98 protein-coding genes, 1 tRNA gene, 1 pseudogene and 1 riboswitch (2 of these 101 cut by a window edge) are annotated in these 115,343 nt (G+C 65.8%); of the genes and pseudogenes, 46 read left to right on the top strand and 54 right to left on the bottom strand.

The genetic code is table 11. The features are described 5' to 3' along the window. On the bottom strand, positions 1-30 hold the beginning of the coding sequence (locus DVB37_RS02340; RefSeq protein ID WP_120153687.1) for an ABC transporter substrate-binding protein. Its footprint begins 1,134 nt before the window's first position; the window shows 30 of its 1,164 coding nt (coding positions 1-30); it begins with the start codon at positions 28-30; its stop codon lies off the left edge, out of view. A gap of 268 nt (positions 31-298) precedes the next feature. Between DVB37_RS02340 and DVB37_RS02335 the strand changes: the two genes are divergently transcribed. From DVB37_RS02335 to DVB37_RS02310, 6 genes are all read left to right on the top strand, one after another. Continuing rightward, a complete protein-coding gene (locus tag DVB37_RS02335) occupies positions 299-793 on the top strand; it encodes a MarR family winged helix-turn-helix transcriptional regulator (protein ID WP_046807390.1) in 495 nt (164 codons plus the stop codon). 61 nt (positions 794-854) lie between these two features. Continuing rightward, positions 855-1,895 carry a hypothetical protein gene (locus DVB37_RS02330; protein WP_120153685.1) on the top strand — a complete coding sequence of 347 codons (1,041 nt, stop codon included), beginning with the start codon at positions 855-857 and terminating at the stop codon, positions 1,893-1,895. A 146-nt stretch (positions 1,896-2,041) separates the two neighbouring features. Next, entirely contained in the window at positions 2,042-3,268 is a 1,227-nt protein-coding gene (argJ, locus tag DVB37_RS02325) for a bifunctional glutamate N-acetyltransferase/amino-acid acetyltransferase ArgJ (protein WP_120153683.1), read from the top strand. A 6-nt stretch (positions 3,269-3,274) separates the two neighbouring features. Continuing rightward, the gene (locus DVB37_RS02320) at positions 3,275-4,141 is read left to right on the top strand and encodes an ATP-binding protein (protein WP_006217204.1); all 867 of its coding nucleotides are present in this window, start codon (positions 3,275-3,277) and stop codon (positions 4,139-4,141) included. Continuing rightward, positions 4,134-5,096 (top strand): Nudix family hydrolase, encoded by a 963-nt coding sequence (locus DVB37_RS02315; RefSeq protein WP_046807387.1) that lies wholly within the window; start codon positions 4,134-4,136, stop codon positions 5,094-5,096. The genes DVB37_RS02320 and DVB37_RS02315 overlap by 8 nt, the downstream gene beginning before the upstream one ends. 141 nt (positions 5,097-5,237) lie before the next feature. Beyond that, positions 5,238-5,903, top strand: coding sequence for a TetR/AcrR family transcriptional regulator (locus DVB37_RS02310; RefSeq protein WP_120153681.1), 666 nt, complete (start codon positions 5,238-5,240; stop codon positions 5,901-5,903). Positions 5,904-5,915: 12 nt separating this feature from the next. Here DVB37_RS02310 and DVB37_RS02305 read toward each other — a convergent pair whose 3' ends face one another. From DVB37_RS02305 to DVB37_RS02275, 7 genes are all read right to left on the bottom strand, one after another. Further along, positions 5,916-7,430, bottom strand: a complete 1,515-nt coding sequence (locus DVB37_RS02305) for an efflux transporter outer membrane subunit (protein ID WP_120153679.1) — start codon at positions 7,428-7,430, stop codon at positions 5,916-5,918. Then, complete coding sequence (locus DVB37_RS02300) at positions 7,427-10,540, bottom strand: multidrug efflux RND transporter permease subunit (RefSeq protein ID WP_046807384.1); 3,114 nt, start codon at positions 10,538-10,540, stop codon at positions 7,427-7,429. The genes DVB37_RS02305 and DVB37_RS02300 overlap by 4 nt, the downstream gene beginning before the upstream one ends. Further along, the gene (locus DVB37_RS02295; protein ID WP_046807383.1) at positions 10,537-13,635 is read right to left on the bottom strand and encodes an MdtB/MuxB family multidrug efflux RND transporter permease subunit; all 3,099 of its coding nucleotides are present in this window, start codon (positions 13,633-13,635) and stop codon (positions 10,537-10,539) included. Before DVB37_RS02295 ends, DVB37_RS02300 begins: the two co-directional genes overlap by 4 nt. A gap of 12 nt (positions 13,636-13,647) precedes the next feature. After that, the gene (locus tag DVB37_RS02290) at positions 13,648-14,922 is read right to left on the bottom strand and encodes an MdtA/MuxA family multidrug efflux RND transporter periplasmic adaptor subunit (RefSeq protein WP_120153677.1); all 1,275 of its coding nucleotides are present in this window, start codon (positions 14,920-14,922) and stop codon (positions 13,648-13,650) included. Positions 14,923-15,059: 137 nt separating this feature from the next. Then, on the bottom strand, positions 15,060-15,812 hold the full coding sequence (zapD, locus tag DVB37_RS02285) for a cell division protein ZapD (protein WP_046807381.1): 753 nt from the start codon (positions 15,810-15,812) through the stop codon (positions 15,060-15,062). A gap of 69 nt (positions 15,813-15,881) precedes the next feature. Next, positions 15,882-16,499 carry a dephospho-CoA kinase gene (gene coaE / locus DVB37_RS02280; protein ID WP_120153674.1) on the bottom strand — a complete coding sequence of 206 codons (618 nt, stop codon included), beginning with the start codon at positions 16,497-16,499 and terminating at the stop codon, positions 15,882-15,884. Between the two features lie 23 nt (positions 16,500-16,522). Then, a complete protein-coding gene (locus DVB37_RS02275; RefSeq protein ID WP_120153672.1) occupies positions 16,523-17,386 on the bottom strand; it encodes an A24 family peptidase in 864 nt (287 codons plus the stop codon). A 205-nt stretch (positions 17,387-17,591) separates the two neighbouring features. On the opposite strand from DVB37_RS02275, the gene DVB37_RS02270 reads away from it, so the two are divergent. Then, positions 17,592-18,359, top strand: coding sequence for a copper resistance protein NlpE N-terminal domain-containing protein (locus DVB37_RS02270; RefSeq protein ID WP_046807378.1), 768 nt, complete (start codon positions 17,592-17,594; stop codon positions 18,357-18,359). A gap of 86 nt (positions 18,360-18,445) precedes the next feature. Here DVB37_RS02270 and DVB37_RS28870 read toward each other — a convergent pair whose 3' ends face one another. The 4 genes from DVB37_RS28870 to DVB37_RS02250 form a co-directional block, all read right to left on the bottom strand. Beyond that, positions 18,446-19,048 carry a response regulator transcription factor gene (locus DVB37_RS28870; RefSeq protein ID WP_305782015.1) on the bottom strand — a complete coding sequence of 201 codons (603 nt, stop codon included), beginning with the start codon at positions 19,046-19,048 and terminating at the stop codon, positions 18,446-18,448. Between the two features lie 127 nt (positions 19,049-19,175). Beyond that, a complete protein-coding gene (gene panC / locus DVB37_RS02260; protein ID WP_046807377.1) occupies positions 19,176-20,030 on the bottom strand; it encodes a pantoate--beta-alanine ligase in 855 nt (284 codons plus the stop codon). Between the two features lie 36 nt (positions 20,031-20,066). Continuing rightward, the gene (locus DVB37_RS02255; protein WP_046807376.1) at positions 20,067-20,957 is read right to left on the bottom strand and encodes a ScpA family protein; all 891 of its coding nucleotides are present in this window, start codon (positions 20,955-20,957) and stop codon (positions 20,067-20,069) included. Between the two features lie 17 nt (positions 20,958-20,974). Then, on the bottom strand, positions 20,975-21,163 hold the full coding sequence (locus tag DVB37_RS02250) for a DUF3460 family protein (RefSeq protein WP_046807375.1): 189 nt from the start codon (positions 21,161-21,163) through the stop codon (positions 20,975-20,977). Between the two features lie 171 nt (positions 21,164-21,334). Here DVB37_RS02250 and DVB37_RS02245 point away from each other — a divergent pair, with 171 nt between their 5' ends. Both DVB37_RS02245 and glpK read left to right on the top strand, forming a co-directional pair. Continuing rightward, positions 21,335-22,717, top strand: a complete 1,383-nt coding sequence (locus tag DVB37_RS02245; protein ID WP_370512782.1) for a DHA2 family efflux MFS transporter permease subunit — start codon at positions 21,335-21,337, stop codon at positions 22,715-22,717. Further along, a complete protein-coding gene (gene glpK / locus DVB37_RS02240) occupies positions 22,704-24,224 on the top strand; it encodes a glycerol kinase GlpK (protein ID WP_120153670.1) in 1,521 nt (506 codons plus the stop codon). The genes DVB37_RS02245 and glpK overlap by 14 nt, the downstream gene beginning before the upstream one ends. Positions 24,225-24,769: 545 nt before the next feature. Here the strand turns inward: glpK and DVB37_RS02235 are convergent. Beyond that, the gene (locus DVB37_RS02235) at positions 24,770-28,381 is read right to left on the bottom strand and encodes an indolepyruvate ferredoxin oxidoreductase family protein (protein WP_120153668.1); all 3,612 of its coding nucleotides are present in this window, start codon (positions 28,379-28,381) and stop codon (positions 24,770-24,772) included. Between the two features lie 173 nt (positions 28,382-28,554). On the opposite strand from DVB37_RS02235, the gene mutY reads away from it, so the two are divergent. Next, positions 28,555-29,634, top strand: a complete 1,080-nt coding sequence (mutY, locus tag DVB37_RS02230; RefSeq protein ID WP_162941147.1) for an A/G-specific adenine glycosylase — start codon at positions 28,555-28,557, stop codon at positions 29,632-29,634. 30 nt (positions 29,635-29,664) lie between these two features. Here the strand turns inward: mutY and DVB37_RS02225 are convergent, their stop codons facing one another. After that, entirely contained in the window at positions 29,665-30,495 is an 831-nt protein-coding gene (locus DVB37_RS02225; protein WP_120153664.1) for a helix-turn-helix transcriptional regulator, read from the bottom strand. A 93-nt stretch (positions 30,496-30,588) separates the two neighbouring features. On the opposite strand from DVB37_RS02225, the gene DVB37_RS02220 reads away from it, so the two are divergent. After that, positions 30,589-31,359, top strand: a complete 771-nt coding sequence (locus tag DVB37_RS02220; protein WP_104144779.1) for a class I SAM-dependent methyltransferase — start codon at positions 30,589-30,591, stop codon at positions 31,357-31,359. 93 nt (positions 31,360-31,452) lie between these two features. Here DVB37_RS02220 and DVB37_RS02215 read toward each other — a convergent pair whose 3' ends face one another. Genes DVB37_RS02215 through DVB37_RS02200 form a run of 4 tightly spaced genes read right to left on the bottom strand, consistent with a single transcriptional unit; the run spans position 31,453 to position 36,113 of the window. Next, a complete protein-coding gene (locus DVB37_RS02215) occupies positions 31,453-33,060 on the bottom strand; it encodes a mannitol dehydrogenase family protein (protein ID WP_120153662.1) in 1,608 nt (535 codons plus the stop codon). Beyond that, a complete protein-coding gene (gene manD / locus DVB37_RS02210) occupies positions 33,048-34,259 on the bottom strand; it encodes a D-mannonate dehydratase ManD (protein WP_046807817.1) in 1,212 nt (403 codons plus the stop codon). The genes DVB37_RS02215 and manD overlap by 13 nt, the downstream gene beginning before the upstream one ends. 58 nt (positions 34,260-34,317) lie before the next feature. Then, positions 34,318-35,355: an L-idonate 5-dehydrogenase gene (locus tag DVB37_RS02205; protein WP_120153659.1), complete on the bottom strand. Its 1,038-nt coding sequence runs from the start codon at positions 35,353-35,355 to the stop codon at positions 34,318-34,320. Between the two features lie 29 nt (positions 35,356-35,384). Continuing rightward, positions 35,385-36,113 carry a FadR/GntR family transcriptional regulator gene (locus DVB37_RS02200; protein ID WP_046807815.1) on the bottom strand — a complete coding sequence of 243 codons (729 nt, stop codon included), beginning with the start codon at positions 36,111-36,113 and terminating at the stop codon, positions 35,385-35,387. 214 nt (positions 36,114-36,327) lie between these two features. Between DVB37_RS02200 and iaaH the strand changes: the two genes are divergently transcribed. Next, entirely contained in the window at positions 36,328-37,806 is a 1,479-nt protein-coding gene (gene iaaH, locus DVB37_RS02195) for an indoleacetamide hydrolase (protein ID WP_120153657.1), read from the top strand. A gap of 121 nt (positions 37,807-37,927) precedes the next feature. On the opposite strand, the gene DVB37_RS02190 is transcribed toward iaaH, so the two are convergent. From DVB37_RS02190 to metH, 3 genes are all read right to left on the bottom strand, one after another. Then, positions 37,928-40,237, bottom strand: coding sequence for a tryptophan 2-monooxygenase oxidoreductase (locus DVB37_RS02190; protein WP_120153655.1), 2,310 nt, complete (start codon positions 40,235-40,237; stop codon positions 37,928-37,930). Between the two features lie 125 nt (positions 40,238-40,362). Further along, on the bottom strand, positions 40,363-40,815 hold the full coding sequence (gene cynS / locus DVB37_RS02185) for a cyanase (RefSeq protein WP_104144785.1): 453 nt from the start codon (positions 40,813-40,815) through the stop codon (positions 40,363-40,365). Positions 40,816-41,261: 446 nt separating this feature from the next. Then, entirely contained in the window at positions 41,262-45,035 is a 3,774-nt protein-coding gene (gene metH / locus DVB37_RS02180) for a methionine synthase (RefSeq protein WP_120157377.1), read from the bottom strand. A gap of 458 nt (positions 45,036-45,493) precedes the next feature. Between metH and DVB37_RS02175 the strand changes: the two genes are divergently transcribed. The 6 genes from DVB37_RS02175 to DVB37_RS02150 all read left to right on the top strand — a co-directional run bounded on the left by DVB37_RS02175 (position 45,494) and on the right by DVB37_RS02150 (position 52,822). Further along, positions 45,494-47,533, top strand: a complete 2,040-nt coding sequence (locus DVB37_RS02175) for a TonB-dependent receptor (protein ID WP_120153653.1) — start codon at positions 45,494-45,496, stop codon at positions 47,531-47,533. Between the two features lie 157 nt (positions 47,534-47,690). Continuing rightward, complete coding sequence (locus DVB37_RS02170; protein ID WP_162941146.1) at positions 47,691-48,644, top strand: cobalamin-binding protein; 954 nt, start codon at positions 47,691-47,693, stop codon at positions 48,642-48,644. 257 nt (positions 48,645-48,901) lie between these two features. Next, positions 48,902-49,711 carry a thiazole synthase gene (locus tag DVB37_RS02165; protein WP_046807651.1) on the top strand — a complete coding sequence of 270 codons (810 nt, stop codon included), beginning with the start codon at positions 48,902-48,904 and terminating at the stop codon, positions 49,709-49,711. Then, positions 49,708-50,550, top strand: coding sequence for a bifunctional hydroxymethylpyrimidine kinase/phosphomethylpyrimidine kinase (gene thiD, locus DVB37_RS02160; protein ID WP_120153651.1), 843 nt, complete (start codon positions 49,708-49,710; stop codon positions 50,548-50,550). The genes DVB37_RS02165 and thiD overlap by 4 nt, the downstream gene beginning before the upstream one ends. Before the next feature lie 180 nt (positions 50,551-50,730). Then, complete coding sequence (locus DVB37_RS02155) at positions 50,731-51,411, top strand: protein-L-isoaspartate O-methyltransferase (protein ID WP_046807653.1); 681 nt, start codon at positions 50,731-50,733, stop codon at positions 51,409-51,411. A 79-nt stretch (positions 51,412-51,490) separates the two neighbouring features. Further along, the gene (locus tag DVB37_RS02150) at positions 51,491-52,822 is read left to right on the top strand and encodes a TolC family outer membrane protein (protein ID WP_046807654.1); all 1,332 of its coding nucleotides are present in this window, start codon (positions 51,491-51,493) and stop codon (positions 52,820-52,822) included. A 132-nt stretch (positions 52,823-52,954) separates the two neighbouring features. On the opposite strand, the gene rfaE2 is transcribed toward DVB37_RS02150, so the two are convergent. The 6 genes from rfaE2 to ubiE form a co-directional block, all read right to left on the bottom strand. After that, positions 52,955-53,443, bottom strand: coding sequence for a D-glycero-beta-D-manno-heptose 1-phosphate adenylyltransferase (gene rfaE2 / locus DVB37_RS02145; protein ID WP_120153649.1), 489 nt, complete (start codon positions 53,441-53,443; stop codon positions 52,955-52,957). Positions 53,444-53,484: 41 nt separating this feature from the next. Beyond that, positions 53,485-54,363, bottom strand: a complete 879-nt coding sequence (locus DVB37_RS02140) for a ferritin-like domain-containing protein (protein ID WP_046807656.1) — start codon at positions 54,361-54,363, stop codon at positions 53,485-53,487. Positions 54,364-54,545: 182 nt separating this feature from the next. Next, complete coding sequence (gene ubiB / locus DVB37_RS02135; protein WP_046807657.1) at positions 54,546-56,099, bottom strand: ubiquinone biosynthesis regulatory protein kinase UbiB; 1,554 nt, start codon at positions 56,097-56,099, stop codon at positions 54,546-54,548. 3 nt (positions 56,100-56,102) lie between these two features. Beyond that, entirely contained in the window at positions 56,103-56,741 is a 639-nt protein-coding gene (locus DVB37_RS02130) for an SCP2 domain-containing protein (protein ID WP_120153647.1), read from the bottom strand. Positions 56,742-56,928: 187 nt separating this feature from the next. Further along, positions 56,929-57,930, bottom strand: a complete 1,002-nt coding sequence (locus tag DVB37_RS02125) for a Tim44 domain-containing protein (RefSeq protein ID WP_046807659.1) — start codon at positions 57,928-57,930, stop codon at positions 56,929-56,931. Positions 57,931-58,107: 177 nt separating this feature from the next. Continuing rightward, positions 58,108-58,884, bottom strand: a complete 777-nt coding sequence (gene ubiE, locus DVB37_RS02120; RefSeq protein WP_046807660.1) for a bifunctional demethylmenaquinone methyltransferase/2-methoxy-6-polyprenyl-1,4-benzoquinol methylase UbiE — start codon at positions 58,882-58,884, stop codon at positions 58,108-58,110. Positions 58,885-59,047: 163 nt separating this feature from the next. Here ubiE and phoB point away from each other — a divergent pair, with 163 nt between their 5' ends. The 8 genes from phoB to serA all read left to right on the top strand — a co-directional run bounded on the left by phoB (position 59,048) and on the right by serA (position 68,221). Then, positions 59,048-59,746 carry a phosphate regulon transcriptional regulator PhoB gene (phoB, locus tag DVB37_RS02115; protein ID WP_006227196.1) on the top strand — a complete coding sequence of 233 codons (699 nt, stop codon included), beginning with the start codon at positions 59,048-59,050 and terminating at the stop codon, positions 59,744-59,746. A 12-nt stretch (positions 59,747-59,758) separates the two neighbouring features. Then, positions 59,759-61,066 carry a phosphate regulon sensor histidine kinase PhoR gene (gene phoR / locus DVB37_RS02110; RefSeq protein ID WP_104144788.1) on the top strand — a complete coding sequence of 436 codons (1,308 nt, stop codon included), beginning with the start codon at positions 59,759-59,761 and terminating at the stop codon, positions 61,064-61,066. A 166-nt stretch (positions 61,067-61,232) separates the two neighbouring features. Beyond that, positions 61,233-61,919 (top strand): heavy metal response regulator transcription factor, encoded by a 687-nt coding sequence (locus DVB37_RS02105; RefSeq protein WP_104144789.1) that lies wholly within the window; start codon positions 61,233-61,235, stop codon positions 61,917-61,919. Between the two features lie 94 nt (positions 61,920-62,013). Next, positions 62,014-63,429 (top strand): heavy metal sensor histidine kinase, encoded by a 1,416-nt coding sequence (locus DVB37_RS02100; protein WP_162941145.1) that lies wholly within the window; start codon positions 62,014-62,016, stop codon positions 63,427-63,429. 124 nt (positions 63,430-63,553) lie between these two features. Beyond that, complete coding sequence (locus DVB37_RS02095) at positions 63,554-65,368, top strand: copper resistance system multicopper oxidase (protein ID WP_120153642.1); 1,815 nt, start codon at positions 63,554-63,556, stop codon at positions 65,366-65,368. Then, positions 65,369-66,364 carry a copper resistance protein B gene (locus DVB37_RS02090; protein WP_120153640.1) on the top strand — a complete coding sequence of 332 codons (996 nt, stop codon included), beginning with the start codon at positions 65,369-65,371 and terminating at the stop codon, positions 66,362-66,364. It begins immediately after the preceding gene. Positions 66,365-66,471: 107 nt separating this feature from the next. Then, positions 66,472-66,927 carry a DUF411 domain-containing protein gene (locus tag DVB37_RS02085; RefSeq protein WP_082134595.1) on the top strand — a complete coding sequence of 152 codons (456 nt, stop codon included), beginning with the start codon at positions 66,472-66,474 and terminating at the stop codon, positions 66,925-66,927. A 97-nt stretch (positions 66,928-67,024) separates the two neighbouring features. Further along, positions 67,025-68,221, top strand: a complete 1,197-nt coding sequence (serA, locus tag DVB37_RS02080; RefSeq protein ID WP_046806577.1) for a phosphoglycerate dehydrogenase — start codon at positions 67,025-67,027, stop codon at positions 68,219-68,221. Positions 68,222-68,297: 76 nt separating this feature from the next. On the opposite strand, the gene DVB37_RS02075 is transcribed toward serA, so the two are convergent. Beyond that, entirely contained in the window at positions 68,298-69,185 is an 888-nt protein-coding gene (locus DVB37_RS02075; RefSeq protein WP_162941144.1) for a LysR substrate-binding domain-containing protein, read from the bottom strand. Between the two features lie 149 nt (positions 69,186-69,334). Between DVB37_RS02075 and DVB37_RS02070 the strand changes: the two genes are divergently transcribed. Beyond that, a complete protein-coding gene (locus DVB37_RS02070) occupies positions 69,335-69,766 on the top strand; it encodes a VOC family protein (protein WP_046806579.1) in 432 nt (143 codons plus the stop codon). Positions 69,767-69,803: 37 nt separating this feature from the next. Here DVB37_RS02070 and DVB37_RS02065 read toward each other — a convergent pair whose 3' ends face one another. After that, entirely contained in the window at positions 69,804-70,505 is a 702-nt protein-coding gene (locus DVB37_RS02065; protein WP_240434028.1) for a GntR family transcriptional regulator, read from the bottom strand. A 150-nt stretch (positions 70,506-70,655) separates the two neighbouring features. Beyond that, positions 70,656-71,294 (bottom strand): trimeric intracellular cation channel family protein, encoded by a 639-nt coding sequence (locus DVB37_RS02060; protein WP_046806581.1) that lies wholly within the window; start codon positions 71,292-71,294, stop codon positions 70,656-70,658. Positions 71,295-71,528: 234 nt separating this feature from the next. Here DVB37_RS02060 and DVB37_RS02055 point away from each other — a divergent pair, with 234 nt between their 5' ends. After that, positions 71,529-72,398, top strand: coding sequence for a universal stress protein (locus DVB37_RS02055; protein WP_046806582.1), 870 nt, complete (start codon positions 71,529-71,531; stop codon positions 72,396-72,398). A gap of 71 nt (positions 72,399-72,469) precedes the next feature. Here DVB37_RS02055 and DVB37_RS02050 read toward each other — a convergent pair whose 3' ends face one another. The 3 genes from DVB37_RS02050 to DVB37_RS02040 form a co-directional block, all read right to left on the bottom strand. Next, positions 72,470-73,684: a muropeptide transporter gene (locus DVB37_RS02050; protein WP_240434122.1), complete on the bottom strand. Its 1,215-nt coding sequence runs from the start codon at positions 73,682-73,684 to the stop codon at positions 72,470-72,472. 143 nt (positions 73,685-73,827) lie between these two features. After that, positions 73,828-74,442 (bottom strand): methionine biosynthesis protein MetW, encoded by a 615-nt coding sequence (metW, locus tag DVB37_RS02045; protein WP_046806583.1) that lies wholly within the window; start codon positions 74,440-74,442, stop codon positions 73,828-73,830. After that, positions 74,439-75,737: a homoserine O-acetyltransferase gene (locus DVB37_RS02040; RefSeq protein ID WP_185975416.1), complete on the bottom strand. Its 1,299-nt coding sequence runs from the start codon at positions 75,735-75,737 to the stop codon at positions 74,439-74,441. Before DVB37_RS02040 ends, metW begins: the two co-directional genes overlap by 4 nt. Beyond that, positions 75,727-75,808: riboswitch (SAM riboswitch) on the bottom strand. Its footprint overlaps the gene before it by 11 nt. Positions 75,809-75,958: 150 nt before the next feature. Here DVB37_RS02040 and DVB37_RS02035 point away from each other — a divergent pair. Continuing rightward, entirely contained in the window at positions 75,959-76,966 is a 1,008-nt protein-coding gene (locus DVB37_RS02035) for an Ldh family oxidoreductase (RefSeq protein ID WP_046806584.1), read from the top strand. 22 nt (positions 76,967-76,988) lie between these two features. On the opposite strand, the gene DVB37_RS02030 is transcribed toward DVB37_RS02035, so the two are convergent. Continuing rightward, the gene (locus tag DVB37_RS02030; protein ID WP_046806585.1) at positions 76,989-77,885 is read right to left on the bottom strand and encodes an AEC family transporter; all 897 of its coding nucleotides are present in this window, start codon (positions 77,883-77,885) and stop codon (positions 76,989-76,991) included. Between the two features lie 119 nt (positions 77,886-78,004). Between DVB37_RS02030 and DVB37_RS02025 the strand changes: the two genes are divergently transcribed. After that, positions 78,005-78,367 carry a helix-turn-helix transcriptional regulator gene (locus tag DVB37_RS02025; RefSeq protein ID WP_082134597.1) on the top strand — a complete coding sequence of 121 codons (363 nt, stop codon included), beginning with the start codon at positions 78,005-78,007 and terminating at the stop codon, positions 78,365-78,367. Here the strand turns inward: DVB37_RS02025 and DVB37_RS02020 are convergent. Further along, on the bottom strand, positions 78,357-78,929 hold the full coding sequence (locus tag DVB37_RS02020; protein WP_120153634.1) for a hypothetical protein: 573 nt from the start codon (positions 78,927-78,929) through the stop codon (positions 78,357-78,359). The two genes, DVB37_RS02025 and DVB37_RS02020, sit on opposite strands and share 11 nt — an antisense overlap. 43 nt (positions 78,930-78,972) lie before the next feature. On the opposite strand from DVB37_RS02020, the gene DVB37_RS02015 reads away from it, so the two are divergent. The 3 genes from DVB37_RS02015 (at position 78,973) to DVB37_RS02005 (ending at position 82,089) form a co-directional block, all read left to right on the top strand. Next, the gene (locus DVB37_RS02015) at positions 78,973-79,881 is read left to right on the top strand and encodes an alpha/beta hydrolase (RefSeq protein WP_120157375.1); all 909 of its coding nucleotides are present in this window, start codon (positions 78,973-78,975) and stop codon (positions 79,879-79,881) included. A 32-nt stretch (positions 79,882-79,913) separates the two neighbouring features. After that, positions 79,914-81,485 carry a glutamate--cysteine ligase gene (gene gshA / locus DVB37_RS02010; RefSeq protein WP_104144796.1) on the top strand — a complete coding sequence of 524 codons (1,572 nt, stop codon included), beginning with the start codon at positions 79,914-79,916 and terminating at the stop codon, positions 81,483-81,485. Between the two features lie 85 nt (positions 81,486-81,570). Then, the gene (locus tag DVB37_RS02005; protein WP_120153632.1) at positions 81,571-82,089 is read left to right on the top strand and encodes a lipocalin family protein; all 519 of its coding nucleotides are present in this window, start codon (positions 81,571-81,573) and stop codon (positions 82,087-82,089) included. 64 nt (positions 82,090-82,153) lie between these two features. Here the strand turns inward: DVB37_RS02005 and DVB37_RS02000 are convergent. The 12 genes and pseudogenes from DVB37_RS02000 to DVB37_RS01945 all read right to left on the bottom strand — a co-directional run. Further along, positions 82,154-83,095, bottom strand: a pseudogene (locus DVB37_RS02000) (succinylglutamate desuccinylase/aspartoacylase family protein); the annotation flags it as partial. Positions 83,096-83,147: 52 nt separating this feature from the next. Further along, the gene (locus DVB37_RS01995) at positions 83,148-84,140 is read right to left on the bottom strand and encodes a tripartite tricarboxylate transporter substrate binding protein (RefSeq protein ID WP_120153628.1); all 993 of its coding nucleotides are present in this window, start codon (positions 84,138-84,140) and stop codon (positions 83,148-83,150) included. 160 nt (positions 84,141-84,300) lie between these two features. Continuing rightward, positions 84,301-85,215, bottom strand: coding sequence for a LysR family transcriptional regulator (locus DVB37_RS01990; RefSeq protein WP_046806592.1), 915 nt, complete (start codon positions 85,213-85,215; stop codon positions 84,301-84,303). 11 nt (positions 85,216-85,226) lie between these two features. Continuing rightward, positions 85,227-86,111 carry an alpha/beta hydrolase gene (locus tag DVB37_RS01985; RefSeq protein ID WP_120153626.1) on the bottom strand — a complete coding sequence of 295 codons (885 nt, stop codon included), beginning with the start codon at positions 86,109-86,111 and terminating at the stop codon, positions 85,227-85,229. Next, a complete protein-coding gene (locus tag DVB37_RS01980) occupies positions 86,104-86,865 on the bottom strand; it encodes a GntR family transcriptional regulator (RefSeq protein WP_120157374.1) in 762 nt (253 codons plus the stop codon). Before DVB37_RS01980 ends, DVB37_RS01985 begins: the two co-directional genes overlap by 8 nt. A gap of 74 nt (positions 86,866-86,939) precedes the next feature. Beyond that, positions 86,940-87,632 carry an ABC transporter ATP-binding protein gene (locus DVB37_RS01975; RefSeq protein ID WP_046806594.1) on the bottom strand — a complete coding sequence of 231 codons (693 nt, stop codon included), beginning with the start codon at positions 87,630-87,632 and terminating at the stop codon, positions 86,940-86,942. Beyond that, positions 87,619-88,389, bottom strand: a complete 771-nt coding sequence (locus DVB37_RS01970; protein WP_120153624.1) for an ABC transporter ATP-binding protein — start codon at positions 88,387-88,389, stop codon at positions 87,619-87,621. Before DVB37_RS01970 ends, DVB37_RS01975 begins: the two co-directional genes overlap by 14 nt. Then, positions 88,379-89,365: a branched-chain amino acid ABC transporter permease gene (locus DVB37_RS01965; RefSeq protein ID WP_046806596.1), complete on the bottom strand. Its 987-nt coding sequence runs from the start codon at positions 89,363-89,365 to the stop codon at positions 88,379-88,381. Before DVB37_RS01965 ends, DVB37_RS01970 begins: the two co-directional genes overlap by 11 nt. Next, the gene (locus DVB37_RS01960; protein WP_046806597.1) at positions 89,362-90,276 is read right to left on the bottom strand and encodes a branched-chain amino acid ABC transporter permease; all 915 of its coding nucleotides are present in this window, start codon (positions 90,274-90,276) and stop codon (positions 89,362-89,364) included. Before DVB37_RS01960 ends, DVB37_RS01965 begins: the two co-directional genes overlap by 4 nt. Further along, entirely contained in the window at positions 90,273-91,466 is a 1,194-nt protein-coding gene (locus DVB37_RS01955) for an ABC transporter substrate-binding protein (RefSeq protein WP_205571600.1), read from the bottom strand. Before DVB37_RS01955 ends, DVB37_RS01960 begins: the two co-directional genes overlap by 4 nt. A gap of 48 nt (positions 91,467-91,514) precedes the next feature. Then, on the bottom strand, positions 91,515-92,426 hold the full coding sequence (locus DVB37_RS01950) for a fumarylacetoacetate hydrolase family protein (protein ID WP_120153622.1): 912 nt from the start codon (positions 92,424-92,426) through the stop codon (positions 91,515-91,517). A 90-nt stretch (positions 92,427-92,516) separates the two neighbouring features. Beyond that, positions 92,517-93,641: a cupin domain-containing protein gene (locus DVB37_RS01945; protein WP_120153620.1), complete on the bottom strand. Its 1,125-nt coding sequence runs from the start codon at positions 93,639-93,641 to the stop codon at positions 92,517-92,519. A 196-nt stretch (positions 93,642-93,837) separates the two neighbouring features. Between DVB37_RS01945 and DVB37_RS01940 the strand changes: the two genes are divergently transcribed. Beyond that, entirely contained in the window at positions 93,838-94,083 is a 246-nt protein-coding gene (locus tag DVB37_RS01940; RefSeq protein ID WP_006217094.1) for a hypothetical protein, read from the top strand. A gap of 273 nt (positions 94,084-94,356) precedes the next feature. Here the strand turns inward: DVB37_RS01940 and DVB37_RS01935 are convergent, their stop codons facing one another. Then, the gene (locus DVB37_RS01935) at positions 94,357-96,444 is read right to left on the bottom strand and encodes a TonB-dependent siderophore receptor (protein WP_205571599.1); all 2,088 of its coding nucleotides are present in this window, start codon (positions 96,442-96,444) and stop codon (positions 94,357-94,359) included. A 287-nt stretch (positions 96,445-96,731) separates the two neighbouring features. After that, positions 96,732-96,806: transfer RNA gene (locus DVB37_RS01930), tRNA-Arg, on the bottom strand. A gap of 231 nt (positions 96,807-97,037) precedes the next feature. Between DVB37_RS01930 and DVB37_RS01925 the strand changes: the two genes are divergently transcribed. Continuing rightward, positions 97,038-97,985, top strand: coding sequence for a cytochrome c5 family protein (locus DVB37_RS01925; RefSeq protein WP_120153616.1), 948 nt, complete (start codon positions 97,038-97,040; stop codon positions 97,983-97,985). A 188-nt stretch (positions 97,986-98,173) separates the two neighbouring features. Here the strand turns inward: DVB37_RS01925 and DVB37_RS01920 are convergent, their stop codons facing one another. The 4 genes from DVB37_RS01920 to DVB37_RS01905 form a co-directional block, all read right to left on the bottom strand. Then, positions 98,174-99,697: a 3-hydroxyacyl-CoA dehydrogenase gene (locus DVB37_RS01920; protein ID WP_120153614.1), complete on the bottom strand. Its 1,524-nt coding sequence runs from the start codon at positions 99,695-99,697 to the stop codon at positions 98,174-98,176. Positions 99,698-99,790: 93 nt separating this feature from the next. Next, a complete protein-coding gene (locus DVB37_RS01915; RefSeq protein WP_046806604.1) occupies positions 99,791-101,020 on the bottom strand; it encodes a CaiB/BaiF CoA-transferase family protein in 1,230 nt (409 codons plus the stop codon). Positions 101,021-101,226: 206 nt separating this feature from the next. Next, on the bottom strand, positions 101,227-102,375 hold the full coding sequence (locus DVB37_RS01910) for an acyl-CoA dehydrogenase family protein (RefSeq protein WP_120153612.1): 1,149 nt from the start codon (positions 102,373-102,375) through the stop codon (positions 101,227-101,229). 51 nt (positions 102,376-102,426) lie between these two features. Beyond that, positions 102,427-103,050, bottom strand: coding sequence for a TetR/AcrR family transcriptional regulator (locus DVB37_RS01905; RefSeq protein WP_046806606.1), 624 nt, complete (start codon positions 103,048-103,050; stop codon positions 102,427-102,429). 222 nt (positions 103,051-103,272) lie between these two features. On the opposite strand from DVB37_RS01905, the gene DVB37_RS01900 reads away from it, so the two are divergent. Then, positions 103,273-104,244 (top strand): nitronate monooxygenase family protein, encoded by a 972-nt coding sequence (locus DVB37_RS01900; RefSeq protein WP_104144806.1) that lies wholly within the window; start codon positions 103,273-103,275, stop codon positions 104,242-104,244. After that, positions 104,241-104,978: an enoyl-CoA hydratase-related protein gene (locus tag DVB37_RS01895; RefSeq protein ID WP_104144807.1), complete on the top strand. Its 738-nt coding sequence runs from the start codon at positions 104,241-104,243 to the stop codon at positions 104,976-104,978. Before DVB37_RS01900 ends, DVB37_RS01895 begins: the two co-directional genes overlap by 4 nt. A gap of 54 nt (positions 104,979-105,032) precedes the next feature. On the opposite strand, the gene DVB37_RS01890 is transcribed toward DVB37_RS01895, so the two are convergent. Further along, the gene (locus DVB37_RS01890) at positions 105,033-105,866 is read right to left on the bottom strand and encodes an enoyl-CoA hydratase/isomerase family protein (RefSeq protein ID WP_046806609.1); all 834 of its coding nucleotides are present in this window, start codon (positions 105,864-105,866) and stop codon (positions 105,033-105,035) included. A 112-nt stretch (positions 105,867-105,978) separates the two neighbouring features. Between DVB37_RS01890 and DVB37_RS01885 the strand changes: the two genes are divergently transcribed. The 9 genes from DVB37_RS01885 to DVB37_RS01845 form a co-directional block, all read left to right on the top strand. Then, positions 105,979-106,836 carry an NAD(P)H-hydrate dehydratase gene (locus DVB37_RS01885; RefSeq protein ID WP_120153610.1) on the top strand — a complete coding sequence of 286 codons (858 nt, stop codon included), beginning with the start codon at positions 105,979-105,981 and terminating at the stop codon, positions 106,834-106,836. Between the two features lie 121 nt (positions 106,837-106,957). Further along, the gene (locus DVB37_RS01880) at positions 106,958-107,191 is read left to right on the top strand and encodes a hypothetical protein (protein ID WP_046806611.1); all 234 of its coding nucleotides are present in this window, start codon (positions 106,958-106,960) and stop codon (positions 107,189-107,191) included. A gap of 407 nt (positions 107,192-107,598) precedes the next feature. After that, the gene (locus DVB37_RS01875; protein WP_046806612.1) at positions 107,599-109,212 is read left to right on the top strand and encodes an ABC transporter substrate-binding protein; all 1,614 of its coding nucleotides are present in this window, start codon (positions 107,599-107,601) and stop codon (positions 109,210-109,212) included. A gap of 93 nt (positions 109,213-109,305) precedes the next feature. Next, complete coding sequence (locus tag DVB37_RS01870) at positions 109,306-110,277, top strand: succinylglutamate desuccinylase/aspartoacylase family protein (RefSeq protein WP_162941143.1); 972 nt, start codon at positions 109,306-109,308, stop codon at positions 110,275-110,277. Between the two features lie 72 nt (positions 110,278-110,349). Next, positions 110,350-111,984 carry an ABC transporter substrate-binding protein gene (locus tag DVB37_RS01865; RefSeq protein WP_120153606.1) on the top strand — a complete coding sequence of 545 codons (1,635 nt, stop codon included), beginning with the start codon at positions 110,350-110,352 and terminating at the stop codon, positions 111,982-111,984. 121 nt (positions 111,985-112,105) lie between these two features. Then, the gene (locus DVB37_RS01860; protein WP_046806614.1) at positions 112,106-113,083 is read left to right on the top strand and encodes an ABC transporter permease; all 978 of its coding nucleotides are present in this window, start codon (positions 112,106-112,108) and stop codon (positions 113,081-113,083) included. A 6-nt stretch (positions 113,084-113,089) separates the two neighbouring features. Next, the gene (locus DVB37_RS01855; protein ID WP_046806615.1) at positions 113,090-114,010 is read left to right on the top strand and encodes an ABC transporter permease; all 921 of its coding nucleotides are present in this window, start codon (positions 113,090-113,092) and stop codon (positions 114,008-114,010) included. Then, positions 114,007-114,990 carry an ABC transporter ATP-binding protein gene (locus DVB37_RS01850; protein ID WP_104144812.1) on the top strand — a complete coding sequence of 328 codons (984 nt, stop codon included), beginning with the start codon at positions 114,007-114,009 and terminating at the stop codon, positions 114,988-114,990. The genes DVB37_RS01855 and DVB37_RS01850 overlap by 4 nt, the downstream gene beginning before the upstream one ends. Then, a protein-coding gene (locus tag DVB37_RS01845; RefSeq protein WP_120153604.1) for an ABC transporter ATP-binding protein crosses the window boundary here: on the top strand, positions 114,987-115,343 show its start. The gene runs 654 nt beyond the window's last position; only the first 357 of its 1,011 coding nucleotides appear in the window; the start codon lies at positions 114,987-114,989; the stop codon falls past the right edge of the window. The genes DVB37_RS01850 and DVB37_RS01845 overlap by 4 nt, the downstream gene beginning before the upstream one ends.

The following is a 115,343-nucleotide window of genomic DNA, read 5'->3' as shown; positions in this document are numbered from 1 at the left end:
GGCGGCGATAAGGGAAGTGATCAAACGCATGGTGGTGTGCTCCGTGCGCGAGCCCGCGCAGAGGGTGTTCTTATTGAGGGTGCGATTCGAATGACTTCTGCGCGCGGCATAGGGAAAGCTGGCGCGGTTCATAGTTTAGGTTTAAAGTATTCTTCAAAACAAGACTAGGGTTTTTACCAGCGGGGTTTCTACCGCGGGTTTACCAGCCCCCCATCAACGATGACCACTTCGACGACACGCTGGGTACGGCGCACGCGCGACAGTACCCGACATCTTGCCGAACCTCAAGAAAACGCCGATGACTGACGCTCCTGATCTCGAATCCCGCGCCGCGCCCGACGACCACCATGCGTTGCGCCTCTGGCTGCGCATGCTCACCTGCGCCAACCTCGTCGAAAGCGAGATCCGCAGCCGCCTGCGTAACGAGTTCGACACCACCCTGCCCCGCTTTGACCTGATGGCGCAATTGCAACGCGCGCCCAAGGGCATGAAGATGGGCGAGCTCTCGCGGCACATGATGGTCACCAACGGCAATATCACCGGCATTACCGACCAGCTTGAAAAGGAAGGGCTGGTGGTGCGCACCAAGGTCGAGTCCGACCGCCGCAGTTCGCTCATCAAGCTCACGCCCCAGGGCAAGAAAAGCTTTGCCCGCATGGCGCGCGCCCATGAAACCTGGGTCAAGTCCATGTTTGGCGACCTGCCCGAGTCCACCCGCAACGCGCTGTTCCAGGCGCTGGGCGAACTGAAGCTGCAAGTGGTGGCCACCCGCTCGGAATCCGCCAAGCCATAAGCCACGCTTTGCCCCCCGCCAGCGCTGAAAACCGACCCCGGTTTGGCGCATAATTGCCGCCATGATTCCGGTTTCCCTTCCTGGCGGTAATTTCTATGTGCTGATGGCGGCGTCGCTGGCCTGCCTGGCGACCTTGCTGACCTGGCTGGCCGTGCTGGCGACCACGCCCAGCGCGCGGCTGTGGCTGGGCGACCACCGACGCATCGGCACGACGCTGATGACCATTCTTGCGCTGGTCGGCGCCATCTTTCCTTATCAGCAGTTCAGCCTGTGGTTTGCCGCCCACCGCGACGCCGAGGCCGACGCAGGCCGCAAGACAACGCTGGCCCACGCCACGCGCCTGTCCGGCGTGGACATGCCCGCCGGCACCGTGCTCAGCCTGACTCGGCCGGGGGAAATGGCCTCGTTCGACCGCGCCGTTTTCCCCGACGCGCAACCCGCCGCCATCCTGGGCGTGTCCGCCACCCGCCTGTTCCGCTACGCCGCCACGCCCAAGCAACCCGAAACCCTGTCCGTGGAAATTGCCCGCGACCAGGCGCAGGAAGGCTGGCTGTGCGCGCACGGACATCGGCTGGAATTCGTGTTGCAAGGCGGCCAGCCGCGCTTTGCCAGCTGCCATCTGGCGGTGGGCAATACCCTGGACCAGCAGCCGGTGCCGCCGGGCGCCTGGTTGAAAGTGGACGAGGCCGCGCGCGGCACGCCGCCCGACGCGGGCGCCAACTCGCCGCGCTGGTTGCTGCGTACCGAGGGCAGCGACGCGGTGACGTTGCGCCAACTGCCCTTGCTGAAGGTGGACATGCGGCTGGACAGCCAGCGCCGCCTGCTGGATTTTGAAGGCCTGCTGGCGCGCGAGACCACGCTGGGCGCCATGACCTACCCGCCCGGCACCCGCGTGCTGGCCGCCAACCCGCGCCTGCCCGGCGCGCAAGCAGGCGACCTGTTGTTTTCGCCGTCGCGCGGGCGCTCGGCGCGCCGCAATGGGGGTGAAGACGTCGACGCCGGCAACTCGGTGCTGCAAGCGCCCGACGGCACGGTGCGCAGCGTGCTGACCAACCGCCAGGCCGGCGTGCTGGACGTGGCGGCCATGCGGATGGCCCCCTGACCGCCTTGCCCGCCAGGGGCCACCCTGCCCCACCGGCCGCCGCCTGACAAACCCCTGCCGCAAACCGGTGGGATAATACGAAGCTTTCCCCCCGCGCGCCGCCTTACCGGCGGCGATTTTGTCCTGCCTACTCAAGAGACGAAGTCATGGCCGTTAATTTGCAGATCCCCTCCGAGTCCGAAATTTTTCCTGTAGCCGGTGTTGAAATCGGCGTCACCGAGGCCGGCATCCGCAAAGCCAACCGACGTGACCTGACCGTGTTCCGCCTGGCCGAAGGCACCAGCGTGGCGGGCGTGTTCACGCGCAACCGCTTCTGCGCCGCCCCGGTGCAGGTCTGCCAGGCCCACCTGGCCGCCGGCGGCCCCATCAGCGCGCTGGTCATCAACACCGGCAACGCCAACGCCGGCACGGGCGAAGAAGGCTTGAAGAAAGCGCAGGACACCTGCGAAGCGCTGGGCAAGCTGCTGGGCGTGCCCGCCGCCGAAGTCCTGCCGTTCTCCACCGGCGTCATCCTTGAGCCCCTGCCGCTGGACCGCCTGGTCGCCGGCCTGCCGGGCGCCATCGCCAACCTGGGCGCCGACCACTGGTCCAGCGCCGCGCACGGCATCATGACGACCGACACGCTGCCCAAGATCTCGTCGACCAAGGTGCGGATCGACGGCAAAACCGTCACCTTCACCGGCATCAGCAAGGGCGCCGGCATGATCCGCCCCAATATGGCGACCATGCTCAGCTTCCTGGCCACCGATGCCGGCATTGCCCAGCCGCTGCTGCGCAAGCTGGCCGGTGAAATCGCCGACGCGTCGTTCAACCGCATCACGGTTGACGGCGACACGTCCACCAACGATTCCTTCATCATCGCCGCCACCGGCAAATCGGGCGTGAACGTCAACAGCGAATCAGACGCCGCCTACGCCGCCGTGCGCGACGCGCTGACCGCCGCCGCGCTGGAGCTGGCCACCAAGATCGTGCGTGACGCCGAAGGCGCCACCAAGTTCATGACCATCCGCGTCGAAGAGGCCGGCACCACCGAAGAAGCGCTGAAGGTGGCTTACGCCGTGGCGCATTCGCCGCTGGTCAAGACCGCGTTCTTCGCGTCGGACCCCAACCTGGGCCGCATCCTGGCGGCCGTGGGCTACGCCGGTATCGACGACCTGGACGTGTCAAACATCCGCCTGTGGCTGGACGATGTGCTGGTGGCCAAGAACGGCGGCCGCAACCCCGACTACCAGGAAGCCGATGGCCAGCGCGTGATGAAGCAGGCCGAAATCCTGGTGCGCATCGCGCTGGGTCGGGGCCAGGTGTCTGACACCGTCTACACCTGCGACTTCTCGCACGAATACGTGTCCATCAACGCCGACTACCGTTCGTGATCGGCCATGAGCGCTAGCGAGTTCACCACCCTTATCCAGCGCGCCGAGCGCGTGTTGGCGCAGCTTGAGGCCTTTCTGCCGCCGGCCACGCCCGAGATCGACTGGAGCGCGCACGCGTTCCGTTGGCGCAAGCGCGGCTCGCGCGGTTGGCTCGATGCGGTGCGCCACGTGGCGCGCATCGACATGCAGGACCTTCAGCACATCGAGCGCCAGAAGGCCACCATCGACCGCAACACGCAGCAGTTCCTGGCGAACAAGCCGGCCAACAACGTGCTGATGACCGGCGCGCGCGGCACCGGCAAGAGTTCGCTGGTCAAGGCGATGCTGGCGGCGTACGGCGACCAGGGCCTGCGCCTGATCGAAGTGGACAAGTCCGACCTGGGCGACCTGGCCGACATCGTCGAACTGGTCGCGCCGCGCCCCGAACGCTTCATCGTCTTCTGCGACGACCTGTCGTTTGAAGAAGGCGAGCCCGGCTACAAGGCGTTGAAGTCGGTGCTGGACGGCTCGGTGTCGGCCTCGGGCGACAACGTGCTGATCTACGCCACGTCGAACCGGCGTCATCTGATGCCCGAATACATGAGCGAAAACCTTCAGGCCAAGCATCAGCCCGATGGCGAAATCCACCCCGGCGAAACCGTCGAGGAAAAGATCTCGCTGTCGGAACGCTTCGGGCTGTGGCTGTCGTTCTATCCGTTCAAGCAGGATGACTACCTGGACATCGTCTACCACTGGCTGCGCGAGCTGGGCTGCCCGGAGGCGCACATCGAGCCCTCGCGCACCGAGGCGCTGCAATGGACGATTGAACGCGGATCGCGTTCGGGCCGCGTGGCCTATCAGTTCGCGCGCGATTGGGCGGCCCGCCATGTCTGAAAAGATCGTTGACGTTGCAGCGGGCCTGATCCTGCGTCCCGACGGCATGCTGCTCTTGGGCCAGCGGCCCGAGGGCAAGCCCTGGTCGGGCTGGTGGGAGCTGCCGGGCGGCAAGCTGGAACCCGGCGAAACGGTGCTGCAAGCGCTGGCCCGCGAATTGCAGGAAGAGCTGGGCATCCGCGTGACGCAGTCGCGCCCGTGGGTGACCTATGTGCATGTCTACCCCCACACCACGGTGCGCCTGGCGTTCTGCCACGTCACCGCCTGGGAAGGCGAACCGCAAGGACTGGAAAACCAGCGCCTGGAATGGGTGGACCCGGCCAACGCGGCATCGGTCGGCGACTTGCTGCCCGCCACGCTGCCGCCGCTGCGCTGGCTGCAACTGCCCACTACTTATGGCATCAGCTCGATCGGCTCGCGTGCGGGCGTGGCCGCGTTCCTGGGCCGGCTGGACGCAGCGCTTGCGCGTGGCGTGAAGCTCGTGCAACTGCGTGAACCGCAATGGCCCGATGGCGCCGGTGCAGCATCGCTGCATGAAGTTTTTCAGCAAGTGATCAAGCGCTGCCGCGCCGCCGGCGCGCGTGTGCTGGTCAACAGCGCGCACCCCGCCGCATGGTGGAAAGAAGCCGACGGCGTACACCTGCGCACTGCGGATGCCGCCCGCTTGCACGCACGGCCCGAATTGCCGGCCGGCGCGCTGGTTGGCGTGTCCGCGCACGACAACGCGCAAGTCGTCCACGCCCGTGAAATCGGCGCCGACTTTGCCGTGCTGGGTCCCGTGCTGGACACGCCCAGCCACCCTGGCGCCGCGACGCTCGGCTGGGAAGGCTTTGTGGCGGGCAATCGCGACGCGGGCATACCCGTATTCGCGCTGGGCGGCCAGTCCACCGCCACCGTGTCGCACGCACTACGTCATGGTGCGCACGGCATCGCGGGTATACGTGGCGTGATCTAACTACCCTGCGGGGCCGGAAGTCTGGCAAGATGTAAGTCTTATCGGCCCCGCCGCCGGCTCGTCCGGCGCCGCTCCGGTCCTGATAGCCGGGTGCCCCGCGTGGCGGGCCACGACAGCTCTCTCGTCATGAAGGAACCTGTCATGTCCCGCCGTGCGAATACCGAGCGCCAAATACTCCAAGCCCTTGAAGCCCAGATCCTGGAAACAGGCATGGGCGGAGTCGGCATCAACGCCATCGCCAAGCGCGCAGGCGTCAGCAAAGAACTCATCTACCGCTACTTTGACGGCATGTCGGGCCTGCTGCTGGCGTGGATGAAAGAACAAGATTTCTGGACACGCAACCCCGGCTTGTTGACCACGGAGGAATCCAGCCAGCGCACGCCGGCCGATCTGATTCTGACGATGCTGCGCGCGCAGATTGAAACGCTATCAGGCAATGAAACCTTGCGCGAGGTGCGGCGCTGGGAGCTGATCGAACAGAACGACGTCACCGCAACGCTTGCCGAACGCCGCGAAAATGCCGCGCGCGGATTCATCGAGCGCGTTGACGAACTTGCGCCTGACGTAGACGTGCCCGCCGTAGCGGGCGTGATACTGGCCGGGGCGGTCTACCTGACATTGCGCGCCAAAACCGCCACGCACTTTTTAGGCTTGCCGCTGCATGAGCCTGAAGGCTGGGCGCGCATCGACAAAGCGCTGGAATACCTGGTCGCGCACAGCTTTCCGGATGAGCTCAATGCCGAAGCGTTATCGACATTGGAAGCGCGCCGCCAAAGCAGCGCGGCGTCCGGCGAACCCGTCGTGTGAACGGCTGCGCGCTCAGTTCACGGGGGCCGTCGTCGAAGCGGGCGCTGGCGCCGCGTCGGCCTGCTGCACCGCCGGCAGGCCATCCCACCCCCCACCCAACGCCACAATCAAATTCACGCTGGCCACCAGGCGCGTGCCCAACAGGCTTAGCGCATTGCGCTCGCTGTTAAGCGCGGTGGCGTCCACCACCGCCACGCTCAGATAGTCCACCAGGCCGGCCTTGTACTGGTTCTGGATCAGGCGCAACGACTCGCGCGCGGACTCCAGCGCGCGGCGTTGCACGGTCTGTTCGTTTTCCATGACGCGCAGCTGGATCAGATAGTCCTCAACTTCGCGCAGGCCCACCAACGCCGCTTGGCGATAGGCCGCCGCTTGCGAGTCGTAGGCGGCGCGCGCCTGTTCGACTTGTGCGGCGCGCGCGCCGCCATCGAACAGGGTCAGCGCCAACGCCGGGCCCAACGACCAGAAGCGCGCGGGCGCCGTCAGCAGGTCGGCGAACTGGCCGTTGCGAAAGCCGCCGTCGGCCGACAGGATCAGCGAGGGGAACCACGCGGCCTCGGCCACGCCGATCTGCGCATTGGCCGCGGCCGCGCGACGTTCGGCGGCGGCGATGTCCGGCCGCCGCTCAAGCAGTTCGGACGGCAGCCCCACCGGAATCTGCGGCAGTTGCAAGGCAAATACCGCCGGCGGCAGGCTGAACTGCGACGGGGCCTGCCCCATCAACACGGCGATGGCGTGCTCGTACTGGCCGCGCTGCCAGTCCAGGTCAATCGACTGGGCGCGCGTGCTTTCCACCTGCGTGCGCGCCACGGCGATGTCGGCCTGCCCCGCCACGCCCACTTCATAGCGGTTTTGCGTCAGTTGCAGCGACTTTTCATACGCCGCCACGGTAGCGTCCAGCAAACGTTTCTGTTCGTCCAGCACGCGCAGTTGCAGATAGGTCTGCACCAGCGCCGCCTGCGCGCTCAGGCGCGTGGCGGCCAAGTCCGCCAGGCTGGCCGCCGCGCTGGCCTCGGACGATTCCGTGCTGCGGCGCACGCGTCCCCACACGTCCAGTTCCCAGCTGACGCTACCCGTCACGGAATACTGGTTCGACACATTGCTGCCATTGCCTGACGACGATGACGAGCCCGTGCCGACGCCCGCGCGCGACATGCCGGCGCTGGCGCCCACGGTGGGATAGAAGCCCGCGCGCGCGGCGCGCACCAGGCCCAGCGCCTGACGGTAGTTGGCCTCGGCCTGGGCAATGGTCTGGTTCGACGTGTTCAAGCGCTCGACCAGCGAATTCAACGTGTCGTCGCCATACACCTGCCACCACTTGCCACGGTCGGCCACGTCACGCGGTTCCGCCCGCTTCCAGCCGTCTACCTGCTCTTGCCCCTGCCCTTCCTTGTAGGACGCGCCCACATCCAGCGCGGGGCGTTGGTAATCAGGGCCGACCGCGCACGCGCCAAGCAGCGCGCACAGCGCCAGCGTGACGGCGCTGCGGGGTAGGAAGGATGCGGCAAACGGCTTGGGTCGGATCATGTAGGTTCTATGGAAGCAGGGGCGTCATTTCGCCGGGCGCGCCAGCGCGATGCCCACAGGCGAAAACGGTCCAGGTAAAGATAGACCACGGGGGTGGTGTACAGCGTCAGGATCTGGCTGAGGACCAGGCCGCCCACGATGGTGATGCCCAGCGGCTGGCGCATCTCGACGCCCGCGCCGGTTGCCAGCACCAGCGGCAGCGCGCCGAAGATGGCGGCCATGGTCGTCATCATGATGGGGCGAAAGCGCGTCACGCACGCCTGGAAGATCGCTTCACGCGGCGCCATGCCCTGCACGCGCTGCGCTTCCAGCGCAAAGTCCACCATCATGATGGCGTTCTTTTTCACGATGCCGATCAACAGGAACACGCCGATCAGCGCAATCAGCGTGAAGTCCTGCCGCACCAGCAACAGCGCCAGCAACGCGCCCAGCCCGGCGGACGGCAAGGTGGACAGGATCGTCAGCGGATGCACGAAGCTCTCGTACAAAATGCCCAGCACGATATACATCGTGACCAGCGCCGCCAGGATCAGCCACGGCTGCTGCGCCAGCGTTTGCTGCAAAGCGGCGGCGGTGCCCTGGAAGCCCGCCTGGATCTGGTCCGACGGCAAGCCGATGCGCGCCACGGCCGCATCGATGGCTGCGGTGGCCTGACCCAGCGACACGCCGGGCGCCAGGCTGAACGACACCGTGTCCGCCACGAACAAACCCTGGTGCTGCACGCTGAGTGGCGCGTTGCCGTTTTCCAGGCTTGCAAACGCCAGCAGCGGCACGCGCGCGCCGGTCGACGTGATGACTTCCACCTGCTTGAGGGATTCAATGTCTTCGGCAAACCTGGGCTCCAGCCCCAGCACCACGTGGTACTGGTTCAGCGGCCCGTACATCACCGACACCTGCCGCTGGCTGAACGAATTGTTCAGCACCGTGGATATCGTGGACATGCTGACGCCCAGCCGCGTTGCGGCCTCGCGGTCGATCACCAGGTTGATCTGGCGGCCCTTGTCCTCGACATCGGTATCCACGTCCGTGATTTCAGGAATCTTCGCCATCGCCTGCTGCACCTTGGGCATCCAGGTGCGCAGCAATTGCAGGTCGCCCGACATCAGCGTGTAGTCGTACGAGCCCTGGCTCTGACGCCCACCGATGCGGATGTCCTGCTGCGACACCAGGAACATGCGCGCGCCCGGCATGTTTTGCAGTTTGCCGCGCAGCCGGTTGATGACCACATCGGCCGACACCTTGCGCTCTTCCAGCGGCTTGAGCTGGATCTGCATGAAGCTGCTGTTGCTGCCGCCGCGCCCGCCGGCGTACCCCGTCATGCTTTGCACCGCCGGGTCCGCCAGCACCACCTTGCGCAGCGCGTCCAGCTTGGGAACGGTGGCCTGGAACGAGGTGCCCTGGTCGACCCGGAAAAAGCCCAGCAGCTGGCCCGTATCCTGTTGTGGGAAAAAGCCCTTGGGCACCGCCATGTACAGGTACACGTTCAGGCCCACGGCCACGGCCAGCGTCAGCATCATCAGGCGCCCATGCGCCAGCGCCCAACGCAGGCTGCGGCGATAGCCGTCCAGCATGGCTTCAAAGCCGCGTTCGGACCAGCGCGCGAGCCGTCCGGGCGGCTTGGCGTCCTTGGGCTCGGGACGCAACAGCCGCGCGCACATCATGGGCGTCAACGTCAACGACACCACCAGCGACACCATGATGGCGGCCGACAGCGTGACGGCGAATTCGCGGAACAGCCGCCCCACCACGCCGCCCATCAGCAGGATGGGGATGAACACCGCCACCAGCGACAGGCTCATGGACAGCACCGTGAAGCCCACTTCGCGCGACCCGCGCAGCGCCGCGCGCATGGGCGACATGCCGTTCTCGACATGCCGCATGATGTTTTCCAGCACCACGATGGCGTCGTCCACCACAAAGCCGGTAGCCACGATCAGCGCCATCAGCGAAATGGTGTTCAGCGTGAAGCCGCACATATACATGATGCAGAACGTGCCGATCAGCGATACCGGCACGGCCACGCTGGGGATGATGGCCGCGCGCCAGCGGCGCAGGAACAGCAGCACCACCAGCACCACCAAGCCCACGGCGATGATCAGCGTGAGTTCGGCTTCGTGCAGCGACGCGCGGATGCTGGGCGTGCGGTCTTGCGCGACCGTCATGTTCACGTCGGCCGGCATCAGCGCCTGCAACACGGGCAGCTGCGCGCGCACGGCGTTCACGGCTTCGATGATGTTGGCGTCGGCCTGCCGACGCACGATCATCAGGATGGCCTTGCGGTCGTTGTAGAAGCCGGTCTGATACAGGTCTTCGACGGAATCCTCGACCTTGGCCACATCCGACACGCGCACCGGCGCGCCGTCTTTCCAGGCCACGATCAGCGGCCGATATTGCTCGGCGCGGCTGAGCTGGTCGCTGACCATGATCTGCCAGTGGTAGCGGTCGTTTTCCAGCACGCCCTTGGGGCGGTTCGAGTTGGCGTTGGCCAGCGTGCTGCGCAGCTGGTCCAGCGACACGCCGCGATTGGCCAGCGCGCCGGGCAGCACCGTGACGCGCACGGCCGGCAGCGAACTGCCCCCCACGGTGACTTCGCCCACGCCGTCCACCTGCGCCAGCTTCTGCGCCACGATGGTGGAGGCGATGTCGTACAGCTGGCCCTGGCCCAGCGTGTCGGACGTCAGCGCCAAGGTCATGATGGGCGCGTCCGACGGGTTGGACTTGTGATACGTGGGATTGCTGCGCAAGCCGGAAGGCAGCAACGAACGCGCCGCGTTGATGGCGGCCTGCACGTCGCGCGCCGCGCCGTTGATATCGCGCGACAAATCAAATTGCAGCGTCACGCGGGTAGACCCCTGCGAGCTGCTCGACGTCATTTCAGTCACGCCCGCGATGCTGCCCAGCGACCGCTCAAGTGGCGTGGCCACGCTGGATGCCATGGTCTCGGGGCTGGCGCCGGGCAGGCTGGCCGACACCGAAATCGTGGGGATATCCACCTGCGGCAAGGGCGCCACCGGCAACAGGAAAAACGCCAGCAGCCCCGCCATCACAACCGCCACGCTAAGCAACGTGGTCGCTACCGGCCGGACGATGAAGGGCGCCGACATGATCATGACGCGTCCCCGGCGGCGGGCGCGCGCACGCCACGCCAGCGGCGCGACAGGCGGTCGAACATCAAATAGATGACGGGCGTGGTGAACAGCGTCAGCACCTGGCTGAGCAGCAGGCCGCCCACCATCACCAGGCCCAGCGGCTGGCGCAATTCCGCGCCGGTGCCCGAAGACAGCATCAGCGGCAAGGCGCCGAACAGGGCGGCAAGCGTGGTCATCAAGATGGGCCGGAAGCGCAGCAGCGCGGCTTCATGGATGGCGGCGCGCGGGCTCAGGCCGCGCTTACGCTCGGCGTCCAGCGCGAAGTCGATCATCATGATGGCGTTCTTTTTCACGATGCCGATGAGCAGGATGATGCCGATGATGCCGATCATGTCCAGCTCGGTGCCGCTGATCAACAGCGCCAGCAAGGCGCCCACGCCGGCGGACGGCAAGGTCGACAGGATGGTGATGGGATGGATGTAGCTTTCGTACAGCACGCCCAGCACGATGTACATGGTGACCACGGCGGCCAGGATCAGCCACAACGTGCTGGTCAGCGAATTCTGGAACGCCAGCGCGGCGCCCTGGAAGCGGGTCTCGACCCCGGCGGGCATGCCGATCTCGGCTTCGGCGGCGGTGATGGCTTCGACCGCGTTGGACAAGGACGCGCCCGGCGCCAGGTTGAACGACACCGTGACCATCGGGAACTGGTCCAGCCGGTTCACGGCAAGCACCGTACGCCCTTCGGTGATGTGCGCCACGGACGACAGCGGCACCTGCGTGCCCGCGGCCGTGGGCACATGGATCTGCCCCAGCGCGGACGGGTTCATCTGGAACTGTGGCTGCACTTCCAGCACCACGCGGTACTGGTTCGATTGCGTGAAGATCGTGGAGATCAGGCGCTGGCCGAAGGCGTCGTACAGCGCTTCGTCGATGACGGCGGCGGTAATGCCCAGGCGCGAGGCCGCATCGCGGTCGATCTCGACCCAGGTCTGCAAGCCGTCGTCCTGCAAGTCATCCGTTACGTCCTTCAGGCCCGGCACCTGGCGCAGCCGATCCACCAGCTTGGGCGTCCATTCGCTCAGCACCTTCAGGTCGGGGTTGGACAGCGTCATCTGATATTGCGTGCGGCTGACGCGGTCTTCGATGGTCAGGTCCTGCACGGGCTGCATGTAGACGGTCAGGCCGTCCTGCTTGCCCAGCGATTCCTGCAAGCGCGCCATCACCGTGCGCAAATCGCCGCTGCGCTCGGCTTGCGGCTTTAGGGAAATCTGCATGCGGCCGGCGCTAAGCGTGGCGTTGCTGCCGTCGACACCGATGAACGAGGACACGGCCTGCACGTCCGGATCTTGCAGCACCAGCCGCGCGGCGGCCTGCTGGCGTTCGGCCATGGCCGGAAACGAAATGGATTGCGGCGCCTGCGTGATGGCCTGGATCAGCCCGGTGTCCTGCTGCGGGAAAAAGCCCTTGGGCACCACCATGTACAGCACCACGGTCAGCGCGAACGTGCCCAGCGCCACCAGCAAGGTCAGCGGCTGATGGCGCAGCACCACTTGCAGCATCCGGTCATAGCCGGCGATGACGCGGTCAATGAAGTTGCCGGTGGCGGTGTGAAAACGCCCGTGCTTCTGTTCCGATTCCGCGCGCAGCAAGCGTGCGCACATCATCGGCGTCAGAGTCAGCGACACCACCAGTGAAATCAGGATGGACACCGCCAGCGTGATGGCGAATTCGCGGAACAGCCGGCCCACGACTTCGGTCATGAACAACAGCGGAATCAGCACGGCGATCAGCGAGAACGTCAGCGAGATCAGCGTGAACCCGATCTGCGAGGCCCCCTTGAGCGCCGCCTGCATCGGCGTTTCGCCTTCTTCGATGTGGCGCGCGATGTTCTCGATCATGACGATGGCGTCGTCCACCACGAAGCCGGTGGCGATCGTCAGCGCCATCAGCGTCAGGTTGTTGATGGAGAACCCGGCCAGGTACATGATGCCGAACGTGCCCACCAGCGACAGCGGCACCACGACGCTGGGGATCAGCGTGGCGGTCAGGCTGCGCAGGAACACGAAGGTCACCATCACCACCAGCCCCACGGCCAGCAGCATTTCAAACTTCACGTCTTCGACGGAATCGCGGATGGTCTGCGTGCGGTCGGACACCACGGTGACATCCAGCGTGGCCGGCAGCGCGGCGCGCAGCTGCGGCAACAGTGTCTGGATGCGGTTGACCACGTCGATCACATTGGCGCCGGGCTGGCGCTGGATGTTCAACAGGATGGCGGGCTTGTCGCCGGCCCATGCGGCCTGGCGCGTGTCTTCGGCGCCTTCGACCGCGCGCGCCACGTCGGACAGGCGCAGCGGCGCGTTGTTCTTGTAGGCGATGATCAGGTCGTTGTAGTCGGTGGGCGACTTCAGCTGGTCATTGGCGTTGATGGTGGTGGAACGCAGCGGGCCGTCCAGGTTGCCCTTGGGCTGATTGACGTTGGCGCCCACGATGGCGGTGCGCAGGTCGGACATGGCCAAGCCGTTGGCGGCCAGCGCCTGCGGGTTGACCTGCACGCGCACGGCCGGGCGCTGCCCGCCCGCCACGCTGACCAGGCCCACGCCGGGAATCTGCGACAGCTTCTGCGCCACCCGCGTGTCGACCAGGTCGCGCACCTGCGGCAAGGGCATGGTGGGCGATGTGATCGCCAGCGTCAGCACGGCGGCATCGGCGGGGTTGACCTTGTTGTACGTGGGTGGCACCGGCAGGTCGCTGGGCAGCAGGTTGGATGCCGCGTTGATGGCGGCCTGCACCTGCTGCTCGGCCACGTCCAGTGGCAAGGTCAGGTTGAACTGCATGGTGATGACCGACGCGCCGCCCGAACTGGTGGACGACATCTGGTTCAAGCCCGGCATCTGCCCAAACTGCCGTTCCAGCGGGGACGTGACCAGCGAGGTCATCACGTCGGGGCTGGCCCCGGGGTACAGCGTCACCACCTGGATCGTCGGGTAGTCCACCTCGGGCAGCGCCGACACGGGCAACATGCGGTAGGCGATGAAGCCGGCAATCAGGATGGCCACCATCGCCAGCGTGGTGGCGACGGGGCGCAGGATGAACAGACGCGACGGACTCACGATGCGCTCGGCTTATTTGGACGGCGGCGTGGTGCCGGCAGGGGCGCCCGCGCCCAGCGTCTTGTCGCGGGTGGCGGGAATGACTTCGGCGCCGCCCACGATTTCAACCTTGGCCCCGGCGCGCAGGCGGTCGGTGCCTTCGGTGACGACGCGGTCGCCCGGTTGCAGCCCTTCGTTCACGGCGACCATGCCGTTGTTGATGGCGCCCAGCTTGACCTGGCGCACGGCGATGGTGTTGTCCGGCTGCACCAGGAACACAAAGGCGCCGGCCGAGCCTTGCTGGATGGCGGCCGTGGGGACGGCGGTGACGTCCTTGCGCGTCAGCACGTGCAGGCGCACGTTGACGAACTGGTTCGGGAACAGCGCGTCGTCCGCGTTTTCAAACTTGGCCTTCAGTTTCAAGGTGCCGGTGGTGACGTCGATCTGGTTGTCCAGCGTTTCCAGCACGCCGGTGGCGATACGGCGCGTGTCGGCGCGGTCGTACGCGTCAACGGCCAAGGTTCGGCCGGCCGCGATTTCGCCACGCACTTCGGGCAGCTGGGTTTCCGGCAGCGTGAAGACGACGGAGATGGGCTGGGTCTGGGTAATGACAACCAGCCCATTGGTATCGGAGCTGGACACCAGATTGCCCCGGTCCACCTGGCGCAGGCCCAGCCGGCCGCTGATGGGCGCGGTGATGCGGGCGTAATCCAGCTGCAACTTGGCGTTGTCCACGTTGGCCTGGTCGCTTTTGACGGTGCCTTCGTATTGGCGCACCAGCGCGGCCTGGGTGTCGACCTGCTGCTTGGCGATGGAGTCCTGCTTGAACAGGGCTTGATAGCGTTGCAGGTCGCGCCGCGCGTTTTCAAGCTGGGCCAGATTCTGCATCTGCGTGCCGCGCGCCTGGTCCAGCGCCACCTGGAAGGCGCGCGGGTCGACTTGCGCCAGCACATCGCCGGCCTTCACTTGCTGGCCTTCCTGGAATTTCACGTCGACCAGTTCGCCGCTGACGCGGCTGCGCACCGTGACCGTGTTGTACGCGGTGACGGTGCCCAGGGACTTCAGATAGATGTCGATGTCCTGCTTGGTGGCGGTGGCGATGCGCACCGGGACGGGCAGATTGGCCATCGCGGCCGCGGGGGGCCGGCCGCCGCCCGGGCCTCGCGCGCCGGCCGGACCGCCCTGCTTGGCAGAGGGCCGCAGCACCAGCCAGGCAATACCGGCAACCACCAGCAGCAACACGACCAAGCCGCCAATGCGGCGGCGGGTCCAGCGGGACGGTGGGGAAACAGGACGACTTTCGGACATGGAAACGGTTCCGGCACTAATGCAGAAAGCCGTATTGTCTACTAGTCGGGTTCCGTTTCGCGCATCGCGGGCGCCAGTTGAAACTGGCCGCAACAAGAATCAGCCTTGCGGCGGCCGTGGGCGGGCAAGGCAGCAGCCTACGAGCTGCACAACGTCATCTGGAAGGCGACGTCGCGGGCCACCTGCTGGGGCTTGAATTCGCCGTCTTGCGTGGAAAAACGTATCCAGATCATGTACTTATTGGCGCTGATCTCGGGGAATACGCCTTGCTCGGGGTCGACCCACACGCGCAGCAGATGAAACTGCTTGCCGCCCAGCATCTGCTGGTAGGCGCCCTGCTCGGCCACGATGTCGGTCTTGCGGCCGGACTCGCGCAGCAGCCGCAACGCCATCGTCAGCCCGTCGTACAGGGCAAGAAACGGTGAGATCCAGGCCTGAAGGTCCGCAAGGCGGGCGGCTTCGGATTTGTTCTGCCAGGCAAAGTACGACGGCATGTCGACCTGCGTGGCGCTGCCCGGCACGGACAAGCGACCGCGCAGGCTGGTCAACCATTCGTTTTCGCGCAGCGACTGGCCGGTCTTGCCGGGCGCGGCCAATGCCGTGGCCACTTTTTCCAGTTCGCGCAACATGGCTTCCAGCGCATCCTGCGCCACGCCGGGGTGATCGCGCAGACCCACCAGCGCCATGCGCTGGCGTTCAAGGTCTTGCAGCACGGCGCCTTTCACGTCCGTGCGTTCGCAGGCGTCAAGCAAATCGAAAAGAGAAGTAACGGCAACCTGATGTTGGCGTGAATCCCCTGCCTGAGCAAAGAAGAACAACCTGTCGAACAGGTATTCCAATCGCAGGTAGGCGCGGATGCGCTCATTGAAGGGGTATTCGTAAACAATCACGCTTTTTTACAGGCCCATCAGTGGTCAGCCAGCCGGCCGGGATGTGGAAGGGTGCCGGCCCGCTTGCGCTTACCGGCCCTGGGTGGTCGCCAGCGCAAGCCAGCGGTCATGCAAGGTCTTTGCCTGCGCGCGCAATTGCTCGGGTGTTGTGGCGCCGTCGTTGATGATGACGTCGTCAGCGGACTCCAGGCGGACTTGCCGCGCAGCCTGTGCCGCCATAATACGCCTGATGGCGGGCTCCGTCAGCCCGCTGCGAGCCTGCACGCGAGCCACCTGTGTGTCGGGGTCGCAGTCCACCACGCAGATGCGGTCAACGCGCCCGCGCCACCGCTGTAAGGACTCCACCAAAAGCGGCACCACAAAGACCAGATACGATCCGGTCGCGGCCGCCGCCTGGCGCCGTGTTTCTTCGGAGATGATGGGATGCAGCACGGCTTCAAGCCGCTGCCGCACGGCGGGGTCGGCGAAGGCGCGCTCGCGCATCCAGTCGCGGTTCAGCGCACCGTCCGGGGTCAACGCATCGGCGCCGAACTCGGTCGCGATGGCGGGCATGGCCGCGCCATTCGCGGCGGTCAGCGCGCGCGCGATTTCATCGGTGTCGACCAGCGTTGCGCCCCAGTCCGCCAGCATGTCGGCCACGCGGGACTTGCCCGACCCGATGCCGCCCGTCAGCCCAATCTTGAACATGATGCCTATCCTTTCCCGCCGGCTCACGCCTGGCGCATCAACAACCACAAGCCCTCGTCGCCACCCAACAGCAACATCACGATACCGGCCAATGCCAGGTAGGGTCCGAAAGGCAGCGGCTGCCCCCGGCCCGCGCGACCGCTGAGCGTGAGCGCGCCGCCGATCAACACGCCCACCAACGAGGCCGCCAGCAACAGCATCGGCAGCGACTCGGCGCCAAACCAGGCGCCCAGCGCGGCCAGCAATTTGAAGTCGCCATAGCCCATGCCTTCGCGCCCGGTCAGCAGCCGGAACAGATGGAAGATAACCCACAGGAACACATAGCCGGCCACCGCGCCGATCACCGCCAGCGGCAAGGTGGTGAAGGTGCCGAACAGGTTGACGAGCAGGCCGGCCCAGACCAGCGGCTGCGTCAGCACATCAGGCAGCAGCGTGGTTTCAAAATCGATCCAGCCCAAGGCGATCAGCATGGCCGACAAGCCCATGGCGCACAAGGCGACGGGCGTGGCGCCGTAGCGCCAGGCGCAGGCGGCGAACACCAGGCAGGTCAGCAATTCAATGGCGGGGTAGCGCCACGCAATCACGGCATCGCACGCGGCGCAGCGGCCCCGCAGCAAGAGCCAGCCCAACACCGGCAGCCGCCGCCAGCCACGCACCGGCGCGTTGCAGGCAGGGCAATGCGATGCCGGATGGAACAGACCGTCGGGGCTGTCGGGTCGCGCCCGGCCCACCGCGTCCAGGCATTGCGCCTGCCATTCGCGTTCCATCATGCGAGGCAGCCGATAGGTCAGCACGGTCAGCCAATTGCCGACGAACAAGCCCGCCAACGCGGCCAGCGCAATGAAGGCGCCCAAGGGAATATCGAAAGCGTGTCGCAGCACGTTCATGCCCGCCCGCGACGAAGGCGCGCGCCAGACCCAGCGCCAGATCCCGCGACCCGTCCGTCGGCCAAAAGGCCGACAGCAAAACGGCGGCCGTGTCGTTTATTGTGCATAAAGTGCTGACTACACCCAAGAGTGGCTAAGGGAACGTATCGAATCTTCGCATAAGTGCGTAAAATCGGAGACAGACTCAATTCACGGATAAGCTGCCATGACCGCCCGCGTCGACATCGTTACCCGATCCCGCAAACTCAGCGTCATGGGGCTGCTGCTGGCCGGTACCGCACTAGGTGCGGCAGGCTGCGCCCAGCAAAAAACCGAAGGCTATTACGACCCCCCGGCTGAAAGCACGGTGACCGATGCCCAGTACCAGGGTTCGGGCGCCGGCTACCGCAGCGTCATCCGCGCGCCGTCGCAAGTGCAAATCGCCCTGAAGCCCGACGCTCGCAAACCCCAGAACCAAGCCGCGCAAGCCGCTGCCGGTGGCCAGACCACGGAAGACGGCCAGCCCGTTCCGGAAGGCGCCGACAACAGCGCCGCCGTTGCCGCTTCCACGCCCGCCCCGGCTGCCCCGCCCAATGCCGCGGCCCACAGCCTGGTGCCACAGCCGCAGACCTACATGGGCACGTTGCCGTGTTTCTCGCCCGCCATGCAATGCACGGCGCAGCGCGTGACGTTGACCCTGGCGCCCAACGGCCGTTGGCGTGGCCGCACGGCCTACCTGGAAAACGACCCGAACAAGGGCCCCGCCGTAACCGAACAGGGTTGCTGGGACGCCACCGACGAACGCCCGCCGCGCGTCATCATGATGGACGGCAACGGTAACGTCCGCGCCGAGTTCGTGGTGGCCGCCAACAACGTGCTGCGCGTGCGTTCGATCGCCGGCCAAACGCCCAACTTGAACTACAACCTGACCCGCCAGCCGGATCTGGACCCGATCGACGAGTTGGCCAAGGCCGCGGCGCCCAAGTGCCCGTAACGCCGGCATAACGCAACAACCCGATCCCGCCGGGCCCGCCGAACACCTTGTTCGCGGGCCCGGCGTTTTTTTGGGCCCCGCGCCGGCTAATCATGAGTGTCCGCAGGGTCGTCCGTGGGGTCATCCGTGGGGTCATCCGTCGGGTCGTCCGTCGGGTCATCCGCTGCTGCGGGATCGACTCCATATCCCAGCGGCGGTTCGTGCAGCGTCGTGCTGGACGCCATAGGGGGGAACATGGCGGCGGAATAAATCCCGGGGATGATCGGCTGCGAGACGATGGGCAAATTTGCGTCGGCGGGCAGCGTGGGAGAGCCAGTCATCGGCCTGCCTCCAGCCATACCCAGCGCGGGCCGTGAACCCGTGGCCGCGCCCCGCTCAGCACCCCGCTCAGCACCCACCCCGGCACCCCGCTCAGCAGCCACCGCCGCATCCACTGCCGCGGCTTCGAGAATGGGCGACGCCCCGGAACGGCCGTGCGCGCACAGGCGGCAGGCCAGCTCCATGGCGTTGCGGGTATGTAGTTTGGCGAAGATGCGGGCGCGATGGGCTTCCGCCGTGCGCAGCGAAATACCCAGGTCGATGGCGATCACTTTGTTCGGCCTGCCGGCCGCCACATAGTCGACGATCTGCCTTTCGCGGGGCGTCAAGGCGACAAGCGCTGCATCAAGGTCGGGACGGGGAACACGCATGGGGCGACTCGTTTTTGCAATGTAGGATTACAAGAAGTCTGCCCTCCCCCTAATAACGGCGAAAGCTAGCAATTCTGTCAGGGGTCGGGATGCCGCAATCTGCGGCCCCTACCCTGTTCATGCGGGATCAGGCCGTGTAGGCCAATTCCAGGTTGTCGATCAGACGCGTCGCGCCCAGCTTCGCGGCGGCCAGCACCACGACCGGCTCGCCGGCCTGCAAGTCGGCAGCCTCGGGGCGCTTCAGATCGCGCTGGCGGCGCAGGGCCACGTAATCGACCTTCCAGCCGCGCCGGGTCAGCTCGTCAATGGCGTCGCGCTCCAGGGCTTCGGCATTGCGCTCGCCCTGCGTCAGACGCTGGCCGATCTTCTGCAAGCCCGCATACAGCGCGGGCGCTTCGGCGCGTTCTTCCGGAGTCAGGTAGCGGTTGCGCGAGGACAGCGCCAGGCCGTCATCCGCGCGCACCGTTTCATGGGCAAGCACCTCGACCGGCAGCTGAAACTGGCGGCACATATTGCGCACGACCATCAGCTGTTGGTAGTCCTTCTTGCCGAAGACGGCCACGCGCGGCTGCACGCACGAGAACAGCTTGAGCACCACCGTGCTGACGCCCTCGAAGAAGCCCGGACGGAACTCGCCTTCCAGGATGTCGCCCAGATCGTCCGGCGGCTGCACACGGTAGTTCTGCGGCTCGGGATACATCTCGCGCTCATTCGGCGCGAACAGCACGTAGACGTCGCGCGCCTGCTCCAGCTTTTCAATATCAGCCGCCAGCGTGCGCGGGTATTGGTCGAAGTCCTCGTTCGGACCGAATTGCAGCCGGTTCACGAAGATGCTGGCGACGACGGGGTCGCCATGCTGGCGCGCCAGCTTCATCAGCGACAGGTGGCCTTCGTGCAGATTGCCCATCGTGGGCACGAACGACACGCGGTTCTGGCCGCGCAGGTGATCGCGCAATTCCTGGATGGTGTGTACGACTTTCAAGGGAACTCTCCGGGGTTGGGGGCAGCCCGGTCAGGATCAGGCCGCGACCGCCGCCACGCTGGTGTAAGCCAGGCGGACATAGATGGGCGCATAAGGCTCGGCCTGCGTGATTTCCAGCAGGGATTCGCGAGCCAGTTCCAGCATGGCGATGAAATGCACGACGACGACAGCCGCCGGCGCGCCTTCGCGGACGCGCTCCATGAACAGGTCGCCAAATTCCATGAAGCGCACATCGTTCAGGCGCCGCAGGATATGCGTCATGTGGTCGCGCACCGACAGCTGTTCACGCGTGATGTGGTGGTGCTGGTTCAGCTTGGCCCGCTTCATGATGTCGGCCCAGGCCAGGCGCAGATCGTCCACGCTGACCTCGGGCATCATGCGTTCAACGCTAAGGTCGGCCACGGCCTGGCTGCTGACAAAATCGCGGCCCAGTTGCGGCAGCTTGTCCAGCTTTTGCGCGGCCAGCTTCATCTGCTCGTATTCAAGCAGGCGACGCACGAGTTCGGCGCGCGGGTCTTCGGGCTCTTCGCCGGTGTCGGTCTTCTTGACCGGCAGCAGCATGCGCGACTTGATCTCGATCAGCATGGCCGCCATCAGCAGATATTCGGCGGCCAGCTCTAGATTGGTGATGCGGATCTGGTCCACATAAGACAGGTACTGCCGCGTGACATCCGCCATCGGGATGTCCAGAACGTTGAAGTTCTGCTTGCGGATCAGGTACAGCAACAGGTCCAGCGGCCCTTCGAACGCCTCAAGAAACACCTCCAGCGCGTCCGGCGGAATGTACAGATCCGTCGGCATCTGGAACAGCGGCTCGCCGTACAGGCGCGCGAACGCCACGCTGTCGACGGTGTCTGGCGTGCTGTCCACAGGCGGTTCCACTAGCTTGGCCAGTGCCTCGCCAGGGACTGAAGGGTTACGGGACATGTCTGCCGCAACGGGAATCAGTCTGCCGAATACACGTACGGTTTTTGCGGCACGCGGGCCGCGCGGAAGCCTTCGAGCAGTTCCGGATCTTGCGGTTTGTCCCAAAGACGGGCGCGGCCTTCACGCTGGCGTTCTTCCGTGCCAGGGTGCGACTGCTTGAAGTCTTTCAGGAAAAGGGTGATCTCGGATTCGTAGTTGGTCGCCATGACGCCAATTTCAGTAGGTTGCAGATCCGACGAGTTTACTTCACGCGGGGCCAATTCCCCGGCGTTACAATCGTCAGGCACCCAACGCCCCCCTCCGCCATGTCAGCCGAATCCGTCGCCGCAGCCAATCCCGCACCCCCTTCAACCCCGGATGCGGTGCGCGCAGCGCGCATGATTCCCTTCATTGTCGGCTGCGCGCTGTTCATGCAGATGCTGGACGCCACCGTGGTGGCTACCGCCCTGCCCGCCATGGCCCGCGCCTTGGGCTCCACCCCCGTGCGGCTGAACGTGGCCATTACGTCCTACCTGCTCTCGGTGGCCGTGTTCGTGCCCGTCAGCGGCTGGGCGGCCGACCGCTACGGCGCGCGCCGCGTATTTGTGGCCGCCATCGGGCTGTTCACGCTGAGTTCCGTTGCCTGCGCCCTGTCGCAGGACCTGCCCCAGCTGGTCGTGGCCCGCATCGTCCAGGGGATGGCCGGCGCCATGATGGTGCCCGTGGGTCGCATCATCCTGCTGCGTACCGTGCCCAAGCAAGACCTGCTCAAGGCCATGTCATTCCTGTCCATCCCGGCCCTGCTGGGTCCGGTGATCGGCCCGCCGCTGGGCGGCTTCATGGTCACCTATATGTCGTGGCACTGGATTTTCCTGATCAACATCCCCATCGGCGTGCTGGGTATTGCGCTGGTGCTGCGCTATGTATCTGAAATCAAGGAAGCATCCGCCCCGCGGCTGGACTGGCTGGGCTTTCTGCTCAGCGCGGTGTGCCTGGCCGCGCTGGTCAGCGGCTTTGAAGCCATCGGCCGCGACATCATGCCGCTGCCCATGCTGCTGGGCCTGATCGCCGTGGGCGCGGCGTGCGGTTTTCTGTACGCCTGGCACGCCCGGCGCATCGACCACCCCATCATCGACCTGTCCTTGATGCGGATTCCCACCTTTGCCATCTCGACGCTGGGCGGCAACCTGTGCCGCTTTGCGGTGGGCGCCACCCCCTTCCTGCTGGCCATGCTGCTGCAAGTGGGCTTTGGCCTGACCCCGTTTTCTGCCGGCCTCATCACCTTTGCCAGCGCCGCCGGCGCCCTGCTGATGAAATTCGTGGCCACGCCCATCGTCCGCCACTTCGGTTTCCGGCGCGTGCTGACCGTGAACGCCCTGTTGACCGGCGTGTTCATCATGGTCTGCGCCACCTTCACGCCCACCACGCCGGTGTGGCTGATGATCGCCATCTTGCTTGTCGGCGGCTTCTTCCGATCGCTGCAATTTACCGGGGTAAATACGCTAACCTATGCCGACATCCCGCCGTCCCAGATGAGCCGCGCCAGCAGCTTTGCCGCCATGGCGCAGCAACTGGGCATCAGCCTGGGCGTGGGCGTGGCCGCGGTGACGCTGAACGTCAGCATGACGTTGCGCGGCGCCGAAACGCTGGCGATCAGCGACGTCGTCGCCGGCTTTATCGTCATCGGGCTGATGTGCATGGTCTCGACCCTTTCCTTTAGACGCCTCGATCCGCAAGCCGGGGCACACCTGAACGGCGCCAAAAAAAGTGACGACGAATGAATTTGTCCTAGCCCTGGACCAGGGCACGACCAGCTCCCGAGCCATCGTGTTCGACCGCGAATGCGTGGTCCGCGGCGTCGGCCAGCGTGAATTCCGCCAGCACTACCCCCGGCCCGGCTGGGTTGAACACGACGCCAACGAAATCTGGCACAGCCAACTGGACGTGGCCCGCGAAGCCCTGCGCAACGCTGGCGCCACCGCCGCCGACGTGGCCGCCATCGGCATCACCAACCAGCGCGAAACCACGCTGATCTGGGAACGCGCCACCGGCCGCCCGCTGGCCCGCGCCATCGTCTGGCAAGACCGCCGCACTGCCCCGCTGTGCGACCAGTTGCGCCGCGACGGCCACGCCGACTTCCTGCAATCGCGCACCGGCCTCGTCGTGGACGCCTACTTCTCCGGCACCAAGCTTGCCTGGCTGCTGGACCACGTGCCCGGCGCCCGCAAGATGGCCGAACGCGGCGAACTGGCATTCGGCACCGTCGACACCTGGCTGATCTGGCAACTGACGGGCGGCGCCGTCCACAGCACCGATTGCAGCAACGCGTCGCGCACCATGCTGTTCGACCTGCACACGCAAGACTGGAACGACGACATCCTGGCCTTGCTGAACATCCCGCGCAGCGTGCTGCCCAAGATCGCGCCCAGCAGTGCCGTCGTGGGCGACGCCCTGCCCGAATGGCTGGGCGGTTCGATCCCCATTGCGGGCGTGGCCGGCGACCAGCAGGCCGCCACCTTCGGCCAGGCCTGCTTCACGCCCGGCATGGCAAAGAACACCTACGGCACCGGCTGCTTCATGCTGATGAACGTCGGCGACCAACCGGTGCAATCCAAGAACCACCTGCTGTCCACCGTGGGCTGGGGCCTGCCCCAAGCCGACGCGGGCAAGTGGAAGCCCACCTACATGCTGGAAGGCGGCGTGTTCGTCGCCGGCGCCGCCGTCCAATGGCTGCGCGACGGCCTGGGCATCATCCAGCGTTCCGAAGAAATCGAATCCCTGGCCGCCAGCGTCTCCGACACCGACGACGTCTTCATGGTGCCCGCCTTCGCCGGCTTGGGCGCCCCCCACTGGGACCCTTACGCCCGTGGCACCCTGGTGGGCCTGACCCGCGGCACCACCCGCGCCCACATCGCCCGCGCCACACTGGAATCCATCGCCCTGCAAAGCGCTGAATTGCTGACCTGCATGAACGGCGACAGCGGCATCGCGCTGACCGAACTGCGCGTAGACGGCGGCGCCGCCCGCAACGACCTGCTGATGCAAATGCAAGCCGACCTGCTAGGCGTCCCCGTCGTCCGCCCCCGCGTGCCCGAATCCACCGCCCTGGGCGCCGCCGGCCTGGCGGGCCTGGCGGTAGGCTTCTGGAGCCACCTGGAAGAGTTCGCCTCCAAATGGCAGGCCGAACGCACCTTCACCCCCACCTGGCCCCAAGCCGTACGCGACGCCAGAATGAAACGCTGGCGCCAAGCCGTAGACCTCTCCAAAGGTTGGAGCGCGCCCGCCTGAAGGCGGACCGGGGCGCAAAACCAGCGCCCGCCCCCCCGAAGCACCACAATCCCCGCATTCGCGCAGCGCCCCCGCCCCGACGCACCACAACCCCCGCATTCGCGCAGCGCCCCCGCCCCGACGCACCACAACCGCGTAAGCCCCAAAAGGCCGCCCGCGCGGCCGGCCTGGGGCGGGCCCCGCAAGCCCTTCCGCCCCACCCCTCCAGTAGGCAAGAACCAAAAGAACGCCCCCCCTCCCCAGCCCCCCTCAGCGCCAACTGACGCAGCCTGGCGTGGTGGTGGCGCGGGGTGGCGGGGAGTCGATAAGCCCGAGGGAATCTGAAGGGAGCCGAAGGCGGACGAAGATGACGACGGGGCAGTCCGGAGCGAAGGCTCCGGACCGCAATCGTTGACCCGCCGCCCCGCGCCGCCGCCGCGCCAGGCGTCAAAAGAACCTGCTCCGCTCCAAAAGACCCAAACCGCCCCTGACCCTAAATCCCAGCTTCAAATCCCAGCATCAAATCCCAGCATCCCCCCCAACCTCAACTCCCACCCCAGCCCCCCTCAAGCCGCCCGAACCCCAATCGCCACCACCCTCGCACTAAATTCCTTCAACAACTCCTCCCGCACCAAAGCCGCCCGCGCCACCGCCTCCTCCTTCACATGTCCATACCCCCGAATCTCCTCCGGCACCCGCGCTAACGCCACCGCCCTTTCCAGATTCCCCCGATTCAACTTCACCAAAATCGCCGACAACGTCTCCCGATACTCCCGTATCAGCTCGCGCTCTGCCCGCCTCTCCGCCGTATACCCGAACACATCCAACCGCGTCCCCCGCAACCGTCGCATCTTCGCCAGCACCCCGAACACCTTCAACATCCCCGGCCCATAAGCACGCTTGACCAAATGCCCCGCCTTGTCGCGCCGCGAGAACAGCGGCGGCGCCAGATGGAAGTGCAGCTTCCAGTCCCCTTCGAACTGTTCCCCGATCTTCTTCACGAACTCCCCATCCGAATACAGCCGCGCCACCTCGTATTCGTCCTTGTAGGCCATCAGCTTGAAATAGTTGCGCGCCACGGCAACCGCCAACCGATGCGTGCCCGTCGCTTCCTGTTCCGCACGCGCCACCTTGTCGACAAGGTCCGTGTACTGCTTGGCATACGCCGCGTCCTGGTATTGCGTCAGAAACGCCTTGCGCACCGCCACCACCTGCGCCAATTCTCCGGTTGGCTTTTTCAAGTCCGTCACCGGCGCCGCGCTGCGCGGCCGCTTGAGCTCGATGATGTCTTGCGGCCCCGCCAACGGCACCCCGCCGTTCGCCATCAACCGCATCACGTCCGCCGGGTCGTGCGCCGCGCGGCGCCCCCACGCAAACGCCGCCTGATTGTTCGCCACCTGCTGACCGTTCAATTCAATTGCCCGCAGCAACGCCTCGCGTGACAACGGCAGCCAGCCCTTTTGATACGCATATCCCATCATCAACGGGTTGGAGTAGATCGCGTCGCCCAACAACACCACCGCCATCGCCGCCGCATCCACCGCGTACAAATTGTCCTTGCCGCACGCGGCTTGCAGATCCGCCGTCAGGTCCGCGCCCGGCAGCGTCCAGTCCGGGTTCGACACAAACGCCGCCGTGGGCGCGGTGTCGCTGTTCAACAGCACCTTCGTGCGGCCCGGGCACACCCGCGCCATGCTGTCCGCGCTGGTTGCCACGACCAAGTCGCCCGCCAGCACCAGATCGGCCTCGCCCATCGCCACGCGCGTATTCAACAGATGTTCCGGCGATTGCCCCAGCACCACATGCGAATACACCGCGCCGCCCTTCTGCGCCAGGCCCGCCATGTCCAGCACCGAACAGCCCTTGCCCTCAAGATGCGCCGCCATGCCCAACAACTGCCCGATCGTCACCACGCCCGTGCCGCCCACCCCCGCGATAAACACGCCATAAGCGTGATCCGGCACCGGCACGCGCGGCTCCGGCACGCCCTCGTCGACGACGCCTTCCTGCGACAACGCCTGCGGCTTCTTCAGCTTGCCGCCTTCCACCGTCACGAAGCTGGGGCAAAAGCCCTTCAAACAGGAAAAGTCCTTATTGCAGCTGGATTGATTGATCTTGCGCTTGCGCCCAAACTCCGTTTCCAGCGGCTCCACCGACAGGCAATGCGACGCCGTTGAACAGTCTCCGCAGCCTTCGCACACGCGCTCGTTGATGACCACGCGCCGCGCCGGGTCCGCATACGCCCCGCGCTTGCGGCGACGCCGCTTTTCCGTTGCACAGGTCTGGTCGTAGATCAGCACGGATACGCCCGGATGCTCGCGCAAATCGCGCATCACCGCGTCCAGCTCATCACGATGCAGCACCGGAACATCCGGCGCCAAACCCGGCGCGTCCTTGTACTTGTCCGGCTCGTCCGTCACCACCACGATTTTCTCGATTCCCTCGGCCGCCATCTGCCGCGAAATCATCGGCACGCTGATGGGTCCGTCCACCGGCTGCCCGCCCGTCATCGCCACCGCGTCGTTGAACAGAATCTTGTAGGTGATGGGCACCTTCGCCGCCACCGCCGCGCGGATCGCCAACAGCCCCGAATGGAAATACGTGCCGTCGCCCAGGTTCGCGAACACGTGTTTTTCTTCCGTGAACGGCGCCTGCCCTATCCACGGCACCCCCTCGCCGCCCATCTGCGTGTACACCTCGGTATTGCGGTCCATCCACCGCACCATGTAGTGGCAGCCAATGCCCGCCATCCCGCGCGAACCTTCCGGCAAACGCGTCGACGTATTGTGCGGACAGCCCGAACAGAACCATGGTTTGCGCTCCTGCACCACGCGCGGCCGTGCCAGCGCCTGTTCGCGATCCTGGATGAATTGCAGCCGCGCCTCGATACCCGCGCGCACATCGTCCGGCAACGCAAAGCGCAGCAGCCGCGCCGCAATCGCGCGCGCCACCATCGCGGGCGAAAACTCGTAATGCGCCGGCAGCAGCCAGTTGCCCTGCGGCACCGACCATTCACCGCCATCCTTGTCGTCGAATTTACCCACCACCCGGGGAATCTTCTTGCCGCTGCCGATCCAGCTGAACAACTCTTCCTTCAGCTGGTATTCCAGCACCTGGCGCTTTTCCTCGACCACCAGAATCTCGTCCAGCCCGTCGGCAAACTGCTGCATGCCGGCTGACTCCAGCGGCCACACCATACCCACCTTGTACAAGCGCAGGCCAATGCGTTGGCACACGGCCTCGGTCAAGCCCAAGTCCGACAGCGCCTGACGCGTGTCCAGATACGCCTTGCCCGACGTCATGATGCCAAAGCGCGCATCGCGTTGCGGCACCTGCCACAGCTCGCGATTCAGCTTGTTGGCGCGCGCGTACGCCAGCGCCGCGTACAGCTTGTAGTCCAACAGCCGCGCCTCTTGTTGCAGCGGCGTGTCGGGCACCCGGATGTTCAAGCCGTCAGGCGGCAGGATGAAATCTTCCGGCAACTGGATTTGTACGCGATGCGGGTCCACGTCCACCGACGCCGACACTTCGACGATGTCGGTAATGCACTTCATGCCCACCCACACACCCGCATAGCGGCTCATCGCCCACCCGTGCAGCCCGTAATCCAGCACCTCTTGAACGCTGGACGGAAACAGCGCCGGAATCATGCAGGCCTTCAGGATGTGATCGCTTTGGTGCGGCAAGGTCGAGGACTTGGCCGGATGGTCGTCGCCCGCCACCACCAGCACGCCACCGTGGCGCGACGTGCCCGCGGCGTTGGCATGCTTGAAGACGTCGCCGCAGCGGTCCACGCCCGGCCCCTTGCCGTACCACATGCCGAAGACGCCGTCGTACTTGGCGCCCGGAAACAGGTTCACCTGTTGCGAGCCCCAGACCGCCGTGGCGGCCAGGTCTTCATTGACGCCCGGCTGAAATTCAATGTGGTGCGCCTTCAAGTGCCTGGCCGCCTTCCACATGTTCTGGTCCACCCCACCCAGCGGAGAACCCCGGTAGCCGGACACGAAGCCCGCGGTGTTCAACCCCGCCCGCGCATCGCGCACGCGCTGCATCATGGGCAGGCGCACCAGGGCGTGGATGCCGCTCATCCAGGCGCGGCCGGATTCCAGGGTGTACTTGTCGTCAAGTTGGACGGATTCAAGCGCCGTGCGTACGGCGGCTGGCAGGGGGGCATTCATGTGTACTCCAAAATCCTGGAGGCCCCCTCCAGCTTCGCGAGCCGCCTCGCTTGACGGTCACGCGGGCCAACAAGGGCCGTGAAAGTGAAGTCGTGGCGCGTTAGCGCTGTAGTGCCGATAGTTGTAACCGGTCGCCCCCACCCCGGCAATAGGGCGATGCGATAATTGCCGCCATGGACTTCGCCCCGAGAATCGTCGCCTGGCAACGCCAGCACGGCCGCCACGATCTGCCCTGGCAAAACACGCGTGACCCCTATCGGATCTGGCTATCCGAGATCATGTTGCAGCAGACGCAAGTGGCCACCGTCATCCCGTACTACGAACGTTTCCTTCAGCGTTTTCCGGACGTGGCCGCGCTGGCCGCCGCCAGCCAGGAAGACGTGATGCCGTATTGGGCCGGGCTGGGCTACTACGCCCGCGCGCGCAACCTGCATCGCTGCGCGGTGCAGATCGCTGAACTGTGGAACGGACGCTTTCCGCCTTCGGCCGAAGCCATCGCCACGCTGCCCGGTATCGGCCGGTCCACCGCCGCCGCCATCGCCGCGTTCGCCTACGGCGAGCGCTCGCCCATCCTGGACGGCAACGTCAAGCGCGTCTTCACGCGCCACTTCGGCATTGCCGGCGACCCCGCCAAGCGCGAGGTCGAAACCCGCTTGTGGGCATTGGCCGACGCGCAGGTCGAAGCGGCCCCCGGGCTGGACATGGCCGCCTACACGCAAGGCTTGATGGACCTGGGCGCCACGCTGTGCACGCGCGGCAAGCCCGCCTGTGAACGCTGCCCCATGGCGGACACCTGCGTCGCCCGCCGCGAAGGCCGCCAGGCCGAACTGCCCACACCCAAGGTCCGCAAGGCGATTCCTGAACGCGAGACCGGCATGTTGGTGTTGCAGCACCAGGGCGCTTTCCTGTTGCAGCAGCGGCCTGAACCGGGCATCTGGGGCGGCCTGTGGAGCCTGCCTGAATTCGACGTGGCGGGCGACCCCGACGCCGCCTCGCGCGCGCTGGGACTGGAACCGGAACAGCGCTTCGAACTGGCCGCTTTCGCCCACACGTTCACGCACTATCGCCTGCACATCCGTCCGTGGCTGGTGCCCGTGCGCGCCGCCCGCTTGCGCGAATCGCCCGTGCCGGAACGCTGGGTGCCCGCCGACAAGCTGGCATCCATGGCGCTGCCCGCGCCGGTCAAGAAACTATTGCAGGGGCTGGTCGACGCGGGCATGCAGGACAGCCTGTTCTGCACGGCCAAGCGCTGAAAAAATGGCAACTCGCCGCCGCCCCGCGAACTACCTGTCTTCAGGCGCCGAGCCGCTCAACAGCATCACCAGTTTCAGGTCGGGGTGCGTGGCCAGTCGGAACGTGATCTGCTGAAACGCCAGCTTGCCGTCGCGGGGATGCTGGAATTCACGCAGGCCGCCTTCGCGTTCCACCACCGCATGGCGCGTCCACCAATGGGCGAACACCGGGCTTTGGCGATTCAGCGTGTCCAGCAGGCCAAGCACGGCTGGCTCATCCAGATGCGCGCCCGCGTCGGCGCGAAATTCCGCCACCACGCGGCGCGCGCGCTGATCCCAATCCACCACCAGCTCACGCGCGGCCGGGTCCAGGAAGATGTAGCGCAATAGATTCGGTTCGGCATCGCGCTTGGGCCAGTTGTCGAACAGGTCGCGCAGCGGCTCGTTCCACGCCAGCACATTCCACGCGCGGTCCAGCACATAGGCCGGCGCGTTGATGGCGTCCACGCATTCCTGCAAAGGGCCGGGCGCCGCGCCTGCGTCATCGCGCGCGTGCTGGGGGTCGGCGCAGTCGGCAAGGTCGAACAGGTAGGCGCGTTCGGCGCGCGCCAGTTGCAGCACGCCCGCGATGCGCGACCACACGGACGGCGACACCGAGACTTCCCGGCCTTGCTCGATCCACGTGTACCAGGTGACGCTGATCCCGCACAGTTGCGCCACTTCTTCGCGTCGCAGGCCCGGCGTGCGGCGCCGCATGCCTTCGGGTAGACCCGCCATCTGAGGCGTAATGCGCGACCGCGCGCTGCGCACGAATTCGCCTAGCGCCTGGCGGCGCAGGGGCGATCCATCTTGGTTGGCCGCGCTTTGGGGGGAAGTAGTCATACCAGGATAAGCAATGGACTTGTACGTGTATAAAGGCCGGCCTATCTTAGCGCCTGCACCTTACACCCCGCACAACGCTAACCAAGGAATTTCATGACCGCCAGCACCCACGACGCCGCCGTCGACCGCCAGTTCAGCCCCCGCGCCACGGCGTACCTGACTAGCGCAGTCCACGCCCAGGGCGAAGACCTGCTGCAAATGGCCGGCATCGCGCGCGAACACCCGCAGGCACGCGTGCTGGACCTGGGCTGTGGCGGCGGCCACGTGACGTTTCACGTGGCGCCCGAAGTCCAGGCCGTCACCGCCTACGACCTGTCCCAGCAGATGCTGGACGTGGTGGCCGGTGAAGCCGCCAAGCGCGGGCTGGCCAACGTGGCCACGCGCCAGGGCAAGGCCGAATACCTGCCCTTTGCCGATGGCGAATTCGACGTGGTGATGTCGCGCTATTCCACCCACCACTGGCAGGACGCCGGCCGTGGTCTGCGCGAAGCGTTCCGCGTGCTCAAGCCCGGCGGCATCGCCGTGTTTGCCGACGTGGTCTCGCCCGGCGAGCCGCTGCTGGACACCTGGCTGCAAACGATTGAAGTGCTGCGCGACACGTCCCACGTGCGCGACTATTCCGTGGCCGAATGGACGCGGATGCTGACCGAGGCAGGCTTCACCTTGCAGGGCCTGTCGCCGCGCCGCCTGCCGCTGGAATTCCAGACCTGGGTGACGCGCATGCGCACGCCGGACACGCTGGTTGCGGCGTTGCGCCATATGTTCAGCATTGCGCCCGATGTGGTGCGCGCGCATTTCGATGTGCAGGACGACGGCTCGTTCACCAGCGACACGGCGACGATCGTGGTGAAAAAGCCGGGGTGATGAACGCGGCCTACGGAAACAGGCCATACGGAAACAGCCCATACCGAAACAGCCCATACGTAAACGGGCCTACGTGCAGGCCTACGTACAGGCCTACGTAAGCAGGCCCTGCGCGCTCAGCGCCCCCGCCACGCCCCGCGTGCGCAGCGCATGCGCGGCTTGCGACACGGCCCGCACAAAGCGCGGGTCGTCGCCCAGGTCACCAAACACCGCGGTCACGCCGATTAGCGTTTCGGTCCAGGCTTGCATGGCGGCCGGCCCGGCGCTGCGGGCATCAACGGCACGCTCCGCCTCGGCAAGCCGTTGCGCCAACTCTGCCGCCATCGGGTCCTGGATGTCAAAACGCCGCCCCGCCTCGTCAACGCCGCGCAAGAAGTGCAGCCACGCGGCCACCGCCAGCGCCAGCTTGTCGATCGGCATATCCGCCGCCAAGCGGGCACGCACGGTGTCCAGCAAGCGTTGCGGCAGCTTCTGCGAACCGTCCATCGCAATCTGCCGAGTCTGGTGTTTTAACGCCGGGTTCTCGAAGCGCTGCAACAGCCGCTGCTGATAATGCGCCAGGTCCAGGCCCGGCAAGGTGGGCAGCGTCGGCACGATTTCGTCCTGCATCAACGCGGCCAGATAAGCCTTCAGCGCCGGCTGGGCCAGCGCTTCGTCCACCGTCGCCCAGCCCGCCATCACCGACAGATAGGCCAGCGCCGAATGCAGGCCGTTGACGGTGCGCAGCTTCAAGGTTTCAAACGGCGCGGCATCCGACACGAAACGCGCGCCGCCCGCCGCCCAGTCCGGCCGGCCGGCGGCAAACTGGTCTTCGACCACCCATTCCAGATAGGGCTCGCCCACTACCGGCCACGCATCGTGCAGGCCCAGCGCGCGTGCCACGGCGCGGCGATCCTCGTCGGTTGTACGAGGCACGATGCGGTCCACCATGGAGCACGGGAACGCGCACGAGGCATCGATCCATGCCGCCAGGGCCGGGTCAAGCTGCCGCGCAAACGCCAGCACCATGCCTCGCAGCAGATGCCCGTTGCCGGGCAGGTTGTCCAGCGACATCAAGGTGATTGCGCCGCGCCCCGCCGCGCGCCGCTGCTGCAAGCCCCCAACCAGATAACCGATGGTGCTGCGCGGCGCCAGCGGATGGGCAAGGTCGTGCACGATGTCGGGGTGTTGCAGGTTCAACCGGCCAGTGGCCGGGTCGTGGCAATAGCCCTTTTCAGTCACGGTCACGCTGACGATGCGCGTGTCCGCATGGGCGATGCGCGTCAGGACGGCGTTGGGATCTTCGGGCGCAACCAGGGTTTCGATCAGGCAGCCGATCACCGCAATCTGCTGTTGCAGGCCGCCGTTCCCGCGCATGCCCGTACCGCCGCACCCGCCCTCGCCCTCGCCGCCGCCCTGGCGCGCGCTGCGTAGCGCCAACGCGTACAACCCCGCTTGCGGCGCCAGCGCATCGCGCGTGTCCGTCTGCCGCAACGACACACCGCAGATGCCCCAGCCCAGGTCCACGTCCACGCCCGCGCCCGCATGCAGCGCGGCCTCGTTGACCGCCGCCAGATGCGCGCGCGCGAATGCCCCCAAGCCCAGATGCACGATGCCCACGCGCAAGGCGGCCCGGTCATACGTGGGCCGCGTCACCGCATCGGGCAATGAGGCCAATCGCTCAGGCGCAAGCCGCGCGGCGTCGGCCGCTACCAATTCCACAGCGTGCCGTCCTGCTGCAAGCGGTTGACCGGCAGGTAAGCACGTTTATAGGGGTACTTGGCCGCCAGCGCTTCATCGATGTCCACGCCATGGCCCGGCACGTCGCCGGGGTACAGCATGCCCTGGTTGAACGTATAGGCGTGCGGAAAGACGGCGTCGGTTTCCTCGGTGTGGCGCATGTATTCCTGGATGCCGAAGTTTGGCACCCACAGGTCAAAGTGCAACGCCGCGCCCATGCACACCGGCGACAGGTCGGTAGCGCCGTGGCAGCCGGTGCGCACCTGGTACAGCGAGGCCAGGTCAGCGATACGGCGCAGATGCGTGATGCCGCCCGCGTGCACCACGGTGGTCCGGATGTAGTCGATCAGCTGGTTCTGCACCAGGTCCTTGCAATCCCAGATGGAATTGAAGATCTCGCCCACGGCCAGCGGCGTGGTCGTGTGCTGCCGGATCAGGCGAAAGGCGTCCTGGTTTTCGGCCGGGGTCGCGTCTTCCATCCAGAACAGGTTGTAGGGTTCCAGCGACTTGCCCAGCCGCCCGGCTTCGATCGGCGTCAGGCGGTGATGCACATCGTGCAGCAGGTGATGATCAAAGCCCAGCTTGTCGCGGATGCGTTCGAACAGTTGCGGCGTGTGACGCAGGTATTTTTCGGTGGACCAGTCATGTTCGCTGGGCAGGTCGGCGTCGGCGGGCTCGTAGAACAGATTGCCGCGCCCCACGCCATAGACCTTGTCCAGCCCCGGCACCCCGCTTTGCGCGCGGATGGCGTGATAGCCCATGTCGGCATAGCGCAGCACTTCGTCCAGCGTGTGCTCGATGTCCGAGCCGTTGGCGTGCCCGTAGACCATCACGCCGCTGCGGCTCTTGCCGCCCAGCAGCTGGTACAGCGGCATGCCGGCCGCCTTGGCCTTTAAGTCCCATAGCGCGGTGTCCACGGCGGCGATCGCGGTCATGGTGACCGGGCCGCGCCGCCAGTACGCACCTTTGTACAAGTACTGCCAGATGTCCTCGATCTGATGCGCGTCGCGCCCGATCAGGCAGGGGATCACGTGTTCGGTCAGATACGCCGACACCGCCAGTTCGCGCCCGTTCAAGGTGGCGTCGCCGATGCCCGTCAGCCCCTGGTCGGTCTCTATCTTCAGGGTCACGAAGTTGCGGCCCGGCGAACAAACGATCACGCGTGCATTCGTAATTTTCATTGTGGTTTTCCGAGTAGACAGCGGGGGGCAGGAATAGGGTTGGCCGGAGCAGGCCGCGTCAGAACGTCACCATTACCTTCATCGCCAAATGCCGATCGGCCGCCAGCGCGAAGGCGTCATGCACGTTGCGCACCGGCACCGCCGCCGTCAGCAGCGGCGACACGTCCAGTACGCCACGGCTCAGGTAATCCACCGCCCAGGCGTACTCGTCGACGAAGCGAAAGCTGCCGATCACCGACAGGCTTTTCACCATGATCTGATTGAACGGGCATTGGTCGCTGCTGCCGTTCAAGGTTCCTACCGTGACGATGACGCCGCGCGGGCGCGTGACGCGGATGCAGTTGGCCAGCCCCGCGTAATTGCCGGACGCTTCAAAGCACACGTCGACCGTACCCTTGCCCGCGGCAAGCGCGTCGATGGCGCCGGGGTCCGTAGCGGCATTGATGGTGCCCGTGGCGCCCACGCGGGCGCAGGCGGCCAGCGTTTCATCCACGATGTCCACCACCGTCACGCGGCTGGCGCCGGCCAGCCGCGCCGCCATCAGGATCAAGGCGCCGATGGGGCCGGCCCCCACCACCATCACCGACTTGCCCAGCAGACTGCCAGCGCTGCGCACCGCGTGCAGCGCCACGGCCACGGGTTCGCCAAAGGCCGCCAGTTCGAACGACAAGCTATCCGGCACGGGCAGGCATTGCGCGTCCTGCACCACAACCTGTTCGCGCATGGCGCCCTGCATGTGCGGATAGCGGCTGGCGCTACCAAAAAAATGCACCGCTTCGCAGTGGTTGGAATCGCCTTGACGGCAATAGCGGCACACGCCGCAGGTGCGGGCCGGGTCCAGCGCCACGCGGTCGCCTGGCTTCACGGCGGTAACGGCGGCGCCGACTTCAAGCACCTGGCCAGAGGCCTCGTGGCCGGGCGTCAGCGGTTCGCGGATGACAAAGTCGCCCACCCTGCCATGACGGTAGTAATGCAGGTCCGACCCGCAGATGCCCACCGCCTTAATGGCCACGCGCACCTGCGTCGCGCCCAACGCTTCAGGCGCCTGTACGTCCAGACGCAGATCCTGTGCACCATGAATTGCGCAATTCAACATGCTGGTGTGCCCCTATGTGACGGGATGCGCTATCGCCACCCCTGGGCGAATTCGCCGATGACGCGTTCCAGGTGCGCACGCATCGCCAGCCTGGCCGCCTGCGCATCGCGCGCAACCAGCGCGCTGAAAATTCGCTGATGGTCTTGCTGCGATGCCTGACGCAAATCCTGCGAATGGAAATGCTGTTCTATCTTTTCCCAGATCGGGCCTTGGGCCTGGTCCCACATTGACGTTACCGTCGCCAGCAACACGCTATTGCCGGTGGACTGCGCGATGAGAAGGTGAAAGCGCCGGTCGGCCTCTTGGTTGGCCGCCTTGTCCGTCATCTGCTCGCGCATGGTGGTCAGCGCCTCGAAGATGCGGTCCAGGTCGGCATCGCTGCGCGTCGTGGCGGCCAGCGCCGCCACCTCGGACTCGATCAGGCAGCGCGCCCGCAGCAGTTCAAACGGCCCGGCCCCCGCTTCCTGCGCGGGCGGCAGGCGGGCCACGCCGGGCTTGGGTTCGCAGACATAAATACCCGACCCGCCCCGCACTTCCACCACCCCTTGCAGTTCCAGCGCGATGATGGCTTCGCGCAGCGCGGTGCGGCTGACATCAAAGCGTTCAGCCAGCGCGCGTTCGGCCGGCAACCGCTTGCCGACGGCGAATTCGCCTTGGGCGACCAGGGCGTGGATCTGCGCGGCCAGCCGCACGTAGGCGCGGTCCGGCGCGGGCTTGCTGGCCGGCTCTTCGGGTTTGGGGATGAGTTGCAGCGTCATGGCATATTGAAGTGGTCTGACCAAATAATATTTGGTTCACCAATCCTAGGCATCATGGTTTACCAGTAGCCCGTCGGCAAACCGTCGGTAAACAGTCGGCGCACCCCCGGTGAACCAAGTCCTGGGTGGCCAGGCGTAGCGGCCGCGCTCGACACGCCCGCCCGCTAACGGTATAGATGGCGGTTCCATCAACCGTGCCTAAGGGAACCGCGCCATGTCCGATTCATCCAAGCAGCCCACCTCCGCGCCGCCCTTGCCTCATGCTCACGGCGACGACGTGCTGGCCGCCCTGACCGTCGGCCAGGCCGCGGCCCTGATCCGTGAGGGCCGCTTGTCCAGCGAAGCGCTGACCCAGGCCAGCCTGACCCGTATCGACGCCCACGCCGCGCTGAACGCCTTCATTACCGTGGACCGCCATGGCGCACTGGCCCAGGCCCGCGCCTACGACGCGCAACCGCACGGCGGCCCGTTGGGCGGCGTACCCATCGCCATCAAAGACAACATCCACGTTGCCGGCCTGCCCAACACGGCCGGCACGCCCGCGCTGAAGTCGTTCCGCCCGGCCGAGGACGCGCCGGTGGTGCAGCGGCTGCGCGCGGCGGGCGCGGTCATCGTTGGCAAAACCAACATGCATGAACTGGCGTTTGGCGTGTCGGGCTACAACACTGCGTTTCCCGGCCCGTTGGGCGACGGCACGCGCAACGCCTATGACAGCAGCCGCATCGCAGGCGGTTCGTCGTCGGGCAGCGGCGCCGCCGTGGGCGCGCGCCTGACGCCGGCCGCCATGGGCACCGACACCGGCGCATCGGTGCGGCTGCCGGCGTCGGTGAACGGCGCCGTTGGGTTCCGGCCGTCCGTCGGGCGCTATGACGGCGCGGGCATCACGCCCATTTCGCACACCCGCGATACCCCGGGCCCCATTGCCAACAGCATGGACGACATCGTGCTGCTGGATGCCGTGCTGGCCGACGACAACGCACCGCTTGCACCCCTTGCCGCTGAAAACGTGCGCCTGGGCCTGGCCAGCTATTTCTGGAACGACCTGGAACCCCAGGTCCGCGAGGTCACCCACGCCGCGCTGCAAAAGCTGCGCGACGCGGGCGTGCAGTTGGTGGAGATCGACATGCCCGAGCTGCCTGCCGCCAACGCCGCGGTCGGCATGCCGCTATGCCTGTATGAACAAAAGCCGGACCTGACCGACTACCTGCAACGCTACGACACGGGCGTGAGCTTTGACGAGGTGGTGGCGCGGATATCCAGCTCCGACGTCAAAGGCATTTTTGAAGGCTTGATCGTGCCCGGCGTATTGCCCACCCCGGATGGTCAGGTACTGGCGCTGCAACCCTTGTACGAGCGCGTGATCTCGCACCAGCGCGATGAACTCATCGACGTCTATCGCCGCGCGTTCAAGGAACACCGGCTGGACGGCCTGCTGTTTCCCACGCTGCCGATCCTGCCGCTGCCCGCTACGCCGCAGGCCAGCAGCTTCGAAGCGTTCAGCCGACTGGCCCGCAACGTGGACCCGGGCAGCAACGCCGGGCTGCCGGGCTTGAGCATCCCGGCCGGGTTGTCGAAAGAAGGCCTGCCCGTGGGCTTGGAGATAGACGCGCTGCCGAAAGCAGACCGCGCGGTGCTGGCGATTGGGCTGACCCTTGAACGCATCCTGGGCCGCATCGCCCCGCCGTCGGCCTGACGATAGACGACACGCGTGACAAACAAACGGGTCGAGGCATCGTGCTTGCGCCGGATCGCCTCGACCTGGTCTTACCTGCTGCGGCGCCCACCACGGCGCGCATGATTGCGCCCGTTATGTGTCACGCATCGAAAGGCTCGAAGCGACCGCTCAGTTCGATCGCCACGCGATCGCCGTCCGCGTGGGGAATCCGGTCGACGCTTATCCGAAAGTCCGTCGTCGACATCACGCCATCGCCCAACCGTTCGGACAGCAGCGTCTTCATCGTCGGGCCGTACATGGCAAAGATCTCTCTGAAAGCGCGCATCAACGGGTCGTTGGGACTGAGCCGGACAAGGGCCGACCTTCCCGCGGGCGGCGTTGGCGGCGCGGTGTAGACCACCGACTCCAGCGTGGTGAAGACCTTGGCGGCTTCATTGTTCAGGCTGGCGGCATTGCCCCCGTTAGCCGCCAACACCAGACCCGCCACCGCGTTGACCGAACTCATGAACGCGCCTTCCAGCCAGCCGCCCAGGTGGCTGAAACTGTCAGACGCGATGAAGAAGCGGCTGTCCAGCTCGGGATGCTGGGCGTGCGTGTGATAGCGGAAGCAGAAATTGCTTTGGTAGTGGTCACCGCTCAGGTCAAGCTTGAAGCCGCCGGCCGAACCATTGGTCGTCCAGTCGAACACAAAGCGGTTCTGCACCTGGATCTTTTTCAGGATATCGACAAACCACCAGCGCTTGTAGACGTCTTCGCCGGGAAACTTGATGTCCTTGTCGGCGCGATTGATCATCCGCGTAAACATGCCGTTGGCGTCGCTTTCGCCCGCGCTTGCCGGCGGGTTTTGCGGATACGCACCGAAGTCGCGTTGCAGGCGGGTGGAGTCGTCGTCCCAGGTGTAGCTTGCCAGCACGCTGGAATAATCCGCGCTGATCGAGCTTGGCACGATGTAGCTCGTGGCCAGGCCGCTATCGGACACGACGGCCTTGATGGGTTCCGAAACACCGCCCGGTAGTGTCAGCATCGGCAGGTTAGCCAGATCGGCATTGCTGATCGTGCCGAAGATCTTCGAGGACCGCACCATGCGCAACATGCTGATCGCGGTGACGGCCCGGGCGTTCGGGATGTCGCTAGTGGTGCTGAGCAGCAAGGGCGGCAACACGTCGGTAAACGCGCGTCCTTCCAGCCCCATTGTCTGATCGCCGAACGTGACGCTGGCACTGGGCTGCGTGGCATAGCCGGCCCGGGTCACCAGGCCAATCAGTTGTTCATGCGGCAACGCCAGGATCACGTAATCGAATGACTGGTCCAGCAGCTTGTCGCCGCCGGGCGCATAGTGCGCGACCACAGCGGTGTTCGCCCCGGAAACCTTGCGGTGGAACACGTCGGACACGCGACCTTGAATCGGGGTGACGCTGAATTTATTTGCCGGTGCACTGGCCAGCGTGGTGGTGTAAAGCTGGCGGATGAAGTCGACGTTCTCGACCACGGGCAAGGTGTATTCGTTGGAATAATCCCAAAGAACCAGCCGCATCATTTCGACGATGGAGATGCCGAACAGCGATTTGAATCCGCCCGTGCCGAATCCGAATCGGGCAAACAGTTCTACATAGTAGTTTTCAGTATCGTCGGGGCTCAGGCCCGGCAGTGCGGGCAAAGACGCGCCGTACTCCCGGATGATGGTGCGCACGGCGCCTTCCAGTGTGGTGCCATCGTTGTCCGCGATAAATCGTTTCCAGTCCCGGTCGATTTCCTGCAACAACGCATCGGAGCTGGTATCCGTGGTCAGGATCCGAATGACATCGAGCGGCGTGCGCGGGCCAATGGGCAGCAGCGCCGGCACGCCGTCGCCGACCAAGCGCGACGACACCAGGTCGCGGACCGCCCGCGTGGGCGAATCGGGGTCCTGCCACGCATCGCCCTTGTAGCGGTCGGCGCGGTGCCCGAATACGAATTCCGTAGCGATCTTGCCCGGGTTGGGAAACACCTGCACTTTCGCTGCCGCGCCGAACACGCGCTGCGCATACTGCCAGGTCAGGCCGGCGCTTTCCGGAAAGCGCATCGCGCCCACCTCGTACACCGTGCGGTCATCGGACTGCACGGCCAGGACACGGCCTGCCTTCTTACCCTTGACGGTCAAGCCTCGGGCCAGATCGAACAGAAAACTGTCCGGGTCCGATTCATACAGCGAGACGTTCACCGTCCCTGTCGTGTCGTTCACCATGCGCGACAGCTCGTTCAAGGCAGCGATGCCTGCCGCGCCCGCGCCCACGATTGCGACACGCAGATTCTTGCCGGCGGGCAAGGTGCCAAGCGGTTGCTGCACGATGGTGGGATAAACGATCCGCGCGGAATCGGGATGGCGGAAATACCGGCCGACTTTGGCCACGTCGGCGATGGTTTTTGCATCGGGCGCTTTGGCAAGATTGCGGATTACAGTGACGCTCATCTCGTCCTCCTTGGTGAGTGACGGAAGGGGCTTGCAGGGGTCTGATCGAGGGATGGCCTCGCGGGCCTGACCAGCTATGAAAGGCGGGGCCGCGACGCCTGTCACGGCCCCGCGCGGCACGGGATTCAGTTCATCGTGAACGGCATGAACTTGCCCGTCATCTGAAGCCGCACGCGGGGACCGCCCGCGTCTTCGGTTTTGTCCACCACCAGGTCAAAATCCGTAGTGGACATGACGCCATCGCCGAATTTTTCCGAGATCAGCTGCTTCAGGGTGGACCCATAGATCAGCAGAAACTCATAGAAGCGATAGACGGCGGGATCCGTGGGAATCAGGGCTTCCAGCGAGCCCCGGTCGGGCGACGTCTGAAGAATCAGCTTTTCCGTGTTGGTCAGGCCCAAGCTCAGCAGGCCGTCCAATTTGCCGACGTTGAGTTCGGACAACGGCATCTGGCCCAGGCATGCCGCGGTGGCCTTGGCAAGGGGCAGTCCGAGCGCATCTGCAATCGCCTGCCACTTGATATTCGTTTCCAGTTTCTTGATCAGGATCTTTTCGATAAGCGCAGCGCGCATCTTCATCTCGTTCTCCTAGCATTGAAAAGCACAGGAAATGACACGACGACCGATAACGGCACAGCATCCGATTACTACAGAGAAATTGAAAGTAAAGCCTTACGTACTCGGACAAGCCGGCGTTTTTATTATTGATGTTGCAACTGTGATTCGACGCCAGCAGATACCACCATCGACCGCACATGAACGTAAAGCGTTGAATTTAAATAGACATTCAAGCTTGAAGGCGATGTTACTTGCGGCTTCTGCTTATTAACTGGAATACATACGTAGACATATATATTCTGATTATTCCTATACCAGTCCTATACCACTCCGATACCAGTCCGATACCAGTCCGAGAGGGCTCAGATATCTTTTGGGCCTCTTCCCGCGAACCAAAGCACGGCGGGCCGGCCCGCCTATAACAGACTGGAAAGGAACTCAGGCGCGACCTGGCGCGCCTGCGGGGATCACCCCAGGTTTGGCGCCAGGGTACGCTTCAGGTCTTCAATGCCGCGGCCGCTGCGCTTGGCGTAGTCTTCAAGCTGGTCTTCGCCGATCACACCCACGTTGAAGTACTGCGATTGCGGGTGGCTGAAGTAAAAGCCCGACACGCTGGACGCCGGGTACATGGCGTAGCTGTCGGTCAGCATCATGCCAATGTCGGCGCCGTCCAGCACGCGGAACATATCGGTCTTGACCACGTGTTCCGGGCAGGCCGGGTAGCCGGGCGCGGGGCGGATGCCCACGTACTTTTCGGCAATCATGTCTTCGTTGGACAGGGCCTCGTCGGGCGCGTAGCCCCACAGGTCCTGGCGCACGCGGGCATGCAGGCATTCGGCGAAGCCTTCGGCCAGGCGGTCGGCCAGCGACTTCAACATGATGCTGGAATAGTCATCCAGCGCCTTCTCGAATTCCGCTTCCTTTTTCTCGATGCCGATGCCCGCCGTGACGGCGAACATGCCGATGTAGTCCATCTTGCCCGACGACTTGGGCGCAATGAAATCCGCCAACGACTTGTTGCTGACGCCCTCGCGCTTGGCGCCCTGCTGGCGCAGGTTGCGATACGTGAACAGCACCTCGCTGCGCGTTTCGTCCTTGTAGATTTCGATGTCTTCGTCGTTGACGCTGTTGGCCGGGTAGAAGCCCACGACGCCGTTGGCCGTCAGCCAGCGGCCTTCGACAATGCGCTTCATCATGGCCAGGCCATCGGCATAGACCTTGCGGGCCTGCTCGCCCACGACCTTGTCATCAAGAATGGCGGGGAACGGGCCGAACAGGCTCCATGTCTGGAAGAACGGACCCCAGTCCACGTACTTCACGATCTCGGCCAAGTCATAGCTCTTGAACGTGCGACGGCCGATGAACTTGGGGCGCGGCGGCGTGTAGTTGTCCCAGTCGATGACGGGGCGCGACGCGCGCGCATCCGCCAGCGGCAGAATCGGCGTGGCCTTGCGGTTGGCGTGGCGGCGGCGCACTTCCTCGTATTCCTTGGCCAGCTCGGCCAGGTACGTTTCGGATTGGTCCGACATCAGGTTGGTGGCCACACCCACCGAACGGCTGGCGTCGGGCACATAGATGACCGGGCCTTCGTAGTTGGGCGCGATCTTCACGGCCGTATGCACGCGGCTGGTGGTAGCGCCGCCGATCATCAGCGGCAGCTTGCGGCTGCGGAAGTAATCGTCGCGCTGCATTTCGCTGGCCACGTAGGCCATCTCTTCCAGGCTGGGCGTGATCAGGCCTGACAAGCCGACGATGTCGGCGTTTTCTTCCTTGGCCTTTTCCAGGATCTGCGCGCAGGGCACCATCACGCCCATGTTCACGACTTCGAAGTTATTGCATTGCAAGACGACAGACACGATGTTCTTGCCGATGTCGTGCACGTCGCCCTTGACGGTGGCGATGACGATCTTGCCCTTGGCGCGCACGTCGCCGCCGGCCGCCGCGATCTGGCGCTTTTCTTCTTCGATGAAGGGAATCAAATGGGCCACGGCCTGCTTCATGACGCGCGCCGACTTCACCACTTGCGGCAAGAACATCTTGCCTTCGCCGAACAGGTCGCCCACGACGTTCATGCCGTCCATGAGCGGGCCTTCGATGACCTCGATAGGGCGACCGCCCCGGTCAAAGATCTTCTGGCGCACCTCTTCGGTGTCTTCCACGATGAAGGTGGTGATGCCGTGCACCAGCGCGTGCGACAGGCGCTGCTCGACGTCCGCCTTGCGCCAGGTCAGGTCTTCTTCGCGCTTGGCGCCCGAGCCCTTCACGCTGTCGGCAAACTGCACCAGGCGTTCGGTGGGCGTGCGTTCGTCGGACGGGTCCGTCTTGCCGACAGGGTCGGGGCGGTCCAGCACCACGTCTTCGACCAGGTCGCGCAGCTTGGGGTCCAAGTCGGCGTACACGCCCAGCTGGCCGGCGTTGACGATGCCCATCGTCATGCCTTCCTTGACCGCGTAATACAGGAACACGGTGTGGATGGCCTCGCGCATCGGCTCGTTGCCGCGGAACGAGAAACTGACGTTGGACACGCCGCCCGAGATGCGGGCGTGGGGCAGGTTTTGGCGGATCCAGCGGGTGCCTTCGATGAAGTCCACCGCGTAGTGGTTGTGTTCGTCGATGCCGGTGGCGACCGCGAAAACGTTCGGGTCGAAAATGATGTCTTCCGGCGGAAAGCCTTCTTCCTCGACCAGGATCTTGTACGCGCGGCCGCAGATTTCCTTGCGGCGCTCCAGCGTGTCGGCCTGGCCCAATTCGTCAAAGGCCATGACGACCACGGCCGCGCCGTAGCGGCGGCACAGGCGGGCGTGATGGCGGAAGGGCTCGATCCCCTCCTTCATGGAAATGGAGTTCACCACCGCCTTGCCCTGCACGCATTTCAGGCCGGTTTCGATGACTTCCCACTTGGAACTGTCGATCATTACCGGCACGCGCGCGATGTCGGGCTCGGACGCGATCAGGTTCAGGAAGCGGTGCATGCAGGCCACCGAATCCAGCATGGCCTCGTCCATGTTGATGTCGATGATCTGCGCGCCGTTTTCGACCTGCTGGCGCGCCACGGCCAGCGCCTCGTCGTACTTTTCCTCGCGGATCAGACGGGCAAACATCTTGCTGCCCGTCACGTTGGTGCGTTCGCCCACGTTGACGTACAGCGTGTCCTCGTCGATGTTCAGCGCTTCCAGGCCGGACAGGCGCGTCTTGACGGGAATGTCCGGCACGACGCGCGGCGTCAGCGCCGTGACCTTGTCGGCGATGGCGCGAATGTGGTCCGGCGTGGTGCCGCAACAGCCGCCCGACATGTTCACCAAGCCGGCGCGGGCGAATTCTTCCAGCAGCGCGGACGTGTCGGCCGGCGTTTCGTCAAAGCCGGTTTCGGCCATGGGGTTGGGCAGGCCGGCGTTGGGATACACGCAGACGTAGGTGTCGCAGATCTTGGACAGCTCGGCCACATACGGGCGCATCAGCGCCGCGCCCAGCGCGCAGTTCAGGCCGATGGTGATGGGGCGTGCGTGGCGCACCGAGTTCCAGAAGGCTTCAACGGTCTGCCCCGACAGGATGCGGCCGGACGCGTCGGTGACGGTGCCCGAGATCATGACGGGCAGACGGATGCCGCGCGCCTCGAACACTTCTTCGGTGGCGAAGATGGCGGCCTTGGCGTTCAGCGTGTCGAAAATGGTTTCGATCAGGACGATGTCGATGCCACCGTCCAGCAAGCCGTTCAACTGTTCTATATAGGCCACGCGCAATTCGTCGAACGTGACGTTGCGCGCGCCGGGGTCGTTCACGTCGGGCGAGATCGACGCAGTCTTGGGCTGCGGGCCCAGGGCGCCGGCCACGAAGCGCGGCTTGTCCGGCGTGCTGTAGGCGTCACAGGCCTGGCGCGCCAATTGCGCGGAAACCAGGTTCAGTTCGTAGGCCAGTTCCGGCAGGTCGTAGTCGCCCTGCGCGATGGTGGTGGCGCCGAAGGTGTTGGTTTCGATGACGTCGGCGCCCGCTTCCAGGTATTGCCGATGGATCTCGGAAATGACATCGGGGCGCACCAGCGACAGCAGCTCGTTGTTGCCCTTGACGTCTTTGCCGTGGGCCGCGAAACGCTCGCCCCGGAAGTCGGCTTCGCCCAGCTTGTAGCGCTGGATCATGGTGCCCATGGCGCCGTCCAGGATCAGGATGCGCTTGCCCAGCAGGCGGGCGAATTCGCCACCCTGGGTATAGGCTTCGGGCGGGTACGGCAGGCGGGGATACGACACGGGCAGGTCCAGATAAAGTTGGCCAACAGCGGCGCGGATGTGGCTAAAAAGCGAAAAACGCCGAAAAAACAAGCCCTGATCGTAACAAAACGGGGTCTCTCGCGCCCTCGGGTGATACAGTTTCGGCCCCGAACCGGTGCTTTCGGCGCATCAGGCTGGCAAGAACACAACACTTGCCTGTCCGCGTGCGAAAGGTAAACGGGAAACAGGAAGATGCCCGCCCGGGCCGCCGCGCCGCCTTGCCCCCCAGCAGGCAGCCGGCAAGCCCCGCGTCCAGCCTGTGCTGCCCCCGCAACGGTCCCCATGCGCTTTTCAAGCCCATGGCAGCCCGATACCGGCCAGTTCGCTCGTCAGGAAGTCCGTCGCCGCCGCCAGGCCAGCCTGGTGCGCCGTGGCGCGCGGACGTCCTTCCATCGTGATTGGCCTGCGGGGTCGCGGGTCGCATCGAGGTTATGTAGATGAAAGCCCGCTCTATCCGGCGTTACGCCGGCGCCCTGCTCTGTTCCGCTCCGGCCATCGCCGCCGCCCAGCAAGCTGCCCCCTCCGAACTCGACCCGGTCATCGTGACCGCCCAGCGCGTGCCGACCGACGGCCGCACGCTGCCAATATCGATTTCGGTGATCACCGCCCAGGACATCGCCGCCAGCAGCGCGCGCACCATGCAGGACCTGCTGTCGACGCAGGCCGGCGTCAACCTGATCAACACCAGCAGCTCCAGCGACAACGCGATTGTCGACCTGCGCGGCTTCGGCATCACAGGCGCCAGCAACACGCTGATCATGATCGACGGCGTCAAGCAGAACACCAACGACCTGTCGGCCCCCAGCCTGGGCGTGGTGCCGCTGGACCAGGTGGACCGCATTGAAATCGTGCGCGGCAGCGGTTCGGTGCAATACGGCGGCGGCACGACCGGCGGCGTGATCAACATCATTACCCGGTCCGATTTCTCGAAAGAACCGGTCACCGCCCGCGCCACCGCCACGTTCGGCAGCTATGGCCTGCGCCAGTACGACGCGGCCGTCGCCATGAACAACCAGAAGGTGGGCGTTGACGCCTACCTGCAATCGCTGCACACCGACGGCTACCGCGACCACAGCGGCGAGCGCCGCGAAGGTGGCGGCGGCGGCATCACGCTGCGCCACGACAACGGCTCGATCCGGCTGTACGGCCGCACCACCACGCAAAAGCTGGAGTTGCCCGGCCCGCGCCTGATCAGCCCGTCGACCGGCGTGAACGAATTCCAGGACGACCCGCGCGGCGCGAAGAACGATGTGGACTTCGTCAAGACCACGTCCACCACCTTCGGCCTGCAAGTCGAGCAGGCCATTGGCGTGGGCACCTTGTACGCCGACCTGTCCACCCGCGAAAAGAAGCTGAACGGCCTGACGTATGACGGCTTTGGCGACACGCTGCGCGACCAGAAGCTGGAAGAGAACATCGCCAGCGTGCGCTATCGCCTGCCGATCAACGGCGGCCACAGCCTGGTGTTCGGCGCCGACGCGCAAGAATCCAAGACCACCGCCAACCAGAACGCCTACTACGACTTCGAACCGTCCAAGTGGCAGTCGCGCCAGCACCAGTACGGCCTGTTCGCCGAAGGCCTGTTCCGCGCCACCGACAGCACCACGGTCACGGCCGGCGTGCGCCGTCAGTACGCGTCGGACGACCTGGAAGTGCTCAGCGGTTCGGGCACCCCGTCGGATCGCAGCAACCACCTGACCGCCTGGCAGCTGGGCGTGCGCCAGGACCTGTCCGCCGGCTTCGGCCTGTACGGCAAGGTCGGCCGCAGCTTCCGCCTGCCCAACGCCGACGAACTGCAGTCGGTGCAAAGCCCGCTGGCCGCGCAAACGTCCACCGACAAGGAAATCGGCGTGACGTGGCAAGGCGCCGCCAGCAGCGCCCGCCTGTCGTACTTCCGCTATGACCTGACCAACGAAATCCAGTACAACCCGCTGGCCGACGGCATGTGGGGCCCGGGCACCGGCGCCAACACCAACCTGGACCCGACCCGCCGCCAAGGCATCGAACTGGAAGGCCGTACCGCCGTGTCCAGTAGCGTCACGCTGGATGCCAACCTGACCTGGATGGAAGCGCAGTTCCGCTCGGGCAACTACGCGGGCGTGGACCTGGCCGGCAAGACCGTGCCGCTGGCGCCCAAGTGGCTGGCCAATGCGGGCGTGACGTGGCGCCCCACCGATGCGTTCCTGTGGAACGTGTCGGCGCAGTATGTGGGCAAATCGCGCATGGACAACGACCAGGCCAACCAATTCGACAAGGAACTGGATGCCTACGTGCTGTTCAACACGAAGGTCGCGTACAAGTTCACGCGCAACGTCGAAGGCGCCATCGGCGTGAACAACATCTTTGATCGCCAGTACGCCACCTACGGCATACGCGGCGGCAATGCGTCGTTCGAAATGCTGGGGCCGGTTGCCAACTACAACCTGTACCCGGCGCCGGGCCGCAATTTCTACGCCTCGCTCACGCTGCGCTATTGATGGCGGACATCCGATATAGTCGGCGTTCTTCGCTGACCTTATCGGCTCTTGCATGACGTTCGCACGCGCATTGACCCGCCCCTGCCCGGGGCGGTCCCTGAAGCGGTCCCTGGGCCTTATGCTGGCCCAGGGCGCCCTGCTGGCTTCGGCGACGACCATGGCCGCAACGTCGGTCGCATCCTCCGCCGCATCCTCCGCCGCATCCTCGGCCGCAACGTCGGCCGTACTCTCGGCCGCAACGTCGTCCGCACCCTTGGCCAGTACCCCGGCCGCTACCCCGGCCGCAACGCCCGCCGGCACCGCCATCCACACGCAGGACGACAAGGGCCGCGCCGTGGCGCTGGCCGCGCCCGCGCGCCGCGCCATCACGCTGGCGCCGCATGCGACCGAACTGGTATTCGCGGCCGGCGCGGGCGACTATCTGGCCGCCACCATCCGCGGCAGCGACTACCCCCCGGCCGCGCGCCAGGTGCCCGTGATCGGCGACGGCACGCAGCCCGACGCCGAGCGCGTGGCCGCCGTCCGCCCCGACCTGCTGATCGCCTGGCAACCCAGCGCCGCGCAACCTGTCGTGCGCGTCCTGGACAAGCTGGGCGTGCCGGTGTTCTACAGCGACCCCTTGACGCTGGCCGCCATTCCCGACGCCGTGGAACGCATGGGCGTGTTGTTCGGCACCCAGGCGCAAGCCGGACCGGCCGCCGCGCAACTGCGCGCGCGCCTGGCCGCCCTGACCGCGCGCTACGCTGGACGCCGCCCGGTGCGCGTCTTCGTCCAGGCCGGGCTGGACCCGATCTACACCTTGAACGACAGCAGCATCGTCAGCGACGCGCTGCGCATCTGCGGCGGCGTCAACGTCTTTGGCCAGGCGCCCGTCGTGGCCCCGCAGGTCAGCCTGGAAGGCGTGCTGGCCGCGCGGCCCGAGGCCGTGCTGGCAGGCGTGAGCCGGCCTGAAGACACCGCCCGCAACCTGGCCGCGTGGCAGGCGCTGGGGCTACCCGCCGCCCGCCTGGGGCATGTGTACGGCGTGGATGCCGACGCGCTGTATCGGCCGGGCCCGCGCCTGATCGACGCGGCCGAGGCCATCTGCGCCGATCTGGACCGGCTGCGCTGATCCGTTCTTTGCTGATCCGTTCCTTGCTGATCCGTTCTTTGCTGATCCTTTCTTGCTGATCCCTTCTTGGCGATCCCTTCTTGGCAATCCCTTCTTGCTGATCCGTTCTTGGCAATTGCCGCAATCCTTGAAAAACGGAACGCGGCTTCCCAGGGACTTCCGCATGCGGCGCGACATCGTGCTTTATCATTCGCGAAAGCCTTTCAGTCAGCCTCCCGCGGGTATCGCTGCGCGCACCCGCCCTTTGAAACACCGCCATGACCACACAAGACACTCTCACCATCGCCGGGCGCGCCTATTCGTCGCGCCTGCTTGTCGGCACCGGCAAGTACAAAGACTTCGAACAGACCCGCGCGGCGCTGGATGCCAGCGGCACGGAAATCGTCACCGTTGCCATCCGCCGCACCAACATCGGCCAGAACGCCGGTGAACCGAACCTGCTGGACTACGTCCCGCCGTCGAAATTCACGCTGCTGCCCAACACGGCCGGCTGCTACAGCGCCGACGACGCCGTGCGCACGCTGCGCCTGGCGCGCGAGCTGCTGGACGGCCATGACCTGGTCAAGCTGGAAGTGCTGGGCGACCCGCACACGCTGTTCCCCAACATGCCGGAAACCCTGAAGGCCACCAAGACCCTGGTCGACGACGGCTTCAAGGTCATGGTCTATTGCACCGACGACCCCATCCAGTGCCGCATGCTGGAAGACATGGGCGCCGTGGCGGTGATGCCGTTGGCGTCCCTGATCGGCTCGGGCATGGGCATCCTGAACCCCTGGAACCTGCGCCTGATCATCGACCAGGCCCGCGTGCCGGTCGTGGTGGACGCCGGCGTGGGCACTGCGTCCGATGCCGCCATCGCCATGGAACTGGGCTGCGACGCCGTGCTGATGAACACCGCCATCGCCGCCGCGCAAGACCCGATCCTGATGGCCAGCGCCATGAAGAAGGGCGTGGAAGCCGGCCGCGAGGCCTTCCTGGCCGGCCGCATGCCCAAGAAGCTGTACAGCGGCGCGCCCAGCTCGCCCACCGAAGGGCTGATCACCGGCGGCCCGGGCGCGCAGAAATGAGCTCGCGCCAACAGGACGGCAACGCCCGTCCCATTCCCAACGCGTTGACCATCGCGGGCGTCGACCCCTCCGGCGGCGCCGGCATCCTGGCCGACGTCAAGGCCATGAGCGCGCTGGGCGCGTACGGTTGCGCCGTCATCGCGGCGCTGACCGCGCAGAACACCCAGGGCGTCACCGGCATCTCGGCCGTGCCGCCCGCCTTCGTGGGCTTGCAGATCGACACGCTGTTCACCGACGTGCGCATCGACGCCGTCAAGATCGGCATGCTGGGCCAGTACCCGGTGATTGAAATGGTGGCCGAAAAGCTGGCCAAGTGGACCCCGGCGCACGTGGTGCTGGACCCGGTCATGGTGGCAAAAAGCGGCGACCTGCTGCTGGAGAACGATGCCGTGGGCGCCATGCGCGAGGCGCTGCTGCCGCAGTGCACGATGCTGACGCCCAACCTGCCCGAAGCCGGCGTGCTGCTGGAAGAGCGGCCAGTGGAAACCGTCAAGGAAATGCGGCGCGTGGCCGAACGCCTGCGCAACAAGCTGGCGCACTCGGGCGAACGCTGGGTGCTGGTCAAGGGCGGCCATCTGCCCGGCAACGAAACCATCGACCTCCTGCACGACGGCGACCGCATGATCGAACTGCCCGGCCACCGCATCGAAACGGCCAACACCCACGGCACCGGCTGCACCTTGTCGGCCGCGCTGGCGGCCTTGCTGCCCCAAATCGGGGACGCACCAGAGGCCGCGCGCCGCGCCAAGGCCTACCTGACCGAAGCGATCCGCCACGCCGAACGGCTGTCGGTAGGATCGGGCCACGGGCCGGTCCACCACTTTCACGCCTGGTGGTAGCAGGCCCGGCGCCCCGCCATGCAAGCAGGGGTTGCGGATTATCGCGGCGCTTTTCGAAGCGCCGCGGTCGTTTCAGGCATCGTCACCCGGGCTGAAACGCCTGCTTGGCCCGAGCGCCGTCACAGGACGCTACGAATCGGTACAATGGCCGCCTGATTCCTCTGTTTTTTCCTGACCGTCATGAACGCTTCGACCCTGCCCGACGTAGAACAAGCCCGCTTCAATATGGTGGAACAGCAGATCCGCCCGTGGGACGTCCTGGACGCCAACGTGCTGCAAGCGCTGTTCGATGTGCGCCGCGAACAATTCGTTCCGCCGGCCCTGCGCGCCTTGGCGTTTTCCGACCTGGAACTCCCGCTTGAAATCAATGCGGTCAACACCCGCCAGACCATGCTCGCCCCCAAGGTCGAAGCGCGTCTGGCGCAAGACCTGCAATTGACCAAATCCGACTGCGTGCTGGAAATCGGCACCGGTTCGGGCTACCAGGCCGCGCTGCTGGGCTATCTGGCCCAACAGGTGACCTCGGTTGAAATCGACAGCCGCCTGGTGACGTTCGCGCAGCAGAACCTGCAAATGAACAACGTCACCAACGTCAAGGTCGAAACCGGCGACGCCCGCAACGGCTGGGGCTCGACCGAATACGACGCCATCCTGGTCACGGGTTCGGTGCCCGTCGTGCCGGACGCGCTCAAGTACCAGTTGCGCGTGGGCGGCCGTCTGGTCGTGATCGTGGGCCAAGCCCCCGTCATGACGGCCTGTCGCATCACCCGCACCACCGCCGCCAGCTTTGAAACGGTGAACCTGTTTGAAACCGTGATCAAGCCGCTGCGCGGCGTCGCGGTATCCCAGTTCAAGTTCTAAACCCTATCCCCGCCGCCCCGTGCCAGCCCCGCATCGGGGCCTGGGCACCCTGGGGCGGCCCGGCGTATCGTTGAAAATCATGCGCGTCCGATTGCTTACGGCTTTACTGGTTTTTACCGCCGCCGCAAGCGTCGGCCCGTTGCCCGCATTTGCGCAGAACCTGATCCAGGTCTGGCAAGCCGCCCTGGGCAATGACCCCACCTATGCCGCCGCCCGCGCCAACTATCGCGCCGGGCTGGAAAAAGAACCGCAAGCCCGCTCGCTGCTGCTGCCGCTCATTTCGGCCGAAGCCGGCGGCGCGTACCAGGAAACCCGCAGCACGCGCGGCCTGGGCGTGGCCTACAGCGGCGGCCGCGGCGTCTGGGATCTGGCGCTGACGCAGCCGCTGTTCGATTGGGGTCGGTGGCAAAACTACGAGCAGTCCAAGCTGATTGTGGCCGATGTCGAAGTGCAGTTGCAGCAGGCCTATCAAGACCTGCTGCTGCGCGTGGCGGACGCCTATTTCAACGTGCTGTACGCGCAAGACGCGCTGACCGCGACCGAGGCCGAGAAGGCAGCCGTGGCGGGTCAGCTTGAGTCGGCCAAGCGCAATTTCGAGTTGGGCAACTCCACCGTCACCGACACCTATGAAGCGCAGGCGCGCTACGACCTGGTGGTCGCACAGGAATTGCGTCTGCAAAACGATCTGGACGTGCGCCGCGACGAACTGGCCAAGATCATCGGCACGGCGCCCGGCGCGCTGGCCGAACTGCCCTACGGCGTGCAACTGCCGTCGCCACAGCCGGCCCGCGTGAACGACTGGAGCACGCAAGCCGAGTCGTCCAGCCTGGACGTGCTGCGCGCGCAGTTGCTGACCCGCATCGCCGGCCGCGAAATCCAGATCGCCAAGAGCGGCCACTATCCCACCCTGAACCTGCGCGCCACCAGCGGCAGCGCCAGCGACGCCATCATGCGTAACGCGGCGCCGGGCAAGCCCATCGACAACACGGTGGGCGTGGTGCTGTCCATTCCGCTGTATTCCGGTGGCGGTGTGTCGTCCCAGGTGACCGAGAAGGTGCAGCTGGAACAAAAGGCCCGTCACGACTTCGAAACCGCGCGCCGCCAGGCCATCCAGGCCGCGCGCCAGTACTACACGGGCGTCACCAGCGGACTGGCCCGCATCCAGGCGCTGGAAGCCGGCGAAAAATCCAGCCGCGCCGCCGTCGAGGCCAACCGCACCGGCTACGAAGTCGGCGTGCGGATCAATCTGGACGTGCTCAATGCGCAGCAGCAGTTGTACGCGACGCAGCGCGATCTGGCGCTGGCCCGCTACAGCACGGTGCTGTCGGGGCTGCGGCTAAAGGCCACCAGCGGCATCCTGGCGGAAACGGATCTGGAAGCCATCAACAGGCTGCTGCGGGAACCGCGCTGAGGCGGGGGATCGGGCTGGGGATCGGGCTTGGATGCGGTGGGATGGGCTACGGGCTACGGGCTACGGACAAAAAAGGCGGCTTGCACAAGCCGCCTTTTTTCATGCCCTGCATAGGCTCAACGCCCCTTGGCTTCAGCCGCCCTGGATCTTTTTCACCAGCGCCGTCGTGGACCGCTGGAATTCGAAAGGAATGGCCACGGCGCGACCGCCCCAGCTTTTGACCAGGGCCGTTTCCGGCAACGTTTCCATGTCGTAATCGCCGCCCTTGACGATCAAGTCGGGCTTGATCTGGCCGATCAGCGCTTCGGGCGTGTCTTCGTGAAACGACGTGACCACGGTCACACAGCCCAGCGCGGCCAGCAGCGCGGCGCGGTCTTCCATGCGGTTCAGCGGGCGCTCGGCGCCCTTGCCCAGGCGGCGCACCGATTCATCGGTGTTCACCGCCACCACCAAGGTCGCGCCCAACTGCGCGGCTTGGTCCAGATACGTGGCATGGCCACGATGCAGGATGTCGAAGACCCCGTTGGTGAACACCAGCGGCCTGGGCAGGCGGCCGGCGGCAACGGCGGCGATGCATTCGTCGCGGGACAGGACTTTGGATTCAAAACGGGCGGCGGACATGCGGCGATTATATCCGCGCGCCCACCGCCCGAAAGTAGCGCTCAGGCGCCGCCCAGGATGATCTGCTTTTCCTTCGGTACGACCAGCGCCGTCATTTCCTTGCGGTAGCGGTTCAGGTCCTTCACCGTTTCAAAGCTGCGATCCATCAGCTTGGACAGGATGTGCAGAATGCGGCTGGCCACCTTCTGTTCCCAGATGCCGTCAAAGCGGATCTGCGTGTCCAGCCAGTGCTCAAGCCAGCCCGGCTCAGGCAGGCGCGACTGCACCGTGTCGTTGGGGAACAGGTCTTTGTTGACGTGCAGGTTGGTCGGGTGCAGCGCCTGCTGCGTGCGCCCGGCCGACGCCATCAGCACGCCGATCTTCGAGAACGCCAGGCGGGCTTGCTCGCTGGTGTCCTGGCCACGGTCGTGCAGCGCGCGGCGCATGTATTGCAGGTACGCGCCGGCATGGCGGGCTTCGTCCTGCGCCACGGTCTTGTAGATGGCCTTGATGACCGGCTCGGTGTGCCATTCGGCAGCGCGACGATACCAGTGGTTCAAGCGGATTTCGCCGCAGAAATGCAGCATCAGCGTTTCCAGCTCGGGCGCCGCGTCGAATTCAAAGCGCACGTTGTGCAGCTCTTCTTCGGTGGGCACCAGGTCGGGCCGGAAGCGGCGCAGGTATTCGATCAACACCAACGAGTGCTTTTGCTCTTCAAAGAACCACACCGACATGAATGCGCAGAAGTCGCTGTCCCCGCGGTTGTCGCGCAGGAACATCTCCGTGGCGGGCAGCGCCGCCCATTCGGTGATGGCGTTCATTTTGATCGTTTGCGCTTGCTCGTCAGAGAGCTTGCTGCGATCGAAATCTCCCCAGGGGATGTCGTGCGCCATGTTCCAGCGCACGGCTTCCATGGTCTTGAAGAGTTCAGGATAAAGCATGGTCTGCCCTTGTATTCGTCCCGCTTGTGGGGCGATAGAAATTAATGAATGGCGCGCGCGTCTTTCCGGCGAGTGACGCTGCTTTCATCCACCGCAGCGCTATTTTTCGCCGTTTCCCGCGAAGCTATGATGACCGTTTCATGAATGAAACATGACAGAGTTCGTCTAGACCATCGCGCCGCCTATCGGGTCAAGGCCCAGATTGCGACCCCGATCGCAAGAGCCAACACCCCAACCAGCGCTGCAACCAGCCGGTTGTTCTGTTCCTGGGCACGCCGCAGGTGAATCATCTCCGCCAGCAGCGCGGGCGAGACGTTCGGGCGGCTCAGGTGGTCATGGACCAGCCTGGGTAAAGCGGGCAGCATTTGCGACCACTGCACGGCTTCTTTTTCCAGGCTTTGACGCAGCCCCTTGAATCCGACACGCTGGCGCATCCAACGTTCCAGATAGGGCTTGGCGGTCTTCCAGAGATCCAGGTCGGGATCGAGCTGGCGGCCCAATCCCTCGACGTTCAGCAACGTCTTTTGCAGCAGCACCAGCTGCGGCTGGATCTCGACATTGAACCGGCGCGACGTCTGGAACAGGCGGAGCAGAACCTGCCCCAGCGATATTTCGGACAACGGCCGGTCAAAGTACGGTTCGCAGACGGCGCGCACCGCGCCTTCCAGTTCTTCTTCGCGCGTGTCGGCCGGCACCCAGCCGGACTCGATGTGCAACTGCGCCACGCGGCGGTAATCGCGGTGGAAGAAGGCCAGGAAATTCTGCGCCAGATAGTTCTTGTCGAATTCGGACAACGACCCGACGATGCCGAAGTCCAGCGCGATATAGCTACCCAGCGTGTCGGGGCGATCCGACACGTAGATGTTGCCCGGGTGCATGTCGGCGTGGAAAAAGCCGTCGGTGAAGACCTGCGTGAAGAAGATTTCCACGCCGGTGCGCGCCAGGGTCGGGATGTCGATCCCGGCCTCGCGCATGCGTTCCACCTGGCCCACCGGCATGCCGTACATGCGCTGCATGGTGAACACGGTGGACGCCGTGTATTCCCAGATCACTTCGGGCACGATCAGCATGTCGCCGCGGCCCGATTCCGGGCCGAAATTGCGGCGCAGCTGGCTGCAATTGGACGCTTCGCGCACCAGGTCCAGCTCGTCGTGCAGGTACTTGTCGAATTCGGCCACGACTTCGCGCGGCTTCAGGCGGCGGCCATCGGCGCCCAGGCGCTCGATGATGCGCGCCACGATCTTGAGCAGCGACAGGTCTTTTTCGATGATGCCCAGCATGCCCGGGCGCAGCACTTTCACGGCGACCTCGCGGCCGTCGTGCAGCACGGCAAAGTGCACCTGGGCGATGGAGGCGGACGCGACCGGGTCCACGTCGAACTGCGCGAACAGCTTTTCAGGCGGCGCGCCCAGCGCGGCCTCGATGCAGGCCGCGGCCTGCGCGGACGGGAACGGCGGCACGCGGTCTTGCAGCAAGGCCAGTTCGTTGGCGATATCCGCCGGGATCAGGTCGCGGCGCGTGGACAGCACCTGGCCAAACTTCACGAAGATGGGGCCCAGGGATTCCAGCGCCAGGCGCAGGCGTTGCCCACGCGGCTGGCGCGGGCGGGTGCCCAGGCGGATGACGCGCAGCAGGCAGGTGGCCAGCGGATGATTCAGGCTGGACAGGACCAGTTCGTCCAGGCCATAACGCAGCGATACGACGATGATGCGAATAAGGCGCAGCAGGGGAAACATATATCAGGCGCCCCGCTTTGCACTGGCGGACGCCAGACGGGTTTGCAGGGCGGTGGCCGAACGCGCCAACGCGTCGGCGCTGGCGGTGAGCTCGGCCAGATCCAGGCGCCATTGCTCCAGCGCCGGGCGGCCCACCAGTACGCCGCTTTCTTCAGCCAGGTATTCAGACACGTTTTCCGCCAGGCGCTTGCCGGCGTGACGCGCGCCATCGGCCGCCGAGCGGGCGCCGCCCACGATGCGCAGTGCGGCGATATCGCCCACCACGCGGGCCAGGGCGTCTTCGGGATCGAAGCGCAGCTGCTTGGCAAGGTCGGCTACGACCTGGGCCAGCGCGGCGTCGCCCGAAATATGCGTGGCCTGCGCGAAATCGGGCGTTTCACGGTCAGCGCCCAAACGCGGCAGGGGCAGCTTTTCAGGCGCCACCGTCAGCGTCACATCCGGCACCACGGCGGGGTCGGCCTGGGACGCCAGCCCTTCGCTATCGATCGTCAGGCCCAGCGTGAAGCCACCCAGCGCAAAACGCACCGTCTTGCCGGCGTGCCGCGCCAGGCGCTCGCGCGCCCATTCTTCGCGCCTCAACAGGGCGTTGAGCGCACTGACAGCCATTCGAGAGGGCGTGGGCAAGAAGGAAAAAGGCAACATGACGGTGTGCAACACCCCGGGGCAGGGCTTGCCGCAATTAGTGGCTAAATCGGGAGTGTAACGGGTTAGATGGGACCGCGTTTAGTACAACGGGACAAGGAAAAACCGGCCCTTCTAGGGCCGGTTCGAGTGGATGCCCTGGGGCATCCGGCAACGGAGGACAGAGTCAGCCCCGATCAAACAGCGTTTAGCTGGCCAGATCCACGGGGATCTGTTGAATGCCGGCCAAGAGCCAGCCGCCATTGGCGGGCTTGAACAGGTTCCAGACTTCTTCGAAGCGGAAGGCTTCGGCGCCCGGTGCCTCGCGCAGCATGCCGGAGAAGCGCACGCTGGCCAGGTGGCCGTCGGACACGGTTTCGATACCCAGCATTTCGGCGTTCAGCAAGACCACTTCGGTCTTGTTGGGCGCTGCACCGCGCTCGGCCAGTTGCGGCTTGAGCTCGGTGATCAGGTCATCGGTCAGGAAGTCGCGCAGGCCATCGGTGCTGCCGCTGTCCCACACGGCCTGGATGCGCACGAACTGCTCCTTGGCCTGCTTCAGGAAAGCGGGCGTGTCGAAATCACCCGGCACGAACCAGTTGTTGTCCTCGCCGGCCTTGGGCAGCACGGCCGGAGGCGCCACCGGGGCGGCAGCGGCAGCGGCCGGAGCGGCGGCGGCGGTGGGCTTGAGCGCTTCACGCCACATCGGCTGCTGTTGCTGGCCGGGTGCGTTGTTGGCGCCATTGAACGCGCCTTGCGTTGCCGTACGCGGACCCGCGCCACGGAGGCGGCGGATGATGAACATGACGGCGAACACGACAGCGGCGATCAGCAGCGCGGAACCGAGGAATTCGGCGAACGCGCCCGACAGGCCCATGCTGGACAACAAGGCGGCGATACCCAGGCCGGCGGCGATGCCGGCGATGGGGCCAAGCCAGCGCGACGCGCCGCTCTTGGCGGCGGCGCCCGCGGCACCGGCCGTGGCTGCACCGGCGGCTGCCGGGGCGGCGGTGGCGCCGGCCGTGTTGTTGGCGGCGGCCGGCGGCGTGGTGGCCTGGCGCTGCTGGGTCACATTGGAGGATTGGCGGCCGACGCTGCTGCCGCCACCCGCACGACGGGCTTCGGCATCAAACGATGCCGTCACCAACGCCGCGCCGGAAACGGCGATGAGCGCTGCGGCGACAAACCGCGAAAGACAGAATTTGGTCATAGAGTTAGCTCCCTCGTACTCGCGCCCCCGCTGCCCCGAGCAGCAAGGAGTCCCACGGACAGCGGGACCTATTCGCGACTTTTCTTACAGTAATCTGAATGTCGTAAGAATAACGGACAAGATGCCGCCCCACAAGTTCCCCGTGGGGGGACAAATCATCCGATCGACACGCCGGGCTTAGCCCAGGCGCACGCCCTCGTGCAGGGCGGCGATGCCGGCGGTCAGGTTGAAGTACTGCACCCGTTCCAGCCCGGCGCTGCGCAGCATGTCGGCCAGCGTTTCCTGGTCGGGATGCATGCGGATGGATTCGGCCAGGTAGCGGTAGCTGGCCTCGTCCTTGGCGACCTTCTTGCCCAGCCAGGGCAGCACATTGAAGGAGTACCAGTCATAGGCGGGGGCCAAGGGCTTGGCTACGCGCGAGAATTCCAGCACCAGCAGCTTGCCGCCCGGCTTGAGCACGCGGGCCATTTCAGCCAGCGCGCGGTCTTTATGCGTCATGTTGCGCAGGCCGAAGGCCACGCTGACGCGGTCGAAATAACCGGTGGGAAACGGCAGGCGCTCGGCGTCGCAGACGGCGGTGGGCAGCAACAGGCCCGCGTCGGTCATGCGGTCGCGACCCACGCGCAGCATGGAATCGTTGATGTCGGTCAGCCAGACTTCGCCGGTGGGGCCGGCGCGCTTGGCGAAGGCCTTGGCCAGGTCGCCCGTGCCGCCCGCGATATCCAGCACCTTCATGCCGGGGCGGATGGCGGCGCGGCCAATGGTGAAGGCTTTCCAGACCCGGTGCAGGCCGGCCGACATGAAATCGTTCATGACGTCGTAGCGCTGGGCAACCGAATGGAAGACTTCGGCAACCTTGCGGGCCTTTTCGCCTTCAGGCACCGTTTGAAAGCCAAAATGCGTGGACTGGGCGTTGTCCTGCGCGGAATGTTGCGATTCGGAGGGGTTTTGCATGGTGAATTCCCGATATATCGTGGCAATGGTAGCCTATCGGCCCCCAGCGGCGGCGCGAAGAACCTGCCTGCGGGACGCCCTGCGGTCACATACCTGAAATATTGCGGCCATACTATCGCAATGTTCGCGCCGCGCCGGCGCTCAGAAGCGTGCCAAATTCGCCATGTCCAGCACCATCCTCGTCGTCGAAGACGAACCCGCAATCCAGGAACTGATCGCCGTCAACCTGTCCTTCGCGGGGCACAAAGTGCTGCGCGCCTTCGACGCCGACCAGGCCCAGACCCTTATCCGCGCCGAACTCCCTGACTTGATACTGCTGGACTGGATGCTGCCCGGCACTTCCGGCCTGGCGATGGCGCGCAAGCTGCGCAACGACGAGCGTACCCGCGCCGTCCCGGTCATCATGCTGACCGCCAAGGGCTCCGAGCAAGACAAGGTCGACGGCCTGGAAGCCGGCGCCGACGACTACATCACCAAGCCGTTCTCGCCCAAAGAGCTGATGGCCCGCATCAAGGCCGTGCTGCGCCGCCGCGCGCCGCAGCTGACCGACGACGTCATCGACGTGGGCGGCCTGAAGCTGGACCCGGTCACGCACCGCCTGTCGGGCAACAGCCAGTCGCTACAGATCGGCCCCACCGAATTCCGCCTGCTGCACTTTTTCATGACGCACCCGGAACGCGTGTTCTCGCGCTCGCAACTGCTGGACCAGGTCTGGGGCGACCACGTGTTCGTTGAAGAACGCACCGTTGACGTCCACATTCGCCGCCTGCGCAAGGCGCTGGAACCCAGCGGCCACGACGCGCACGTCGAAACGGTGCGCGGCAGCGGTTACCGGTTTACGGCACAGCTGCCCACGCGGTAAAACTGCCGCACGATGATCTGGCTGCGCACACTTTTCCTGGTCGCCCTGTGGGCGGTGATTGCATTACTGGCGCAATGGCTCATAGGAGATCCTTGGGGCTGGCTGGTGTTTTGCGCCGCGCTGACCTCCATGTTGCTCTGGCGCAGCTGGCGCCTGACGCTGGTATCCCACTGGGCCAATCACCCGGACACCTCTCCCCCCGCTTCCGTCGGGCCATGGGACGACATCCTTGCTCCCCTTTACCGCTATACCCGCGCTCGCGCCAGGGAACTGGCCGAAACCCGCGACACCATGCAAGGCATGCTGGCCGCCGCCCAGGCCTTGCCGGACGGCGCGGTCACGCTGAATGAAGACTTCCAGATTGACTGGTGCAACCGCATGGCGCGCCAGCATCTGGGGTTGCGGCTGCCGGCCGATCGTGGCCACAACCTGCTGAACCTGCTGCGCGCGCCCGAGTTCGTGGAATACGCGCATCGCCCGGCCTGGCCAGAGCCCATCCTGGTGCGCCTGGGCCAGCAAGGCCAGGAACGGCTGATGATGATGCAGCTGACCGCCTACGCCAGCAATCAGCGGCTGCTTATTACCCGCGACGTCACGCAGATCGAGCGCCTGGAAACGACGCGCCGCGATTTCGTGGCCAACGTGTCGCACGAGCTGCGCACGCCGCTGACCGTGCTGGCCGGCTTTCTGGAAACGCTGCGCGACATGCCGGCTGACGCGCTGCCCGAAGAACAGCGCGCGCAGTACATCGACATGATGCATGAGCAAGCGCAGCGCATGCAGGCCATCGTGGAAGACCTGCTGACCTTGTCCACGCTGGAATCGTCGCCGGGCAGCGACCCGCGCGCCATCAACATGGGCGCGCTGCTGCAAAAGGCGCGCCAGCAGATCGAGGCGCTGTCGGGCGGCCGCCATGTGCTGGAATGGCATATCGACGACACGCTGGACGTGCTGGGCGCGGAAACCGAACTGACCTCGGCGCTATCGAACCTGCTGACCAACGCGGTGCGCTACACGCCGGACGGCGGCACGATCACCGTACGCTGGGAACGCGAAACCGATGGCGGCGCGCGCTACAGCGTGCAGGACACCGGCATCGGCATCCCGGCCCGCCACCTGCCCCGACTGACCGAACGGTTCTATCGCGTGGACCGCGGGCGTTCGCGCGCGGTGGGCGGCACCGGCCTGGGGCTGGCGATCACCAAGCACATCGCCATGCGCCACGACGCCGAACTGCTGATCACCAGCGAACCGGGCAAGGGCAGTGTGTTCGCCCTGCGTTTTCCGCCGGAGCGCATCGCGATCGGCGAAGCGGCATAGAAGGCGCGTCGCCGACGCCGGGCTGACGACCCGGCGTAGACGCGCACGGCGGGCGTCGGATCGCCCCCGCCATCCCCGGCGCCACGGCCTGCGCCCGGCCTTTCGGCCCCGCGCGGGCGCCGCGCGGGTGGGGCGCGGGTGGGGCGCGGGTGGTAAATTCCCGGCCATGCGCATCCTGGTCATTGAAGACGAACCCAAGCTGGCCGACTACCTGAAGAAGGGCTTGTCGGAGCAGAGCCATGTCGTGGACCTGGCGCGCAATGGCGTGGACGGACTGCATCTGGCGCTGGAAGGCGACTACGACCTGATCGTGCTGGACGTGATGCTGCCCGGCGTGGACGGCTTCGGCATTCTGGCGGCCGTGCGGGTTCGCAAAAACACCCCCATCCTGATGCTGACCGCGCGCGATGCGGTGGAAGACCGCGTGCGCGGCCTGGAAGGCGGCGCCGACGATTACCTGGTCAAGCCCTTTGCTTTTTCTGAACTGCTGGCGCGTGTGCAGGCGCTGCTGCGCCGCGGCCGCGCGCAAGAACCCACGCTGCTGCGGCTGGCCGACCTGGAGCTGGACCTGGCCAGCCGCCGCGCCCAACGCGGCGGCCGCCGGCTGGACCTGACCGCCAAGGAATTCAGCCTGCTGGCGCTGCTGCTGCGCCGCCAGGGCCAGGTGCTGTCGCGCACCACGCTGGCCGAACAGGTGTGGGACATGAATTTCGACAGCGATACCAACGTGATCGACGTCGCAGTGCGCCGCCTGCGCGGCAAGCTGGACGACCCGTACGACACCAAGCTGCTGCACACGGTGCGCGGCATGGGCTACGTGCTGGAATCGCGCCACCCGCCGCTGCCGGCATGACGCGGGCTGCCGAGTGGCCGCGCCGATGAAGCTGCCTCCATGTCGCTGCCCCATGTCGCTAGCCCGATAACGCTGCCCGCATGACGCCACCCCCATGAAGCCGCCCCGCTCTCGCCCGCCCCGCATCCGCTCCATGCAGGCGCGACTGACGCTGCTGCTGGGCGCCATCGCGTTGCTGGTTTCCAGCCTGGCGGGCGCGACCTTGTTCTGGGCGTTGAAGCGTGAAGTGGAACGCCAGGAAATTACCGAGGTCAGCGGCAAGCTTGAACTGATCGACCACCTGATCGACATGCAGAACAGCGCCAGCGGCCTGCACGACCTGGCCGCCACCTTCGACGAGATGCGCGCCGGGCAGGGCCAGCTGGGCATCTGGATCGTGGACGCGCAAGGCCATGCCGTCTACGGCGGGCCGCCGCCCGACACGCTGGAAACGGTGGACGGCCGGCAGGTGGTGCTGCAAAGCGCCGACGGCGGCCGCATGCGTGGCCTGCGCGTGGCCATGAACGACCGCATCCTGCCCGGCGCCCACCTGACGGTGGCCGTCAGCACCCGCACCAGCGGGCAATTTTTGTATGCCTACGGCACCGCGCTGGTGCTGATCTGCGCGCTGTGGGTCGGCGCGACGGTCGTGCTGGCGGCCTGGGCGGTGCGCCGCAGCATGGCGCCCACCCGCCGCCTGTCCGAGCAGGCCGCGCGCATCCAGCCCGACAACCTGGCGCATCGGCTGCCGCTGGCCGACACCGACCGCGAACTGCATGAGCTGGTCATATCGTTCAACCGCACGCTAGAGCGGCTGCAAGCGGCCTACCAGCAGATGGAAGGCTTTAACGCCGACGTGGCGCATGAGTTGCGTACGCCGCTGGCCACGCTCATTAACGGCACCCAGGTCATGCTGTCCTCGCCACGCGATGCCGCCGAACTGCGCGACGCGCTGGCATCCAACCTGGAAGAACTGGAAGACTTGAAAACGCTGGTCAACGACATGCTGTTTCTGGCCCGCGCCGACCGTGGCGAACTGGCCGCCGATCTGGCGCCGGTATCGCTGGCCGCCGAGGCGCGCCGCGTGGCGGACTATTACGAAGCGATGTTGGAAGAGCAAGGCGTGCATCTGCGCTGCGAGGGCGATGCCAAGGTGGTGGCCAACGCCGGGCTGGTGCGCCGCGCGCTGGCCAACCTGATCGCCAACGCGATCAAAGCCACACCGGCCGGCCGGGACATCGTGGTGTTGTGCTCGGCCGTGCCGGGCGGCGCGAGGGTCGAAGTGTGCAACCCCGGCGCCCCGATTCCTGCCGCCGACCTGCCCCGCATCTTCGACCGGTTCTTCCGGTCGGGCCAAAGCCGCGCCCCGCGCAGCGAAGGCCACGGGTTGGGCTTGGCCATCGTGCGCGCCATCGCCCGCATGCACGGCGGCGACGTCGACGCAACGTCGGACGCCAACGGCACGGTGGTGGGCATCACGCTGCGTGGACCGGGGGCCTTCCGGTCCGATTTCCCGCACGACGTGGCGTAGCAGTATCCGCCGGGCGGGACGTCGAACATTACAAAAACGTAATCTACGCGACAGGATCGGGTCACCGCCGCCTTCCTACAGTGTCATCACGGTCATTCCATCAAGGATTCTTGTGAAAGACGCTATGCCGCGTATCGGCCACGACACGCCCTTCGCCGTCCCACGCGCGGCTCTCTCGCGCCGCCGTTTTGTACAGGGCCTTGCCACCGGTGGCGCCTTGGCGTCGCTGGGCGCCTGGCGCTCGGCGCTGGCGGCCTCCACCGGCCCTGCCGCCACCGAACTGCGCGGCACCGAGTTCCATCTGGAAATCGGCGAGACGCCGGTGAACTTCACCGGCGCGGCCCGCGTCGCCACCACCGTCAACGGCCAATTGCCCGCGCCGCTTCTGCGCTGGCGCGAAGGCGACACCGTCACGCTGCATGTGACCAACCGGCTGCGTGAACAGACGTCGATCCACTGGCACGGCATTCTGCTGCCGTCGGACATGGACGGCGTACCCGGCCTGAGCTTTGGCGGCATCGACCCCGGCCAGACTTTCACCTACCGGTTTCCCGTGCGCCAAAGCGGCACGTACTGGTATCACAGCCACTCGGGCTTTCAGGAACAGACCGGCTTGTACGGCGCGATTGTCATCGACCCTCACCATCCGCCCGCCATCGCCGCGGACCGCGATTACACGGTGCTGTTGTCGGACTGGACGGACGAAGATCCCATGCGCGTCTTCAATAAGCTGCGCGTGATGCCCGACTACTACAACGGCATCCAGCCCAGCGTGCAGAGTTTGTCCGCCGACGCGCAAAGCCGGGGCTGGGGTCCCGCGTTGTCCGAGCGCCTGATGTGGGAACAGATGCGCATGAACCCCACGGACCTGGCCGACGTGTCGGGCGCCACCTACACGTTCCTGACCAACGGCGCGACGCCCGCCGGCAACTGGACGGGCCTGTTCAATCCGGGCGAACGCATCCGGCTGCGCTTCATCAATGGATCGGCAATGACGTACTTCGATGTGCGCATTCCCGGCTTGAAAATGACGGTGGTGGCCGCCGACGGACAGGACGTGCGGCCGGTGGACATCGAGGAATTTCGCATCGGGGTGGCCGAAACGTATGACGTGATCGTGGAACCGAAGGACGCGCGGGCCTACACGATATTCTCGCAAGCCATGGACCGCTCGGGCTATGCGCGCGCCACGCTGACGCCGCGTGCCGGCATGCAGGCCGAGGTGCCGCAACTGGACCGCGTGCAATGGCTGGGCATGATGGACATGGGCATGGCGCATGGCGCGCCGGGTGATGTGCCCGCTGACACCGGTGCGTCGGGCCACGGCGCCATGGATCACGGCGACGCGCACGCCAAGCACCCCACGGAAGCCACGGACGCCATGCCAGCCACGCCATCCGCGCAAGGTGGCATGGTGCAGGTCAAACACCCGTACCCGACGGAGCGCGGCGTGGGCAATTCCATGTTGCCGGACGTCGCATCCACGCGCCTGGACGACCCCGGCGTGGGCTTGCGCGACAACGGCCGCCGCGTGCTGACCTACGCGGACCTGCACTCGGTGCATCCTCCCGAGGACAACCGCGCGCCGTCGCGCGAAATCGAATTGCACCTGACGGGCAACATGGAACGCTACATGTGGTCGTTCAACGGCGTGAAGTTTTCGGACGCCAAACCCATCTTGCTGCGCTACGGCGAACGGGTGCGCTTCGTGCTGGTCAACGACACGATGATGACGCACCCCATCCATCTGCACGGCCTGTGGAGCGACCTGGAATCGCCCGACGGCGCGTTCCAGGTGCGCAAGCACACCATCACGCTGAACCCGGCGCAGCGCCTGAGCTACCGCGTCAGCGCCGACGCGCGCGGACGCTGGGCGTATCACTGCCACCTGCTGTATCACATGGAGGCCGGCATGTTCAGAGCGGTCGTGGTGGAGTAAATGATGAGACCCCTTACCTCTCTGATGGGCCTGTGCGCCCTGTCGATAACGCTGGCCACGACGGTCGCCTCGGCCCAACCCGCCGATGTCGATCATGGCGCGATGGATCATTCCGGCATGGATCACGGCGCGGCGCAAGCGCCCGCCGCCGCCGCAACGAATCACGGCAACATGGACCATGGCGACATGGGGCACGACGGCACCCCCCAAGCCGCCCCGACGGCCCCCGCCGCGCCGCCCGTGGGCAGCCTGCCTGCCAGCGATGGGGCGGCCCTCGATGGGGCGGCCACCGATGGGGCGGCCCTCGACGGGGCGGCCGAACGCGGCTACGACAGCTACGGCATACACCCGCACATGATGGACGACATGCCGGCCTGGCAGGTGCTGTTCGACAAATTCGGCGTGTCACGCAACCGCGATGGCCAGAACACGCAGCAATGGGACGGGCGCTTCTGGTTCGGCACGGCCACCGACCGGCTGCTGGTCAAATCGGAAGGCGAACGCGAGAACGGCGAGGGCTCGGACGGTAAAGTCGAAGCGTTCTGGAGCCACGCCGTCTCGCCGTTCTGGGACCTGCAACTGGGCGCGCGCCGAGACATCGGCACCGGCCCCAAGCGCAATTGGGCCGCCATCGGCATCGAAGGCGTGCTGCCCTACAACATCGAACTGGAAACGACCGCCTACGTGGGCGCGTCGGGTCGCACGGCACTGGCGCTAAAAGCGGAGTACGACCTGTTGTTGACGCAACGACTGATCTTCACGCCCGAGCTCGAAGCCAGCCTGTACGGCAAGTCCGACCCCGCGCGCGGCGTCGGTTCGGGGCTGTCCGAAGGCTCGCTGTCGTTCCGGCTACGCTACGAAGTCACACGCGAATTCGCCCCGTATATCGGCGTATCCTTTGACCGGAAGTTCGGCCAGACAGCGCGCTACGCGTCCGACGCAGGCGCCAGCCGATCGCAGACTGCGCTGATGGCCGGCGTGCGATTCTGGTTTTGACGACCGTGGCCGCATCAACGCCGCTGCCGGCACCATCACGGTCACGGTGACGGCCAGCGTGATGGTCACGGCGCCTATTTTTCATTTCTCTTCCCGATCGGAGCATCATGAACGTTTCCCGCCTGACCCGCCTGGTTCTTGCCGCCGCGCTGTGCGCGCCGACCTTCGTCATGGCCCAAGGCCCCGTCAAGGTCGAGGTCTGGAAGACGCCCACCTGCGGCTGTTGCGAAGACTGGGTCAAGCACATGCGCGATAACGGCTTCACCGTCACCACACACGATGTGCAGGACACCGGCCCCATCCGCCGCAACGCGGGCATGGCTGACTACGGGTCGTGCCACACCGCGATGGTCGACGGCTATGCGGTCGAAGGCCATGTGCCGGCACGCGACGTGCGCCGCCTGCTGCTGGAAAAGCCCGACGCAGCCGGCTTGGCCGCCCCCGGCATGCCGCTGGGATCGCCCGGCATGGACGGCCCCGAATACGGCGGCCGAAAGACGCCGCACGACGTGCTGCTGGTGGACAAGCAAGGCGGCGCGCGGGTGTACGAGGCCTACCGTTGAAACAATTCATCCACACCGCCTCAATGGCTACTCCTTGCAGTGCAGCAAAAATGCGCCACAATAAATAACACGTACTTCTCACCACCCCCTGGCAGTCATGGCAAAAATCGTCCTGTTCGAGAACATCCATCCGAGCGCCCGCGCGGTCTTCGAAGCCGCCGGCTACACCGATATCGTCACGCACGCCGCCGCATTGCCGGCGTCGCAGCTGCACGACGCCCTGCGCGGCGCGCAGGTGGCGGGGATCCGTTCTCGCACGCACCTGGATGCCGCCTTGCTGTCCAGCCCCGACCTGCGCGTGGTGGGCTGCTTTTGCATCGGCACCAACCAGGTCGACCTGGACGCGGCCATGCAGCGCGGCATCCCGGTGTTCAACGCGCCGTTTTCCAACACCCGCTCGGTTGCCGAGCTGGTGCTGGGCGAAGCCATTTTGCTGCTGCGCCGTATCCCCGAAAAGAATGCCCGCGTGCATCTGGGCCATTGGGACAAGAGCGCCGCGGGCGCCTTTGAAACCCGTGGCAAGACGCTGGGCATCGTGGGCTACGGCAACATCGGCTCGCAGATCAGCACGCTGGCCGAAGGCCTGGGCATGCGCGTCGTCTATCACGACGTCGAAGCCAAGCTGCCGCTGGGCAACGCGCGCCCCGCCGGCACGCTGAACGAGCTGCTGGAACAGGCTGACGTCGTCACCCTGCATGTGCCGGGCGGCAAGTCGACCGAGAACATCATGAACGCGGAAACCATCGCGCGCATGCGTCGCGGGTCCATCCTGATCAACGCCTCGCGCGGCGCCGTGGTGGACATCGATGCGCTGCACGCGGCGCTCAAGTCCGGCCATCTGGCCGGGGCGGCGCTGGACGTGTTCCCGACCGAACCCAAGAGCGCGGACGAGCCCTTGGCCAGCCCGCTGATCGGCATGCCCAACGTCATCTTGACCCCGCACATCGGCGGCAGCACGCAGGAATCGCAAGAGAACATCGGCCGCGAAGTGGCGGAAAAACTGGTGCGTTTCCTGCAAGCCGGCACCACCAAGGGCGCGGTCAACTTCCCCGAACTGCCGTACCTGGAACCGGCCGGCGCCACCCGCATCCTGCACGTGCACCGCAACGCGCCGGGCGCGTTGGGCACGCTGGACAACCTGATGGCGCAACACGGGCTGAACATCGTCAGCCAGACGCTGCAAACCAAGGGTCAGATCGGCTACGTGATCACCGACGTGGAAGGCCAGGTGGATGACATCGTCATGACGACGCTGCGCAGCCACCCCATCACGGTCCGCTGCGACCGGCTGTAAGGCAGTAAAGCCCGACAGGCGCGTGGCCCGATCCGCAAAGCACGCGGATCGGGCCACGCGCTTTTTTATTGCGCGCTCAGGATCGTGGCGGTGGCTGTATTTGGGTCTGCGCGGCCGCCACCAGGCATTCCGCCATTTTCTCGCGCACGCTGCCGCTGTCGAAAGGCAGGCGGCCGATGATGCCGATGTCCCGGTGAAACGCATGTTCCTCCAGCGGCACCAGCCGCAAGCCCGTCAGATCCAGGCCACGCAATTGCGGCAATAGCGCCACGCCCAGGCCGTGCCGCACCAGGTTGGCGATGGCGTCAATCTCGTCCAGTTCGACGGCCTCGTGCACATTGATGCGGTGTTTCTTCAGAAAGATATCCACCACGCGCCCGCCGAACGACGCCCGGTCGTAGCGGATGAAAGGCTGCGTGGCCAGCACATCGCGCCACGGCGCCAGCGGCATGGCCTCGGGCATGGCCAGCACCACGGGTTCGCTCAGCAGGCGCTGCCAACCCAGCTCGGGCGGCAACGCGAAGGGCGGGCGGATCAGCACCGCCATGTCCACTTCGCCCGCGTCCACCTGACCCAGCAGGGACAGCGACACGCCGGGCACGATGCGCACCCGCACGTCGGGATACACCGCCCGAAAGCGGCCCAGCGCGTCCACCAGCAAATCGTGCTGCACCGAGGCGATGGCGCCGATGCGCAATGACCCGCTCACCTGCCCCGCCCCCGCCGTGGTGACCAGGCGCTCGGCCATGGCCACCAGCTCTTCGGCCTGGGGCAGCATCTCGCGGCCATGGGCGTTCAGCACCGCCGCGCGCGCGCCCCGGTCAAATAGCGCCACCCCCAGATATTCCTCCAGCCGCTTGATCTGGGCGCTGACGGCGGACTGCGTCAAACCCAGGTGCGTGCCGGCGCCGGTGAAAGTGCCATCCCGGGCCACGGCAATGAAGGTCTTGAATTCTTTGATCACGAACAATCAATTTTTTTAGGTCTAAGGCACAAAAAATATCGTTTTTCAATCAAAAAAACAATCCCTAAACTAGGCGCTGGTGCTAAATACAGCACGCTGCACCCTGCGGGGATCCGCAGTCCGACCTTTTTGAATGACCCGGAGTTTTCATGACCGCCCAAACCAACCTGCCGCCGTTCCACTTGGCCTTTCCGGTCCGCGACCTGGCCGAAGCCCGCGCCTTCTACGGCGAAAAGCTGGGCTGTCCGGAGGGCCGTAGCTCGCCCGAATGGATCGACTTCAACTTCTACGGCCACCAGATCGTTGCCCACCTGGCCCCCAGCGAATGCGGCCACAACGCGACCAGCGCCGTGGACTCGCACAACGTGCCGGTCCGCCATTTCGGTGCGGTGTTGTCGATGGAACAGTGGGAAGCCATGTCCAAGCGCCTGATCGACGCGGGCACGGAATTCGTCATCGAGCCCTACATCCGCTTCAAGGGCGAAGTCGGCGAACAAGCCACGATGTTCTTCCTGGATCCGTCGGGCAACGCCCTGGAATTCAAGGCGTTCAAGAACATGGATTCGCTGTTCGCCAAGTAATCCCGCCGGCCGCGCGCAACCGGCCTGACCGGCCGGTTTACGCGCTGCGGTAACGCGGGTTTGCCTCTTGCGCGGCCTGTTCGGCGGCTTCGAGATACGCCTCGATAATGCTGGGCAGCACTTCGTGCACATAGGTGCGCGTGAGCTGGGCCGCGCGGTCCACATCGCGGTTGGCCAGCGCCAGCGTAATGCCGTGGGTGTATGACTGGATGGTGTGGTTTTCCATCGAGCGGCGGGCCAGCAGGAATCGCAGCGGCTCGACCTGTTCGTAAAGCTTGCTCAACATGCTGGTCAGCGGCGTGTTGCCGGAGTAGCGGGCGCAAGCCAGATAGAACTCGCGCGCGGCGGCGATGCAGGCGCGCGCGTCTTGCTTGGCCATCGATGTGGCGATGGCCTCGTCGTAGCCGCGCAACTCGGCCACCAGCGGCGCCAGGTCGTCCATGTCGGCCAATTGCCGCAGGCAATAGGCCTCAAGCTCGGCGCGCAGCTGGTACAGATGGCGGATTTGCGTTTCGGTATAGAGCGTGGCCCGAAAGCCCTTGCGTTGGATATGCGTGACCAGGCCGCCCAATTCCAGCAGCCGCAAGGCTTCGCGGATGGGGCTGCGGCTGGTGCCGAATCGCTGTTCCAGCTCTTGCTCGCGCAAGGGCTGACCGGGCCGGATAGTGCCGTCCACTATCAATTCACGAATCTGTTCCTGAAGAAAATACGGAATCGTGGCGGGCGCTTTTACGTCCAATCGGCTCCCCTTGACTGCCCGAGGCATGTGTTGAGAGACCGAAAGATACTAGAAATTTATTGAAACACAAATAAGAAAATTGTTGCAGAGGCCCGGCGCGGCCCCCCGGTAGGCGGAACCTGAGGCTCTGCGGCGAGCACTGCGGCAGGCTCAGTCCCAGTCGTCGCGATACACGAACTTGGGCATTTGCCAGTTAAAGCGCAATGCCAGCAGGCGCAGGGCTAGGCCCGCCGCCAGCGCCAGCGGCACGGCCGCGTTGGCCGACAGGCCCAACGACTGCCCGCCCAGATACAGCGCCCCCGTCACCACGGACACGCTGGCGTAAAGCTCCTTGCGAAACAGCAGCGGCACCTCGTTGCAGAGCACGTCGCGCAGCACCCCGCCCGCGCACCCGGTGATCATGCCGCTGATGAGCACGACCGTGATCGGCAGCTGCATCATCTGCGCCACCTGGCAACCGATCACGGTGAACGCCACCAGCCCCAGCGCGTCGGCCAGCAGGAACAGGCTGCGCAGGCGCCGCATCACCGGCGCGATCAGGGCGGTCAGAATCGCCGCGCCTCCGGTCATCCACAGATACTCCGGGTGGATGACCCAGGTAAGCGGGTAATGCCCCAGCAAGACGTCGCGCAGCGAACCGCCGCCCAGCGCCGTCACGCACGCAATGATGCACACCCCCATCCAGTCCATGTCGCGCCGGCCGGCCGACAACGCCGCGGTCATCGCCTCGGCCACGATGGCGACCAGGTACAACGTGTGCAGCAACAAGGGGGAAATGTCAGAAAGCATGGGGAAGAATCAAGAAAGCCGGTGATGTAACCCGCCCATTGTATTGAGCCTGACCCCGCGCAAGCGGCCATTGCGGCGCCCGACCTCATCGCTTACGCTGGTCCGTGCGTTGATATCGATCAATCCCCAGTCCGCGTCGCGGCGAGACAATGGGGCATTGCCCCCGCAAGGGAGGTACCTGCCAGGCTGGCGGACGCGGGAGTCGCCACTCTGGCTACAACCGGGAGATAACGTATGACACAGCAAATCGGCCCCATCCTGTTGGCCACGGACCTGAGCGCGCGCGGCGATCGCGCCCTGGACCGTGCCTTGCAGCTGACGAAAGAACTGGGCACCAAACTGATCGTGTTGCACGTCATGGAAAACCATGCCAACTCGGCGCGCCTGACCACCCCGGTCTGGCGGCGGCTGTCCAGCGACCACAAGGCCCTGGCCGAACGCGAGCTGGCGGAAGACCTGGCCGCCGCCGATGTGCCGACCGAAGTGGTAGTGGTGTCGGGCGATCCGCTGGCGCACATCACGGAAACGGCCGACAGCTTTGGCTGCTCGCTGATCGTCACCGGCACCGCTCGCGACGAAACGCTGGGTCGGCTGCTGTTGGGCACCACCGTCGAAAAGCTGGTGCGCCAGGCCCGCCAGCCCGTGCTGGTGGTCAAGACCCGGCCGCGTCGGCCGTACCGCGACGTGCTGGTCGCCACTGACTTCTCCGACGGCTCGCGCCATGCCTTGCGCGCGGCGCTGCAACTGGTGCCCAACGCCAACCTGACGCTGTTCCACGCGTATGACGTGCCGTTCCAGGGCAAGCACACCCCCGAAGACGCCGTCTCGCGCAGCTTTCACCAGGAAGCCGAGCAAAGCGCGCGCGAGTTCACGGCCAGCACGCCGGAACTGGCGGGGCTGACGCCGCCCAAGGTGGTGCTGGAAGCGGGCCAGCCGGAGACGGTCTTGTCGGAATATTCCTTCCACCACCGCTCGGACCTGGTCGTGACCGGCACGCATGGCCGCACCGGCATCCTGCGCACCGCCATCGGCAGCGTGGCCGAACGCCTGCTGGAATCGTTGCCCAGCGACGTGCTGATCGTCCGCCTGCACGACGAAGACTGACGCCGAACGCGGGTCGACAATAAAAAGGCGGCGCCTGGTGCGCCGCCTTTTTCATGGGCTGAGGCCTGCCTTCAGGCCTGGTCGCCCTGCTTTTCCATCGTGTCGATCGTGCCGCGCAGCCTATGCAGCAGCACGAGCCCCGGCAGCGCGATCAGCACCGTCAGCAGGAAAAACCCCGGCCAGTCCAGGCGCTCGACCAGCGGCGGAGTCAGCGGCCCCGCCAGATAGGTACGGCCCACGGCCGACAGCGCCGACAGCAACGCAAACTGGGTCGCCGAAAACCGGCGCTGGCACAGCGCCATCAACAAGCCCACGAACGAAGCCGTGCCCAGTCCGCCACACAGGTTTTCAATGCCGACGCCGGCCGCCATCAGCGACAGGTTCTTGGGGCTGACCGCGATCAGCCAATACGCCAGGTTCGACACCGCCTGCAACAGCCCGAAGGCCATCAGCGACCGATACAAGCCCCAGCGAGCCATCAGCGAGCCACCCGCCAGCGCCCCCACGATGGTGGCCGCCAGGCCCAGCACCTTGTTCACGGTACCGACCTCGGTAGGCGTGAAGCCCGCGCCCCGGATCAGGAAGGTGGTGGACAGCGCGCCTGCGAACGCGTCGCCCAGCTTGTACAGCACGATCAGCAGCAGGATCGCCAGCGCGCCACGGCGCGTGAAGAATTCGTGCAGGGGCTCGCCGATGGCCGCGCCCAGCGTGCGGGGCGCGTGGGCGACGTGCTCGGGCTCGGGCGCCAGCAGCGTGGCCACCGCGCACAGCAGCATCAGCGCACCCATCAGGACATAGGTGTAGCCCCAGCCGATCCATTGGTCCGCCAGGATCAGCGCCAGCCCGCCGGACGCGATCATCGCCAGCCGGTAGCCCATCACCTTCACGGCCGCGCCCGCGCCCCGTTCTTCCTTGCGCAGCACGTCAGTGCAATAAGCGTCGAACGCGATGTCCTGCGTGGCGGACAGGAAAGCGACCACCACCGCCAGCAAAGCCAGCGGCATCAAGGCGTTGGACGGCGACAGCGCGCCCATTGCCATGATGGTGATGGCCAGCAACAGCTGCGTCACCAGCATCCAGCCGCGCCGCCGGCCGAGCAGCGGCGGCACATAGCGGTCAACGAAGGGAGCCCAAAGAAACTTGAGGGTGTAGGCGGTGCCCACCAGCGTGAGGAAACCAATTTCCTGCAGCGGCACGTTTTCGACCGTGGCCCAGGCCTGCAAGGTACCGCCGGTCAGCGCCAAGGGCAGTCCGCTGGCAAAGCCCAGGACCAGCAAGGGGGCCACGCGGGGGCTGGTATAGACGTTGGATACAGCGGTGATGACGGTCTCCTGAAACGCGCCGCACGGCGCAACAGGCGTTGCGTCGCGGGCTTGCGGCATTTTAGGGCCTGTTGCCGCGCGCCGTCAGGAGGATCGGTGTCGGAATGTCAGGGCGTGGCAAAACGGTACACCGCCAGCGTGCTGCGCCAGCTGGGAAACAGCTTGACCTCGTGGCCTTCGTTGAACGTGGCGCGTTCAAGAATGCGCAGGTTCAGTTCGCCAGCCAGTTGTTCGAAATCGCGCAGCGTGCACAGGTGGATGTTCGGCGTGTTGTACCACTGATAGGGCATCTGGCCGGTGACCGGCATGCGCCCCCGCAAGATGGCCCAGCCATGCGGCCAGTAGCCGAAGTTGGGAAACGACACGATGCCGTGACGCGCCACGCGCGCCATTTCCCGCAGGATATGTTCGGTGCGGTGCATGGACTGCAAGGTTTGCGACAACACCACGGTATCGAACTGTTTGTCGTCAAACAGCGCCAGCCCGTCTTCCAGGTTCTGCTGGATGACTTCCACCCCGCGCCGCACGCACGCGATCACGCAGGTGTCGTCCAGTTCAACGCCCGCGCCGCGCACCTGGCGGTGGTCCCGCAGGTGCGCCAGCAGCGCGCCGTCGCCGCAGCCCAGGTCCAGGACGCGGCTGCCCGGTTCGATCCAGCCGGCGATGCGCGCCAGGTCAGGCCGCAGCGCGGCATGGGCATAGCGGGGGGTCACGGGATTCATTCGGAGCGTCCTTCGGTCTGCGCGGCGTCAGCGGTCAGGCCAAGTTCGCGCGCGATGCGTTCGTAGTAGCCACGGACCACCGCGTGATAGCGGGCGTCTTCCAGCAGGAAGGCGTCGTGCCCGTGCGGCGCATCGATTTCGGCGTAGGTGACGGGGCTGGCGTTCTTGAGCAGCGCGCGCACGATTTCGCGTGATCGCTCGGGCGGGAAACGCCAATCGGTCGAAAACGACACCAACAGGAAATCGGCCTTGGCAGGCGCCAGCGCGCGCGCCAGGTCGCCGCCCGTGGTGCGGGCCGGGTCGAAATAATCCAGCGCCCGCGTGATCAGCAGATAGGTATTGGCGTCGAAATAACGGGTGAACTTCTCGCCCTGATAACGCAGGTAAGACTCCACTTCGAATTCGACGTCGTAGCCGTAGTGGTAGGCGCCGTTTTCGGCCGGCGCGCGTTGGGCGCGGCCGAATTTTTCGGCCATGTCGTCATCGGACAGGTAGGTGATGTGGCCGATCATGCGGGCCACCGACAGGCCCCGGCGCGGCACCGTGTCTTCAGCGTAGTAGTCGCCGCCGTGGAAATCCGGGTCGGTGATGATGGCGCGGCGCGCCACTTCGTTAAAGCCGATGTTCTGCGCCGACAGGCGCGGCGTGCTGGCGATCACCACGCAGTTGGCCACGCGGTCGGGCAAGGTGATGGCCCAGCTCAGCGCCTGCATGCCGCCCAGCGATCCGCCCATCACGGCGGCAAAGCGTTCGATACCGAAGTGGTCGGCCACGCGGGCTTGGGCGCGTACCCAGTCTTCCACTGTCAGCACCGGAAACGCCGCGCCCCAGGGCTTGCCCGTGGCCGGATTGATGCTGGCCGGCCCGGTCGAACCGAAGCACGAGCCCAGGTTGTTGACGCCGATGACGAAGTAGATATTGGTGTCCACCGGCTTGCCGGGGCCGACCATGTTGTCCCACCAGCCCACATCGCTGGGGTTGTCGGCCGCTTGCCCGGCGACGTGGTGCGACGCGTTCAGCGCGTGGCAGATCAGCACGGCATTGGTGCGCTGCGCGTTGAGCGTGCCGTAGGTTTCCACGGCAAGTTCGTAGGCAGCCAACGATTGGCCGCTAAGCAACGGCAGCGGTTCATCGAAGCGGATGAAGGTGGGTGCGACCAGGCCGACGGAACCGGGATCAACGGTGTCGGAGGTCGTGACGGTGGCGGGAGCGAACCCGCTGGCCGGATCAGCGGCCAAATCGGCGGCCGAATCAGCGGCCGAATCACCGGCCAAATGTTGGGCAGGAGTGGTCATACGGACCTCTTTAGCTGGATTTATTGGAAGGCGCCCGCAAGCGGATCAGGCAAATCGGCGCCGAAATATGGGTGCTGCATTGGGTGCAGCGACAGGAATTCTAGCATTGCCGGCAGATGCTGCAAGGGCGCCGGCCTGGTGCGAAAATGCGTGTTATCTGCGACATCCCCTGCCCGCCTTCGTTAAGCGGGCGCGCGAATCGCCCCTCTGACAGGAAGGATATGGCTCACATCTATCTGGACGAACTGCAACACCTGGCCGCCGCCGCGCTGGCTGCCGCTGGCGCCAACCCGGCCATGGCCGACAGCACCGCGCGCGCCCTGGTTTTCGCGGAAAGCCAGGGCATCAGTTCGCACGGCCTGTCGCGCGTGCCGTTCTACGCGGGGCATTTGCGCGCGGGGCGCGCCATCGGTTCGGCCGTGCCGCGCATCGTGCACGAACGCGGCGGCGCGGCGCTGATCGATGCGGGTTCGGGGCTGGCGTTTCCCGCCTGCGCGATGGCCGTCGAGCAAGCGGCCGTGCGCGCCCGCGAACATGGCATCGCCTTCATCGGCGTGGCCAACAGCCACCATTTTGGCGAAGCGGCCTATCACCTGGAGGCGCTGGCGGACGCCGGGCTGGTGGCGCTGGCGCTGAGCAATTCGCCAGCCGCCATGCCCGCCTGGGGCGGCAAGCGGCCGCTGTTCGGCACCAACCCCATCGCCGCGATCTTCCCCCGCCGCAATGGCGCCCGGCTGGTCATCGACCTGTCGCTGTCGCAAGTGGCGCGCGGCAAGCTGATGATCGCCGCGCGCGACAACCAGCCCATTCCACTGGGCTGGGCGCTGGACGCCAATGGCGAACCCACTACCGATCCAAAGGCCGGGCTGGCCGGCAGCATGCTGCCCGCGGGTGGCGTCAAGGGCGCGATGCTGGCGCTGATTGTGGAATTGCTGGCCTGCGCGCTGACGGGCGCGCACTTCGGTTTCGAAACCGAATCGTTCTTCGTCGATGCCGGCGGCCCCGCTCAACTGGGGCAGGCGTTCATGGCGATCGACCCCGGCGCGCTGGCGGGCAACAACGCCTATCTGGAACGTGTCGAAACGCTGGTGGACGCCATGCTGGAAGATGATGGCGTGCGCCTGCCGGGCGACCGCCGCCGCAAGTTGCGCGACGAAGCGATCAAGCACGGCGTGGACGTTCCTGACCCGCTGATGGCGCAACTGCGCGACATGGCCGGCGTGGCCTGACTGCCCGGCGGGTATTGCGTCGTCAGGCGCCGTGGGTGAACCAGAGCATCAGCGGCGCCAGCAGCAGGAACACCACGGTCGACACCAGCACGGCGCCCGCCGCCGTGTCGCCCAGCGTCGTGTAGCGCTTGGCGTACATGTAGCTGACCACCGCGCACGGCATGGCCATCTGCAAGGTCAGCGCGCCGGCCAGCACGGGCTCAAGGTCTAGCGCCCACACCACGGCCAACCCCGCCGCCAAGCCCACCACCAGCCGTATCGCGGCCACCTTGGCGCCGTCGCGCAGGCCGTTGGACGGGATCAGGGCCAAGGCGTGGCCCAGGCTCAACAGCATCAAGGGCACGGTCACCGCGCCCAGCATATGGGCGGTGTCAATGACCCAGGCCGGCACCGGCACATGCAGCAGCCGCAATGCCACCGCCACCACCGAGGCCAGCAGAATGGGGCTTTTCCAGCTGCCCTTGGTATTGACGCCCGGCAGCAGCCGCACGGCAATGGTGTGCATGACGAAAGAATTGACCGCGAAGAACGCCACCGCCACCGACAGGCCCGCGTCACCGAACGCCAACTGAGAGATAGGCAGGCCCAGGTTGCCGGCATTGGGCAGGCTGGCCGTGGGCAGCAAGGTGCGCACCGGCAGCTTCCACACTTTGAGCAGCAGCGCGCCGACCAGCGCACACAGCAGCAACGCCGCGACGGTAGCGATCGCCACATCCGCCAGCGCGCGGTCATCCAGGTGCGTCGTCACAAAGGTATGGAACACCAGCGCGGGCGTGGTCACGGACGTCACCAATGTGGTGATGAACGCGCCGCCAAAGGGGATATCGCGCTTGCCCCACAGCACCCCGATGCCCACGCAAGACAACAGAGGCAGCATCAGCACGATGGCTGACAGGTAGAACTGGGCGATGGCCAACATACAACTATTCCGTCAAAGATAAGTGGATCAATGCGCGAAAGCATCAATGCTTGCTTGGCCGCCGCGCGGGCCGCAGCATGCAGCAACTTCACTACAAGGGGGCACTGCCCCGGGCCACCATGACCGCACCGCTTCGCTTCGCCGCGCTTCGAGGATCATCCGCATTCCAGCGCTTGTGCGCCTTCCATCCGGACCTGGCCCAGCGCGGCGGGCCGCTATCATCATTGGGGCCGCCGATGCCCGCGATGCATTCGCTGGGCAAGCTGCCCCCCTACAAAGCGCTGTCCGACCGGCAGGCGGCGTGCCTGTATTGGGCGGCGGCGGGCAAGACCAGCTGGGAAACCAGCCGCATCCTGGACGTCGCGGAAAGCACCGTGAATTTCCATTTGCGCAACGCCTGCACCAAGCTGGGCGTACGCGGGCGCCGCACGGCCGTGGTGGTGGCCCTGCGCCACGGGCTGCTGGACAGCGTCATCGAGTAACCGGGTTGGCCGGGCTCGGCTTGCCGGGGTTGACCACCACCGATCTCAGGAATTCGCGCGCGCGTTCGGCGGGCAGGCTTTCCTGGGTGCCGGCGGCCACGGCCTCGATCAGCATGGTGTCGGTGACCCAGACCTTGGCCACCAGCCAGCCGGGCTTGCCCATGGCCTTGCCGTGCACTTCGAAGTCCTGCCCATAAGCCGGCCATTCCGTGGGCGGCGGGGCCTGCATATTCGTGTACAGCGAATGCATCAGCGCCATGCCCAGCGCCTGCTTGGCGGCCGGGTCGGCGGCAATGTCCGGCGGCAGCGGGGCCGAGCCCACCGCGAACACGGCCTCGCCCACGGTCGCGCTCGACAAGGTAAAACGCAGGGTATGGGTGTCCAGGCGCAAGTCCCGGGTATCGGTCGAGACCCGGTCGGGGAATGCCGCGCGCACGTGGCCGTCGGCCACGTCCACTTCGCGCCAGTTGTAACGGGGCGAGCAGGCGGCAACCAACAAGGCCAACCCTACAAACAGGCCGGCTTTCTTGAACATGAAACGAAACAGCGATGAAATCGTCATTACCGTAGACCCGACGGCCCATTCATTTCGAGGAATGCTGAAATTGTCGCCGATTTCCATCACCCCCGCGCCCGACGGCACGCCATTGGCCAACTATCTTTGGCCCGCCGCGCCCAATGTGCCGCCCCCTGTTACCGGGCCGGGCACGCCCAGCGTGTACCTGATGCACGGCCTGAGCGAACACGCCGGCCGCTATGACCGCCTGGCCCGCTGGCTGGCCGCGCGCGGCTGGACCGTGGGCGCGCACGATCACCGCGGCCATGGGCGTTCCGGCGGCCCGGCCGCTACCCTGGCCCACCAGGACGACCTGGTCGTGGACTCCGTCGACCGCCTTCGCGCCTGGACCGCGCTGCAAGGCCGCCCGCCCATTGTGCTGGCCCACAGCCTGGGCGCGCTGGTGGCGGTGCGCATCGCCCTGCGGCGCCTGGCCGAGCTGGACGCGCTGGTGCTCAGCTCGCCGCCTTTCGTCGTGAACGTACCGATGTGGGTGCGCCGCACCCTCACCTGGATGTCGCTGCATGCGCCCGACCTGCGCGTGCCCCATGGCCTGGCGCCTGCCCGCATCTCGCATGACCGGGCCGTCGTCAAAGCCTACCGATCCGACCCGCTGGTGCGCCGGCGCATGACCGGCCGGCTGGCCCGCTTTGTCGACGAAGGCGGCCGGGAATCGCTGCGCGAAGCCGATCTTCTGCCCTGTCGCACCCTGTTGATGGTGGCCGGCGACGATTCCATCGTGGCCGCCGAAGGCAGCCGCCAATTCGCCCAGCGCGCGCCCGCGCAATTGCTGACCCTGCGCTGGTACGACACCGCCTGGCACGAAATTTTCAATGAAACGGCCCCAATTTCTGATCCGGTTTATGCTGACCTGGACGAATGGCTGGCGCGCACGGCGCAGGCATTGTCCCTGCCCCCAGTACTGACTCCCTCGGCACAGGAGGCCGGCACCCCGTAAAATCCCGCGACAGACCCAAACGAGAAGAATCCGTGACTGATACCGCCGCCAACCGCCTCTCCCGCCTAGAGGCCAACCGCTCGCTGCTGACCCAGACGTTGCGAGGCATTGAAAAAGAAGGCCTGCGCGTGGACGAGCAGGGCATTTTGTCGCGCACGCCCCACCCGGCCGGCCTGGGTTCGGCGCTGACCAATGAACACGTCACCACCGATTACTCGGAATCCCTGCTTGAGCTGATCACCGGCACGCACACCGACGTCGACGCGCTCTTGGCCGAGCTCACCAACACCCATCGCCACGTGTACAGCGTGCTGGATCACGAGCTGATCTGGAACCAGTCCATGCCGGCCACGCTGCCGGCTGAAGCCGACATCCCTATCGCCTGGTACGGCAAGTCCAACACCGGCATGCTCAAGCACGTGTATCGCCGCGGCCTGGCCGAGCGCTACGGCAAGCGGATGCAATGCATCGCCGGCGTGCACTACAACTTCTCGCTGTCCGAAGATTTGTGGTCCGTGCTGGACACGCAAGCCGGCTCCGCGCAAGACCGCCGTTCGCGCGGCTATATCGGGCTGATCCGAAATTTCACGCGCTATTCCTGGCTGCTGATGTACCTGTTTGGCGCGGCGCCCGCGCTGTCCAGTGACTTCCTGAATGGCCCTGACCACCCGCTGGAACGCCTGGGCGACCACACGCTGTACCTGCCCTACGCCACCAGCCTGCGCATGAGCGACCTGGGCTATCAGAACAAGGCGCAGTCGCAGCTCAAGCTTTGCTACAACGACCTGGATACCTTCCTGGGCCGGCTGTACGACGCCGTGACGCAAACGTGGCCCGACTACGAGAAGATCGGCACGCATCGCAATGGCGAATGGATCCAGCTGAACACCAACGTGCTTCAGATCGAAAACGAGTACTACTCCAGCATCCGCCCCAAGCGTGCCACCGGCCGCTGCGAACGCCCCATCACCGCCCTGGCGGAACGCGGCGTGCAATACGTGGAAGTGCGCTGCCTGGATATCGACCCCGAATCGCCCGTGGGCATCGACGCCGACACCAGCCGCTTTGTCGACGCGTTCCTGCTGTTTTGCACGGCATCGGACAGCCCGTTCTTCCCCGCCAACGGCTACTGTCAGCGCAGCGCCGACAACTTTTCCACCGTCGTCAAAGAAGGCCGCAAGCCGGGCCTGATGCTGGACCGCGAAGGCAAGCCGGTAGCGCTGAAAGAATGGGGCCACGAATTGCTGGACCAGATCGCGCCGTACGCCGCGCTGTTTGATTCGGCCCTGGGCGGCACTGCCTACGCCGATGCGCTGACCGCGCAGCGCGTCAAGCTGGACCAGCCCGAGGCCACGCCGTCCGCGCGCCTGTTGCAGTCGCTGACGCAAAGCGGCCTGTCGTTTCACGACTACTCGCTGGCGCAAAGCCGCAAGCATGCGGACACGCTGCGCGCACAAGCCCTGCCGTCGGACCTGGCGGCTGCCTATCAACAGGCAGCAACGCAGTCCACCGACGAACAGCAGCGCATCGAGCAGTCGGACACGGTGGACTTCGCGACCTACGTGGCGCGCTACCACGAGGCCCTGAAGGCCCCGCGTAAATAAGGCGTATCGTTAGGGTTTGCGTACGCGGCGCCTGCCTGACGGGCAAGCGCCGCGCTTCGGTCAGTCTCACTCTGGAGGTTTTTCAATGCGCCGCACCGCAACATTCCTGATGGCCCTGGCAGCCAGCGTGGGCATCGCCCATGCCGCGCCGCCGCCCATGCAGACCGTGGATTCGGTGGACCTGAAACGCTACGTCGGCATGTGGTACGAAATCGCCAATTTCCCCATGTTCTTCCAGCGCAATTGCGTCGGCGATACCACCGCCGAATACACCGCGCACCCCGACGGCACCATCGGCGTGAACAATCGCTGCCGCACCAAGGACGGCGATATCGACTCCGCGTCCGGCACCGCCACCGTCGTGGAAGGCAGCAACAACGCCAAGCTTGAAGTCACCTTCTTCAAGCCGTTCAAGGGCGATTACTGGGTGATCGGCCTGGACCCGGAATACCGCTGGTCCGTGGTGGGTACGCCCGACCGCAAGTACCTGTGGATTCTGTCGCGCTCGCCGCAATTGGCCAAGGAAGAGTTGGACAAGGCCCTGGCTGCCGCGAAGGCGCAGGGCTATGAGCTGGACGAACTGCGGTACACGCCGCAGAAATAAGCAGAACGCCGGCTAGCGCCGGCTCCCGCCAAGAGTCGCCCTACTTGGCGCGGCTCGGCGATCAGCCCGCGTAGTCGCGGGCCAGGCGCACCACCGTCACGCCGGGCTTCAGCTGGCGCAGCGACGGCATGATCAACGTGCAGTTGTCATAGGGCGTCACGATCGGCTGGCCATCTGCCCACCCGATCACCGAGCCGGCTTGCGCCAGCGTTTCCAGACCGGTCCAGGGTTGCGCAAACGTCACGTCCATCGACGGCGCCACCACGGCGTCCGTCACTTCCAGCACGCGCTGGGTATCGGGATCGGGCAGCAGCCAGCCGGCCGGCACATCGGCCGCGTCCACCACGCCGGATTCCACCAACATGCGAGCCACCATGTCTCGCGCGACATCGCGCGAGGCCAGCTCGCCATGGAAACCGCATTCGATCAGCAAGGCACACGCGTCGTCGCGCGCGGCATCGCCGAACTGCGCAAAGTCGCGCATGCGCACACCGTCTTTGTGGCCGGCGTCCACGATCACATGCTGCGGCGCCTTCAGGCGGCGCGCCAGTGCGATGTTGCGCGGCAAGACGCCCGTCAACAACAAGGGCGCGCCCGGCTCGTGCATGGAATGCAGGTCCAGCAGCCAGTCCGCGCGCTGCACCCAGGGGCGCAACGCCGCACCGCGTTGGCGGTCGGCGGTGGTGGGGCTGTCCAGGCGCTCGGCGCTCCAGACGCGGTTCATGTCTTCGGTAACGAAGCGCGAGGCATCGTGCTTGGCCAGATCGAAGCGGTCAAACGCGTCCAGGTTGCAGAAGGCCAGCGTCAGGCTGCCCCGGCGCGGCTTCACGCCGGCCGCCAGCAGATCCTTCAGCGCCCACGCGCCGCACAGTTCGTTGCCGTGCACCAGCGCGCTTACCATCAGCGCCCGCCCCGGCACGCCGGAATCAAAATGCCAGACGCCCGGCGTATCGGTATTGCCCGCGCGTTCGGCGGCGAGGTCGGGAACGGGAAGCTGAAATTGCATGGTGAGATCCGCTTTCTGACGTAGGTGCTGGGGGTCGATTACTGGGGGCCGATCACTGCGCTTCGATCTTGGCGGCCTTGACCAGCGCGCCGTACTTCTTGGTTTCTTCGGCTTGGTAGGCCACCAGGTCGACGCCCGGCTGGGCCACTTCGCCGCCCGCCTCTTGCATCTTCTTGCGGAACGATTCGGACTTCAGCGTTTCGTCCAGCACGGTACGCAGCTTTGCCACAACCGGCTCGGGCAAGCCGGCGGGGCCGTACAGCGCGAACCACAGGTTGATGTCGACGGATTCAAAGCCGGGCGTGGCGGCCAGCGGCGCGATTTCCGGCGCGGCCGGCGAACGCTTGTTCTCGGTCAGGCCCAGCGCCACGATGTTGCCGCTGCGCACTTGCGGCAGGCCCGAGGACAGCACCAGCATGCCGTAGTCCAGCTGGCCGCTCATCAGGTCCGTCACCAGCGGCGACACGCCGCGATACGGCACGTGTTCGGCGCGCGTGCCAGTGGCCTGGTTGATCATTTCACCGGCCAGATGCAGCGTGGTGCCCACGCCGGACGAGCCGTAGTTGAACGTGCCCGGCTCTGCGCCGCGCAGCTTTTGCAGGTAGTCAGCGGCCGTCTTCACGCCGGAATTCTTGCTGGCCGCCAGCAGCATGGGCTGCGAGGCCACCAGCCCCAGGGCCGTGAAGTCCTTGGCGCTGTCGTACTTGACCGCCGTGTTGATCATGCGGGCAATCACCATTTCGTTGGTGGAGCCCAGGAAAATCGTGTAGCCGTCCGGCGCGGCGCGTGCCACGCGCTGAGCGCCGATGGTGCCGCCTGCGCCGCCCACGTTTTCAACCACGACGGTCTGGCCCAGGCGCTTGCCCAGTTCTTCGCCCAACAGGCGCGCCGTCAGGTCCAGGCTGCCGCCGGCGGGATAGCCCACCACCAGCGACACGCTGCGGGCCGGGTAATCGGCGGCGAAGGCGGCCGGGGCGGTTGCCACGGCCGAGGCGGCACAAAACGCAACAAGCGCTGCGCGCAGCGGATGCAGTACGGACTTCATGTTTTCTTCCTTGGGGTGCTGATGGGTGGACGGCGTGGCCGTCTCGTTGGAGGTATAGGCTGGTATTTTCGCGGCGGCAGTGTGAGACCGTCGTGCCGAAACGGCACATGCCCGTGCTTATCCTGCCCAGCCTGCAAGCTTGCCTGGCACGATGCCGGCCTCAGGCCTTGCGGTTCGCCGTGGCCTCCCAGGCCGCCTCCGCCAGATCCGTCAGGCGCGCGCGCGGCCGATACAGCCGCACCTCGAAGGCGATCTCTTCGCTGCGACCGCCCAGGGCCACCAAGGCGCCGCGACGGCAATCGGCCGCCACCATCGACCATGGCAGCCACGCCACGCCCAGGCCCTTGGCCACCGCGCCATGCGCCGCGTCCAGCGAATCGCTGCGCACGAACGGCGTCAAGGCGTACGGCGTGGTTTCCAGGCGGTCGCCCACGATGCGTTCCATTGCCAGCCCGCCCGTGTAGGTGATCAGCGGCACGGCGGGGCCGCCGTCTTTCAGCGCGTAGCGAGCGCGGCCGCGCGCGTCCGCCTGGCTGACGGGCACCAGTTTGTCGGTGGCCAGCGTCATGTAGCGATAGCGCGCCGGGCTCAGCGGCACCGACAGCGCCGGGTGTTCGTAGCAACACAGCAAGTCCACCTTGCCCTGCTCCAGGCGCACCACCAGGTCTTTTGCCTGGCCCGTGGACAACTCAACCTGCGTACCTTCGGTCAGCACCTTGGGCGCGCGGTGACGCAGCCGGGCGATCCAATCGGCCACCAGCGTACGCGCCAGGCTGCGGCCGGTTGCAATGCGCAGCACCGCCTCGCCGCCCGCGCCCGAACTGCGGATGCGATGGCGCACCAGGCCCATCTGTTCGACCACCTGCGTGGCCGTCTTGAGCAGCGCCTCGCCTTGCGCGGTCAGCGTCACGGGCAGGTGCTGGCGTTCGACCAGCGGCGCACCGGCCCAGGCTTCCAGCGCGCGGATGCGCCGGCCGAACGCGGGGTGCGTCACATGACGCAGCTCGGCCGCGCGCACGAAACTGCCCGTGCGCGCCAGCGCGATCAAGTCTTCAAGAAGTTTCAGGTCCGCCATCTGCAACGCCGTCAGCGATCGCCCAGCCCCATCATCGCCAACGTGGCGCGGGTGAGCGGGCTGTCGGCGTCTTCCAGTTCATTGACCAGGTCGAAGTGGTTGCAGTGCGGTGTGGCAATGCGCGTGGACGCAAGACCCGCCGCATTCCAGGCGGCTTCAAATGCCGCCGTCTGGTTCTTGAAGCCCTGCGTTTCCAGCCCGCCGACCGCCAGCAGCATGGGGCCGGCCTGCTCGGGCAGATGGAAAATGGGGCTTTGATGCGCGGCCTGCTCGGGCGTCAATCGCAGCCAGGTATTGGGCAGGATGTCGCACAGCGGGCGCAGGTCGAACAGGCCGGACAAGGCCAGCGTGCCCTTGATGATGTCGTCAGGCACGCCATAACGCGCGGGCCAGCCGGGCGCGACCAGCATGCCGGCCAGGTGCCCGCCGGCCGAGCTGCCGCCCACGTAGATGCGTTCCGGGTCCACGCCATAGGCCGCCGCGTTCTGGTACAGCCAGGCCACCGCGCTGCGCACTTCGCGCACCACTTCGCCCAGGGTGGCTTCGGGCACCAAGGTGTATTCCAGCGTGGCCACGGCTGCGCCCGCCGCGTTGAAGGCCTCGGCCATGACCGGCGCGTCTTCCTTGCGCTGGGCGCGCCAGTAGCCGCCGTGAATGAAGACGAATACCGGCGCCGGCGCCCGCGACGCGGCAGGCAGGAACAGGTCCAGGCGTTCGTCCTGGCCCATGCCGTAGCGCAGGTCCAGCACGGCGGGGCGGCGCGAGCGCACGCGCGCGGACGACTCCGCGTAGCGGCGCACGCAGGCATCAAAGTCCGCCACCGATTCACGCGCGTTGTATTGCACCTCGCGTTCGGCGATGGTGGGAAAGAAAAGGTCGATGTCGGGCTTATGCATGTCGTGCCTGGGGGTCGGGCTGTGAAATGATCCGTTCGATGAATTGCGCGGTCTTGCGGTAGTGCGCGGCCAGCATGGCCACCGAGCGTTCGGCGTCGCGGGATATCGCGGCGTCCAGCAGCTGGCGATGCTCGTCGTCAACGTTGCGCTCGGGCCCGTAGGCGGTGGCGCCCGCACGCGCCGGGCGCCGGTAGCGTTCGGTTTGCGCATACAGCTGGGTGGACAGGTCCAGCAGCCAGTGCGAGCGGCAGGCGCCGATCAAGGCGTGATGGAAATCCAGGTGGCGGGCTTCCAGCAGTTCTTCCAGTTCGTCGGACGGCGCGGGGGCCTGGCCCGCGCGCTGGGCCGCCAACGTCAGCGCGTGATACGCGCCCACCAGCCGCGTTTCCCAGGCGTCGTCCGCGTTGGCCAGCGACCGCCGCAGCGCGTCGCAGTCGATCAGGATGCGGGTTTCACAGGCGTCCCACATTTCGTCGACCGACAAGGGCGCGATGCTGAACCCGCGCGACGTGGTGTTCACGACCATGCGTTCGCTGCGCAAGCGGTTCAGCGCTTCGCGGATCGGCGAAAAGCTGCTGCCGTAGCGCTGCCGCAGCAATTCCAGCCGCAGCGACTGGCCGGGCGCGAAGGCGCCGCTCATGATGTCGCGTCGAAGCAGGCGGTAGACCTGCTCGGACAGCGTGATGTCTTCAACGTCGGCGTTCCCGTCCGATCCGGGATCGTCCTGGCGGGAAGCTTTGATTCTTGGCTTCAACATGCTCTCCAGATGTCAGCGGCGCGTCCGCCGATCCGCGCACAGGCGGCTCATTCTACTCGCGCGCGGCGGCCTCATATTCCCAGATAACGCTGCGCCAGCTCGGGCTGCGCCGACAGCTCGGCCGGCTTGCCCGACCAGGCCACGCGGCCCTTGTCGACGATGTAATGGCGGTCGACCAGCGTTGCCATTTCGGGCAGGTTCTTGTCGATGACCAGAATGGTCTGGCCTTCGGACTTCAATGCCCGCAGGCACCGCCAGATTTCCTGGCGGATCAGCGGCGCCAGCCCTTCGGTGGCTTCGTCCAGGATCAGCAGCTTGGGGTTGGTCATCAGCGCGCGGCCCACCACCAGCATCTGCTGTTCGCCGCCCGACAGCGTGCGCGAGGACTGCGCGCGCCGCTCTTTCAAGCGCGGAAACAGCGTGAACACGCGGTCCAGGTCCCAGCCGCCCGGCGCGGCGCGCGCGGTGGCCACCAGGTTTTCCTGCACCGTCAGCGACCCGAACACCCGCCGCCCTTCCGGCACCAGCCCCACCCCCAGGCGCGCGACCGTGCTGGGCGCGGACCGCCCCAGCGTCTGCCCCCGGAACTGCACCGCGCCGCCGGTAGCCGGCAGCATGCCCATCACGGTCTTGACCGTGGTGGTCTTGCCCATGCCGTTGCGCCCGATCAGCGAAATGACTTCGCCCTCGCTGGCTTCGAACGACATGCCGAACAGCACCTTGCTGGACCCGTAGCCGCCCGTCAGGCCGTCAACCTTCAACATGTTCTTCTCCCAGGTAGGCCGCGCGCACCTCCGGATGGCGGCGCACCTCGTCGGGCGGCCCGCTGAACACCACGCGGCCGTAGACCAGCACGCTGATGCGGTCGGCCAGCGCAAAGACGGCGTCCATATCGTGTTCCACCAGCAAGATGCCGTAGTCGCCCTTCATGCCTTGCAGCAGCCGCGTCATGCGGGCCGATTCCTCGGGGCCCATGCCGGCCATCGGCTCGTCCAGCAGCAACAACCGTGGCGACCGCGCCAGCGCCACCGCCAATTCCAGCTGGCGCTTTTCACCATGCGCCAAATCGGCGGACCGCACATGGCGGCGCTCGGCCAGGCCCACGTGCGTCAGCCACTGCATGGCTTCGGCTTTCAAACCCGCGTCGCGGCGCGGGTCGGACCACGCGCCGAACGCGCGTCCGCCCTTGAGCATGCGCGACAGGATCACGTTTTCCAGCGCGGTGTATTCGTGGCAAAGCTCGGTGATCTGGAACGACCGCCCCAGCCCCAGTCGCGCGCGTTCAAACGCGCGTAGCCCGGTGACGTCGCGCCCGTCCAGATGAATGGTGCCGGAATCGGGCCGGATTTCGCCGCAGATCTGCGCGATCAGCGTGGACTTGCCCGCGCCGTTGGGGCCGATGATGGCGTGGATCTCGCCGGCCCGCACATCCAGGTCCACCCCATTGGTGGCCACCACCGCGTCAAAGGCCTTGCGCAGTTGAGTCAGCCGCAACAGGCAGTCTTGCGCGTCAATCGGCATGGCGGGTCTCCAGCAATTTTCCGAACAACCCCTTCTGGCCCCACAGCACCACCAGCACCAGGATCGGCCCCATGTACAGCAACCAATGTTCGGTCAGCGACGACAGCATCTGTTCCAGGCCCAGGAACACGGCCGCGCCCGCGATCGGCCCCAGCAGCGTGCCTACACCGCCCAGTATCACGATCGCCATCAGTTCGCCGGACTTGGTCCACGCGGCCATGTCGGGCGTAACCAGCCCGGCATAGTTTGCCCACAGCACGCCCGCCAGCCCGGTGCCCACCGCCGACAGCACAAACGCGCTCAGGCGATACGGCGTGGGCGCCACCCCCAGGTTCAGGGCGCGCCGTTCGCTTTGGCGCAGCGCCTGCAACACCATGCCGAAACGCGAATTGGTGACGCGAATGCACAGCAGCGTCCACGCCGTCAGCAGCGCCAGGCACACGTAGTAAAAAACCAGCGGGCTTTCCAGGTTGATGCCAGGCAGCACATTGCGCTGCGGAATCATCAGCCCGTCGTCGCCCCCATAGAACTGCAGCGACACCAGGATGAAATACACCATCTGCCCGAATGCCAGCGTAATCATGATGAACTGCACGCCGCGCGTGCGCAGTGCCAGGTAGCCGAACACCCAGCCTGCCAACGCGCACACCGCCAGCGCGATGGGCCACACGACCAGCGCGGCATTGCTGCCGGCCCAGCCGAAGATGGGACCCGCTTCGGCCGTGTGAAACGCGATGATGCCCACCGCGTACCCGCCCAGGCCGAAGAACATGGCGTGGCCGAAGCTGACCATGGCGCCGTAGCCGATCACCAGGTCGAGGCTGACGGCGGCCAGGCCGTAGATCAGAAACCGCGTCACCACGCCGATCAAGAAGGGCGAGCCCGACGCCAGCGCCCCGGCCGGCAGCAGGATCAATACCGTCAGTCCGGCCAGGCCCCAGCGGGCGCGATTGGAAAGTGTCTTTGCCATCATCATCCTCGCGCCGGGAACAAGCCACCGGGCTTGGCGATCAGCACGATCGCCATCAGCACATAGATACTGGCCGACGCCATGCCGGCGGCCAAGGGGTCCGCCGTGGCGGGCGAGAACATCTTGGACAGCAACTGCGGCAGAAACGCACGCCCCAGGCTGTCAACCATGCCCACCAGCAAGGCACCCGCCAACGCGCCGCGCACCGAGCCGACCCCGCCAATCACGATCACCACGAACGTGGTGATCAGGATGCGTTCGCCCATGCCGATTTCCACGGCCAGCAGCGGCGCCGCCATCACGCCCGCCAGGCCGCACAGCAACGCGCCCAGGCCGAACACCAGCGTGTAAAGCTTGCGAATGTCCACGCCCAGCGCGTCGACCATTTCGCGGTCATCCGCGCCCGCGCGGATCAGCATGCCGATGCGGGTGCGGTTGACCAGCCACCACAGCCCCACCGCCACCAGCGCGCCGATGGCGATGAACGACAGGCGGATCACCGGATACTGAAAACCCGGCGCCAGCGTCACCGCGCCTTCCAGGAAAGACGGGATGCCCACCAGCGGCGGGCGCCGGCCGAAAATCAGGCTGACGGCCTCGTTCGAAAACAGCAGCAGCCCGAACGTGGCCAGCACCTGGTACAGGTGATCGCGTTTGTACAGCTTGCGGATCACCAGCACCTCGACCGATATGCCGTACAGCCCCGCGCCCAGCAACGCGGCCAGCACGCCCGCCAGAAACGAACCCGTGGTGCCGATGGCGTAGGCCGCGCAGTACGCACCCACCATGTAGAAGGACCCGTGCGTCAGGTTCACCACGCCCATGATCCCGAAGATCAGCGTCAGCCCGGCCGCCAGCATGAAAAGCATGGCGCCGAACTGCAAGCCGTTAAGCAGCTGTTCGAACAGAAGCGTCATGATGGCAACTTGCAAAATTGGGCATAGGCGTCCTTATCGTCGGCCACCAGCTTGCGCACCAGATGCGGCGCCAGCACACCCGCGCTGTCCTTCTCGATGCGCATCAAGTACAGGTCCTGAATTGGATGCTGGTTGGTGTTCATGCTGAACTTGCCGCGCAGCGACGTGAAGTCGGGCTTGCGCAACGCGGAACGGAAGGCATCCACCTTGGACAAGTCGCCGCCGGTGGCTTTCAGGCCCACGCCGATCAGCTGCGCGGTGTCGTACGCCTGCATCGCATAGTCCGTCGGCACGCGGCCGTAGGCTTCCCTGAAGGCTTTCACGAAGGCTTGCGATGGCGCGTTATCGAAGTCCTGCGACCAGATGCCCGTGGTGTACGAGCCCAGCGATGCGTCGCCGGTGGCCTGGATCATGCGCGCGTCCATCGAGAAGCTGGGCATCAGCATCGGGATGCTTTTGTTCAGGCCCGCCGCCGCGTACTGCTTGACGAAGTTGATGCCGGTGCCGCCCGGGTGAAACTGATAGATGGCATCGGGCGACAGCGAGCGCACACGCGCCAGCTCCACCGAAAAGTCCGATTGATCCAGCTTGGTGTAGATCTCGGCAACCACTTCGCCCTTGTAGGTGCGCTTGAAGCCTTCGATGGCGTCGCGGCCCGCCTGGTAGTTGGGCGCCAGCAGCACCACGCGCTTGTAGCCCAGTTCATTGGCCGCCACGCCGCCCGCCGTGTGGAAGGCGTCGTTCTGGTAGGACGCCACGAAATAATTCGCGTCGCATTTCTCGCCGGCAAAGTTCGATGGCCCCGGGTTCAGGCTGACGTAGAACCCGCCCGACTTCACCACGCTGGGCACCACGGCGGCCAGCACGTTGGAAAAGTTGACGCCGGTAAAGAGCTTCACGCCCGACTGGATCAAGCGGTCGGCCGCCTGCTTGGCGTTGGCGGGCTTCAGGCCGTCGTCTTCAATCACCAATTGCACCGGCACGCCGCCCAGCTTGCCGCCGCCCTGCTTGATGGCCAGGTTGAAGGCATCGCGCTCGTCCTCGCCGATGTAGCCGGCCGGCGTGGACAAGGTGGCGATGAAGCCGATCTTGACGGGGTCGGCGGCGCGCGCGGCGCTCATCGACAAGGCCGCGCCCAGCGCGACGGACAACGCGGCGGCAATACCGCCCAGTTTCTGTTTCTTGATCATGTTTTCCCCTTGAAGACTGCGTTGCCCGCCTCGTCGGCCGGGCGTGAGCTAGACCGCCACGACCGGATGGCGCAACGTGCCGATGCCTTCCACGCACGCCACCACCACGTCGCCCGGCCACAGCCATTCCTGCGGCTTGCGGCCCGCGCCCACGCCTTCCGGCGTGCCGGTGGCGATGATGTCGCCCGGTTCCAGCGTGATGCCGGCGCTGATGTCCGCGATCAGGAACGGCACCTTGAAGAGCATGTGGCGCGTGTTCGATCCCTGCTTCTTTTCGCCGTTGACTGTCAGCCACAAGTCCAGCACCTGCGGGTCGGGAATTTCGTCGGCGGTGACGATGCACGGCCCGAAGGGCGCGTAGGTGTCCTGGCCCTTGGAATAGATCCATTGCCCGGCGCGGCGGCAATCGCGCGCGCTCATGTCCAGCATGACGCTGTAGCCGAATACGTACGACAGCGCATCGGCCTCGGCCACGCGCGAGGCGCGACGGCCCATGATCACGGCCAGTTCCACTTCCCAGTCCAGCTGCTGCGTGATCTTGGCGTTGTGCTCGATGGCCTCGCCCGGGCCGATGACGGTGGTGGGCGGCTTGGAGAAGATCACCGGCTGCTTGGGCAGGTCGGCCGACGTGTCCAGCGTGCGGCTGGATTCGGCCACGTGTTCCACATAGTTCAAGCCGATGCCGAAGATGTTCTTGCGCGGGCGCGGAATGGGCGCCAGCAGCTTCACGTTTTCCTGCGGCAGCGCCGTGCCCACGGGCCATTCGCCGCGATAGGCATCCATCAGGCGGCTGGCCTGCGACACGGCCACCGGCCCCAGGTCGATAAACGCCAGCATGTCGTCGGGCAGGTCCACCCCGCCCGCCTCGCCCAGCAAGGCCAGGTCGATTACATAGCCGTCGGCCAGCGCGCCAAGCCGGGCGGCGGCGGTGGGATGAGCACGAAAAGTCACCAAGCGCATAGGAACTCCATAGATTCAAGACGTGTTGAGCCAGGCGCGCGGGCCAGGCCCGCGCGGCGGATGAAAATTTGATGTGAAGGTGGCGCGGCGCTAGCTCAGGATTTGATGGCCGTCGTTTTCCTTGACCGCTTCTTCGCGGTACAGCCCCAGCGCACGCATGACGGGCAGGTCGTTGAAACAGAACAGGCAGGCGTCATCGTTGGAAGACAGGTTGACGTGTTCGTGGATGGCCCAGGACGGTACGCAGAAGATGTCGCGTTCGGTCCAGTCATAGCGCTTGCCGTCGATGAGGCAATAGCCGCTGCCCTTGGCCACTTGGTAGATGAAGCTGCCGGTATGCCGATGCGCTTTGGTGTGTTCGCCCGGCCGCAGCAACTGCATGCTGGCGCCGATGGTCGGCATGACGGGGCCGCCGGTGGCGGGGTTGACGTAGTCAAGCAGGATGCCGTCGAAGGGGCTGCCGGCGGTGGTGCGGGCGTAGCGGCGCAAGGCGTCGTAGGTGGGTTCCCATTCGTACTTGAACAGGGGCGAATAAGGTTTCGTCCAGCCGGATACCTGCGGGCGCAAGGCGGCGTTGCCCCAGGCGGCGCTGGTGTCGTCCACGGGATAGGTCACGGTCTGGTTCAGGTCGGGGTGCACGGCGTAGAAGCCGGCTTCCAGCGCGTTGACCAGCGGGATATCCAGGCCGTCCTGCCAGATGCAGGTGGTGCCGTCTTCGGCCACGCCGTGCTCATGCCAGGTGCCGTTGGGCGTCAGCACGAAGTCGTTCGCGCCCAGCGTCATCTTGTGGCCGTCCACGACGGTGTACGCGCCGTGCCCTTCCATGATGAAACGCAGCGCGGAATGGGAATGCTTGTGGGCCGAGGCCAGCTCGCCAGGCTGCATCACTTGCAGACCGGAATACAGCCAGCCCACGGCGGCGGCCACATCGCGTCGGCCGGGGTTGTTCAGATAGATGACGCGCCGGCCCGCTTCTTCAGGCGAGACCAATTCGGCCGACCGCAGTATGTGTCCGCGCAAGTCCCGGTAGCGCCACACCACCGGCACCGACGCCGAGCGCGGCGCCCAGGGCTCGATCTTGTTCGCCACGGTCCACAAGGCGCCGGTTTCCAGGCGGGCAAGCTCCTGGTAATAGGCGATGCGTTCGGGCGAATCGGCCACATTGGCTCGGCCCGCGGTGTCTTCTCGATAGGCGTCGTACCGGTTCGCTTCCATCGCTGCCTCTTTTATAAAACCGTGAAGATTTTCGAAAATAATAGAGGTGGCAAGAAATCCGAGCAACGATTGCGCGCTAGGGGTTTTCCCGCCGCGACAGAATTAGTTGGTGTGACGCCGCGAAATACTGTACAAAAACACAGTGCGACGTGATACATTTCGCTCGCCCAAAAAACTGTCGTCCAGGGAGAATCCTGTGTCAGAAGCCGCTCATCTTGTTCAGTACATCGTCGTCCCCTATCGCGCCGCCGCCAACGGCGTGGCGCCTGGGGAAATCCGTCCGGCCAGCAGCGAATTCGGCGCCATCCGAATCGCTAATTCGATGGCGTCCAAATTCGCGGGGGTCGCGGCCTACGAAGTGTGGATAGACAAAGAAACCGGCGATATGGAATCGCCGCGCATCCTGACGCAAATCGGCACGGTGCCGTCGTTGGATGATTAAGGCGGGCCGTATCGCCACGCCCGCCGTGGCAACGTCTGGCCACGAGTCGGCAACGCGTCGATTTCTTTGACGCGTTGCCCGACTCCGGCGTCATGGCGTGCGGCGTCCTTGCCCGGGAAGGCGCTGGGCCAGCGTGCTGGATAAGGCGCGCTGCATAAGGCGTGCGTCATGGGGCGCACGTCTTGGGGCGCACGTCTTGGGGCGCACGTCATGGGGCGCACGTCTTGGGGCGAGCAGCCTCCGGCCCGCGCCATGACACGCGCGCGCCCCGCCTCAATACGTGTAGCTGACACCCAGTTGCGCGGTGCGCGGCGCGCCGGGATATACGTAAGTATTGAACGCGCCTTCGTCGTAATTGCGGTTGAACACGTTCGTCACGTCCAGGTTCACCCGCAGGTTCTTGTTGACCTGGTAGAAGCTGTACAGGTCCACCGCCACATAGGCGCCCATGTTGTAGGAAGACGCCACGGTCTGGCCGGCGCGGTCATCTACATAGCGCACGCCCGCGCCCAAGCCCAGGCCACGCGCCGGGCCCTCGTGGAATTCGTACATGTTCAACAGGCTTAGCGTGTTGCGCGGAATGTTGGCCAGGCGCGTGCCACGCGGCAACGTGTTGTCTTCCGTGACCTTGGCATCCACATACGAATAGCCGCCAATTACCCGCCATTCACGCGTGATATTGCCCGCCACGTTCACATCGATGCCACGGCTGCGCACCTTGCCGGCCGCCACGCGGTAGGTCGGGTCGGTGGGGTCTACCGTCAGTACGTTTTTCTTGTCGATCTGGTAGGCGGCCACGTCGACGCTCAGGCGGCGGTCCAGCAATTCCCATTTAGCGCCTACTTCAAACGACTTGCCCTGTTCGGGATCGAACCCATTGCCTTGCCGGTCGGCGCCCGTGTTCGGCTTGTACGAACGCGCCGTGTTGGCGTAGACGGCCAGCGTGTCGGTCAGGTCGTAGATGACACCCAAGCGCGGCGTGACGGCGGTATCCGTGGTGCGCCAACTGGCGCCTGCGGGCAGGCGGTCACGGTACGTGTGCTCAAAGCGTTCAAAGCGCAGCCCGGCCAGCACCTTGAAGCGGTCGGTCAGCGCGACCTGGTCCTGCACGAAGGCGGCCCAGGTCTTGAGATTTTCCTTGTCGTGCGTGGTGATGCGCGTCAACGCGGGGCGTGGCTGGCCCAGCACGGGGTCGTACAGATCGATGGGATAAGCGGCGGCGCCCGCGGCCGAACGCCGGATGATGGACTGGTAATCGTAGTCTTCGACTTCGATGCCGGTCAGCAGCGTGTGGCGCAGGCCGCCCGTATTGAAGTTGCCGGTCAGGTTCAGTTGGACGTCGCGGTCCGTCCAGTCCAGCTTGCGGTAATTGAAGTTGCGGCCCAGCGTGCGGCCGTCGGCCTGCAAGGCGTTCGCTTCCACAGCGTTGCCTTTCAGCGTGCCGTCCAGCCATTGCGCGCCGCCGCCCAGCTTCCAGTTGTCGTTCAGCGCGTGTTCGAAGCGCAACTGCACCACGTTGTTGTCGTTGTGCAGCTTGTTGTCGGTACCTGTCTCCCAGACGTTGGTGTCGCGCGAGGCGCGTTGAGTCTGGTTGGGATAACGCGTCAGGCCACGGTCCAGCGGATGGTTGTTGCGCATCACCTCGGCTTCGAGCGTGATGCGGGTGGCGGCGCTGGGTTGCCAGCTGATCACGGGCGCAATGCCATAGCGTTCGGTGCTGACGTCATCACGAAAACTGTCGCCGCCTTCGGCCAGCGCATTGACGCGATAGGTCAAACTGCCGTCTTCATTCAGCGCGCCGGTGGTGTCGATAGTGGCGCGGCGCATGCCGTGCGTGTCGACTTGCGTGCCCACGGTTACGCGCGATTCCGCCTCGGGCTGCTTGGTGACCACGTTGAAGGTACCGCCGGGGTCGCCCCTGCCGTACAGGCTGGTGTTGGGCCCCCGGATGACCTCCAGCCGCTCAAGCGTGTAGGAGTCGGGCGCGTTGGGATAGCCGCGATTGATGGGAAAACCGTTGCGATAGTACTCACCGGTGGTGAATCCGCGCACGGTGACGGTGGTCAGCCCCTGCCCGCCGAAGTTGTTGGCGCGGCCGACACCGCCGGCGTAATCCAGCACTTGTTCCAGGCGCGTTGCATTGGTGTCTTCGACGACGTCGCGGGGCACCACGGTGATCGATTGCGGCACGTCGTGCAGCGCGGTGTCGGTACGCGTCGCGCTGAGCGAACGCGTGGCCCGATAGCCGATCACCGGGCCGTCGGCACGCTCGGCATCGCCGTAGACACTGACCGCCTCAAGCTGAACGGGTGATGTTGTGCCGGCTTCGTCGGCCACCGCCAGCGGAACCGCCGTGTTCAAAAGACATGCTGAAAAGATGACGCGCCGCATTCCAAGATCCGAGAATTTTTAAGTGGCGCGATCTTACTATCGATGAAATCGATTCGCATTCTCAGAAATGTAATGGGGCGTGATGTCAACTTTTCACAACATGGCAACGGGCCGGATGCGTGGCTTGTGCGGCATTGCGGCAGCGGCAGGCAGGATGCAAGCGTACGAAAGCCGGGATGGAAAATTGCGAGGGGGGGTAAAGCGGCGGGAAAGGCGAAGGGGCTACTGCGGAAGTACACAAGCACTGTGCACTTTGATGGTGCGCCCGACAGGAATCGAACCTGTATCAAGAGCTTCGGAAACTCTCATTCTATCCATTGAACTACGGGCGCAGCGCAAGGAGGCGACATTGTACCTAGTTTTCGATAGGCTGCATGAAGTGGGTCAAATCTTCCGCCAATCTCATCGAAAACCCGGTCAGATGCATTGGACGCTCGTCCCTGACACCGTTATATAATCCAGCGTTTGCTTGCAGGCGGATGCCCGACTTGTCCGCCGATTTGTGCAGTTACTGATTTTCTGTTGCCGCCGCCAGGCGCCCCACCCGTTAGCAGGATTTGGTCATGAGCAACGAGCAGGAACACATAGAAGAGCACTCCTCCCCCATCAAGACCCCCAAGCAACTGGTCGTCACGATCGTCCTGTCTTTCGTGATCCCCATCGCCATCATCATTCTGCTGGTGAACATGGTGGTCTCCGGCACCAAGACCGGAGCCGGCTCGGATTCCCTGTCCCCTGAAGCGGTCACCAAGCGCATCGCCCCGGTTGCGGGGTTCGAGCTTGTGGACGCCAACGCGCCCAAGGTCTTCAAGACGGGCGAGCAGGTCTTTGCGGCGGTCTGTACGGCCTGTCATACCGCCGGCGTGGCCGGTGCACCGAAGGTGGGCGACAACGCCGCCTGGGCGCCGTTCATCAAGTCGGGCTACGACACCATGTTGAACGTGGCCTTGCACGGCAAGGGCGGCATGCCGGCCAAGGGTGGCAACCCGACGCTGTCCGACTACGAAGTGGCGCGCGCGGTGGTCTATATGGCCAACAAGTCGGGCGCCTCGCTGCCTGAACCCGCCGCTCCGGCGGAAGAAGGCGCCAAGAAGGAAGCGGACGCCGCCCCGGCGACGGGCACAGCCTCGGCTGCCACAGCGCCGGCAGCCGGTGCTGCGGCTGCCGCAGCACCCGCAGCCGCAGCTCCCGCCGCCGCTCCTGCCCCGACCGCAGCGGCGCCCGCGGCGCCGGCTCCTGCCGCTGCCCCGCAACAGGCCGCCGCCGTCAACCCGGCTGGCGAAAAGCTCTACAAGAGCGTCTGCTTCGCCTGTCACGCCACCGGCGTGGCCAACGCGCCCAAGTTCGGCGACAAGGCTGCCTGGGACCCCTACATCAAGACCGGCATGGACGCCATGGTGAAGGTCGCCATGCAAGGCAAGCCGCCGATGCCGCCCAAGGGCGGCGCCGCCAATGCCTCGGAAGAAGACATCCGCGCCGCCGTCCAGTACATGGTGGATCACGCCAAGTAATCCCGGCGTATGTCGCCGGAGCCGCGAGGCGGATGACCCGGACAGTAAAAAGCCCCTTGAACATTCAAGGGGCTTTTTTATGGCTGCGCTAGGGGTAAGGGAGACGCCGGGACGCCGGGACGCCAGAACGCCAGACCGCCGGAACACCGGAACGCCGGACCGCCGGAACGCCGGGCCGTCGCCGCGGCTTATTCCGCCGACGATTTCAACAGCGACATGCCCAGCTGCACCCGGCGTTGCAGCCACAGGCTGGGGCGATAGCGCGGATCGCCCGTCACGCGCTGCATGCTTTTCAGGATTTCCAGAATGCGGTCCGCGCCCAGCTTGTCGCCCAGCGCCAGCGGGCCCACGGGGTAGCCCAAGCCCAGCGTCACGGCCTTGTCGATGTCTTCCGGCGTGGCGATCTGCTGCTGCGCGATATCGCTGGCGATGTTGACGATCATCGCCACGATGCGCTGGGCGATGAAGCCCGGCGAGTCCTCGATTACCGTGACCGGCACGCCATCGGCGGCCAGCAGGGCATGCGCCGCATCGCGCCACTTGGCTTCGGTGGCGGGCGACACCATGAGGGTGCGGCGCTTGGCGCCATCGAAAGCGTAAAGCGCGTCCAGGCCGACCGTACGGCCGGCGTTCAGGCCTTGTGCCGACACCGTCGTCGACACGTCATCGCCAAACGGCGTGACGATGATCAACGCGTCCGCATCGGGCGACGCGCCCGTCACCAACGTGGCGCCCAGCTTTTCAACCAGCGCCGACGCGCGTGCGTAGCCTTCCGCGTGCTTGGGGCTGACCCACACCTTCAGGCCGGCGGGCAGGGCCGGCACCGGCGGTTCAGCGGGCACTTGCTTCTGGCCGTCGGCGTAAACATAGAAGCCTTCGCCGGCCTTGCGCCCGATCAGCCCACCGGCCAAACGCACCGTGGTGATGGGCGACGGACGAAAGCGCGCTTCGTCGAAGAACTGGCGGTAGATGGATTCCATCACCGGGTGCGACACATCCAGCGCGGTCAGGTCCAGCAGTTCGAACGGGCCCATGCGAAAGCCGGCCTGCTCGCGCATCACGGCGTCAACCTGGGCAAACGTGGCCACGGCCTCTTGGGCCACGCGCAGCCCTTCGGTGTTCATGCCACGGCCCGCGTGGTTGACGATGAAACCCGGCATGTCCTTGGCGCGCACGGGCGTATGGCCCATGCGGCGGGCCAAGTCGGCCAGCGCGTCGCCCACTTCGGGCGCGCTGCGCAGGCCGTCGATGACTTCCACCACCTTCATCAACGCCACCGGGTTGAAGAAGTGATAGCCGGCCACGCGGCGTGGGTGCTTGCAGGCGGCCGCGATGGCGGTAATGGACAGCGACGACGTGTTCGACGCCAGGATGCAGTCTTCCGAGACCACGCCTTCCAGGGCGGCGAACAGGTCGCGCTTGACGTCCAGGCGTTCAACAATGGCTTCCACCACCAACTGGCAGGCCGACATATCGGTCAGCGCGGTGGCGGCTTCCACGCGTTCCAGCGCGGCTTGTGCGTCGGCGGCGGTCAGCTTGCCCTTTTGAGCCAGCTTGTCCCACGTCTGGCGCAACGATTCGCGCGCGGCCGTCACGGCGTCGGCGCTGGTGTCGTACAGGCGCACACGCAGCCCGGCTTGCGCCGCGATCTGCGCGATGCCGCGCCCCATGGCCCCGGCGCCCACGACGCCGATGGTTTGAATCTCCGTCATCAACTCTCTCCTGCCTGTATTGGGTATTGGAATGGTGGTGCGCGCCGCGGCATGGCGCACGGCAAGCGGGCGGCGCCTGGCCGCCCGCCGCGATCAGGGCTGGCTTTGAGCCAGCGCCTGGATTTCTTCAGCTGACAACCCCAGCTTCTCCGCCAGCACCTGCGCGGTGTGCTCGCCCAGCATGGGCGGCGGACGGCGGTATTGAACCGGGCTGTCGGAGAACTTCAGGGGGCTGGACGCCATCGGCACCTTGCCGGCGGCCGGATGCGGAAGTTCGCGCTTCATTTCGCGCGCCAGCACGTGCGGGTCTTCGTAGACCTGGTCCAGCGTATTGATGGGGCCGGCCGGCACGCCCACGCCTTCCAGCGCGGCCAGCCAGTGGTCGCGCGCGCCGGTGGCCATGCGCTCGGCCAGCAGCGGCACCAGTTCGGCGCGGTTCTTCACGCGCTGCGGGTTGGTGGAAAAACGCGGGTCGGCGGACAGCTCCGGCAGACCGATGGCGCCGCAGTAGTTGCGGAACTGGCTGTCGTTGCCCACCGCCACGATCAAGTGGCCGTCGGATGCCGCGAACACCTGGTAAGGCACCAGGTTCTGGTGCGCGTTGCCCGCGCGCTGAGGCGCCACGCCAGAGGTCATGAAGTTCAGGTTTTGATTGGCCATCATGCTGACCTGGCAATCCAGCAGGGCCATGTCGATGTGCTGGCCCAGCCCGCTATTGGCGCGCTCCAGCAGCGCGGCCAGGATGCCCACGGTGGAATACATGCCGGTCATGAGGTCGGCCACGGCCACGCCGGCCTTTTGCGGGCCGCCGCCGGGCAGGTCGTCGCGTTCGCCCGTAATGCTCATCAGGCCGCCCATGCCCTGGATCATGAAGTCATAGCCGGGGCGGCTGGCGTACGGGCCGGTCTGGCCAAAGCCGGTGATCGAGCAATAGATCAAACGCGGGTTGATGGCCTTCAGGCTTTCGTAGTCCAGACCGTATTTCTTCAGGCCGCCTACTTTGAAGTTTTCCACCAGGATGTCGCTTTGCAGGGCGAGTTCCCGCACCAGCTCGGCGCCACGCGGCGAGGCAATGTCCAGCGCCACCGACATCTTGTTGCGGTTGGCGGACAGGTAGTAGGCGGCTTCGGTGGTGTCGTTGCCCGCTTCGTCCTTCAGATACGGAGGCCCCCACGCGCGCGTGTCGTCGCCCGAGCCGGGCCGTTCGATCTTGATGACCTCGGCGCCCAGGTCGGCCAGGTTCTGGGTGCACCAGGGGCCCGCCAGCACGCGGGTCAAATCCAGCACGCGTATGCCGGTAAGGGGAGCGGGACGTTGCGACATCTGTAGTCTTTTCGCTAGATGAGAAATGAAAACGTCCGGCTTGCGGCCACGCGCGAAGCCAGACTGGAATTCCGTCATGCCGGCGGATCAGGCCGCCGGCGCGTCATACCCGGACGCGGACCGTTAGGGTCGCGCCCGCGGCACCATTCGTCAATCCGGATATTAGCTGTTTGGACACTATGACCGGATTTCCAGGCGGAAAACGCTCAGGAATGCGCCTTGATCGTTTCGCGGGCGATCACCAGCTGCTGGATCTGCGAGGTGCCTTCAAAGATGCGGAACAGGCGCACGTCGCGGTAGAAGCGTTCAACGGCGTATTCCGACATGTAGCCCGCGCCGCCATGGATCTGCACGGCGCGGTCCGCCACGCGGCCCACCATCTCGGTCGAGAACAGCTTGCAGCAGGCGGCCTGCATGGTCGTGTTCTCGCCACGATCGCGCATGCGGGCCGCGTCCAGCACCATGCAGCGGGCGGCGTAAAACTCGGCCTGGCTGTCGGCAATCATGGCCTGGATCAGCTGGAATTCCGCGATGGGCTGGCCGAACTGCTTGCGCTCCATGGCGTACTTGACCGCGTCGGCCAGCAAGCGGTCGGCAATGCCGACGCACAGCGCCGAGATATGCAGCCGGCCCTTGTCCAGCACGCGCATCGACGTGCGAAAACCGTTGCCCTCTTCGCCGCCCAGCAAGGCGCTGGCGGGGACGCGGCAGTTGTCGAACACGACATCGCTGGTCAAGGCGCCCGCTTGGCCCATCTTCTTGTCGGGCTTGCCGATGATGAGGCCGGGCGTGCCGGCTTCGACCAAAAAGCACGAAATGGAATTGGCGCGGCGTTCAGGCGCGGTGCGCGCCATGACCGAGAACAGGCCGGCGATGGGCGCGTTGGTGATGTAGCGCTTGGTGCCGTTGAGCACGTAGCTGTCGCCGTCGCGCTCGGCCGACAGGCGCAGCGCCATCGCGTCGGAACCGGCGTCCGGCTCAGTCAACGCGAACGATCCGATCAGTTCACCGCTGGCCAGCTTGGGCAGGTAGCGCGCGCGCTGTTCGTCCGTGCCCGCCAGCACGATGGCTTGCGAGCCGATGCCGATGTTGGTGCCCGCCAGCGAACGGAAGGCGGGCGAGGTCTGGCCCAGCTCGAACACCACGCGCACTTCTTCTTCCATCGTCAGGCCCAGGCCGCCGAAGTCGGGCGAAATGGACAGGCCGAACAGGCCCAGTTCACGCATTTCGTTGACGATGTCCGGCGGCACCTGCCCGCTGGTGGCCAGTTCGTCTTCGGCGGGAATCAGGCGTTCGTGCACGAAGCGGTGCACGGCGTCCAGCAACAGGTTCAGGGTTTCAGTGTCGAGGGCCATGGTGCAAGTCTCAGAAGATGGATAAGCAGGCAAAGGGTCGGTGGCCGTGCGTCAGGCGCGCATGCCGCCCACCAGTAAATCGAAATAACCGTCGGCGATGGTCTCGGCGCTGTCGCCCTGGCCGGGCTTGTACCAGCGCACCATCCAATTCAGCATGGACAGCACGGCGCGGCCGGTCGCGGCCACATCCAGCGGGCGGAACACGCCCTGCTCCACGCCTTGCGCGATGACTTCGCGCAGTCGCTTTTCGTAGCCATCGCGCAGGCGCGCGGCGTCTTCGCGTTCGGGCAGCGCCATGCCGGAATAGCCGATCAGCATCGTGACGAATTCGGCGTGGTGCTGTTCGAAGTAGCGGGCGTGACCCACCATGAAGGCGCGCAGCCGGGCGGCGGCGCCCTGCGCGGCGGCCACATCCTGGCCGACGCTTTGGGTCAGGCCATTCAATACGCCCAGGATGATGGCGTCGTAAATGTCCTGCTTGGTGGTGTAGTAGTGATAGATGGCCGCCTTGGAGACGCCGATGGCGGCGGCCAGATCCGACACCGAACTGCCGTCGTAGCCGCTTTGGGCGAAGAGCTTGGCGGCTTCTTCCAGGATGCGTTCGCGGGGCGCCACCAGCGTGGGCGGACGGCCGGCGCGGGCGCGTTTCTGAACAGGAGGGGCGGAGGTCGCCATGACAGCCTTTGGAGACTTGCGCCGAGAACCGCGCGCGGGTCGGATGACCCTGCATTGACAGCGGTTCGGCGCATGCCGTTAAATAAAGATTAATTAATTACCGGACGGTCGGTAGGTAATTATAGGCACATCCGCCTTTTGGGCTCAAGATGGTTTTTTTGGTGCCCGAGTGCTTGCGGGCAAGCCCTTTCTGGACTGACCTGGACACAACGCGACGACGCTATGCCCCACTCTCTCGTGACAGATTTGTATGGCCAGATGTCCCTGCCGGTCATCAGCGCCCCCATGTTCATCGTCTCAAACCCGCAACTGGTGATCGCGCAGTGCACGAGCGGCATCGTGGGTTCGTTCCCCGCGCTGAACGCGCGTCCGCAAAGCCTGTTGACCGATTGGCTGGATGAGGTCCAGGCCGGCTTGGCCTCGCACCGGGAAGCCAACCCCGGCGCCGTCGTGGCGCCGTTTGCGGTCAACCAGATCATTCACCAGTCCAACGACCGCCTGGAGCAGGACCTGGCCGTTTGCGCCAGCCACCGCGTGCCGCTCATCATCACCAGCCTGCGCGCCCCCGGCGACCTGGTCAAAGGCGTGCACGACTGGGGCGGCAAGGTTTTTCACGACGTCACCACGCTGCGCCATGCCGAAAAGGCGCTGGAAGCGGGCGTCGATGGGCTGATCCTGGTGTGCACGGGCGCGGGCGGCCACGCCGGCACGCTCAGCCCCTTTGCGCTGCTGTCCGAAGTCCGCCGCTTCTATGACGGCCCGCTGATCCTGTCCGGCGCCATCACGTCCGGCGCGCACGTGCTGGCGGCGCTGGCCATGGGCGCCGACTTTGCCTATATGGGTACGCGCTTTATCGCCAGCCAGGAAGCCAACGCCAGCGAAGGCTACAAATCCGCCATCGTCGAAGCCAGCGCGTCCGACATTCTGTACACGCCATTCTTCACCGGCATCCCGGGCAATTACCTGAAGGCCAGCATCACCGCCTCGGGCCTGGACCCCGCCAACCTGCCACAGCCGGACAGCGGCGCCTCCAACTTTGGATCGTCGCGGGTCAAGCCGTGGAAAGACATCTGGGGCGCGGGCCAGGGCGTGGGCGGCATCGCCAGCGTGTTGCCCACGCGCGAAATCGTCGCCACGCTGCGCCGCGAATATGCCCAGGCCAAGGCGCAGCTGGAAGGCAGGTCGTTCGCATGAGCGCGGGGCTGAAAGTCGCCCGCGACGGCGCGGTACTGACGCTGACCATCGACCGCCAGGACCGCCGCAACGCGCTGGACACGGCCACCTACGCCGCGCTGACCGAGCAGCTGTCGCTGGCCAGCGCCGATCAGGCCGTGTCAGCGGTGATACTGACGGGCGCGGGCCAGCATTTCACGGCGGGCAATGATCTGCGAGACTTCCAGGCGGAACGCGGCGCGGGCGATAGCGCGGGGCTGACGTTCTTGCGGGCGCTGTCCACGGCCGAGGTACCGGTGATCGCGGCGGTCGAGGGCTATGCGATCGGCATTGGCGTGACCCTGTTGCAGCATTGCGACTTTGTCCATATTGGCCAGGGCGCCACGCTGCGCATGCCGTTCGTGGCGCTGGGCCTGTGCCCCGAAGGCGCGTCCAGCCTGCTGATGCCGCGCCTGGCGGGCCGGCGCGCCGCCGAATGGCTATTGCAAGGCAAGGCGTTTTCGGCTGAGGACGCGCGCGACGCGGGTCTGGCCACCAGCGTCACACCGGCAGGCGCGGCGCTGGCCGCCGCACAGGCCACGGCCGCCGACCTGGCCCGCCAACCGCCGGCTGCCTTGCGCCTGACCAAGGCCATGATGAAACGCGCGGATCGCCTGGCCATCCAGGAAACGCTGGACTACGAAGCCCAGCAATTCCGCGCCCGCCTGCAAACCGAAGAGGCGCAGGCGGCGTTTGCGAAGTTCTTCAAGAAATAGCGGGCCAGGCGGGGGATTGCGGGCCGATTGAGGTCGCGATCTTCCCGCGCCGCATCAAAACGGCGAATCCGGCCGGAAATTGGGTGCCCGGCGTTCGCGCAGCGACTGGATGCCTTCCTTCACGTCCGGCCCGCCAAACCCCATGAACTCCAGCGCCAGCGACGTATCGAAGCTGGGGCCGGCCATGCGCAGCCAATTGTTCAGCGAATATTTGGTCCAGCGAATGGCAGTCTGCGATCCGGCGGCCAGTTTGTTGGCGACTTCGAAGGCGCGGGGTATCAAATCGGCTTCATCGACGCACAGCGACACCAGGCCGATGCGCTCGGCTTCTTCGCCCGTCACGGTTTCGCACAGCATCAGGTAATACTTGGCCTTGGCCATGCCACACAGCAGCGGCCAGACGATAGCGGCGTGGTCGCCCGCCGTCACGCCCAGGCGGGTGTGGCCATCGATGATGCGGGCGTCGCGCGCCGCGATCGAGATGTCGGCCAGCAGGCCGGCCACCAGCCCCGCCCCCACCGCCGCGCCGTGCATGGCGGACACGATGGGCTTGTTGCAGTTGATGATGTTGTAGACCAGGTCGCGCGCTTCACGCCAGACGCGGGTGCGCACGTCGAAGTCGTCGGCCATCTGCTGCACCAGCTCCAGGTCGCCGCCCCCCGAAAAGCCTTTGCCCTCGCCACGGATCACCACGACACGGGTGTCGGGGTCGGTGTCGATGTCGCGCCAGATGTCCGCCAGTTCGCGGTGCATGCGGTCATCCGCCGTGGACAGCTTGCCGGGCTGCCCGCCCTTGGCGCCCATGATCAGCTCCAGCACGCCGCCGGGGTGCCGGCGCAGCTTCAGGGATTCATAGGCTGAATAGTGTTGCAGCGTGATATCGGTCATTGTCTACTCCGGGGTTGTCGGGGGCTGCCGGGCGTACAGGCCGGCATGTTTTTGCGCACTATAGTGGATACACGAACGCCGCCCCGCCGCTTGTCCACAGGAGCCTCAGCCAATGAACACCCCCGCCCCGACCGGCGCCCCCATCGACCGCGCCAGCCTGCCCGCCCTGTTCGCCCCCCGTGAAGCCGACACGCACAAGGGCAGCTTCGGCACGGTCGGCGTCGTGGGCGGCGGCCACGGCATGACAGGCGCTGCGCTGCTTGCCGCCCGCGCTGCCTTGTTGACCGGCGCCGGCAAGGTGCTGGTGGGCTTTGCACAGGAAACGTCGCCGATGGCCTGCGACCCGCACCAGCCGGAACTGATGCTGCGCGACGCCCGTTCGCTGCTGGACACCGACTGGGGCGTGACCGCCTGGGTAGCGGGCTGCGGGATCGGCACGGACGCGCTGGCGGCCAACGCCCTGTCGGAACTGTTCGTGCTGCGGCACCAAACCCCGCTGGTGCTGGACGCCGACGGGCTTAACCTCTTGGCCTGCGGCGGCATCCAGCCCAATTGGGGCGCCGGCCCGGTTGTGCTGACGCCGCACCCTGCCGAAGCCGGCCGCCTGCTGGGCATCCCCGCGGCCCAGGTTCAGGCCGACCGCCCCGGCGCCGCCTGGAAATTGGCGCAGCGCTATCAATGCTGGGTGGTGCTGAAAGGCGCGGGCACGGTGGTCTGCCACCCGGCTCGCGGCATCCGGATCAATACCAGCGGCAATCCCGGTTTGGCCACGGCCGGCACCGGCGACGTTCTGGCGGGAATGCTGGGATCTTTATTGGCGCAGAAGCTGCCCGAAGACCAAGCCGTGCCCGGCGCCGTCTGGCTGCACGGCGCGGCCGCGGATGCGCTGGTGGCAGCGGGTGTTGGCCCGATCGGCCTGACCGCCTCAGAGCTGCCAAACGCGGCTCGCGCCTTGCGCAATGGGCGCTAAGTCCCCGTCAAATAAACATTTTTACAACATACTAGGGTTTTCCCTAAAACAATCATTGCGCCGCCCCTAGGGTTATCCCTATAATGGTTTTCACCAAGACGAAACGGACTGGAGAAAGACCATGACTGAACTGACCCTGAATAGCACTGCCCGCCTGACCGACGCGCTGGAGCGCGACCTGCTGCGCGGCGCCCTGGAAAACCAACCCAATTCCCACCCGCTGACCAGCCTGAAGAAGGCCGGCCAAGCCGTGATCGCCGCTGTCGCTGGCGTGTTCGCCTTCATCGACGAAGTCAACGAATCGATGAATCAGGCCCGCGCCGCCAGCTCGCGCTTCTCCGGCTCGCAGTGGTAAAAACAGCCGCGCTGGGCTGAAATCGCGACGATCTCCCGCGATTTCGCCCGGCGCGCTGTCGTTGTACGGCCCGCTTGCCAGCCAAGCGCCCCGGCAACGAGTATCTGGCGCCGTCCCTCACAGGCGCCTTCGCGCCGCGCCGGTTCCCGTGATCTGCAACGGGGACCCCCGCGGCGCCCTCTTTGGCCCAGCGCCACCCCCCTCTTCTCGGCGTTTTCCCTAGCGCCTGGTTCGCCGTTCTTCATTGACAGCGCGCGAAGCCCCTACCGATAATCGGCCCCTTGCCGTCGTGCCTGGCGCCTTCCCCCTCCCAAGCTTCTCTTGCGGTCGACACGCTGTGTCCACCCTGGCCTTGGTGGTTTTCGCGCAGGCACGATCCGGTTCGTTATTCCTCCGGAGTTGTCACCATGAAGTTGCGCACCACCCTGGCCCTTGTGGCCGCCGCCATTCCCTTGGCAGCCGCCCAAGCCCAGACGCTGAAGATCGGCCTGTCGGCCGAACCCACTTCGGCGGACCCCCACTATCACAAGATGACGCAGAACGACGCGTTCTCCGCGCACGTCTACAGTTCGCTGGTGGGTCGCAGCGCCGACATGAAGTTGACGCCTCAATTGGCCAAGTCCTGGAAGAACCTGGACGATCTGACCTGGGAATTCAAGCTGCGCGACGACGTCAAGTTCTCGAACGGCAAGCCGTTCACGTCCGAAGACGTGCTGTTCACCATCTGCCGCACGCTGAACAACGAAACCAACGTGTCGCAGTCCTACATGGACATGACCAAGCGCATCACGGACGTGCAAACGCCCGACGCGCACACCGTCATCATCAAGACCGGCGAGCCCTTCCCCCTGATGCCCGCCGAGCTGGCCCGCTCGCTGCCCATCGTGTGGAACGGCATTGTCGAGCACGGCAAGCTGACATTCGACCCCAAGAAGGGTTGCGGCGTGACGGGCCCGTGGCCCACGGTTGCCGACTTCAACAACGGCAAGGATTCCATCGGCACCGGCCCCTACACCCTCAAGTCCTACGTGAAGGGCACCGGCATCGAGCTGGTCCGCAACGAGAACTACTGGGGCGAGAAGCCGTACTGGAAGGAAGTGAAGTTCGTGCCGGTGCCGTCCGCCGGCCCGCGCCTGACCGGCCTGCTGTCGGGTGACTTCGACATGATCGAAAACCCGGCCGCCCGTGACCTGCCGCGCCTGAAGGACAACCCGAAGTTCGGCTTTGTGGCCACGCCGTCCACCCGCCTGGTGTTCTTCCAGCCGGACGTGGCCCGCAACCCGAGCCCGTTCGTCAAGAGCGCCGACGGCAAGAACCCGCTGCAGGACCTGCGCGTGCGCAAGGCCATTTCGATGGCCATCGACCGCAAGACCATCACTGCCCGCATCATGGACGGCATGGCCACCCCGGCCTACCAGTTCATGCCCGACGGCATGTTCGGCGCGTTGCCCAAGGCTCCGGAAATCAAGTACGACCCCGAAGGCGCCAAGAAGCTGCTGGCCGAAGCCGGCTACCCGAACGGCTTTGAATTGACGCTGTCGTCCACCAACGACCGCTACGTCAACGACGGCCAGGTCGCACAGGCCGTGGCGCAATACCTGGCCCGCGTCGGCATCAAGACCCACGTGGACGCCATGACCGCATCCATCTATTTCCCCAAGCGCGCCAAGCGCGAGTTCAGCTTCTCGATGGGCGGCTGGCCGGCGGAAACGGGTGAAGCCTCGGCGCTGTTCCAGCTGTGGGTTGCGTCCCTGGATTCGCCCAACAGCCTGGGCACCAGCAACTACGGCGGCTTTTCCAATGCCGATTTCGACAAGGTCTACAAGCAGGCCATCGTGACGGTGGACGCGCCCAAGCGCGAAAAGCTGTTGCAGGAATCCACCCAGATCGCTCTGGACAACGTGCCGCTGATCCCGCTGCACTTCGAAAGCAGCATCTGGGCCTTCCGCAAGGGCATCACCTACGAAGGCCGCCGCGACCAGTACACCCTGGCCACGTCCGTCACGCCCGACAAGAAGTGATCCACCGCGTCTGAACCAGAAAACGGCTGCCCTGTGCAGCCGTTTTTTTTGGTCGGATACCCTATACAATTCCCCCGCTTCATCGGAGTTGCCATGCCCACGCCTACCCCCGCGGCCCGTCCGCGCCCTTTTCTTTTAGCCTGTCCGGATTTGTCGGCCGAACGCTTGGGCAATACGGATACGCCCGGCGTCTGGCATTTCGATTCCGGCGTACCCGGCAAGCGTGTCATGTTGAGCGCACTGATCCACGGCAACGAGCTGTGCGGCGCCTGGGCCCTGAAAGAAGCGTTGACGGCCGGGCTGCGGCCTCGCCGGGGTTCGCTGACGCTGGCCTTCTGTAACCTGGCCGCGTTCGACCGCTTCGATTCCGCCAATTACGCCCCCGCCCGTTTTGTCGACGAAGACATGAACCGCGTCTGGAGCGACGACAAGCTGACCGTGCCGATCAGCCAGGAACGCCGCCGCGCCGCGCAGATCCGTCCATGGGTCGAACAGTCCGACTGGTTGTTGGACTTTCATTCCATGAGCAATTCCGACGTGCCGCTGCAACTGACCGGCATGCAGCAGCGCAATATCGACCTGGCCCTGGCGCTGGGCAACCCGGCCACCATCATTGCCGACGCGGGCCATGCGGCCGGCGTGCGCATGCGCGACTATGGCCGCTTTGGCGAAGCCGGCGACAACGGCACGCGGTCCTTGCTGATTGAATGCGGCTTCCATGGCGCGCCCGAAGCGCGCGGCGTGGCGGTGGACCAGATGGCCCGCTTCCTGCTCGGAGCCGGCACACTGGACCGCGACGACATTCCCGCCGGCTGGATCGAACCCGCCGCCGCCACCCAGCGCGCACTGCGTGTTACCCACGCCGTTGCGGCCAAAAGCGCCGACTTCCGTTTTGCCGAGCCCTGGAAAGGGCTGGAAACGCTGGCCACCGCCGGCACCGTCATCGGCTGGTCCGAAGGCGAACCCGTCGTCACCCCGTATGACAACTGCGTGCTGATCATGCCGTCCACCGCCAACCTGCGGCCCGGCGTGACCGTCGTGCGGCTGGCGCAGCCTATCGGCTGATCGGCACCCATCGGCACCACCGAGCGGCGCCCATCCACGAGGCGCCGCCGACCATTCAAAACAAGGGAAAGCATGTCCATCCAGGTATCCACCCGCAGCGCATTACTGGCCTTGGCCTGTACGTTGGCCGGCGCCCCGGCCGCCATGGCCCAGACGACGCCCACCACGTTGAAGATCGGCCTGTCGTCCGAGCCCACGTCGATGGACCCGCACTATCACCAGGCCACGCCCAACGACGCGATGACCTCGCACATGTTCGAGACGCTGGTAGGGCAGGACGCCAAGATGGACTTGATTCCGCGTCTGGCCACGGGCTGGAAGGCGCTGGACGAGACCACCTGGGAATTCACGCTGCGCGAGAACGCCCGGTTTTCCAACGGCCAGCCTTTCACCGCGCAGGACGTCATCTTCACGTTTTGCCGCGTGATGAACAACGAACAAGCGATCGGCGGTTCATACCCGGCGATCGTGCAGAAGTTTGCCGACGTCCAGGCGCAAGGCAGCAGCAAGCTGGTCATCAAGACGCACAAGCCCTATCCGCTGCTGCCCAACGACCTGACCCGCACGGCCATGCTCTGGAGCGGCATCGTCGAGCACGGCCCCATCACCTTCGACTTGAAAAACAAGTGCGGCGTGACCGGCCCCTGGCCCACCGTGGCCGACTTCAATGGCGGCCGCGATGTGATCGGCACCGGCCCGTATACGCTGAAGTCCTACGTGAAGGGCACGGCCATCGAGCTGACGCGCAACGACAGCTATTGGGGCGAGAAGCCCGCCTGGCAACAGGTCAAGCTGATCCCCGTGCCCGCCGCCGGCCCGCGCCTGACCGGCCTGTTGGCTGGCGACTTCGACCTGATCGAAAACCCCGCCGCGCGCGATGTGAAGCGCATTTCGGAAACGCCGGGCTTCGGCCATGTGATCACGCCGTCGGTGCGCGTGGTGTATTTCCAGTTTGATGTGGGCCGCAGCCCCAGCCCCACCGTCAAGGCCGCCGACGGCAAGAACCCCTTGCAGGACGTGCGCGTGCGCCGCGCCATTTCCATGGCCATCGACCGCAAGACCATCGCCGCGCGCATCATGGATGGCGCCGCCACGCCCGCCAACCAGTTCCTGCCTGACGGCATGTTCGGCACGCTGCGCCATCCGCCCGAACTGAAGTACGACCCCGAAGGCGCCAAGAAGCTGCTGGCCGAAGCCGGTTACCCCAACGGCTTCGAGCTGACCATTTCATCCACCAACGACCGCTACATCAACGACGCCCAGATCTCGCAAGCCGTGGCGCAGTACCTGTCGCGCGTGGGCATCAAGACCACGGTCGACGCGATGACGCGCTCGGTGTATTTCCCCAAGCGTGCCAAGCGCGAATTCAGCTTTGCCATGGGCGGCTGGTCGTCTGAAACCGGCGAGGCGTCGTCTTTCCTACAATACTGGGTCAGTCGGTTCGACAAAGAGCACGGCCTGGGCACCAGCAACTATGGGGGTTACGACAACCCCGAGTTCGACGGCGTATTCAAGCGCGCCCTGGTGACCGTGGACCCGGCCGAGCGGGAAAAGCTGCTGCAACAGTCCCTGGCGATTGCGCTGGCCGACCTGCCCAGCATTCCCCTGCACTTTGAAAGCAGCATCTGGGCGTTCAAGAAGGGGCTGGTCTACGAGGGCCGTGCGGATCAGTACACGCTGGCCATGTCCGCCCGACCGGCCAAGTAGTCGCCCAAGTAATCGCCCAGGTAATCGCCCAAGCAAGCAGCCAGATAACCCCACCCACTCAACACGCCAAGCCAACACGCGGCGCGCCAAGAAACCCTGAGCCCACCAAGGAAATCATCACGTGGCCTTGTTCATCCTGCGCAGACTGATCCAGAGTCTGTTCGTACTGCTGGCCGTATCGGTCGTGGTCTTTTTCGCGGTGTATGCCGTGGGCGACCCGATCGAACTGCTGGTCAGTCCCGAAGCCAGCCAGGCCGCCCGCGAGGCGATGATCGCCCGCCTGGGCCTGGACCTGCCCGTGTGGCAGCAATACACCGGGTTCCTGTGGCGCGCGCTGCATGGCGACCTGGGCACGTCGTTCGTGCACGGCATCCCCGCCATCGAGCTGATCGTGCAGCGCATTCCCGCCACGTTCGAACTCGTTATCGTGGCCATCATGCTGACCTGTGTGATCGGGATTCCGCTGGGGCTGGTCGCCGGCCTGTACCGCGACGACTACCTCGGCCGCGGCATCATGGCGTCGTCGGTGCTGGGCTTTTCGCTGCCGAACTTCTGGCAGGGCATGATGCTGATCCTGCTGTTCGCCGTGTGGCTGGGCTGGCTGCCGGCCACGGGGCGCGGCGACACCGTGACCGTGCTGGGCGTGCGCCTGTCCATCCTGACGGCCGATGGCTGGTCGCACCTGATCATGCCGGCCATCAACCTGGCGCTGGCCAATATCGCCCTGGTGCTGCGCCTGACGGCCTCGGGCGTGGTCGAAGCGCGCAGCCAGGACTACGTGAAATTCGCGCGCGCCAAGGGCGTCAAGCCCGGCCGCATCGTGCGCCGCCACATCCTGCGCAACATCCTGATCCCGGTCGTGACCGTGATCGGCATGGAATTCGGCAGCCTGATCGCGTATTCCACCATCACCGAAACCGTCTTCGCGTGGCCCGGCATGGGCAAGCTGCTGATCGACAGCGTCTACCAGCTGGACCGCCCGGTGGTGGTTGCCTACGTGATGCTGGTCACCCTGATCTTCGTGGTCATCAACCTGGTTGTGGACATCCTGTATGCCGCGCTCGACCCGCGCGTGCAGCTGGTGGCCCCCGCTCAATAATCCGCCATGGCTAACTCTCCCAATCCCGGCCGCACCCGCACCGTCCAGCCTCTGGCCGAGACCCCGCAGCGCGCCTCCATCCTGAAAAAACTGCATGCGCGCCCCACCGTGCGCGGCTCGGTCATCGCGCTGGCCATCCTGATCATCCTGGTGGTGTTCGCGCCATACTTCGCGCCGCAAAACCCCTATGACCTGGCCAACCTGTCGCTGATGGACGGCCGCCTGGCGCCGCGCCAGGCGCTGATGGACGGCAGCATCGCGTGGCTGGGCACCGACGACCAGGGCCGCGACATGCTCAGCGCCATCCTGTATGGCCTGCGCATCAGCCTGATGGTGGGCTTGTCGGCCGTGGTGCTGGCCACCGCCATCGGCGGGGCCATCGGCCTGATCGCCGCCTACGTCGGCGGCCTGGTCGACACCATCCTGATGCGCATCGTCGACTTCATTTTGGGCTTTCCCACCATCCTCGTGGCGCTGGTGCTGCTGGTGGTGCTGGGGCGCGGGGTGGACAAGGTGATTCTGGCGCTGGTGCTGGTGCAGTGGGGGCACTACGCCCGCATCATGCGCAGCCGCGCGCTGCAAGAGCGCCGCAAGGAATACGTCGAAGCCGCCGCCAACCTGGGCTTTCCCGCGTGGCGCATCATGGTCTTCCACCTGCTGCCCAACTGCCTGGGCCCGGTCATGGTGTTCGCCACCATTCAGATCGCCACCGCGATCGCGCTGGAAGCCACGCTGTCCTTCCTGGGCGTCGGCGTGCCGATCACCGAGCCCTCGCTGGGCCTGCTGATTTCCAACGGCTTCCAATACCTGCTGTCGGGCGATTACTGGATCAGCCTGTTCCCCGGCATTGCGCTGCTGGTGCTGATTCTTTCCATCAACATCGTGGGCGACCGCCTGCGCGAAAGCCTGGACCCCCGACGAGCATGAGCGACATTCTTCTTGATGTGCGCGGGCTGCGCACCGCATTCCATACCGAGGCCGGCGCGTACCTGGCCGTCGACGGCGTCGACCTTACCGTGCGCCGCGGCGAAATCGTGGGCCTGGTCGGCGAATCGGGCTCGGGCAAATCCGTGACCGGTTTCTCACTGCTGGGCCTGATCGACCCGCCCGGGGAAGTGGTGGACGGCGAAGTGAAGTTCAAGGGCACCGACCTGCGCAAGCTCACGGAAGAGCAAATGCGCCAGTTGCGCGGCAACCGCATCGCCATGATCTTCCAGGACCCCTTGATGACGCTGAACCCGGTGCTGCGCATCGGCGAGCAGATGATGGAAGCCATCCTCACGCACGAAAACGTGTCGCGCGCGCAAGCCGAGGAGCGCTGCCGCGAGGCGCTTGAGATGGTGGGCATTCCGTCGCCGGAATCGCGCTTGAAGAGCTATCCGCACGAATTCTCCGGCGGTATGCGCCAGCGCGTGGCCATTGCCATCGCCATGCTGAACAAGCCTGACCTCATCATCTGCGACGAGCCCACGACCGCGCTGGACGTCACGATCCAGGGCCAGATTCTTTACCGCATGCAAGAGATCTGCCGCGAGCACAACACCGCGCTTATCTGGATCACGCACGATCTGGGCGTGGTAGCCGAGCTGGCCGATCGCGTCGCCGTCATGTATGCGGGCCGCATCGTGGAAAGCGGCCCGGTTGAACAGGTGCTGGAATCACCGCGCCACCCCTACACCCGGGGCCTGTTGGATTCGATGCCCGGCGCCACGCAACCCGGCGCGCGCCTGCACCAGATCAACGGCATGGCGCCCAGCCTGGCGGGCCGCCCCTCGGGCTGTGCGTTCCGGCCGCGTTGCCCCAAGGCGGTCACGCGTTGCACCGAACAAGCCCCCTCCGTTACCACCGAAGGTCCGCGCAGCTACCGCTGTTACGTGCCGATAGCCCGCGAGGCACAGCAAGCATGAGCCAAGCCGATACTCCCGTCATCGAGCTCAAGAACGTCCACAAGCGATTCGAACAGCGCCCCGATCTGGCCCAGCGCATCCTGGCCCTTGCCGGCCGCCCGCTGGACCGCCGCACGGTGTATGCCGTGAACGGCGTGGACCTGTCCATCAAGCGCGGCGAAGTCGTCGGGCTGGTGGGCGAATCAGGTTGCGGCAAGTCCACGCTGGGACGCGTCGTGGCCGGCCTGCACCGCCAGACCGAAGGCGAACTGCTGTATCAGGGCCGCGATGCCGTGCGCCTGCGTGGCGCCGACAAGCTGGCCTATACGCTGGGCGTGCAGATGATTTTCCAGGACCCGCAAGCATCCTTGAAC

The sequence above is a fragment of the Achromobacter sp. B7 genome (genome assembly GCF_003600685.1).
GTDB classification, from domain to species: Bacteria; Pseudomonadota; Gammaproteobacteria; order Burkholderiales; family Burkholderiaceae_B; genus Achromobacter; species Achromobacter spanius_B.
This window is presented reverse-complemented; position numbering and strand designations above follow the sequence as displayed.

Bases quoted from the DNA above. Each gene is read 5' to 3' on its own strand.
- DVB37_RS02335 (WP_046807390.1), top strand. From the start codon at position 299: ATGACTGACGCTCCTGATCTCGAATCCCGCGCCGCGCCCGACGACCAC.
- DVB37_RS02330 (WP_120153685.1), top strand. From the start codon at position 855: ATGATTCCGGTTTCCCTTCCTGGCGGTAATTTCTATGTGCTGATGGCG.
- argJ (WP_120153683.1), top strand. From the start codon at position 2,042: ATGGCCGTTAATTTGCAGATCCCCTCCGAGTCCGAAATTTTTCCTGTA.
- DVB37_RS02320 (WP_006217204.1), top strand. From the start codon at position 3,275: ATGAGCGCTAGCGAGTTCACCACCCTTATCCAGCGCGCCGAGCGCGTG.
- DVB37_RS02315 (WP_046807387.1), top strand. From the start codon at position 4,134: ATGTCTGAAAAGATCGTTGACGTTGCAGCGGGCCTGATCCTGCGTCCC.
- DVB37_RS02310 (WP_120153681.1), top strand. From the start codon at position 5,238: ATGTCCCGCCGTGCGAATACCGAGCGCCAAATACTCCAAGCCCTTGAA.
- DVB37_RS02305 (WP_120153679.1), bottom strand. From the start codon at position 7,430: ATGATCCGACCCAAGCCGTTTGCCGCATCCTTCCTACCCCGCAGCGCC.
- DVB37_RS02300 (WP_046807384.1), bottom strand. From the start codon at position 10,540: ATGATCATGTCGGCGCCCTTCATCGTCCGGCCGGTAGCGACCACGTTG.
- DVB37_RS02290 (WP_120153677.1), bottom strand. From the start codon at position 14,922: ATGTCCGAAAGTCGTCCTGTTTCCCCACCGTCCCGCTGGACCCGCCGC.
- coaE (WP_120153674.1), bottom strand. From the start codon at position 16,499: ATGTTCAAGATTGGGCTGACGGGCGGCATCGGGTCGGGCAAGTCCCGC.
- DVB37_RS02275 (WP_120153672.1), bottom strand. From the start codon at position 17,386: ATGAACGTGCTGCGACACGCTTTCGATATTCCCTTGGGCGCCTTCATT.
- DVB37_RS02270 (WP_046807378.1), top strand. From the start codon at position 17,592: ATGACCGCCCGCGTCGACATCGTTACCCGATCCCGCAAACTCAGCGTC.
- DVB37_RS28870 (WP_305782015.1), bottom strand. From the start codon at position 19,048: ATGCGTGTTCCCCGTCCCGACCTTGATGCAGCGCTTGTCGCCTTGACG.
- DVB37_RS02255 (WP_046807376.1), bottom strand. From the start codon at position 20,957: ATGTCCCGTAACCCTTCAGTCCCTGGCGAGGCACTGGCCAAGCTAGTG.
- DVB37_RS02250 (WP_046807375.1), bottom strand. From the start codon at position 21,163: ATGGCGACCAACTACGAATCCGAGATCACCCTTTTCCTGAAAGACTTC.
- DVB37_RS02245 (WP_370512782.1), top strand. From the start codon at position 21,335: ATGATTCCCTTCATTGTCGGCTGCGCGCTGTTCATGCAGATGCTGGAC.
- DVB37_RS02235 (WP_120153668.1), bottom strand. From the start codon at position 28,381: ATGAATGCCCCCCTGCCAGCCGCCGTACGCACGGCGCTTGAATCCGTC.
- mutY (WP_162941147.1), top strand. From the start codon at position 28,555: ATGGACTTCGCCCCGAGAATCGTCGCCTGGCAACGCCAGCACGGCCGC.
- DVB37_RS02225 (WP_120153664.1), bottom strand. From the start codon at position 30,495: ATGACTACTTCCCCCCAAAGCGCGGCCAACCAAGATGGATCGCCCCTG.
- DVB37_RS02220 (WP_104144779.1), top strand. From the start codon at position 30,589: ATGACCGCCAGCACCCACGACGCCGCCGTCGACCGCCAGTTCAGCCCC.
- manD (WP_046807817.1), bottom strand. From the start codon at position 34,259: ATGAAAATTACGAATGCACGCGTGATCGTTTGTTCGCCGGGCCGCAAC.
- DVB37_RS02205 (WP_120153659.1), bottom strand. From the start codon at position 35,355: ATGTTGAATTGCGCAATTCATGGTGCACAGGATCTGCGTCTGGACGTA.
- DVB37_RS02200 (WP_046807815.1), bottom strand. From the start codon at position 36,113: ATGACGCTGCAACTCATCCCCAAACCCGAAGAGCCGGCCAGCAAGCCC.
- iaaH (WP_120153657.1), top strand. From the start codon at position 36,328: ATGTCCGATTCATCCAAGCAGCCCACCTCCGCGCCGCCCTTGCCTCAT.
- DVB37_RS02190 (WP_120153655.1), bottom strand. From the start codon at position 40,237: ATGAGCGTCACTGTAATCCGCAATCTTGCCAAAGCGCCCGATGCAAAA.
- cynS (WP_104144785.1), bottom strand. From the start codon at position 40,815: ATGAAGATGCGCGCTGCGCTTATCGAAAAGATCCTGATCAAGAAACTG.
- DVB37_RS02175 (WP_120153653.1), top strand. From the start codon at position 45,494: ATGAAAGCCCGCTCTATCCGGCGTTACGCCGGCGCCCTGCTCTGTTCC.
- DVB37_RS02170 (WP_162941146.1), top strand. From the start codon at position 47,691: ATGGCCGCAACGTCGGTCGCATCCTCCGCCGCATCCTCCGCCGCATCC.
- DVB37_RS02165 (WP_046807651.1), top strand. From the start codon at position 48,902: ATGACCACACAAGACACTCTCACCATCGCCGGGCGCGCCTATTCGTCG.
- thiD (WP_120153651.1), top strand. From the start codon at position 49,708: ATGAGCTCGCGCCAACAGGACGGCAACGCCCGTCCCATTCCCAACGCG.
- DVB37_RS02155 (WP_046807653.1), top strand. From the start codon at position 50,731: ATGAACGCTTCGACCCTGCCCGACGTAGAACAAGCCCGCTTCAATATG.
- DVB37_RS02150 (WP_046807654.1), top strand. From the start codon at position 51,491: ATGCGCGTCCGATTGCTTACGGCTTTACTGGTTTTTACCGCCGCCGCA.
- rfaE2 (WP_120153649.1), bottom strand. From the start codon at position 53,443: ATGTCCGCCGCCCGTTTTGAATCCAAAGTCCTGTCCCGCGACGAATGC.
- DVB37_RS02140 (WP_046807656.1), bottom strand. From the start codon at position 54,363: ATGCTTTATCCTGAACTCTTCAAGACCATGGAAGCCGTGCGCTGGAAC.
- ubiB (WP_046807657.1), bottom strand. From the start codon at position 56,099: ATGTTTCCCCTGCTGCGCCTTATTCGCATCATCGTCGTATCGCTGCGT.
- DVB37_RS02130 (WP_120153647.1), bottom strand. From the start codon at position 56,741: ATGTTGCCTTTTTCCTTCTTGCCCACGCCCTCTCGAATGGCTGTCAGT.
- DVB37_RS02125 (WP_046807659.1), bottom strand. From the start codon at position 57,930: ATGACCAAATTCTGTCTTTCGCGGTTTGTCGCCGCAGCGCTCATCGCC.
- ubiE (WP_046807660.1), bottom strand. From the start codon at position 58,884: ATGCAAAACCCCTCCGAATCGCAACATTCCGCGCAGGACAACGCCCAG.
- phoB (WP_006227196.1), top strand. From the start codon at position 59,048: ATGTCCAGCACCATCCTCGTCGTCGAAGACGAACCCGCAATCCAGGAA.
- phoR (WP_104144788.1), top strand. From the start codon at position 59,759: ATGATCTGGCTGCGCACACTTTTCCTGGTCGCCCTGTGGGCGGTGATT.
- DVB37_RS02105 (WP_104144789.1), top strand. From the start codon at position 61,233: ATGCGCATCCTGGTCATTGAAGACGAACCCAAGCTGGCCGACTACCTG.
- DVB37_RS02100 (WP_162941145.1), top strand. From the start codon at position 62,014: ATGAAGCCGCCCCGCTCTCGCCCGCCCCGCATCCGCTCCATGCAGGCG.
- DVB37_RS02095 (WP_120153642.1), top strand. From the start codon at position 63,554: ATGCCGCGTATCGGCCACGACACGCCCTTCGCCGTCCCACGCGCGGCT.
- DVB37_RS02090 (WP_120153640.1), top strand. From the start codon at position 65,369: ATGATGAGACCCCTTACCTCTCTGATGGGCCTGTGCGCCCTGTCGATA.
- DVB37_RS02085 (WP_082134595.1), top strand. From the start codon at position 66,472: ATGAACGTTTCCCGCCTGACCCGCCTGGTTCTTGCCGCCGCGCTGTGC.
- serA (WP_046806577.1), top strand. From the start codon at position 67,025: ATGGCAAAAATCGTCCTGTTCGAGAACATCCATCCGAGCGCCCGCGCG.
- DVB37_RS02070 (WP_046806579.1), top strand. From the start codon at position 69,335: ATGACCGCCCAAACCAACCTGCCGCCGTTCCACTTGGCCTTTCCGGTC.
- DVB37_RS02060 (WP_046806581.1), bottom strand. From the start codon at position 71,294: ATGCTTTCTGACATTTCCCCCTTGTTGCTGCACACGTTGTACCTGGTC.
- DVB37_RS02055 (WP_046806582.1), top strand. From the start codon at position 71,529: ATGACACAGCAAATCGGCCCCATCCTGTTGGCCACGGACCTGAGCGCG.
- metW (WP_046806583.1), bottom strand. From the start codon at position 74,442: ATGAATCCCGTGACCCCCCGCTATGCCCATGCCGCGCTGCGGCCTGAC.
- DVB37_RS02040 (WP_185975416.1), bottom strand. From the start codon at position 75,737: ATGACCACTCCTGCCCAACATTTGGCCGGTGATTCGGCCGCTGATTCG.
- DVB37_RS02035 (WP_046806584.1), top strand. From the start codon at position 75,959: ATGGCTCACATCTATCTGGACGAACTGCAACACCTGGCCGCCGCCGCG.
- DVB37_RS02030 (WP_046806585.1), bottom strand. From the start codon at position 77,885: ATGTTGGCCATCGCCCAGTTCTACCTGTCAGCCATCGTGCTGATGCTG.
- DVB37_RS02025 (WP_082134597.1), top strand. From the start codon at position 78,005: ATGACCGCACCGCTTCGCTTCGCCGCGCTTCGAGGATCATCCGCATTC.
- DVB37_RS02020 (WP_120153634.1), bottom strand. From the start codon at position 78,929: ATGACGATTTCATCGCTGTTTCGTTTCATGTTCAAGAAAGCCGGCCTG.
- DVB37_RS02005 (WP_120153632.1), top strand. From the start codon at position 81,571: ATGCGCCGCACCGCAACATTCCTGATGGCCCTGGCAGCCAGCGTGGGC.
- DVB37_RS01995 (WP_120153628.1), bottom strand. From the start codon at position 84,140: ATGAAGTCCGTACTGCATCCGCTGCGCGCAGCGCTTGTTGCGTTTTGT.
- DVB37_RS01990 (WP_046806592.1), bottom strand. From the start codon at position 85,215: ATGGCGGACCTGAAACTTCTTGAAGACTTGATCGCGCTGGCGCGCACG.
- DVB37_RS01985 (WP_120153626.1), bottom strand. From the start codon at position 86,111: ATGCATAAGCCCGACATCGACCTTTTCTTTCCCACCATCGCCGAACGC.
- DVB37_RS01975 (WP_046806594.1), bottom strand. From the start codon at position 87,632: ATGTTGAAGGTTGACGGCCTGACGGGCGGCTACGGGTCCAGCAAGGTG.
- DVB37_RS01970 (WP_120153624.1), bottom strand. From the start codon at position 88,389: ATGCCGATTGACGCGCAAGACTGCCTGTTGCGGCTGACTCAACTGCGC.
- DVB37_RS01965 (WP_046806596.1), bottom strand. From the start codon at position 89,365: ATGATGATGGCAAAGACACTTTCCAATCGCGCCCGCTGGGGCCTGGCC.
- DVB37_RS01960 (WP_046806597.1), bottom strand. From the start codon at position 90,276: ATGACGCTTCTGTTCGAACAGCTGCTTAACGGCTTGCAGTTCGGCGCC.
- DVB37_RS01955 (WP_205571600.1), bottom strand. From the start codon at position 91,466: ATGATCAAGAAACAGAAACTGGGCGGTATTGCCGCCGCGTTGTCCGTC.
- DVB37_RS01950 (WP_120153622.1), bottom strand. From the start codon at position 92,426: ATGCGCTTGGTGACTTTTCGTGCTCATCCCACCGCCGCCGCCCGGCTT.
- DVB37_RS01945 (WP_120153620.1), bottom strand. From the start codon at position 93,641: ATGGAAGCGAACCGGTACGACGCCTATCGAGAAGACACCGCGGGCCGA.
- DVB37_RS01925 (WP_120153616.1), top strand. From the start codon at position 97,038: ATGAGCAACGAGCAGGAACACATAGAAGAGCACTCCTCCCCCATCAAG.
- DVB37_RS01920 (WP_120153614.1), bottom strand. From the start codon at position 99,697: ATGACGGAGATTCAAACCATCGGCGTCGTGGGCGCCGGGGCCATGGGG.
- DVB37_RS01915 (WP_046806604.1), bottom strand. From the start codon at position 101,020: ATGTCGCAACGTCCCGCTCCCCTTACCGGCATACGCGTGCTGGATTTG.
- DVB37_RS01910 (WP_120153612.1), bottom strand. From the start codon at position 102,375: ATGGCCCTCGACACTGAAACCCTGAACCTGTTGCTGGACGCCGTGCAC.
- DVB37_RS01905 (WP_046806606.1), bottom strand. From the start codon at position 103,050: ATGGCGACCTCCGCCCCTCCTGTTCAGAAACGCGCCCGCGCCGGCCGT.
- DVB37_RS01900 (WP_104144806.1), top strand. From the start codon at position 103,273: ATGCCCCACTCTCTCGTGACAGATTTGTATGGCCAGATGTCCCTGCCG.
- DVB37_RS01895 (WP_104144807.1), top strand. From the start codon at position 104,241: ATGAGCGCGGGGCTGAAAGTCGCCCGCGACGGCGCGGTACTGACGCTG.
- DVB37_RS01890 (WP_046806609.1), bottom strand. From the start codon at position 105,866: ATGACCGATATCACGCTGCAACACTATTCAGCCTATGAATCCCTGAAG.
- DVB37_RS01885 (WP_120153610.1), top strand. From the start codon at position 105,979: ATGAACACCCCCGCCCCGACCGGCGCCCCCATCGACCGCGCCAGCCTG.
- DVB37_RS01880 (WP_046806611.1), top strand. From the start codon at position 106,958: ATGACTGAACTGACCCTGAATAGCACTGCCCGCCTGACCGACGCGCTG.
- DVB37_RS01875 (WP_046806612.1), top strand. From the start codon at position 107,599: ATGAAGTTGCGCACCACCCTGGCCCTTGTGGCCGCCGCCATTCCCTTG.
- DVB37_RS01870 (WP_162941143.1), top strand. From the start codon at position 109,306: ATGCCCACGCCTACCCCCGCGGCCCGTCCGCGCCCTTTTCTTTTAGCC.
- DVB37_RS01865 (WP_120153606.1), top strand. From the start codon at position 110,350: ATGTCCATCCAGGTATCCACCCGCAGCGCATTACTGGCCTTGGCCTGT.
- DVB37_RS01855 (WP_046806615.1), top strand. From the start codon at position 113,090: ATGGCTAACTCTCCCAATCCCGGCCGCACCCGCACCGTCCAGCCTCTG.
- DVB37_RS01850 (WP_104144812.1), top strand. From the start codon at position 114,007: ATGAGCGACATTCTTCTTGATGTGCGCGGGCTGCGCACCGCATTCCAT.